Source organism: Paenibacillus medicaginis (assembly GCF_042138635.1).
Lineage (GTDB): Bacteria > Bacillota > Bacilli > Paenibacillales > Paenibacillaceae > Paenibacillus > Paenibacillus medicaginis.
Genome location: NZ_JBHIRY010000021.1, coordinates 1 through 108789, shown reverse-complemented (window position 1 = coordinate 108789; position 108789 = coordinate 1). Strand labels below are relative to the sequence as shown.

Genomic DNA, 108789 nt, shown 5'->3' with positions numbered 1-108789 from the left:
GGAAAGCCGTGTGCGGGAAATCCGCATGCACGGTTTGACGGGGAGTCCGAGGGAGTAATCCCTCGTCTTACCCTACTGGTACATAGATTAATTCGTACACCGCTTGAGTGACTGGAGGCCTGATGTAATTTGTCCATAACCTTTTTGTGGAGCAGGGAGCTGCTGCTGAACCGTTATTTTTTGTGGCTGCTCTTCTGGTGCAATCTGTTGGGGACCGTGGGAGGTTATGTGTGGTACGACAACCAGCTTGCGTATACGTGGGAGCGCTATCCTCACTGGCTGATCGTCTTCGTTCCTGACAGTCCCACAGCGAGCCTGTTTTTTACCATTGCTTTGTTGTTTCTGCTGTTCCCCCCTGTCAGCAGGGGCTGGACCGTGCTCAGACATTTGGTTGAGGGACTGGCTGTCGTAACCAGTGTAAAGTACGGGATTTGGGCTTCTGCCATCATCTTCGCGGGAGCGTCACAAGGGGGGGCTATCGGTCCGCTTGACTGGATGCTTGTAGCTTCCCATACGATTATGGCGGTGGAGGCATTGGTGTATATCCGCTTTTTTGCAGTGCGATCCGCAGGCTTGACCGTCGCTCTCCTGTGGACGCTGCTGAACGATCTGATGGATTATACCTACGGGATTAATCCCTGGCTGCCGCGCGAGCTGTTTGACGATGTGCCTGCTGTCCGCAATTTTACAGTAGCTCTTACGCTGGCCAGTGCCGCTGCCTGCTGGCTGGTGATGGCCCTGTCGCGGAGACGGGCCGCTGGCGACTGACTTTCGGCCGCCGCTTTTCAGCTTTCAGTGCGAGTTCAAAAAGTCACCTTTTCGGTTCTAGGTTATCCGTCCTTGCCATACAGATAGGGTAGGAGGGATGTCCAATGAACGGTGTTGCCGGTATCATCCGGGTGCTGCTGTGTGCGGCGCTTCTGTTTGCCTTGCTGCCGCAGGCGGTTTCCGGCGCGTATGAAGCGGCCCCGGCACAACCTGCCACTCCGACACAGCAGCTTGCCCTTGATCAGGCAGCGGTTGCTTTGTATAAGCATGCCAAGGAAGGAAATATCATAGAAGTGCGCCGTCGTCTGGCGGAGGTTGTACAGCTGTTTGGTAGCGGAAACATTCAGAAGGCCATGTCGGTGGAAGGGATTCATGCCTTCTCCGGGGCTATTCTGGACGTCCAGGAGGCGGTAAACGCGGTCGCCATGTCCCCGGAGGCGGTCATTCAAGCCGCTGCGGGCATGAGGCTGGCGGCGGATGTGCTCGCCCACCCCAAGGAGCCCTTGTGGCAGCAGTACTACAAAGTGTTGTATGAGGATTTAAAAGAAGCGGAGAACCAGTTCACAAAAGGGAACACTTCAGGATTTGCCCAAGCTGTGGGAAGGTTGGAGAACCATTATAATACGATAAGGCCGTCCGCTATCATCAGCATGCCGCCGTCTGCTGTGAACAGGACCGATTCGTGGTTATCCTTTGTTAAAGGAGCGGGCGGGAATCCCAACACAGACCCGGCTGCCGTAAGGTCTGCGCTTACCGCCGGACGTGAGACGCTGAACGTATTGTTCGGCCGTGAGAAGGATGCTGCGGCCTTTGGCCCGTTCATGCTGGCTGCGGACGACGATGCGCTGGAATGGCTGATCGGATGCGTCATTTTGGCAGCCCTGGTCTATGCAGGTTTCCGTAAATACCGGGGGGAGCACAGTTTTTTTCCTCCTGCCCGCTGATCCAGTATCTGTGAAGTTTGGCTATCCTCCAAGCGGGTTTACATGACAGGAAAGCAGCCTCGTTGGTTTATGATAATGCAAAGAGCAAGTATTGGTGGTCAGATTCCGCCTCTACTTGCTCTTTCTTCTTCACTGTGGCCCATTGCCCATTATGAGGCTTATTCCTCCCGGAAGCCTTCACCATGCACGTCATGCACATCGTTGATGATTACAAATGCTTTGGGATCGACCGATTTCACAATCTGATGAAGCCGGCGCATTTCCTGTCTGGATACAACGCAATAAGCCACATATTTGGCCTGTTTGGAATAAGCGCCGATGGCCGGGATGATCGTCACTCCCCGTTCCATGTCTCTTGTAACGATCTCTGCGATCTCGTGGGCATAATCGCTGATAATCATGAACGCTCTGGCCGAATAAGCCCCTTCCTGAATAAAATCAATCACTTTGGACGCTATAAATACAGCAACCAGAGTGTAAAGGATTTTTTCCTTCGGGATATACAGCAGAGACAAGCCGATAATAAGAATATCGATGCCGAGAAGCACCTGCCCCATGCTCCAGCCAAATCTGCGGTTGAGGATTCGGGCGATGATATCCGAGCCGCCGGTGGTACCACCGAAACGAAATACGATGCCAAGACCGCCTCCAAGCGTGACCCCGGCATAGAGGGCTGCCAGAATAAAATCATGCTCCGTGGCGAACGGCTCGATCCAGCCTGAATCAATCAGTTTTTCGAACAGCCACAGAAAGAAGGTTAAAGATCCGATGCCAACACCCGTATATACAATCTGGCGTCCGCCAAGTATTTTCCATCCAAGCAAGAATAACGGAATATTCAGCAACAGAGTGGATAAAGAGGGTGAAATGGAGAATGCGTAATTAAGCAGAACGGTGATGCCTGTTACGCCTCCTTCCATCAGTTGGTTGGGAATGATGAAATACAGCAGACCGAACGCATACACTGCGGTTCCCAGCAGAATTGGAATGATCTGCTTCAGTTGTGAGCTGATATTAAACGTTTTCAATGTTACCCCTCGCATCAATCGTATTCGTTTGCCAAGAAGCCCATTTGGCAATCTTACCCTAGTATACCTTGTTCCGAGACGATTAAAAAATAATTGTTTTCAAAGTTCCTTTACGATAACATATGAATAAACCTTCACAATAAAGGAGAAAGGCTTTTATGGAAAAAACGCTTGCTGAGCTCCAGCGTGAAGTCGATCAGTACATATCGCAATTCAAGGAAGGCTACTTTAGCCCGCTGGCCATGCTGGCAAGAATGTCGGAAGAGGTCGGGGAGCTGGCCCGTGAGGTCAACCACTCCTTCGGCGAGAAGCCCAAGAAGAAAGACGAGGCTGACAATTCCATTGAACTGGAGCTTGGTGATATTCTCTTTATTACGATCTGCTTTGCCAATTCACTGGGCATTGACCTGACGGACGCCCATAATAAGGTCATGGATAAATTCAATACACGGGATGCAGACCGCTGGACCAGAAAGGACACCGATTAGGCAGTCCATACATATGCTGTACCAAACGGGGTATCGCACGGAGGTGCAGCAGCATGAAGGCGGATGAATATGTACAGAAAGCATATTTCAGTATTTTGAGCAACGATTTTGAAGAGGCTATCCGTTGGTTTGAGCGGGCGATAGCGGCCGAGCCCGACAATGCGGATTACCGCTACCGCTGCTCTATTACCTATGCGCGCAGCGGCCGCCTGGATCAGGCTCTGGAGCATGCGAAACTTGCCGTCATGCTGGCACCGGGACAGGATGAGTATAAAATTCACCTGAACTCTCTTGATGCCAAACGTCTGGCCGGAGAAGTGCGAAAAATGCTGTCCGGGGGCGGTTCGCCGGATGACCCGGCACGTGCACGGGCGATAAACATGCTTCATGAAGCGGTGAAGCTGGATCCGCTGTGTGCAGATGTCTATGTTCTGCTTGCCCTTGCCCATAACGAGCTGAACCAGTTCGACGAGGCTCTGGCCGCCGTAGGGGAAGCGATAGACCTATTGCCGCAGGAAGGGCAGCTGATAGAACTGCAGCTGGAGCTGCTGCAACGCAAAAAAAATTACCGGGATTCACAGAAATAGACTGCCATTTTCGCAGCATAAGGAGTTGTTTTCATGACAGATAAGATCAGAGTAGCAGTCGTTGGCGCCGGAGGAAGAATGGGCCGCGAGGTTCTGAAGCTCGTGCTTCAGGATGAGGGGCTTGAGCTGGCTGCTGCCGTGAACCGCTCCCACTCGGGAGTGGATGCAGGTCTGCTGGTTGGTCTGCCGGAAGCGGGAATCAACATAACCAGCGACCTTGAAAGAGCTCTCAGGGAAAGCCAGCCCGATGTGATGGTGGACTTTACTGCACCCCATTCGGCATATGATCATACTGCACTGGCCATCGAGCTAGGTGTCAGACCAGTTATGGGCACCACAGGCTTTACGCCGGAGCAGATCGAAGAGTTGGACAAGCAGTGCCAGCTTCGCGGCATTGGAGGGCTGATTGCCCCCAATTTCTCAATCGGCGTCATTCTGATGATGAAATTTGCTGCCCAGGCAGCCAAATTTTTCCCTCACCTGGAGATTATCGAAACCCATGGAGACCATAAGCTGGACGCTCCTTCCGGGACAGCGATCAAAACGGCGGAGCTGATTGCGCAGAACCGGGAGGAGCTGCGCCAGGGCAATCCGGCGGAGGAGGAGACGATAGAGGGTGCACGTGGCGGATATTATCAAGGCTTCCGCATCCACAGCCTGCGGCTGCCGGGTGTATTTGCACAGCAGGAGGTTGTATTCGGCGGCTATGGGCAATCCCTCAGAATACGCCATGACTCCTATGAACGTGCAGGTTATATGCCGGGGGTAAAAATCGGAATCGAAAAAGTGATGAACCATACGGGACTTGTCTACGGATTTGAACACTTTATAGATTAATGTTCAGTAAAGACAGCAAGAAAAACGATACATCGGATGGGGGAGAGACGAATATGTTAAAAATATCATTCATTGCCCATGACCGCAAAAAGGACGAAATGATCAACTTCGTAACCGCATATGAGCATGTGTTCAAGGATCATCAGTTGTATTCCACAGGAACTACAGGACAGCGGATTATGGAAGCTACAAAATTGAAAATTCACCGCTACATGTCTGGTCCCCTCGGCGGGGACCAGCAGATCGGCGCCATGGTGGCCCAGAACGACATGGACCTGATTATCTTTCTGCGCGACCCGCTCATGGCGCAGCCACATGAGCCGGATATCACCGCTCTTCTGCGCCTGTGTGACGTGCAGGGTATTCCGCTTGCGACGAACATCGCTACAGCTGAAATATTGGTGAAGGCGCTCGACCGCGGCGACTTTGCATGGCGGGAGCTGGTTCACAAATACAAGCCGGGCATTCAGGACGGTGAAATCAAATGAGCCTGGACATTCTTGTATTCGGCGCCCATGCGGATGATGCCGAAATCGGAATGGCCGGCACGATCGCCAAGCATACCGCGGCCGGTTTGAAGGTCGGAATTTGTGATCTGACCCGGTCGGAAATGTCCTCCAACGGTACGGTGGAGAGACGTGCGGCGGAAGCGGCCGCCGCTTCCGCCTTGCTCGGTCTCTCTGCGCGCACCAATTTGCGGCTCCCGGACCGTGGGTTGTACATCACATCGGAGCATGTGGCCGCCGTTACCGCGGAAATACGCCGCCATGCTCCGAAGATTGTATTTGCGCCGTACTGGGAAGACCGCCATCCGGATCATGTCATGTGCAGCAGGCTGGTGGAGGAAGCGGTCTTCAACGCCAAGCTGCGCCGCTTCATGCCAGAACTGCCGCCTGTCCGTGTGGATCAGCTCTACTTTTATTTTATTAATGATCTGGGACGGGCTGATCTAATTGTTGATATAACCGGGTATTATAATCTTAAGGAAAAGGCGCTGGGCTGCTACAGCTCTCAATTTGAGCAAGGGGCTGCAGGAGCCGACGTGGTATCTACCCCTCTCAATCAAGGATACATAGAACGGGTCAAAGCGCGGGACTCCATGCTGGGACAGCGGAGTCTGACTCCGTTTGCCGAGGGATTCGCAGTGAAGTCCCCTTATAAAGTTGAACTCTTTTAGAGGTAGTTCAAAAAGTCATCTTTTGATCACGAAGGAAGTCAGGAAGCGGACTCGACATCGAATCTTGAATTCAGCCGGGCCTTCCGGTGCTCACGTACACCAAACGTACGCTCCGCTCCTCAGTCCCTAGCTTCATCCAACTCAAGCGTTTTGAAAAAACGCACTTCGGAAGCATAAGCTTCGGTGCTGAAAACCTGACTTTTTGAACCTGCACTTTTAAATTTATTTTTTCTTGCCGGAATGTGAAAGGGGGCTGCTATCATGAATGACATGCTCAGAATCGGAATTACCTGCTACCCATCATTGGGGGGTTCCGGTGTCGTGGCTACCGAACTGGGCAAGCTGCTGGCCGAGCAGGGTCATGAGGTGCATTTTATTGCCAACGGGATTCCGTTCAGACTGGGCGGAAATTTTCATAAAAACATTTTTTATCATGAAGTGGAAGTCAATGATTATTATGTGTTCCGCTATCCTCCTTATGATCTGTCGCTGGCAACGAAGATGGCCCAGGTCGTGAAGATGAAAAACCTTGACGTGCTTCATGTGCATTATGCGGTTCCGCATGCGGTATGCGCTTTTCTGGCCAAGCAGATGGTCGGGGACCGCCTGAAAGTCGTTACGACACTGCATGGAACCGATATCACGGTGCTGGCCCAGGACGAATCGTTAAAGGATCTGATCAGGCTTGCCATTAACGAAAGCGATGCGGTTACGGCCGTATCGAAGGATCTGATCCGTGAAACACGGGAAGTGCTCGATATTACCCGCGAGATCGATTTGAGTTATAATTTTGTCGATAAAAGAGTGTATTATCCGCGGGATTCCGCTTCGCTGCGCAGCGATTTTGCCGCGCCGGACGAGAAAATTATGATGCATATTTCCAATTTCCGTCCTGTAAAAAGGGTAGGCGATGTGCTTGACGTGTTTGAAAAGGTGCAGCGGGAGGTCAAATGCAAGCTGCTGTTCGTCGGCGAAGGTCCGGATTTGCCGAAAATCCGTTGTAAAATCGAAGAGCTGGGCCTGGAAGACAAGGTGTATTTCATCGGCAAGCAGGATGATATCGCGCAGGTGCTATCCATGGCCGATGTACTGATGCTGCCCTCGGAAAAGGAGAGCTTCGGACTGGTTGCGCTCGAAGCGATGGCTTGCGGTGTACCAACGGTCGGCTCTACCGCCGGGGGTATTCCGGAGCTTGTCATTCATGGTGAGACCGGATATCTGGCCCCGATTGGAGATACGGAGCAAATGGCCGAATACGCCATCCGCTTGCTGACGGACAGCAAGGAGGCTGCCAGATTGCGCGAGGCCTGCCTGCAGCGGGCGCAGACCGTGTTCTGCAACGACAGAATCAGAAGACAATATGAAGAAATCTATTACCGTGTATTGGGACGCGAGGTGCCTGATCTGAAACCAGTGAACTGTTAAAGACATGCGCGCCCGTTTTTGCGGATTATAGCAGTAAAGGTGGAAAGGCTATGAACAGTTGGCAATGTGCTGACCCGGATATGGCCATGGAGGCCGGGCGGGTTCTTGATCGGCTGATCAGCACAGGACATGAAGCCTATTGGGTCGGCGGCTGTGTACGCGATGAACTGCTCGGACGCTCCATCCAGGATATGGACCTGACAACATCGGCAGAGCCTGATGAGGTAGTGGGGCTGTTTGACAGCGTCATACCCACAGGGATTCAGCACGGTACGGTAACGGTCATATCGGGCGGCTTTTCCTTCGAGGTGACAACCTTCCGGACCGAATCCGGTTACGAGGACCATCGCCGCCCGCAGGATGTCAGGTTTGTGAAAGATGTAAGGGAAGATCTGCGGCGCAGGGATTTTACGATGAATGCGATGGCGCTGACGAGGGATGGAGAGCTTGTGGACCCGTTCGGAGGGGGCGCCGATATCCAAAGCCGCCTCATCCGCTGTGTAGGCGCTGCGGATGAGCGGTTTGAGGAAGATGCGCTGCGGATGCTCCGCTGCATACGGTTTGCCGCTGTCTTTGGCTTCCGCATTGCGCCAGCGACCTGGAAGGCTCTGCTGCGCAAAAGGCATCTGCTGCGCTTTATTGCCATGGAGCGGGTGCGGACCGAGATGGAGAAGATCATGAAAGGCCCTGATCCGCTGCGCGGACTGGAGCTGCTGCGCAGAAGCGGCCTGTTGTCCAGCGCGAAGGCAGCAACACCTTGGCAGAGCATTCCCGCTCATCCCCTTGGCAGGCTGCATAATCTTCCTGAACAACAACGCTGGCAGCTGCTTTTGCTGGCAGGAAGCTTTGCGCCGGAACAGGCGGATGCCATGCTGCGGGACTGGACGTTCTCCAATGCTTTCCGGACTCGCATGCTACGGCTGCTGGAATGGGAGAAAGCGGTCGCAACTGTTCCGCCTTCTGTCTCTGATGAAAGGGAGCTGCGGCGGCTGTGGATTTCGTGGTTGCTCCGGTGGGGAAGGGAGTCGGCTGAGGATTGGCTCGCTGTTAACGGAGCCTTGCCTCCTGACTACAGGCAGGACGCCGCTTCCCGGAGGGTGGCGGAAGTGCTGGCAGCCAAGGGCAAGGAATGGACAGACCATACTCCAATTCTACAAATGAAGGATTTGGACATTACGGGCAATGATCTGCTGGCAGTGCTAAACCGGCGGGGCGGGCCGTGGCTGGGCAGGGTGATGGACCGTCTTCTGCTGGCTGCGGCCTGCGGAGACATCGTGAACGAAAAGGAAATGCTGATTGAGGAAGCAAAGCGGGTGACGGAAGTTGAAGAAACATGAGCTGTTGTTGAATATGCTTGAGGAAGCAGGTGCTTCTCCTGTATCCGGCGAGGAAGTCAGCCGGATGCTGAACGTAAGCAGAACGGCGGTATGGAAGCATGTGAATAAGCTGCGGGAGCTTGGTTATGTTATTGAGGCATCACCACGGCTGGGTTACACGCTTGCGGCGAAGCCGGACAAGCTGAATGCCGACAAGCTGTCAGAGGTGATCCGGACGCAGTCGTTCGGACGGCGTCTGCATCTGCTCGATACGACGGTGTCGACCCAGGGGGATGCGATGCGCCTGGCGGAGCAGGGAGCGCCTGAAGGCACGCTGGTGGTGTCCGAGGAGCAGACCGGAGGGCGTGGAAGACAAGGGCGTAAATTTTTTTCCCCGCCCCGCAAAGGGGTATGGATGAGCGTCATTCTGCGCCCACAGCAGCCGTTGCAGTATACGTCCCAGCTTACGCTGTTGGCCGGCGTGGCTGTATGCCGGGCTGTAAGGCGTGTAGCTGGGGTCGAGGCATTTATCAAATGGCCGAACGATCTGCTGGTGGACGGCCGTAAAGTATGCGGCATCCTGCTTGAATCGGCAGTCGAGGATCAGAGAATCCGTTACTGTATCGCAGGGATCGGGATCGATGTCAATCTGGACGCCGAGGATTATCCCGAAGAGCTGAGGACTATAGCCACATCGCTTAAGGAAGCGGCCGGAGCGCCTGTTGACCGAACCGCTTTGATCGCGGCTGTCATGGATGAGCTGGAGAGCCTGTATATGCTGTATGGTCAGGAGGGATTCAAGCCTATCGGCGTATTGTGGGAGGCGTTGTCGGCCATCGTCGGCCGCAAGGTGTCCGTCAAGGACAACGGGCAGCCTGTTGAAGGGATTGCGGAAGGGCTGGATGCTGCGGGAGCGCTGCTTGTCCGGCGCAGTGACGGGAGTCTGGCGACGGTCTTTTCCGGAGACATTCAAATTAATCAGTGAAATATTTGATTCAATTTGTTATACTTTGCTGGAGGCGGTATCGGCTTGTTCCGAACTGCACTCCAGGGCAGGTTGCCCGCAAACTTGACCATCATAGCGCTTTATTGCTGGCTACGTTGGATTCTGCTCTGAGCCGAACAGGACCGAGACAGAAGGGACGATCGCGAGTGACTCTTTTTTGGCTGTTCGGACCTTTTCGACGCATATCCGAGATGAGATGCGTCTGCAAAAAGGTTTTTTTGTGTTTGTCCAAAAAAGAAGAAGGGAGCCATAAGGATGGCAAAACAGGCGCTGAACATTGTGAAGATGAAAAAAATGAAAGAGGAAGGCACCCCAATCAGCATGATCACCGCATATGATTACCCGTCAGCCAGGCTGGCTGAAGAGGCGGGGATCGATATCATTCTTGTCGGTGATTCGCTTGGCAATGTCGTACTTGGATACGACTCCACCATTCCGGTAACGCTGGATGATATGGTCTATCATACAAGGGCGGTGGCGCGTGGTGTCGAGCATACGTTTATTGTGGCTGATATGCCGTTTATGACATACCACGGGAGTATACAGGAAAGTCTTGCCGGAATCCGCCGGCTGATGCAGGAAGGCGGAGCCCATGCAGTTAAAATGGAGGGTGGCGCTGAAATCGCTCCGGTCGTGCGGGCAGCTGTGCAGGCAGGAGCTCCGGTTCTGGGGCATATCGGTCTGACGCCGCAGTCTGTCAACCAGATCGGGGGGTACCGGATTCAGGGCAAGGACGCTGCAGATGCACGCAGACTGCTCACTGACGCCAAGGCGCTGGAAGAAGCCGGCGCGTTCGGCATTGTGCTGGAGCTGGTTACGGAGGAAGTGGCCGCTCTCATTGCCAAGGAGCTTTCCATTCCGACGATTGGCATTGGCGCCGGCCGCGGCTGTGACGGTCAGGTGCTGGTCTACCATGATGTGCTTCAATATGCGTCGCCATACAGACCAAAGCGGTTTGTACAGACCTACGGGGACATTGGGACCCTGATCAAACACAGCATCGGACGTTATGTGGCTGATGTGAAGGGACGGGTTTTTCCGGCGGAGCAGCATGTTTTCAATGCAGATGACGGGGTAATGGATACATTATACGGAAGCCGCTCAGGAAAGGTGGAGAACCAATTATGATGATCATCAGGGACGTCCAGCAGCTTCGTGCCGCACTGACTTCACGCCGGCGTGCCTCGGGCACGGGAATAGAGAAGAAGGTCGGCTTTGTCCCGACGATGGGTTATCTGCATGAGGGACATGCCAGCCTGATGCGTGCCGCCCGCGAGCAAAGCGATATCGTGGTGCTCAGCATATTCGTGAATCCTATTCAATTCGGACCGGGCGAAGATTTTGAAAGCTATCCGCGGGACGAGGAACGGGACGCGGCTGTCGCCCGGCGTGAAGGGGTCGATATTCTGTTCATCCCAACGGTTGAAGTGATGTATCCCCAGCCCACCCGGACCAAAATCCGGGTGTCCGGCCTGACAGACCGGTTGTGCGGAGCGTCGCGGCCCGGTCATTTTGACGGTGTAACGACGGTTGTCGCCAAATTGTTCAACATGGTTCAGCCGGATTACGCATTCTTCGGTATGAAGGATGCTCAGCAGGTGGCTGTTTTGCAGCAGATGGTGACCGACCTGAACATCAATGTCCAGATTGTTCCCTGCCCGATCGTACGGGAGCAAGACGGACTCGCGCTCAGCTCGCGCAACGTTTATTTAAGCGAAGAAGAGCGGGAGCAGGCCTTAGTGTTGTCACGTTCCTTGCGTGAAGCGCACGAAGGAATATCCCAAGGGCAAATGGCTACGGTGGGCGAGCTCCGTTCTTTTCTGGAAGCCGGCATAACCTCCGTACCGCTTGCCCGCATTGATTATGTGGAAATACTGACCTTCCCGTCTCTGCAACCGCTGAAGGCTGAAGAACGGCTTGATGATATTAAGGAAGATGTTATAGCGGCGCTGGCTGTATTTTTTGGCAAAACGCGTCTGATCGACAATATGAGACTTGAAAAAGCGGAGGTCCTTTCCCATGTTTAGAACGATGATGAAGTCCAAAATTCATCGCGCGACCGTAACGGAAGCCAATTTGAATTATGTGGGCAGCATTACAATCGATGAAAACCTGATGGAAGCGGCGGATCTGCTGGAGAATGAAAAGGTGCAGATCGTCAATAATAACAACGGGGCGCGTCTGGAGACTTATGTGATCACCGGACCGCGCGGCAGCGGCGTCATCTGCCTGAACGGGGCCGCAGCCCGTCTTGTTCAGCCTGGGGATACTGTCATTATCATTTCTTATGCAGCCATGACCAATGAAGAAGCCAGGACCTATAAACCGACCGTCGTATTTGTGGACGGGGACAACCGCCCGGTACAGACGATGCAGAAGGAAACACATGCGACGGTCATGTAATCGATGGGAGTGCGGATGAAAAGAGCTCTTTGGAATCATTTTTCCATGAAGGGTGGAATGCACAATATGCTCCGGCATGTATTCGCAGAAATGAACGACATGTTAGATGAAATTGTGAAGCAATACCCTTCGGCTCAAGGTCCCCGCAAGGAAGAGCTCCTCCAAAAATGGAACCTGCTTCGCCGTATGAGTGATTCCATTATGGATGAGTGGCTGGCTTTTGAAGAGAAAATGGGCAAACTGGCCGGCAGCGGAATATTGCAATCCACCGATGATGCGCCCATGCTGCCCGAAATGAACGATGAAGCGTTTATCCATGGCCAGGGCTATTACAGACTGATGATGTACCCGGAGGCGCTCGCCCAGTTTGGCAAGGTTGCCGAATTTTATCCCCAAAGCCTGCTGATCCAAATGTACGCGGCGATGTCGCATATGCATTTGAATCAGCTGGAGGAAGCGGAATCGTTGTTTCATTATTCCCTTGGCCTGACAGAGAGCGGTCAGATCAAGGCGGCTATTTATAATGCTCTCGGCTGCGTACGGGCGAAAAAGAATCAACCCGAGCAGGCTGTGCAGCATTTTATGCTGGCGCTGCAGCTTGATCCTGCGTTGAATGAAGCGCGCCATAATATGGAGACATGCCGCTCGGACCCCGGTCGGCTGCGCTACAGCAGCCATTTCATGGCTTATATGTGAAACGTAACGCCTGATGAGCGATGCCTGCGTGCATCGCTTTTTGCTTGTTTCATGTTCAAAGAGCCCATCTTCTGATATGCTGTATGTATTACAGACTGAATGAGGGGATCAGGCTCAAGATGAAGTTTGCCGTATTGGATTTTGAAACGACAGGAACCCAGTCCGCCGATGATATCATTCAGGTCGGACTGGCTATTATAGATCATGATTACAGCATTTCACAGGTCTATGCTTCCTATGTCAATCCGGGAAGGCCGATCCCGCCCTTTATTACGGGATTAACGGGCATCACGGACGCGGATGTAGAGAACGCTCCTTCTCTGGAGGACATGATGGTCGAGCTTGTCCCCCTGCTGAATGATGTGGTGCTCGTTGGACATAACGTCGCATTTGACTTTAACTTTTTGCAAAATGCCCTTGACCGCTGTGGTTACTTGCCTTTCAGCGGGCGTATTCTGGATACGATGGGCTTTCTCAAGATTCTGTTTCCATCCTTATCCTCCTACCAGCTGGGCTTTGTCGCGGCCGATTTCGGGATCGTTCATGACCGTCCGCACCAGGCGGACAGCGACGCGCTTGTTACGGCTGAGGTATTTCTCAAATGCCTTGATGAGTTGAATGCCCTCCCGCTTCTTGCCGTACAGAGGCTTAGTGATTTGTTCGCGGAGGAGGACAGCGACCTGGCCTGGTTTTTCGACGGAATCAGGGAGCAGAAGGAAAGAGAGCCGGTGCAGGAGCTGGGGGGGCATACCTATTACCGTCAGTTCGCTCTTAAAGTGGATGACTGGACGGATATTGAGCCGCCGCGCAGCGAGCCCGGCGATAATCCGCTGTCAGGCGTGAGCTTTGACGAGTACATGGAGCAAGTGCAGGAGCGGCTGCGGACGTCCCTATCCCATTACGAGGCGCGGGAGTCGCAGAACCAGATGATCGAGAGCGTCATGACAGCGCTCAGTGAAGAGAAACATCTGCTCATCGAGGCTGGAACGGGTACAGGGAAATCACTTGGATATATGCTCCCCTCGCTGTATTACAGCGTCAGGAACGGGGAAAAAGTGATGATCAGCACCCATACCATCAACCTGCAGGAGCAGCTGCGGGAAAGGGATATTCCGCTGCTCACACGCGCGGTGCCGTTTCCTTTCCGGGCGGCCGTGTTCAAGGGCAGGGGCCATTATTTGTGTCTGCGTAAATTTGAACATAAAATAAACAGAAGAGATTTCGTAACCCCGAAGGAAGATTTGCTCACAGCTGCACAGATGATCGTGTGGCTTGCGCACACCGAAACAGGGGATGATGAGGAACTGAACCTCGGCAGCCGTGGCGGGGATTTCTGGGAAACGGTGGCCAGTGACTCCGACTCCTGCCTTGGCAGACAATGCCCATGGTTCCGCAAATGTTATTACCATAGAGCACGCCAGGAAGCCGGAACCGCAGATGTTGTGGTCACCAACCACTCCAAGCTGTTCACGGATGTCAAAGCCAGCCATCAGCTGCTTCCCGCATATGAGCATCTGATCATTGACGAGGCGCATCATCTGGAAGAGGTGGCAGGCAAGCATCTGGGCATGCATATGAAATATTTCACGTTCGTCCATGCGCTGACCCGTTTGTTCAAGGACAGCAAGAACGGGCAGCTGCCCGTCCTGCGCCAGCAGCTTATGTCTTCCGGGCACGAGAAGGCCACGGAATGGGCGTATGTGATCGACAGCCTGTATCCGGCGATGGTGGAGGTTAAGGAGACCTGGGATAAGCTCAGCGATATGCTTTTCGGCATGCTGCCTGAACGGAGTGACGCTCCCCCGGGGGAGACTGGACAGTTCTCGGCTCGTCTCAAGCCTTCCGACAAACCAAAGGGCTGGACGGAGGCGGAGCAACTGGAAAACCAGATTTATGTTGCGCTTGGCGAGATCGTCCGCAAGGGAGACAAAATGCTGCAGGAAATCAAGGACGAGCAGGACGATTACGGTGCCGAGAGTCTGGTAACCGATATTACAGGGCTGGTTAAAGATTTGGCTGCCTTCCGTGACAGCCTGCGCTTTTTTATCAAAATGGATGATCTGACCACTGTGTACTGGCTTGAGGCCAGCGGCCAATTTAAAGGGAAATCGTTGCAGTTTTACGCCGTGCCGGTGGATGTCAGCCAGCAGTTGAAGGAGATGTTTTTTGACAAGAAAAAAAGCGTTGTGCTCACCTCCGCAACCTTGTCCGTGAACAAATCATTCCAATATATGATCGACCAGCTCGGTCTTCAGGAGGCTGCGGAGGAGGGCGGCCTGCTTACCTCCCTGCTGCCTTCTCCGTTCAACTATCGGGAGCAGGCGCTGCTTGTCATCCCGCGGGATTTCCCGAGCGTAAAAGGAAGCGTGGGGGACGTCAGGTTCGTGGACATGCTTGTGGACTCGCTCCGCAGCGCGGCTGAGGTAACTCAGGGACGGATGCTTGTCCTCTTTACCTCGTACCGGATGCTCAAGCAGGTATACGAGCCGCTGAAGGAGGTGCTTGCTTCGAGTAAAATTACGGTGCTGGGGCAGGGGATGGATAGCGGTAGCCGCAGCAAGCTGACACGAAGGTTTCAGGAAGCCAAGGCGTCCGTGCTGCTCGGTACAAGCAGCTTCTGGGAGGGGGTCGATATTCCCGGAGAGGCTTTGACCTGTCTGGCTATTGTCAGACTGCCTTTTCAGCCGCCGAACAGCCCGTTGCTGGAGGCGAAGAGCGAACTGCTCCAGGAGCAGAAGAAAAACCCGTTCATGAAACTGTCCGTGCCGCAGGCGGTCATCCGCTTCAAGCAGGGCTTCGGACGCCTCGTCCGTACGGCCAAGGACCGTGGAGTAGTCATCGTGTATGATACCCGTGTCATCGAATCTTATTACGGAAAGCACTTCCTCTACTCCCTGCCGGGACCGAAAATAGAGCATATGCAGACAGAGCAGATCGTGCCCCGGATTTCCGAATGGCTTCATACGGAAGCGGGCAGCTAAGCTCGTTACGATTCATTAGTCCGTGAATTTAGGAGGATTATGCATGAAAGCAGATAAAATATCCGAAGCCGTGGTGCGCAGGCTGCCCGTCTACCTGCGCTACCTGAACGAGCTTCATAAACGGGAGGTCACCACGGTTTCATCCCAGGAGCTGGGCCAGAAGCTGGACCTGAATCCGGCGCAGATTCGCAAGGATCTGGCTTATTTCGGGGATTTCGGACGCAAGGGAATCGGCTATGATGTGATGTATCTGATCGATAAAATACGCCATATACTCAAAATAGACCAGCAAATCAACGTTGCACTGGTGGGAGCCGGTAATCTCGGGCAGGCGCTGTCCAATTACAACGCTTATTTAAAGGATAATATGAAAATTGTGGCAGTCTTCGATTCCTCGCCAGCCAAGGTCGGGCGGCAGATCAACACCCTGACCGTGCAGCCGATGGAAGAACTGAGAGATACGGTCAGAAAGCTGCACATCCGGATCGGGATTATCACTGTACCGGATTTTGAAGCCCAGCACGTAGCTGACGAGATGATCGGGAGCGGGATAGAGGCGATTCTGAATTTTGCGCCAACCATCATCAAAGCCCCTGCGCATATCCGCATTCATGCGACGGACTTTACAACAGACCTGCTGAGCCTGGCTTATTACCTGGAGAACGGAAAGGATGACAATGAAGATGACGACCAATAAGTGGCTGATTAAAAACGGGGCATACGCGGTGAACCGTGAGGAAAAAGCGGTTGTCCACGGCTACATGATCATTGAAAACAGCCGGATCACCTATATCGGAGAAGAGTTGCCCGCAGGAGAGGAAGCCACAGAGGTGGTAGACGGCACAGGACTGCTCTTTCTGCCAGGTCTGATCAATACGCACGGCCATGCCGCCATGTCGCTGCTGCGCGGCTACGGAGACGATATGGTGCTGCAGGAATGGCTGCAAACGAAGATGTGGCCGATGGAGGCCAAATTCACCGCCTCGGATGTGTACTGGGGGACGTCGCTGTCCGTGCTTGAAATGCTCAAGGGAGGCACAACCGCTTTTCTGGATATGTATGACCATATGGATGAAGTGGCCAAAGTGGTCGAGCAATCCGGCATCCGTGCCAGCCTGATGCGCGGCGCCATCGGTTTATGCTCGGAAGAGGAGCAGCGCGCCAAACTGGCGGAGGCGGTAGCCTTTGCGAAAAACTGGCACGGAGAAGCGGCCGGCCGCATTACGGCCATGATGTCTCCGCACGCGCCGTATACCTGCCCGCCGGCCTTTATTGAACAGTTCGTGCAGGCGGCCCATGACCTCGATCTGCCGCTTCACACCCACATGTCGGAAACGGCCGCCGAGGTGGAGCAGAACGTACGTGAATACGGTCTTCGCCCTGTTGCGCATCTGGATAAGCTGGGCTTCTTCTCCCGGCCTTCCCTGGTTGCGCATGCCGTCCATTTGAATGATGAAGAGATTGCCCTGCTCGCCGAGCGCAAGGTAGCCGTTTCCCACAATCCGGGAAGCAACCTCAAGCTGGCCAGCGGTGTAGCGCGAGTGACAGATCTGCTTAAAGCGGGAGTCACCGTGTCGCTCGGGACAGATGGTCCGGCAAGCAACAACAATCTGGACATGTTCGAGGAAATGCGGCTGGCCGCTTTGATTCATAAGGGAGTTACAGGCGACCCGACGGCGGTCCCGGCGGGCGAGGCCCTGCGGATGGCTACGGAATATGGTGCGAATTCGATTGCCCTGAAGGAAGTAGGAGCGCTCGCCGCAGGCAACAAGGCCGATTTTATTGCCCTGAATATGGATCAGCCGCATTTTCTGCCGAGAACGGATTTGGTTTCACATGCTGTGTACTCGGCCAGCGCCAAGGATGTTCTGCACGTCTGGGTGGACGGCCGTCAGGTTGTCAAGAACGGTGAATGCCTGACCATGGATGAGGAGCGGATCAAGCACGAAGCGCAAGCGGCGTTTACCGGCCTGCTCTCCCGCTGATCAAACCACACCATCGGAAAGGAAGCTTGGATTGAAAAACAGAAAAACGATGATCGCCTATGCGGTGTTTATTTTCATCCTGCTGTTGCTCGCCCTTTACTTGTACTATTCCTATGTTATCCAGGGGCAGAAGCAGGAGGAGAGCACCGCCATTCTGAAAGCGAAACAGACAGCGGGGCTGGCCGCAACGGATAAGACGTGGAAAAGCGTGTGGACCGAAACCTATTGGGTGGTGGAAGGTACGGATGCCGAGAACCGAAAGATCATGGTATGGGTGCCTTTTCAAACGGTAGAGGACGGGGCGGACATCCCGCAGCAGGGAACCCAGGGCGTGCATAGTGAGCTGCTGCAAAACGGAGTAAGCGAGGAACAGATTCGCACAGCCATCATATCCGCAAATCCTGATCTTGAGATTGTGCGTCTGCTGCCCGGTGTTTTTAACGGGGAATATGTCTGGCAATTGTTCTATAAAAGCAACAACAGCTATTTTTATCAATTTTACAAATTTGCCGATGGAAGTCCGGTAGGCAATCCTTTTCAACTTCCCAATACCCTTCAGTGACGAAGGGCTGAAACCTGATCATGTGTGAGCATAATCGCTCCGGCTGCGGCTGGAGCCTTTTTGCATTTGCATATATCCGTTTGTGAAAAATATTACAGATTTTATAAACTGTTCAAACTTTGCCTTCGAAATATGATATACGATATAATATATTCAAGCTTATACTAGTGATAGAGCGATAGGTTAACCACTCCTTTTTTACTTTACGGTTCAAAAAAAGTCCCAATACGTTTCTGCCGGCATTTCATGATCGAGAGGAGGGCGTTTTTTTGAAACTTCGTATTTTGCCTATAGCTTTAACGGCGATCATAACAGCTTCCGTGCTGTTCGGCGGATGGTTCCTGTACCGTCATATGGCGATTCAGAATCCGCTTCAGCAGGTAGTGACTCAATATCCGGGCGTCTCCAGCGCCCAAATAGCGATTAAACAGGATGAGGTCGTTGTGAAACTTGTGCTGCAGCCCGATGCGGATCTGCATGGTTTGGTACAGCAGGTCAAGAAAGAAGGCCAGTCGATTATCGGCAGCCGCCAGTTGAAGCTGGACATTCAGGACCGCTCCAGCGTACAGCTGGATAAGTGGTGGTCGCAGGCCATGTTCCCGATTGCCGAAGCGATGGAAAATAAAAAGTACACGCAAATCCCGGCAACGCTGGAATCGCTGGAGCAGAAGGACTCCAAGGTACAGGCCCAGACTGAAATGGACGATCAGAACGTCTATATAAGGCTGAAGGAAGGACAAGCCAGCAAATTTATTATTCTGCCGCGCAAGCCGGAAACGATGGGAGTGTGGCCTAATGCCTAGATGGGTGAGGGAAATAATGATCGGCATTGTGCCGGTCCTGGTGATTTTTCTTGTTTTTATCGGATTTAATGTAGTGCCGCTTGTTATTGCCGTGGCGGTGCTGGGCGGACTGCTGCTGCTGCTGCATATGCGCGGCGGATTGGCGGTCGGAGCGGGCCAGGAACGCAAGCGCAAGAAAATTGGGTCGACCGGGCTGACCTTTGAGCAGATTGGCGGCCAGGAGAGCGCCAAGCAGGAGCTGCAGGAGGCGCTTGATTTCCTGATCCGCCATGAAGAAATTTCGAAATTCGGCATCCGTCCCTTAAAGGGCATTCTGCTCACCGGACCTCCGGGAACGGGCAAAACCCTGATGGCCAAAGCCGCAGCCCAGTATACCAATTCAATATTTGTGGCGGCCGCTGGCAGTGAGTTTGTTGAAATGTACGTAGGCGTAGGCGCGAGCAGGATCCGTGAGCTGTTCCGGGACGCCAGCGCGAGAGCCGCCAAGGAGAAGAAGGAAAATGCCATTATTTTCATTGATGAAATTGATGTCATTGGCGGCAAACGCGAAGGCGGCCAGCAGCGTGAATACGACCAGACACTGAACCAACTGCTGACCGAGATGGACGGAATTTATTCGTCAGACACTCCGCGCATCCTGCTGATTGCGGCCACTAACCGCAAGGAGATGCTGGACAGCGCGCTGCTGCGCCCGGGCCGGTTTGACCGCCATATCCAGGTCGATCTTCCCGACAAAAAGGGCAGAAAGCATATTCTTGATCTCCATGCCAAGAACAAACCTTTGGCTGAGGAAGTAGATTTGGAAAAAATCGCCGAGGAGGCCTACGGTTTTTCCGGCGCTCAGTTGGAGAGCGTCATGAACGAGGCGGCCATCTATGCGATGCGTCAGAATCTGGACGTGATCGGCCAGAACCATTTGTCCATGGCGATTGATAAAGTGATGATGGGTGAGAAAACAGACCGTGAATCGAACGAAGAAGAGAAGAAGAGAGTCGCCATCCACGAGCTGGGACATGCCATCATGGCCGAGATTGTCCGTCCAGGCAGCGTGAAGCAGGTGGCCCTCAGTCCGCGCGGCAAAGCGCTCGGTTATGTGCGCCATAACCCGCAGCAGGAGCACTATCTGTATACCAAGGATTTTCTTGAAGAACAGATTATGATTGCCCTCGCCGGTGCTGTGGCTGAAGAAATGTACTATGGTGGACGCAGTACAGGCTCCAGCAACGATTTCGAACAAGCCCTGAGCATCGTGGAAATGATGATGAAATCCGGCCTGACGTCCTTAGGTATCATGAACATGGAGATGGTGACCAAGGAAGAGCTGATGCGGGAAAATAAAGAGCTTCTGAACGCGCTCCATGCCCGTACCCACGAGCTGCTGGAGCAGCATCGCAGCATTTTTGACAATTCTCTCGAAATCCTGTTGAAGGAAGAAACGCTGACCGGGGAGCAATTCCGGTGTCAATTTCGTGAAAACAGCCTTTTGCCAGCATAAATTATGATGCTGGTATTTTTTTTTACTTTTGTTCCGTGCTAAGATATTATTATCTATTGGGTCATAAATCTGTATTTTTCGACAGCGAAGGATACAATACATCAGAGAGACCTTGAAAGGATGGAGCCAAGAACCATGCAATTTAAAAAAATCGGCGTAATTGGCGGCGGTACGATGGGGCAGGGCATCTCCGAAATGCTTGCTTCCAAAGGCATCGACGTGCTGCTGGTTGAGCAAACCCCTGCAAAACTGGACTACGCGTACGAAATGATCGAAACCAGCCTGGACAAACAGCTGGAGAAATGGGCTATTACCCAAGCGGAGAAGAAGCTGATTCTTTCCCGTATTCACAAGGTGACCCATTATGGTGAATTGAGCGCTTGTGATATGGTCATCGAGACCATTACGGAGGATTTGGATGCGAAGAAAGAAGTGTTCAAGCAGCTTGATCAATTTTGTCCGCGAAATATTATACTTGCAAGCAACACCTCCACGCTCAGCTTGACCGAGCTCGCCAGCTCGACCATGTATCCTGAGCGTGTTATTGGCATGCACTTTATTTATCCGGTGTCCCGCATCGATCTTGTAGAAATCATCCGTGGGCTTAAAACCTCAGACGAAATTTTTGAGCATACTAAATCCTTTGTAGAGAACTTCCTTGAGAAAAAAGGCGTCATGGTCTATGAGTCCCCGGGTTTTGTCACGAGCCGCATCATCTGCCTGCTGATCAATGAGGCTGCGCATGTGCTGCAGGAGGGCGTAGCCTCTGCTCAGGATATTGACGACGCGATGCGGATCGGCTACAACTTCCAGCACGGGCCGCTCGAAATGGCCGACCGTTTCGGTCTGGATTCCGTGCTGGCCGCGCTTGAGCGTATGTTCCGCGAATTCGGGGAACTGAAATACCGTCCGTCCATCGTCTTGAAGAAAATGGTGCGTGCCGGCAATCTGGGTGTAAAAACAGGCGAAGGCTTCTTCAAGTACGACAAGGATGGTGACCGTTTATGAAAATTCTGGTAATCAACGCAGGCAGCTCTTCCCTGAAATATCAGCTGTATGATATGACAGATGAGTCCGTGCTTGCCAAAGGGCTTGTGGAACGGATCGGTATGGATTCCTCCATCCTGACACACAAACCGACCAATAAAAACGAAATGACAGAAGTCAGCGAAATTTTGGAGCATACCACAGCGATCCGCAAAGTATTGAACGCACTGGCGGATAAGGAGCACGGGGTCATCGGCAGCATCGATGAAATCGATGCTGTTGGACACCGTGTCGTGCACGGTGGCGAGTCGTTTAAGGAATCCGCTGTTGTTACCGAGGAAGCGAAGAAGGAAATTCGCCGTCTGTTCGACCTTGCACCGCTGCATAACCCTCCTTCAATGATGGGCATCAAGGCTGCGGAAGTGAATATGCCGAACATTCCGCAGGTGGTCGTATTCGATACGGCCTTCCATCAGACAATGCCGGAGAAGGCCTACATGTACGCCATTCCAAGAGTGCTGTACAACAAATACAAAGTCCGCCGCTACGGAGCACACGGCACATCCCATGATTTTGTCAGCAAGGAAGCTGCGAAATTCCTGGGCCGTCCGCTGGAGGAGCTGAAGATCATAACGTGCCATATCGGCAACGGTGCCAGTATAACAGCCGTAAAAGGCGGCGTCTCTGTCGATACGTCCATGGGGATGACTCCGCTGGAAGGCCTGATGATGGGGACACGCAGCGGCGATCTGGACCCTGCCATCGTTCCTTTTGTTATGAACAAGGAAGACTTGACCGTTAACGAAGTGAATTCGATGCTGAACAAGCACAGCGGACTGCTGGCCATTTCCGGTATCAGCAGTGATATGCGTGAAATTACGGACGGCATGGAGAAGGGGGACGCTCACTCCAAGCTTGCGTTCGATATGTATACTTATCGTGTCCGCAAGTACATCGGCTCTTACGCGGCGGCCATGAACGGAGTTGACGCCATCGTATTCACAGCCGGTGTTGGCGAGAACTCGGTCGTGCTGCGCCAGAAGGTGCTGGAGGAACTGACCTACCTGGGCGTGGAAATCGACGAGTCGCTCAATTCCATACGTTCAGGCGATCCGCGTCGCATTTCCACAGAGCAGTCCAAAGTGGAAATTCTCGTCATTCCGACAAATGAAGAACTGGTGATTGCCCGCGATACGTTCCGCCTTGTACAATAGGAACAGATATGATTAGCTATGCCTTGATCAAGCAGCCTGCCCAGGGGGCAAGGCTGTTTGATTTCGGTTACAGAGGAGAGATATATGTGGCTATAAAATGTACGATTTCCGAGGTCGGCCGCCATGTGGAGCAGACGGTTACCATTGGCGCCTGGGTCCATAACAAACGTTCCAGTGGTAAAATACAGTTCCTGCAGCTTCGTGACGGAAGCGGCTACATTCAAGGCGTTGTCGTGAAAAGCGAAGTACCGGAGCAGGTATGGGATGACGCGAAAAGCCTGACACAGGAAAGCTCCCTGTATGTGACAGGTGTGATCCGCGAGGAACCGCGCAGCCAGTCTGGTTACGAGCTGACTGTCACAGGTGTTGAGATCATCCATCTGACAGAAAACTATCCGATCACGCCGAAAGAGCATGGCGTCGATTTTCTGATGGATCATCGTCATCTGTGGCTGCGCGCTCCCAAGCAGCGTGCGATTTTGCTGATCCGTGCACAGATCATCCGTGCGGTGCAGCAGTTCTTCGACAGCAACGGCTTCACCAAGGTGGATCCGCCGATTCTGACTCCGTCCTCTGCTGAAGGCACGACAGAGCTGTTCCATATCAAATATTTTGACGAGGACGCGTTCCTGACACAAAGCGGTCAGCTCTATATGGAAGCCGCCGCCATGGCCTTGGGCAAGGTGTATTCCTTCGGCCCAACCTTCAGAGCCGAGAAGTCCAAGACGCGCCGCCACCTGATCGAATTCTGGATGATTGAGCCGGAGATGGCGTTTGTGGATCTGGATGAGAGTTTGCGCATCCAGGAGCAGTTTGTAAGCTATGTTGTGCAATCCGTACTGGAGAACTGTCGCAAGGAGCTGGAGACGATCGGAAGAGACATCTCCAAGCTGGAGAACATCACAGGCGAGTTCCCGCGTATCACTTATGATGAAGCTATCGAATTCCTGCAAGGCCAAGGCTTCGATATTCCGTGGGGGGAAGATTTCGGAGCGCCGCATGAAACGGCCATTGCGGAAAGCTACGACAAGCCGGTATTCATCACCCACTACCCGGCCAGCATCAAGGCGTTTTATATGAAGCCTGACCCTAACCGCCCGGAGGTTGTGCTGTGCGCGGATATGATCGCGCCGGAAGGATACGGGGAGATTATCGGTGGCTCGCAGCGGATTGACGATCCAGCATTAATGGAACAGCGCTTTACCGAACATAATCTGGCTAAAGAAGCTTATCAGTGGTACATGGATCTGCGCACCTACGGCACGGTTCCTCATTCCGGCTTTGGACTGGGCCTGGAACGCACCGTCGCCTGGATTTGCGGTCTGGATCATGTGCGCGAGACGATTCCGTTCCCGCGTATGCTGTACCGTCTCTACCCTTAACCGATGAACAATCGGTTCCGTAATGAGGCCGGGCACTGGGCGGAAGGGGCTGCCTTCGCGATGGAAGCCGGTGTTGTGCAAATCCCCTATGTTCTGCTGCGGTATTACCGCAATCTGCAGTTGTCGGATGCGGAAGTGCTGCTGCTTGTCCAACTGCTGGCGTTCAGGCAGGCGGAGCATAATGATTTTCCAACACTGGACCAGCTGATGGACCGGGTGGGCCTGTCTGCGGAAGCGCTGGGTAAAATGCTGCAAAAGCTGATGCAGGAAGGCTGGATCAGCATTGAATCCGGCTCCTATGAGCAGTCGGACGTGCAGTATGAGCGTTACCAGTTCACAGGCCTTTACCGCAAGCTGGCTGAACATCTGGCTGCTGAGCGGCGCCCGGCGGTTAGCGCAGAGCAGGACGAGGATTTGTTTTCCCTGGGTTATGCTCCGGAAGGCAAGCGGAACCTGTTTACCATCTTTGAGCGGGAATTCGGCAGGCCGCTGTCTCCGATGGAGCTTGAAACGATCTCAGGCTGGGTGGATCAGGACCAGTATTCCGAAGACCTGATTCTGATGGCCTTAAAGGAGTCTGTGTTTGCAGGTAAAGTCCATTTTCGCTACATCGATCGTATTTTGCTGGAATGGAGCCGCAACCGGGTGAGGAATGCGGAAGATGTGAAGGCATATACACAAAAATTTCGCACAGGCGGACGGTCATAGTACGCTTAGTCTGGCTTTTATGAAAGACGCGCTTTCCATTGGAAGGCGCGTTTGTTATTTAGTGGGGTGAATGGCTACAACCGGTCAAATATGCTCAGGGCGTCTGCCTGTGTGTAAATATAAGGCGAGTCGGGTTCAGCTGCAGGTGTAATTTTGGCTGCCCGGATCTCAAGTCTCTCCACATCTTCATTTGCCGCCACATGCAGTATTCCTTCCACTCTGACCCAGGAATCCCTGGCCAGCTTCGGTGCATGCTCTGCCTCAACCATGATGCCAAACGGGGAGGCATCTGCCGGGCAGCACATGACCAGGAATCGTCCGATGGTGAAGATCACGTCATTCCCCATCTCCTTGTCTTTATACACAAAACCTGTAATGGATATCGGCTTCCCCTCGAACTCATGCTTATATAAATCGAGGGCACCGATCGTCTCTGAAAAAATTTTCTCATGGACGATAATTTTCGGCTCTAAATACAAACGTTTGGCAAGCTCGGCAAATTCCGTATTGTATTTATCCGGCGGCATAAATCTTTCGTCCAGCGATCTCAAGACCGTTTCTTGTTCGTTCTTCATTGTCGCTTCTTGCCGCAGAGCCTGGGAGGAGTCAGCCTTTTCCTTACGGCGAAGCTCCTGACCGGGAAGTGAGTAGGACATGCCCTTCTTCGCGGCCATTTCGCTGCCCAGGGATTTGTCCGGCAGCAAGCCGCCGAGCAGAAGAGGCAGGACAAAGAGTCCGTATACAAAGATTTTTTTGATTAAAGTATCCGGAAGGGCATGCTCACAATTACAAAGATCCCCTGACCGGCCGGCAGCTCCATGAATTCCCAGCCCGAGGGCGATAAACAGCAGAGGAACAGGGCAGCACAGCAGCAGAAGCTGCATATGTGGAGCAAGGTAATATTTGAGCGCGTCCGTGTGGTTCAGATGTATGATGTAGACGGCCAGACCGGCCATCAGCAGCGAGCGCAGCAAGTAGTGCATTCGTATGGAGAGAGAAGAATTCATCACCGATTCACCTCCTTAGAATTGAACAATTCCGTTCACAATGACAGAGCCCGCAAACACAAGCAGGATGATAAGTGCTCCAATCCCGATGACAAACCGGAGACGGAACGTGCTTAGCATCATCAGCGTACCCTTAAAGTCAAGCATGGGGCCTAGCACCAGAAAGGAAACAAGCGGTCCAACTGCAAAGGAGTGGACAAACGCCGAGGCGACAAAGGCATCTGAAGTCGAACAGAGCGAAAGTACATAGGCGAAGCCCATCATAAACCCATAAGAAAGCAGCGGTCCGCTGCCCATGGCCAGCAGGTCGTCGTGCTGGATGAAGGACTGAATGGCCGCCGTCAGCAAACAGCCGATGATCAGGTATTTCCCCATATCGATCAGTTCATCCCCGGTGTGCACAAAAAAACTAGTCCATGTTCGTTGATGACGATGCTTGGACGCCTCATGCCCATGAGCCGAACAATGCTGTAAGGAGCGCTTAAGTGGATCGCTTTTGACAAAAACGCACACAAGAAGCCCTGTTATCAACGCTACTGCGCAGGCAAGCCCAAACCGGGCCGCGACAATGCCGGGCTGATCCGGAAAAGCCATCACCGTCGCGGCCAACACAATGGGGTTAATGATCGGTCCGCTCAGAATGAAAGTGATAGCAATATGCGCAGGCATCCCTTTCCGCATCAGGCGGCGTACGACCGGAATCAGCCCGCATTCACAAATGGGGAGCAGTATGCCGAGCAGAATGGCAAACAGAACACCGGCAAACGGATTGGAGGGCATCAGGCGGCGCACCCATTCCTCAGACACAAACAACAGTACCAGAGAAGACAGCAGTACACCGGCCAGCATAAAAGGAAGAGCTTCCAGAAAAAGGCCCATAAAGATGGTTTTCATATGCTGAAGCGCACTGGATTTGAGCATGGACAGCCAATGCGGGCTAAAAATGACAATGACGGGAATGGCAAAGGCGGAGGACAGGAACAGGGGCAGCATTTTAAAGAGCATGGTTTTCGGCATCTTCCGTCTCCTTTGCAATGTGATCTTGAAGACATTGTATGCTTGTCCGCCTCAGAACAGAATACCCGTCCGGACTGAGGCTTTTTCCATATAGATGAATATACTGTTTTTGAATGTACAAAAACTAAATTGGACTGGAGGGGAGCACATGGATCAGGCGAATGGGCGGATGGAGCGGCAGCAGACGTTTTCCCGGCAAAATTTAGTGATACTCGTCTTGTTTTTGCTGCTGATCGTTATTCTTTTCGTTTTTTGACATTTGGGCACGGCAGAACATAAATATTGCGGGCTGGCTGGACATTCATCCATGCGTTAAATGCCCGTGGGTCATATAGTATGTTGTGAAGTATTTCTGGCAGCAGGTGGCTCCCAATGAAGAAAATTGTGCAGCATTCTGCAAAGGAGGTGATCCAATGAGCTGCACAAGAGGAGCTTGTTATCCTTTTTTCACTTCCACTGGCGTAATTCTGGTACTGTTTATCCTGCTTGTAATCATTTCCCGTACATTCTTTATCTGAGTTTAGTTAAGAGCAACCTTGTATTTTTGGAGAGGCTCCCGGTGCTCCGGGGGTCTATTTGTTGCATTGAAGTGGCCATGCAAACGAGCAGGGGCTGCTGAATATACTGAGCGTAAATGGGCCAGTAGTGCATTGATAAGCATGTACGAGGTGGAGGTGATAACGATGCGGAAAGAAGCGCTCGAGGCGGCCAAATGTCTGATTCGGAAGGACTTCCCCAACTGCTCGCTTGCTGTGCTGGGAGGCAGTGTGATAAGGGATCAGGCTACGCCTTACTCTGATTTGGATATTGTCATTTATGACGACAGCCAGGAGCTTCCTTTTCGGAGAACCATTATGACTTTCGGTTGGATTACGGAGCTGTTTATGCTGAATTCATCGTCCTACCGTGAGCTATTTGACGTGGGAATCCACGGAGGAAATCCCACGCTGCAACGGATCATAGCGGAGGGAGAGGTCATCCGTGCCGTTGACGATGGGCTTGATGTTCTTGAGGAAGCATGTGCTGACCTGGATTACGGACCCATGCCCTGGGGGGATTACGAGCTGGATCTGGCCAGATATGAAATTACGGAGCATATTCAGGATTTGAAAGGAAGCGTGCAGATCTGTGAAACCTGGTTTGTGGCAAGCAGGCTGAGCGAAGCGCTGTGCAGGTTGATACTCAGAGCGAACAATCAATGGATCGGGGAAGGAAAGCATTTAATCCGCAACCTGCGCGGATTCGATGCAGAGAAGGGAGCAGCCCTTGAGGCAGCCCTTGAGGAGCTGTACAGGAATGATTCCATAGAGCAGCTCATTACGCTCAGTCTCCAATGGCTGGAACCGTATGGCGGTCCCTTGCTTGAAGGATTTGAAGAATACTGATCTCAGCTTGCAGTCCAAAAAAGCCCCGGTTGCCGGGACTTTTTTTCGTAATTGACGGATGTTTCGCATTAACACCATACAGAACGAGTGATGATTACCAATAGAATGAACAGAACCAGAATGGCGCCTGTGGAAGTGAAGAGTCCGTTACACCCAACGCCCATGAGTTTTCGCTCCTTTCTTATCTAAAGTCTTATTACCAGAAGTATCCTGGATAGCCATAGCCGTAAGGAACCTGGTTTCCGTAGCCGTAGGGAGCATACCCGCCATACCCGCCGCCATATCCACCATACCCGCCATAGGCATATGGAGCTGTGCCGATAGCAAGGAGGTCAAAAAGCACGAGAGGCAGGATGGCAGAGGTTTTCACTTTTTTGTTCGTATTGGCTACATAGAGTTTATTGCCGCTGATTCGCACAAGTTTGCCTTGCACGATGCTTCCGTCCTTTCTCAGGGCATACACCTGCTTGCCCACAAGCTTGCGGACATCGCTTTTGCGGACTGCCGCTTTTGACATATGAGTCACCTCCGGTGTTGAGTCGTTATTCGCTTGGTTGTTTATTAAGTAACGGAATATTCTATGGATTATATCCACCCGGTGCCTGTATGTTGTCCTATATGAGAGCAATTGGACTTATCCCCCTCGTCAAACGGTTGACAAATAGAGTAAGGGTGTTTATATTAATCGTAATAATTACAATTTAAAAAGGAGCAGTGATTATGGATCACAAAAGGGTGCCTGTCACCGTTTTAAGCGGCTATTTGGGCTCAGGGAAAACAACAGTATTAAATCATGTTCTGAACAACCGGGAAGGCATGAAGGTGGCGGTCATCGTGAATGATATGAGTGAACTAAATATCGACGCCCGCCTGGTTAAAGGGGAAGCGAATTTGTCCCGTACCGAAGAAAAGCTGGTGGAGCTGTCCAACGGCTGCATTTGCTGTACGCTGCGCGAGGATTTGCTGCTGGAAGTAAACAAGCTTGTGCAGGAAGGGGATTTTGATTACATCCTGATTGAATCGACCGGGATATCTGAACCGGTGCCGGTTGCCCAGACTTTTACATATGCGGATGAAAGCTTGAACATCAGTTTGTCAGATGCAGTCAGGCTGGATTGTATGGTTACGGTGGTTGATGCATACCGGTTCTGGCATGATTTCGCGTCAGGGGAAAGCCTGTTGGAACGAGGTGAAGCGGCTGGTGCTGAAGATACAAGAGATGTCGTTGATTTGCTGATGGACCAGATTGAAACCTGTGACGTACTGCTTCTTAACAAATGTGATCTGGTGGAAGAGGAAGAGCTGAACAAACTGGAAGAAATGATGCGGAAGCTTCAGCCGACAGCCAAAATCATTCGTACCCTCAAAGGTCAGGTTGAGCCTTCCGAGATTCTGAATACAGGACTGTTTGATTTTGAACGGGCTAGCCAGTCCCCCGGCTGGATTCAGGAGCTCGACAAGGATAGCCATACTCCTGAAACGGATGAATACGGCATCAGTTCGTTTGTGTACCGCCGAAGAAGAGCGTTTCATCCGGCACGTTTGGCTGATTATCTCGGCAAATGGCCCGCAGAGGTTGTACGAGCCAAGGGCCAGATGTGGATTGCGGTCGAGCAGGACTGGGCGGCGAGCTTCAGCCAGGCCGGACCCTCCATTCAATTCGGGCCCGCTGGAGCCTGGCTGGCAGCATTTTCGTGTGAGGAGCAGGAAGAGGTTTTTCGCAGCTATCCTGAGGCAAGGCTTGCATGGGATGACAAATGGGGGGATCGATTGAACGAATTTGTGATGATCGGGATCGGTATGGACCGTAAAGCCATTGAGCAGCATCTGGATGCCTGCCTGTTAAATGAAGAAGAAATGGCCATGAATTGGGCTTCCTTCGACAATCCTCTCCCGTGGCTGCCGGAAGAGAAAGGATAGCAAAAAGTAATAATTACTGATAAAATAAATATCGTCATAAGCTGCTGAAGCTGGCACTGTACAGTTTCTGCATTAGGGAAAGGACGATATGCCATGACAGAGCACAAGCACGAGCATAAACAAAGCCATGAAGCCATGGTTCAGGATATGATTCATATCATGTCACAGCACGGCTGGCGCATCACCGAGCAGCGGAAGAAGCTTGCCGAAATATTTGCCAAGGCGGATGGTTATTTGTCACCCAAGGATGTCTATGATCAAATGACGGTTAACTATCCAAACGTAAGCTTTGATACCGTGTACCGCAATCTGCGCTTATTGAGCGAGATGGGCGCCCTGGAACAGTTTTATTTTATGGATGGCGGTTTGAAATTTCGTGCGAGCTGCACAGAACACCATCATCACCATCTGATTTGCGTTAATTGCGAAAAGACACTTACCTTTGATTACTGCCCTATGGAGCAGTCTCTTCACCTGCCGGGTTCCTTCAAGATTATGAACCACAGGTTCGAGGTGTACGGTGTCTGTGAAGAATGCCAGAATCCAAACGCCAAGTCGTAAAGAAGCTGTGCTTGCCTGGCTTCTTTTTTGCGGGATTTTAAATAGGTTGACGCGGTGTGTAAGCGGGTGTTAAACTGATTCGTACGTAAAAATTACATTTAAGCAGAAAGTATTATTTTTTTTAACATAGATCGTAATATTTACAGGAATATTGAATGGCTGGAAAGGAAGCGAATTTGTATGCTTTTGGCATCATTACAGAATGTCGTGTTTGGTTATAACGATGTTCCGGGACTTGAGGATGCAAGTATTGAAATTTATGCGGGCGAGTTTGTTGCTATCACCGGACCAAACGGGGCGTCCAAGTCGACGCTGCTGAAGCTGCTGCTCGGGCTGCTGCAGCCATGGAAGGGCAAGGTGTTTCGCTCTCCGCTCAATGCTGAGGGCAAGAAGCTTGTGATCGGATATGTGTCACAGCAGATCGCGGCCTTTAATGGAGGGTTTCCCAGCACAGTTCTGGAGTTCGTCCGTTCAGGCAGATACACGAAGGGCTCCTGGCTGCGCAGAATGACGGAAGAAGATCATAAGCAGACGGAGAAGGCCTTGCGGCAGGTTGGTATGTGGGGCCTGCGATACCGGAGAATCGGTGAACTGTCCGGAGGGCAGAAGCAGCGGATCTGTATTGCGCGGGCACTCGCCCAGGAGCCGGATCTGCTCATTCTGGATGAGCCGACTACCGGTATGGACCAGCAAAGCCGCCACGGCTTTTATGAATTGATGCATCACCAGGTAAAGGCGCACGGTAGAACCGTCGTTATGGTGACTCACGGACTTTCGGAGGTTCAGGGTTACCTGGACCGCATCATCGAGCTGCAAAGAAAGGAGGAGGGCGGATGGAAATGTTGCACTACGACTTCATGCAGCGGGCATTTTACGCCGGTGGGATAATTGCGCTGCTGGCATCGGTGCTTGGCGTCTACCTGATGCTGCGCAGGCAGGCGTTGATGGCGGATATGCTGTCCCACGTCTCGCTGGCCGGTGTGGCAGCCGGAGCCTATCTGAAGCTGAATCCGACCTTGAGCGGTTTTGCGGTTGCGGTTCTGGGGGCGATCATCGTGGAATATGTACGACGCTCCTATAAAACCTACAGTGAAATATCCGTCGCCATCATTATGGTAGGCGGGCTTTCGACAGCTGTTATTCTGATGAGCCTCAACCAGAGTGTCAACAAAAGCTTTACGTCCTATTTATTCGGTTCGGTCGTGGCGGTTAATGCAACAGAGCTTAAATTGATGTTTTTTGTAGCCGCTGCCGCTGCGGTATTCTTCATTCTTTTCAGACGTCCGCTGTATCAGATTACGTTTGATGAAGAAACGGCGAAAACGAACGGGCTGCCGGTTAACTGGATTTCGTTTGGCTTTAGCATCCTGACCGGGATGGTCGTGGCGGCTGCCATGCCGATCGTTGGTGTACTGCTCGTCTCATCGCTGATCGTGCTGCCGGCGGCACTGGCTATACGGATCGCTCCCAGCTTCACGACAGCCATCTTTCTGGCGATGGGGATCGGCCTGATTGGCGTTTTCACTGGCCTGACCGCCTCCTATGAATTCAGCACACCGCCTGGAGGCACGATTGCTTTCGCCCTGCTGCTGCTGTTGATTCTGGGAACGGGTATCAAGCGGCTGGTTCTGAAGCTGGCCAAGCTCAAATCGGCCGGCAATCCGGAAGATCAGGCCAGAATTCATGAGCAGGTTACAAATTTCACCAAAGACGTGCCTGAGCAGTGAAGTTAGCTGCTCCGCCACGATAGAATCATAAGATGGGAGAGAAAGTTTTGAACAAGAGGTTTGCAAAAACATGGATGGTTAGTGCGGGATTGGCGCTTGTCTTGGCAGGCTGCGGCTCCGGTGCGGACAGCGCGACCTCCGGTTCCGGAAATCATGCGGAGACGGAAGCGGACGGCGGCAAGCTGAATATTGTAACGACAATTTACCCGATGTACGAGTTCAGCAGACAAGTGGCCGGGGATCATGCCAATGTAACAGCCCTGGTGCCTGTCGGCACGGAGCCTCATGATTGGGAGCCAAGCGCCAAGGACATGGCACAGATTCAGGATGCGGATGTCTTTGTATACAACGGCATTGTGGAGACCTGGGTGGAAGATGCGCTGGCCAGCACGAATAACGATCAGCGTATTGTAGTGGAAGCCTCCAGCGGTATAGATCTAATGGAAGGAACGGAGGCAGAGCATGCTGAGGAAGGTGGGGAACACGATCATGCCAACGAGACAGAGGAACACGCGCATGAGGAAGAAGGCCATTCCCATGATTACGCGCTGGACCCTCATGTATGGCTGAGTCCTGTGTTGGCCCAGAAGGAAGTAGAGGCCATCAAGGCGGTGCTGATCCAGGCGGACCCTGTCAATCAGGCCGATTATGAAGCCAATGCGGACGCCTATATCTCCAAGCTTAAGGAGCTGGATCAGGCTTACCGTGACGGTCTTGCGGGCGTAAAAAGCAAAGAATTTGTCACCCAGCACGCCGCATTTGCTTACCTTGCCACAGAGTATGGCCTGACCCAGGTGCCGATCTCCGGCCTTTCGCCCGAACAGGAGCCTTCTCCGGACCAGATGGCACAGATTGTGCAATTTGCTAAGGAGCATCAGGTGAAAACGATTTTTTTTGAAACGCTGGTTGATCCGAAAGTAGCCGAGACCATTGCTTCCGAGATTGGTGCCAAGGCCGCTGTACTGAATCCGTTGGAAGGGCTGACTGAGGACGAGATCAAGAATAATCGTGATTTTCTTACAGTAATGCAGGAGAATCTTAAAGCTCTGACTGCTGCGCTGAATGAATAAAGATGACAAACATATGGAAGGCATTATCGTTTATTTAAAGCATCCAAAAATTCGAGCAGCGTGGTGCCCTCCAATTCATCCAAAAGCTGATCCAGTCGGGTTCGTCTCCTTAAAGAGCCGCTTAGTACGATTTCCAGACGCTGATCTTTATCGACAAGGACAGAATCCACCGTTAATGCATTACAAAGCAAACCTGCGATCACTGCTATTTGCTGTGGGGTTAATTGGGAAATAAGGGGGGGATTGTTTTTATTATTTGCGTTATTATTATTTGCGTTTTTGTTGTTTCTGCACTTTTTCATATTGGCCATCGCTGTTTCCCCCACGTAAGCTCTGTGATCATCCCGGGATAACAATTTCCGCAGGTTCCGGTGACGGTTCCCCGAAAATCAATGCTAAAGCGATAATAATAAATATAACAAGATTAATGCTTCGGGTTGAACTGGCCATTCCGTTCGCCTCCTTTATTTGTTTATTTCTATCTGAAACCAGTGAAATATTTTCCTTATGGAAGGGGAGTGAATCTGTTACTGCCGGAGTCGTGATGCCGGAGCCTACTGAGATGATTGCGGGACGACAAAAATCAGAAAAAACAATATGCTCGTAATCAATATGATGGATATGTCTTTGAAGTTCTCCTGAGCCGTGTTGTCTTCAGTCTGGTCCATGATTTGCCTCCGCTAACGTTCGTTATGCTCTTATTATAAGGGTTTGATTAGAAAAAAGTTCGGGTTCAAGACGGGTCAAGCAAAAAAGGGCGCCGAATTGCTTATCTTCCAAGCCCCTTACCTATTCAGCAGATGAATCTCTGTCAGCCTTCAGCCAGAAAACGGGAGGCCACTGTATTGGGCTCCCGTTTACGCGGTTTTGCAAATTATAATAAATGCTGCTGATTGCGCAGTGTAAGATGAAAAGCAATACTGGTGATCAATTCCATATCATGATTCCGCACGGCTTCCTGGATCCGCTGTTTCTTTTCCTGTTCCGTACCTCTCAAAAATTGCGTCATCCACAACGAAGTATACACTCTATCCGTCATCCTAAGCCCTCCCCCGGAAACATTTGTTATTGTGATTATATATGTACAACCTTAATGAAAAATGTCGGTTGCCTTAAAATCAGCTTAATTTTGTGTAAATTGAAGGTCCCCCCACCTCAATATTCCGTTATTTTTGGGCAAGATCATGGAAGAAACCGTCTTCATCTCCTGCTATACTCAAGCTCGGATGACATATATGCGGGAGGGGAAAGAATGGGCAGCAAGTATCGAATCGCTGTTGCCGGGTGCGGGAGCATGGCGAATGTATGGATGGATTACGTCAGGCAGCGTCCGGATGCGGAGATCGCCGCGCTGGTGGACATCCGCCGGGAAGCAGCTGAAGCCATGAAAGCAAAGCACGGACTTCACTGTCCTGTGTTTACAGATTTGCACGAAGCACTGGAGCAGACGGAGACGAATCTGGTCTTTGACATCACCATTCCGGCAAGCCATTTTGATATCGCTTCGGTGGCGCTGCGGCATGGCTGCCATGTATTTGCCGAGAAGCCGCTCGCTGAAACGATGGAGCAGTGCAGCGAATTGATCAGTCTTGCAGAGCAAGTTAACAGGTCGCACGCCGTGATGCAGAACAGGCGCTTTGATCCCCGTCTTCGAGCGCTCAAAAAGCTGATCGCAGAGGGAACCATCGGCAGGCCTGGGCTTGTATGCGCCGATTTCTTCCTTGCTCCTCATTTCGGGGGTTTCAGGGATGCGATGGACAGCCCGCTGCTGCTGGATATGGCGATCCATACCTTCGATCAGGCCAGATGTATTCTGGAAGCCGATCCCGTAACTGTCTATTGTGAGGAGTTTAATCCTCCAGGCTCCTGGTACAAGGGGAATGCTGCGGCCGTGTGTACTTTTACAATGTCGGACGGCTCCATCTTCAGCTATCGGGGGTCCTGGTGTGCGGAGGGAGCGCCAACATCCTGGCAGGCTTCATGGCGGATTACGGGAGAGAAGGGAACAGCTGTCTGGAATGGGACCGATATGCCCTACGCGGAGGTGGTCAGTCCGGAAGGACAGGCTGAAGGGCAATTCATGAACTGTTATACCCGCATGGAAGGGGACGTAAGCAGTATTCATTTGCCGGAAACATTTCATCACGGCTGTCTGGATGAAATGTTCCGGGCTTTGGATGAGGGGCGTTTGGTGGAGACGGACAGCAGGGATAACCGCTTAAGCATGGCCATGGTGCTCGGCGCACTCGAGAGCGCTAAAAGCGGTCGAAAAGTGGATATTCGGGAGCTGTGAGCCGCTAAAATGAAGCCTGCCCGGTATCGTGCCGGGCAGGCTTTAAATCCGTTTTTCTTACCAGCGACTTCCTGCAGGGGAAGGGCAGGTGGAGGCCTGCAGCTTGGCTTTGATTTCCATCAGGCAACCACACCAGCGGCAAGTGGTGCCGAATTGAAAGGCCTCGCAGGCCCGGCATGCCTGCATGCGCCGCTCGTAATTCTCTTCGGTGGTGAGCTTGATGGAACGGACGCGTGAAACATTGCCGAACAGCTTTGAGATTTCTTCCTCCGATATATGAACGGTTGCGGTGCAGCCCTTGCAAAAGCTGCTGTTCTGCGACATTCCGGATAGTATGGACATGCTGCTCTCCACCTGCCTTTATTTGACGCTCAGCACAACGACTGATGCGGCCGGCAACTTGATGAGCCAGCTGCCATCCACCTGCCGGAAGTCACGGAATTCAGCCGGGGTAACCTGTTCAGGCTCATCGAATGTATTATGGGCGTCCAGACCGGAGGCCTGCAGTATGGTGCCCGAGATCACAGCGGCATCTGTACCGCGCAGTTCACAGCACAGTTGGGCGGAATCCGCATGGTGCAGATTGCAGAGGGAAATATGCATTGTACCCTCGGCGTCCACCGAGGCTGAGGCGCTGATCTGCTCAATCGACTCGCCGTGCATCTCATAGCGCGGCGAATCCAGCGCCATATCCACCCGCTCTGCGCCTTGATGAACCTTGAACATATCGAAAATATGATAGGTTGGAGTCAGGAGCATCCGGTTGCCTTCAGTCAGAATGACGGCCTGCAGCACATTGACCAGCTGGGCGATGTTTGCCATCTGCACCCTGTCATTGTGCTTGTGGAATATGTTCAGGTTCACCGCCGCCACCAGTGCATCACGCAGGGTGTTCTGCTGGTACAGGAAGCCGGGGTTGGTGCCTGGCTCAACGTCATACCAGGTTCCCCATTCATCCACAATGAGGGCGACTTTTTTCTCCGGATCGTATTTGGACATAATGGCGTCATGCCGTTCGATGAACTCATCCATACGTAAGGTCTGCTTGAACGTTTGGAACCATAGCTGTTCATCAAAGCCGGTTGAAGGACCCTTGTTGTTCCATTCGTCGGTCTGGGTTGTATAATAATGCAGGCTGAGGCCGTCCATCAGATGGCCGGCTTCGCGCATCAGCACCTCGGTCCAGTTATAGTCTGCGGTATTGGGCCCGCATGCGATTTTAAATATTTGATTATCTCCATAATTGCGGACGTAAGAAGAGTAGTGGCGGTACAGGTCGGAATAATACTCTGGCCGCATATTACCCCCGCAGCCCCAGTTCTCATTGCCGATGCCGAAGTATTTCAGGGACCACGGTTTTTCGCGGCCGTTTGCTTTACGCCATTCCGTCATGGGCGATTCACCTTCGAAGGTTATGTACTCCACCCATTCGGCCATTTCACGGACGGTACCGCTGCCGACATTGCCTGCGATATATGGCTCCGTATCAATGAGCTCGCAAAAGCGAAGAAATTCATGCGTACCGAAATGATTGTTTTCCACCACACCGCCCCAATGGACATTCACGACTTTTTTACGCTGCTCATACGGTCCTACGCCGTCCTTCCACAGATACGCGTCGGCAAAGCAGCCCCCCGGCCAGCGCAGAACAGGGATTTGCAGGGCGCGCAGCGCTTCGATCACGTCATTGCGCATGCCCTCCGTATTGGGAATGGGGGAGTCATGGCCAACCCAGATCCCTTCATAAATGCAGCGTCCGAGATGCTCGGCAAAATGGCTATACAAGTTGCGGTTGATCGTTCCTTTGTTAATATCTGCGTTAATAATAAGCTTGCTCAAAGCTCTCATCTCCTTTTTAATGTGACCTAAAATGAATGGAGAAAACGATTGCAAAGTAACTCGCAGCAGTAATTAATTTAATAAAAATATTTATGAATAACATATATGCGAATCACATTCCTATCTTATCACTCCATGGCCGATTTGCAATGAAAAAATAGCAGAAAACCAACAAAAATCAGACTTTTGTAAGCGGAACCAACAAAAAAGTCTTTTTTGGCGTTAAACTGAAGTTAGTTGAAAAAGCTGAAAATGTCCTCAAAGGAGATGAAGAGCATGTCTGTTGGTATATTAGCTCATTTATTCGGCAGCCTGCCTTATCGGGAATTGGCCGCCAAAATCGGGAATGCAGGCTTCACCCATATTCAACTGGCCTTGTGGAAAGCGGTCAACGACGCGGATTTTACGAAGCCCGGCCGGCTTAGTCCGGGGCTGGTTATGGCCATGGCCGAGGAATTCCGCAAGCATGGTGTGACGGTATCCGTTCTGGGCTGCTATCTGCATTTTTTCCACCACGATCCCGTGGTGCTGCGGGAGAACAAGGAACGCTTTAAGGAGTTAATTCGGTATGCGCATCTGTTCGGGGCACCGATGGTGGCGGCGGAGACAGGCACCCATCCGGACGGGAAATACAATGAACTGGACCGGATTATTTTACGCGAGACGATCCAGGAGCTGACTGAAGAGGCAGAGAAGTGGGGCGTGTTTATCGGCCTGGAGGCTGCAAACGGTCATCTCGTCGGAACCGCCCAGGAGCTGAATGAGCTTCTCATGCAGGTGCCTTCCTCCCATATCGGGGTGGTGCTTGATCCCGGCAATTTGCTTCATGAGGGGAACATGGACAGACAGGATGAGGTCATCCGGGAAGCATTCGATCTGCTGGGTACGCGCATTATCGCCTGTCATGCCAAGGACCGCAAGCTTACGGAGGAAGGATGGGTTATCACTGTGTCGCCGGGCCTGGGAGATATGAATTACCCGTTGTACATGAGCCTTCTGCAGCAGTATAAGCCGGAGGTCCACATTATTATGGAACATGCGGGCGAGCAGGAAATGGCTGTTTGCAAGACATTTGTTGAGGACACACGGGCTGAGGCGGCAAAGCTCTCGGTTGCGGCGGAAGCTTTAGGAAGTGCAGAACGAACTTGACGATTGGCCAGATTGCAGAAAAAAGCCGGAAGATCAGATTCTATAGGATCTGATCTTCCGGCTTTTGCTGCTGTTCAGGAAAGAGAGAAGCCTTCTTCACGCAAATATTCTTCGGCCTCGTCGCGTGCTTCGAACACCATTTCGATGCTTTCGCCAGTGTAAATATACCACATATCGTCTTCCTGCATCAGCTTCAGAGTATGTCCCTCCGAATCTGTCCAAACAGAGGTCTGTCCGGCTGTGCTTGAGACGGACGTGTATTCAGCAGCCTCCGGTTCCGGGCGATTCTGTCCCGAAAGCGAGCGAATCGAAGCCTGTACGATTGTTTCCAACTCCTCGGCCGCGAAATCGCGGATATTCACGAGCCCTTTGGCATCTGTCTTATACTCCGGCAGAAGCCCTGCATATACATACCCATTTCCGTTGGGATGCAGATGGTGGACGACCGTTTTTTTATCATAGGCGCTGTTCTCATAGTGAAAGTTGATCCGTCCCAGAGAGACGTCCTTTCGTTCCAACTCGGGGAAGGATTCAAGAATGCTGATTTTTTGCTCAAACGTTAGCATAAGGCCTCCGGTATATTTTTTCTTGTGATGAACCGGATTATATCACAATGCTTGCAGTTGCACCAATGAAAGGGCCTCTTTGCAGCAAGCCACCTTCCCGCAGATGGATTTACAACAAACTGTAATGCCAACCTATTCCTTCAGCGAGCCTATGAGCAGGCCCTTGATGAAATATCGTTGCAGGAACGGATAGAACAGCACCACCGGACCGATGGTCAGAATGGCGGTGGCCATCTTTACCGACTCCTGCGGCAGCGTCTGGCTGCCGGAAATGGCGCCGCTGCTCTGCATTTGCTGGATCATGCTGATCTCGGAGTTCAGCTTGAACAGCAGGTACTGAAGCGGATACAACCTCTCGTTGTCCACCAGCATGATGGCGTTAAACCAGTTGTTCCAGTAGGCAATGCCATAGAACAGCGTGATCGTGGCCAGGACAGGCATGCTCAGGGGGAAGAAGATCCGGAACGCGATATAGAAATCGCTGGCACCGTCGATCTTTGCGGCCTCCGTGAGGGATGCCGGAATCCGGGACATGTAGTTGCGCACGAGAAACAGGTTAAACGGGTTGAACAGCAGCGATGGAATGATCAAGGCCCAGATCGTGTTGTTCAATCCGAGATGGAGGTTGATCAGGTACCAGGGCACGAGGCCCGTGTTGAACACCATGGTGATGAAAAAGAACAACCCGAGCCCGTGACGGTAACGGATATGCCTGGCGGCCAGCGTGTAGCCGGCCATGGACGTAATGGCAACAGCCAGGAGCGTGCCGACCACCGTTACGAAGATCGAGATCATATAACTCCGGTACAGCGGCGTGCTGCCGAACAGCAGCAGCTTGTAGGCATCGAGCGACAGCTGGCTCGGAAACAGCTGGTAGCCGTACTGTTTGATGCTGGCCTCATCGGTAAAGGACACCATCAGCACCAGCAGCATTGGCAGTATGCACAGGATGGAGATGATGCCGAGCAGGACGGCGTTTACGGTGTCGAACCATCTGGGTCTGGACGTCATCGGGTTTCGCTCCTTTCAGGACATTTCCGGTTCATGTTAGAACAACGCATGATCCGGGTTCACCTTCTTCACGATTTTGTTGCTGCCCCATACGAGAATAAAACCGACCACGGACTGGTACAGGCCGACAGCCATCGCTTGCGCAGGGTTGCCAATTGTGCGAAGGGAACGGAACACATAGGTGTCGATGACGTCAACGGTCGGATAAAGGAGGCCGTTGTCCTTCACAATGGCATAGATCATGTCGAAGCTTCCGTACATGATTTTGCCAAGCGCCAGCAGGGTCAGAATGGATATGGTCGGCAGCATGAGCGGAATCGTGATGTGGCGGATAAGCTGCCAGCGGGTGGCGCCGTCGATCCGCCCTGCTTCGTAATAGCTGTCATCGATGCCGGTAATCGCGGCCAGATAGATGACAAGGTTCATCCCGAGGTCCTTCCAGACCGCGGTGATCGTCAGAATCCAGGTCCAATATTGCGGCGAGGCATACCAGTTGACAGGATCGATATGGAAGAACGCCAGAAACCGGTTCAGGATGCCGTAGTCGGTCGACAGCAGGCTGTAAATGATGTAGCTGACGATGACCCAGGACAAGAAATGCGGGAACAAAATCGTGGATTGGGTCGCTCGCGAAAACCAGCGACTGCGCAGCTCGTTGAAAAGAATAGCCAGCGCCATGGCTCCCAGTGTGCCGACGATAATGAACAGGAAGTTGAGCTTCAACGTATTGAAGGTGACTTCCCATGCCCGGGGAGACGAGAAGAAAAACCTGAAATTGTCAAAGCCGACCCACTCCGAGTTGAAGAGCCCGGTCCTGAAGTTGAATTTCTGAAACGCAATGAGCATGTACGGGAGCGTGAAATAGCCGAAGACCAGCGTATAGATGGCGGCCGGTACGATAAGCAGATACGCGGAACCGTTCGAGCGGATTTCACGCAGAAAGCTGGAGTGGCTTTTTTTCATGGGGGCACATCCTTTCATCAATGATAGGGGCTGCAGGCGTCAGCAGTTCTGTTTTGAGTGTAAAAAGAGTTGCCGTGGCCCGTAAACTATGAAAATGAGGTTTGTACGGATTGGAAGGCAGGAGGGGGACTTTAAAAAAGGGCAAAAACTTCAAATTTTAGTACTCAGCACAGCGTTCTCTGGAGGAGAATAGCGGAAAAAGACTGGTTTTATAAGGTTTTTAGCTGTTGCCTCCAATGGTTGGAAGAAAGGCTTCGAAAAATAAGAATGCGTTTTCATATTGATGAATGCCTGCTGCAAATGTAATATGAAATAAAATACAGATCTGATCCCGGCGTATCCGATGGTGAGATAACGTCATTAAAATGACATGTATATTACATATATATATCATATGACGACAGCGATTTTGGTTGAATGCAGATCGAAGCTGATGCTTCAAGATGATGACCAAATGGCAAGGAGGGAGAATATGATCCGGCAGCGATTGTTCCGTTATGCGGTGTACCGCAACATGTTTCTCAGTTTTGTTTTGCTTACGGCAGCCATGATTGCCCTCGTAACCGTCGTCCTGTTCATGATGTTCTCCTGGAGCACCGCGAAAGAGGTAGGGAAAATTTCCGAGTCGATGCTGAAGCAGAACAGCGCTGTGTCCAGCGTGATCCGCGACCAGGTCTATAATGTGGGCAATCTTCTGCTCAGTGATAAGGAAATCGTGGGCGTCTTGTTGGACAAAGAGAGTGATCCCGTCAGGCAGTACGGAGTGTTCGGCACCCTTAACCGAATTCAGTCGACCTATCCTTTCATCCATTCGATCGGGATCTATAACGGTTCGAATAACACGTATCTCAATACGAAGGGGATTACCAAAGAACAGGAGAAGAAGCTGCTGGAGGAGATCAACAGCAAGAACACTTCCTACTTCCACCTGTTTCCGCGCCGGATCTCGGCCGCCAATTCCTCTAACCAGAGCGAGGATGTCATTACCTTCGTTCTCCTTCCAAGCTATTATTCGCCCGTGAACTCCAAAGGCGCCATTGTAATCAACATGAGCACCTCCACCATACAGAAGCTTATTGGAGGGTATCAGAACGAAGCGGCGGATTCCCTGTACGTCATTGACGACAGCGGGACGATCATTACCCATTCGGACCGGGCCCGCTTTATGGAGGATGTCTCTCAAGAGTCCTATGTGCAGTCCATTCTTTCATCCGCTGCGGAGAGCGGCTATTTCACCCGCTCCATTGACGGCCGCAAGAGCGTCGTCACGTACGTCAAATCCAAGGAAATGAACTGGACGTTTATCAGCGTAAGCCAATATCAAAATCTGCTGTTCAACATGCAGGCTTTACGTACGGCGGCGCTGGTACTCGCTCTGGCCTGCTTCGCCGTAAGCATCTTCCTGTCGGTCTGGCTGACACACCATGCGTACAACCCGATTCGCCATCTGCTGGAGAAAATAAGCGCCATTCCGAAAATGAAGGGGAATCGGCGGCAAATCAACGAATTCGCCATACTGGTTACAACCTACACGGAAATGACGGAGAGGATGCGGTCGATGGAATCCGAGGCTTCCGTTGCCCGTCAGGCCCATGTGCTGCAACTGCTGACCGGTGGCGATGAGACGGCATTCCGCCGTCTGGCCGGGGATGGCAGGGGGCCGTATTTCCTGGCTGTGGCCCTGCTCCTCGATACCCTGGACGGCTCGCCCGGGGGCGAGAATGAGGAAGTACAATCGTATTCCTGCGCCACCGTCGCCCGGGCGGCCCAGCAGATGCTGGAGCCGGAGGGAGCAAGCGTGGCCGCGGTCGGCGAAGGCATCGTGGCGATCATCCTGCCTATCAAGCAGAATCGGCTACCGATCGGTATAGTCGGCATGCTGGAGGAACTGCAGGGCGAGATTCTGCGCACGCTCCGCGTGTCCGTCACCGTTGGCATCGGCACGGCCGCACAGACGTATGACGAACTGCGCGAATCGTTCGATTACGCCCAGTCCTGCTTCCGCCAGCGGTTTTTCGAAGGCAAGGGCAGGCTGTTCCACTGCGACCTGGTAGCCGCCACGGAAAAGGAAGGCTCCGACGCGCAGTATCCGGACAAGCGGGAGAAACGCATCATCGAGGCGATCAAGCTGCAGCAGCGGGATAAGCTGGAGAAAGAAATTGAGCTGTGGATTAAGGAAATCCGGAATTACACGTACCATGAAGTGATGTTCTTCATCAATCAATTCATCGGCGTGCTGTACAAGCAGCTCAATGTCCATACCGTGAAAAACCGGGAGAGCGCGGAGCTCTTCCTTGACTTCACACGGCGGATTACCCGCTTTCAGACGCTCCCGGAAACGGCGGATGCCTTGAAGGAGCTCGCCTTGCGGCTATGCAGCCTGTCCGAGGAAGCGGGCGTGGTCCGGCATGCCGAGGTCGTGGATTTCATTCAGATGTATGTGCGCAAGTATTATGCGCGGCCGGATATGTCGCTTGAGCAGGTGGCGGGCGAGGTCAAGCTGTCCCGCAGCTATGTCGGCAAGCTGTTCAAGGCGCACTGCGAGCTGTCGTTCAATGATTACCTGAATGCCGTCCGCCTGGAAAAAGCGAGAGAGCTGCTCGCGAGCACCGAGCAGTCGGTGCAATCGATCAGCGAGCAGGTGGGCATCTTGAATACGACCTATTTCTATACGCTGTTCAAAAAACATTACCAGATATCCCCGGCCCAGTTCCGAAGCCAGCATGCAATGGAGAAGAAACAAGCGCAGTGACAGGTAACCTGACTTTTTGAACTCGCATTCCAAGTGTTTAAAATGGCGGAATCCATCATTTTGAAGTATGCGCCGTTCCCAATGTCTTCTTAAGATAGAAATCGTACCGTAACCACAGGACAATACTACTTCAAGTCAGGGGGAACAGGCATGAAAAAAATGAAAGCACTAGCGCGATGGTTAACCGCGCTCTTCATCGTTTCCGTGATCGCTGGCTGCTCCGGTGGAGGTAATGCCGGCGGGAAGAACGGCCCGGCAAGCGGGGAGAACAGCGGCGGAGACAAGCTGCCGGTCCGGTATTTGCTTCCGGGCAACGCACCGCAGGATTTGGACACGGTGGTCAAGGCGATAAACGAAAAGCTTGCGGCTGACGGTCTAAACCTTACGTACGAGCCGACGTACATTGCCTGGGACGCATGGGATCAGAAGACGAACCTCATGATGTCGACGGGGGAAGAGTTCGAGTTGATCGCCATCATGCACGATGTGAAAGGGCCGACGGTGCTTGCCGGCAACGGCGGGATCATTCCGATCGACGATTTGCTGAATCAGTATGGCAGCGAGTTAAAAAAATCTATGCCGGACTGGATCTGGGAATCTGCGAAAATCAACGGTAAGATCAGCTACGTGCCCAACTTTTGGGCAGATACCGCTTTTAACGACGGTATGTTTACGATCCGGACGGATTTGCTCGAGAAGAACGGTTTGAAGCCTCCCACATCGCCGGCGGAATTGCTGAATACGGCGGAGACGCTGCAGAAGAACTGGCCGCAGGACAACAAGAACGTGTATATCAAAATGCTGGAGGAACCTGCCTACTTCCTGCATACGACGTACGACACCTATCCGTTTACCGTGACTGATAACATGATTTACATTGACCAGCAGGGGAATGTGAAGTCCTGGCTTGAAACCGGGGAGTTCAAAAAAGATGTGCAGTACATGAACGAGGCCTATCAGCGCGGGCTAATCATGAGCGATCTGCTGACGACGCCGACGGAAGTCATCAACCAGGAGGAACTGGCCGGGCGTTATCTATACCGTCCGGGGGATGTCGGCACAAGCGATGCCATTTTGCAGACGTTCCCGGACGCCAAGCTGGACATTTACTATTTGGCTGATCAGCCAAAGTTCAGAGCCTACGCGATCCGGAATTCCAACGGGGTATCGGCCACCTCTCCGCATCCGGAAGCCGCCATTCAATTTTTGAATTGGGTATACAGCAGCCAGGAGAACATGGATCTCGTGCAGAACGGCGTGAAGGATGTGCATTGGAAGGATACCGGCAAGAACACCAAAGACTATCTCGCCAAGAACGAGAACGGCTCCCCGGCTTATGAGCTGCCGTACTGGCTGCTCGGCCACGTTCAAATGAATAGGTATCCGACGAACATTGATTCAGCACGGCTGGAACGCCGCACGACGATTGCCGACGATGCCGTGAACAGCATTGCGATCGGCTTCACCTTTGATCCGACCAACGTCGCTTCCCAATACGCCAACTGCATCGCTGAGCTGAAGACGAGCGTCTATCCGGTCATGCAAGGGGTCGTGAAATATGAGGACGGCTACGACAACATGCTCGCCGCGATGAAAGCAGCCGGTCTCGACGAGGTTGTGGCGGAATATAAACGGCAATTCGATGAGTGGAGAGCCGGTCAAGGAGGACATTGAAAATGACCATTCAGGAGCCAGAGCCAGTCATCCGGGAAGGATGGCAATGGTTTACGGAAAGCCGATACGGCATGTTCATTCATTTTGGGCCATATGCCCGATACGGGCGCGGTGAACAGGTGTTGTTCCGGGAGCATCTGGACCAGTCCGAATATGCGAGCAAGGCCTGCGAGTGGAACCCGGAGTTTTTTGACGCCGAACTGTGGGCTTACACGGCCCGCAAGGCGGGCATGAAATACGCTTGCTTAACGACACGGCATCATGATGGATATTGCTTATGGGATACGGCCACGACGGACTACTCGAGCGCGAAGCAGGCGCCCGGCAGGGATCTGGTGCGGGAGTTCACCGACGCGTTCCGGGCCGAGGGTCTTCGGGTCGGCTTATATTATTCCTGGATCGATTGGCGGATTCCGGCTTACTTCGACGGACCGAAAAAGGATCCGCAAGGCTGGGAGGACATGAAGCGGTATTTGCACGCCCAGGTGGAGGAATTGGTCACGAAATACGGGCGCATCGATCATTTCTTTTTCGACGGTGTGTGGCCGAGAACCGCCGAAGATCTGGACAGCATCAAGCTGGTAGAGCGGATGAAGTCGATTCAACCGGATATTCTGGTCAACAATCGTCTCGGGCTGTCCGAGGAGGAGAAGCTGCATGCAGACGGAGGCGGCGGATCGGGAGATTCCGAGGTGCTCGGCGACTTCGGCTCACCGGAGCATGTCATCGAACCGGACCGGAAGAGGCTCTGGGAATCCAGCCAGGTGACGACATGGCGGCTGTGGGGTTATACGAACGGCGAACGATGGCGTCCTGCCGACATCCTGCTCGACATGCTGTGTGAGTGTGCCGAGAAAGGCGGAATGGACGGTGGGAATTTGCTGCTCAACGTCGGGCCGCAGCCGGACGGACAGCTGCCGCCGGCATTCGTGGAACGGGCACTCAAGATCGGACAATGGCTGGAGGTTCACGGCGAGGCAATCTACGGCTCGGACGGCGGCAATCTGACCGAGTTCATCACGTATGGACGGCAGACGATGAAAGGCAATCATCTGTATCTCATTATCCGGTTTTGGGATGGAAGACCTGTACTGAGATTGGCGGATCTCGTCACGCCCGTGACCCGCGTGACGCTGCTGACGACGGGACAGGAGCTTACGTTTCGGCAGGACGGCGATGTACTCTGGATCGAGGGATTGCCGTCGGAACGACCGACCGAATTGTTCCCGGTGATCCGCATCGAATGCGAGAGTCGTCCGGAGACGACCCAATGGGGGCGTGAGCGTCTCTGGACGGGCGATCCTTCCCGGATTGCCGATTGGGCCAGGACGCGCGGGACATCCGTCTATGCCGACGGTCAGTAACGATTCAGGGAGAAAAAATGTGAATCAGGGGAAAGATGGGGGATGATAAGAAAGAATGGACAGCTTTCCGTTGAAGGAAGAACGAGCTGTCCATTTTTGCTAGTCAGTCAGCAGAAAACCGGCACGTTCCAAAGCTTGGCATGCCTGCTCAATCCGTTCCTGATCCGGCGCAGTCAGCGTATGAAGATGGATGCCACCGGTCAGCTCCGACAAATACGATGCGTTTGTGGAAGTGATGCGCAGAATAAATTCATGAACGTCCTGGCGGGTGGAGGCCAGAATGGGAGCTGTAATTTCGCCGTAGACCGGGTGCTCGACAATGACGTCCTTCACAGTGACTCCGTAATCAACAATCAGCTGCAGCTCTTCCTCCGTCCGTTCGGGGCCGTGCTGGACGGCAATAATCCGTTCGACAGGCCTTTCGGATGCCTCAGGCTGTGCCAGATACATGTAACCTTGGCTTGTTGCCATAATCGGTTCATTCCTCGCTTTGAGCAGCGTAATATCCTGCACAATAACCTGGCGCGACACAGATGCCCTGCGGGCCAGCTCGCTGCCAGTAAGCGGGGAATGCTCCTTCAGCCATTGCAGCAGCTTCTCTCTTCGCTCCGTACCGTTTAGCTTAATTTCTCCGTTCATCTATTTTAATTCCTCCTCGTAACAGGCTATAGCTTGCTGATCGCCGTTTCATGCAGGGTGTTCAGGAGTGAGTCAATTTCCTGCAGAGTCGTATGCTGCCCGAAAGAGATGCGTATGAAACGCAGAGCCTCCTGGTCCGACGCCCCCAAAGCCTTGACGGAAGGAGAGGGCTCCTGCTGTCCTGCGGCGCATGCGCTTCCGGCGGATATGCATATTCCGTTGCGGTTGCATTCTAACATTATATACTGTCCTTCGGCTCTCAGAAAATAGCAGCCTGCAATGTGAGGCAGCACCTGTACGCGGGTTTCGTCCACAACAGGCTGCAAAGGGATGCCGAGCCGTTGCCCCTCTGTGAACAGATGTGATCTTAATTCATGGAAATGCAACGAGAGCTCCTTCATTTGTCCGGCCATAGCGGCGGCTGCTGTCACAAAAGCGCCGATGCCCGGAACGTTGACCGTGCCCGGCCTGAAGCCTTTTTCGTGCGTCGTTCCGGGGTAGAGTGGCTTCCATTCGACTCCAGGGCGAATATACACGGCGCCCACGCCTTTCGGGCCGTAAACCTTGTGGCTGGATACTGTGAGCACATCGAAGCCCAGCTCATCCGCGTGAACAGGTATTTTGCCAAAGGTTTGAACCGCATCGGTATGCAGGAGGATATTACGCTTTTTTAGAATCGGCGACAGCTCCCGCAAGTCCTGAATAATGCCGGTTTCCGAATTGGCGTGCTGTATGGAGACGAGTCCTGTGTCTTCCCTTACATGGCTGAGCAGAATTTCAGGGGTGATCCGTCCACTGCTGTCCGGCTGCATGACGGAAATATCCCAGCCCTGACTCTGCAGCATAAATACCAGATTGCGGATGGATGAATGCTCCACCGAGGTGGTAACAAAATGCCGTCGTGCTGCGGGCAATCCGTTTAATACGGATTGCAGGGCAAGTATATTCGATTCCGTGCCCCCGCTTGTAAAATAGATTCCATCCTCATGCCCATGAATCAGGCCGGCAAGCTGTCTGCGGCAATATTTAAGGATATGCTCGGCTTTCCCTCCTGCATCGTGAAGGCTGCTGGCATTTCCGTAGACTTCTTGATTCAGTTCATGAAACACCTGCATGGCTTCATCGCTCATCGGGGCCGATGCGGCATAGTCGAGATAGATCATGTCATCTCTCCTCAATATGGAAGTTAAATGTGAAATAAAAGCCTTGAGTTTATTGTAGGGATGTGTAAATATATGTGTCAAGACACATGTAACGACAAGGGGTGTTTTTATGTCTTCACCATCGGTGATTGTGATTGGAGGCGGAGCTGCGGCCCTGTCCTTTGCCACAGCGCTGTCTGAGGATATACAGATAACGCTGCTTACGAAGAGCACAACAGGCCGCAGCAATTCCATGCTGGCACAGGGGGGCATTGCTTCCTTCTATCAGGCGGGAGATTCGGCGGCTGAACATCTGGCCGATACGCTCGCTGCCGGGGGCGGGCACAATGACGTTATTGTGGCCGCCAGTATCATTAAGGATGGCAGACGATTGATTGAACGGCTGCTGGAGCAGCGTTTTCCTTTTGACCTTGATGAGCAGGGTGAGCCGCAGCTTGGTCGGGAAGGGGGACATCACAGGAACCGGATCTTTCATGCAGGCGGGGACGCTACAGGTAAAATGCTGGTGCAGCATCTGGCGGGGCGTCTGCAAGAGAATGTCCGGGTGATGGAACAAGTCACGGTGTATGAGCTGCTGCTGGAGCAGGGCAGATGCACGGGAGTGCTTGCCAGCCATGAGAAAACGGGGTTATTCGAGATGAGGGCGGATGCCGTTATCATTGCGACCGGAGGTTGCGGCAGTCTGTTCAGCCGCCATACCAATGATGCGACCTTGACGGGCGACGGCCTGATGATGGCTTATAAGGCAGGCGCCGAGCTTACGGACCTGGAATTCATTCAATTTCATCCGACTCTGCTCGTTCATGAGGAGGTTTGCTATGGGCTTGTTTCCGAGGCGGTACGCGGTGAGGGCGGGGTGATCCGGGATGAAAACGACAGGCGAATCATGAGCGGGCGCCATGCGATGGGTGACCTTGCCCCGCGGGATGTGGTAGCCCGGGTGATGCATGAGGAAATCCGGCACGGGCATTCACTGTATATCGATATCAGCGGTTGCAGCCATTTTGCAGAACGTTTCCCGACGATATCAAGCCTGTGTGAGACTGCGGGAGTGGATATCCGCGCGGGCCGTATTCCGGTTGCTCCGGGTATGCATTTTCTAATGGGAGGCATCCGTGTAAACGAATGGGGCGAGAGCGCTGTTCCAGGCTTGTATGCAATAGGTGAGGCCGCTTGCACGGGTCTGCACGGAGCCAACCGGCTGGCCAGCAACTCGCTGCTGGAAGCTTTGGTCATGGGTGAGCGGGCGGCGCAGCAGATTGCACGGCTAGTTCCTGCCCGGAATACGGATAAGGGCATGCTCAGCCTTCCGGTGCAGGAAAGGTATGGCTGCTACGATGTGCCTCGTCTCGCGCTTGACGAGCTGCAGCAGCGCATGAGTGAGTCTGTGTCCATCCACAGGAGCGGGGAAGAGCTTCAAGTCCTGTACAGCCGGCTACATGAAGTGCAGACCGACCCCATTCATGTGCAAAAGATCACAAAAGAACAGCTTGAACGCCTTCATCTATGGCAGCTCGCCAAGCTCGTTACAGCCTCTGCATTGCTGCGTGAAGAAAGCAGGGGTGCCCATTATCGGACCGATTTTCCTGTGACCGATGATGCGGGCTGGAAAGGGAAACAAATCATTCACAGCCGGAACGGCATACAAATCAGAGAAAATGAAGGGATTGCTCAATCATGGAACGTTTACAGCTGAAACGCATGCTGGAAGCTTTTTTCACTGAGGATATCGGGAGCGGTGATCTGACGTCTTCCCTGATCTTCGAGGATCAGGTCTGTGAAGCTGTTATTCACAGCAAGGGCAGCGGCATCTTTGCAGGCAGCGATGTGATCCGGGAAGGCTTTGCGCTGTGCGATGCGGACATCGAAGTGGAAATGTGCAGGAGAGACGGGGATGCACTCGCTCCCGGCACCGTTATTGCTGAATTAAAAGGTAGCGCGGCGGCGCTTCTGACGGGTGAAAGGGTCGTGCTGAATCTCATTCAGCGCATGTCAGGTATTGCGACGCTGACAAGGGAGTGTGTAACCCGGCTCAATGATTCAAGCATCCGCATTTGTGATACCCGGAAGACCACTCCCGGTCTAAGAATGCTTGAAAAATACGCTGTCCGCATTGGCGGCGGTTATAACCACCGCTTCGGACTCTATGATGGCATCATGATTAAGGATAACCATATCGCCGCCTGCGGCTCCATCCGGGAAGCCGTTGCCAAAGTCCGCAGCACTGCGGGGCATATGGTCAAGATCGAGGTGGAAATCGAGGATGAGCAGCAGCTCCGGGAAGCGATTGAGGCAGGCGCGGATGTCATCATGTTTGATAACTGCCCGCCGGACACGGTCCGCACATTCGCAGCACTTACCCCGTCGCATATCGTGACAGAGGCTTCGGGTGGCATTACCCCGAACAGCCTGCCTTTGTTCCGGGGGACGGGAGTGAACTGCATTTCGCTCGGCTTTTTGACGCATTCGGTGCAGAGTCTTGATATCAGTATGGATGTGAAAATATAACTGGTGTGATTTGAAAACTCAAGGTGTGACTTAAAATCTATGGGAGAGGAATGGTTGAACAATGTCTATTCTGGAAGCGTTGAACGGGCAGCACGGAATGATGCCTGAGCATTATAAGCACATATCGACAGCCGAGATGGAGCAGCGGGTTGCCGCATTAAAAGAAAAGTTCGGCAAAAGGCTGCTCATCCCCGGCCACCATTATCAGAAGGACGAAGTCATTCAATTCGCCGATATTACCGGCGACTCACTGCAACTGGCACAACAGTCCGCGCTGAATACGGAGGCTGAATATATCGTATTTTGCGGAGTCCATTTTATGGCGGAAACGGCCGATATGCTGACCTCGAAAGGGCAAACGGTCATCCTGCCTGATATGCGGGCTGGATGCTCCATGGCGGATATGGCCAATATCATGCAGACGGAGAGAGCGTGGCAGGAGCTGCAGACCCTGTTCGGAGACACAATCCTGCCTTTAACCTATGTGAACTCTACAGCAGAGATCAAGGCTTTTGTCGGGAGAAACGGCGGAGCAACCGTGACGTCTTCCAATGCCAGCAAAATAGTGGATTGGGCCCTTAAGCAGAAACAGCGGATCCTCTTCCTGCCGGACCAGCACTTGGGACGGAATACCGCTTATGATTTGGGCGTGCCCTTGGAGCAGATGGCGGTGTGGGACCCGCATGAGAACAGGCTGCTGACGGATCAAGAACCGGAAACTATCAAAGTTATTTTATGGAAAGGGCACTGCTCCGTTCATGAGAAGTTTACCGTGGAAAATGTCCTCAGGCAAAGAGATCTGGACCCTGAGGTCCGGATCATCGTGCACCCGGAATGTGCGCATGAAGTGGTGCAGTTGGCGGATTGCGCAGGCTCGACCAAGTTCATCATCGAGACGATCCGCAATGTGGCGCCAGGCACCAAATGGGCGGTAGGCACGGAGATGAACCTTGTGCAAAGAATCATCCGCGAGCACCCCGAACAGCACATTGTTTCTCTCAATCCCGACATGTGTCCATGCCTGACCATGAACCGTATCGACCTTCCTCATCTCCTGTGGTCGCTTGAGTCCATTGACCAGGGAGAACCGGCAGGAATTGTAAAAGTGTCGGCTCACATCCAACGCGAAGCCGTGATGGCTTTGGACAAAATGCTCCATATTGTATAACATTTGACACTCCACACGACTAAAGCCGTGGGATTCTCTAGAACGAGGCTGTATGTGTATAACAGAAAAATGGCTGCTCCAACCTTTCAAAGGGTTGGAGGCAGCCATTTTTTTTCATGCCATGCCTTAGCTGAGCAAGCGTGTAGTAGCGGAGGGAGCGGCAGCCACTTGGCTACCCTGCATGGCGGTTCTCCACCGTTGATAGCTGTCCAAAGCAGCTCCGCTTTCGAGCGCGGCTTTACAGGTGTAAATCCCTTCCTCGATCGATTGCACACGTTCTCCGATATAAAGGCGCACCGCACTGTTCAGCAGCGCCTGATTCGTAAACGCCATATGGCCGGTGCCGTGCAATACCTGCTCCGTCACCTCGACCTGGAGGGCCGGTGTCCAGGCCAGCTCGGGCGGGACACTTTCCAGGCCGAACATTTCGGGATCGATCAGTTCGAGCCGGGTCTCTCCATTTTCCACAAAATAAGTCCGCGTCGGGCGTTCGATGAACAGGTCCTCGGAGCCCTCGCATCCCTGGACGATGACCGCTTTACGGTAGCCGAGCTTGACGAGCAGCTTGGCGGTTCTTTCAAAGACGGTGTTGTGGAATACCCCGAATGCAAGATAAGGCGAGCAGCTGTAATCAATCAGCTTCTCCGCCGTATTCAGCACGGTTCGCAGCCCCAGCTCTTCCCGGAGCGGGCGCAGCCTGCCAAGAGGCGGACATTCCTGCTCGGCGGAGACGAACATCACCCCTGTGAGAGCCGCAGCTGCCGCGGATTGGCGGCGCGGGACGCGGGCGCCGTCGATTCCCATTGCCCCAAGCAGCATCGGAATCGTAATTCCCCGCTTCGGCGGCAGTGGCTCGGTGCCATGCAGCGTGACAGGCAGGCCGCAGGACGCCACAATAAATGCGGAGGCAAAAGTAGCCATAAACGTCGAGGTCCGCCCGTCATACGGACCCGCGAAATCGATGCCTTCGCGGCCGCCGGAACGGTTCGCAAAGCTGCGGCATACGTCTACGAACGCTTTAAGCTCGTCCACGCTTTCGATCTTGATCCGTTCAGCGGTAAAAAAGGCGCCAATCTGGGCCGGACTTGCTGTTTGTGTGAGGATCAGGCGGGCGGCGGCCGTGGCTTCCTCATAGGTCAGATCCCGCGCTCCGCGCTTGCCGCGTCCGACTTCCTTCAGCAATTCAACCATATTCATATCCAATCTCCCCCTTTTGCGCTATGCCTTCAGCATTTGATGAGCCTTTACAATGGAAACGGCAACGTCCACGATTCTTTTCCGCTCGTTCATAGCTTTCTTGCGCAGCAGCTCGTAGGCTTCAGCTTCGGGAATGCCGTTGACCTCGCCCAGGATGCCCTTGGCCATATCAATCCATTTGCGTTCCTCCAGCCGGGCCTTTAACTGGTCACGCTCGCTCTTCCACTGCTTGCGTTCGAAAAAACGCTTGCCGCCAAAATGAAGCGCCCAGTTCAGCTCATGCTCCTTCATGCCGGGAGCCAGGATTCCGTCTATGGACACATCAACCTCACAATCTTCCGTTGAGGAGAGGGCCGCGTCCGCACTGCACCACCAAAAAAGCGGCATCTCCTTTTTCTCTGTCAACTCCACGCCCCACATCTGGATCGACGCGACAGGCAGATGCAAAATAGCGGCATCGACATCCTGAAGCTTCTGGCCGGCCGAAGCTTTGTCACGGGCCAGGAACACCTGGTAACCGTAAGCTTCCAGGACGGACTCCGGACTTGCGCTGCTCGGGCGTTCTCTTTTCTGAACATCAATGACCAAAAATGAACGCATGAAGAGGCTCCCCCTCCTGTAAATGACTTAGGTCCACATACTTCTATGAGTAAAAGATAAATGAAGGCAGAAAATCTAACACATCCTTTTGCTTATTTTGCTGTCTTTTGCATGAAAAAGCAATCGTATTTTTTGAAATGTGACAAATGATACCCGAAAAAATGTGTGTGTACCGTAAACTATATTATTCGGCTATTTTTACGTCAATAATATTGACATGAACACTGAATGCGTATATATTAAAACCAATAATTTAAAATTTATTAAGTCGGATACAATGGCGTATCCATAATAAGCGGCAACGAAGCCCATTTTCACCTGTGAACAAATGTTTCAGGGGGAAGTGGGCTTTTTCGGCTTTTAAGAAGAGGGTTGAGATGTGATTTGCGGAGGGGAGAGGCGTTATGGAAAATAAAAAGAAGCTCGTGATGATCGGTAACGGAATGGCAGGGGTAAGAACGATAGAGCATGTGCTGAAGGTGGCTCCTGGACTTTATGATATTACGATTTTTGGCGCGGAGCCTTATCCCAACTATAACCGCATTATGCTTTCTTCCGTACTTGCGGGGGGGACCGGTCTGGAGGATATCGTCATCAATGATTGGAACTGGTATGAGGAAAATGGTGTCCAGTTGTATGCCGGAGACCCTGTAATCGGAATCGATACGAAACGCAAGAAAGTAAAATCCGTCTCTGGCCGTGAAGCGTCCTACGATGTTCTGCTGCTGGCCATGGGCTCGAAGGCCTTTATCCTGCCTCTGCCGGGAGCTGATAAAGAAGGCGTGATCGGCTTCCGTGACATCAAGGACTGCCATACGATGATGGATGCGGCGGGAAAATACCGTAAGGCGGCCGTCATCGGCGGCGGACTGCTGGGCCTGGAAGCGGCAAGGGGGCTGCTGAACCTTGGTATGGAGGTCACGGTCATTCATAACAGCCAATATTTGATGAACCGTCAGCTTGATCCGGCGTCTTCCCTTATGCTGCAGCGTGAGCTGGAACGGCAGGGCATGACCTTCCGGCTGGGGTGCCAGACGGCGGCGATTGAAGGACATAAGCGGGTGGAACGCCTGGTATTCAGGGATGGCAGCTCCGAGCAGGCTGACCTGGTTGTGATGGCTGTTGGCATTCAGCCAGAGATCATGCTGGCGAAGGAAGCAGGCATCGGTACCGGACGAGGAATCCTTGTGAACGACTTTATGGAAACGAATATGCCTGATATTTACGCTGTCGGGGAATGTGCAGAGCATCGGGGAATCACCTATGGGCTGGTCGCTCCGCTGTATGAGCAGGGCACTGTGCTTGCGAAGCGGCTGGCGGGAATTGAAACGCCGGGTTATGAGGGCTCGGTCACTTCCGCCAAGCTGAAGGTTTCCGGTGTGGATGTGTTCTCCGCCGGGCTGTTCGAGGATGCTCCGGGGCTGCGCGCTTTGCGCTATCAGGATGAAATTGACGAAGTGTATAAAAAAATCGTGCTCCAGGATGACAGACTGGTCGGAGCCGTATTGTTCGGGGATACGACCGATGGAGCTTCTTTATTTTCATTGATTAAATCAGGAGAATCCGTTGCAGGCAGGGAAAAAGAGCTGCTGCTCGGCTTCCCGGCCGGTAAAACTGAAGCTTCCGGGCTGGCCAGATTCGAGCAAATGCCGGACGACGAGATTGTGTGCGGCTGCAACGGGGTCACCAAGCAGATGATCGGCGAAGCGGTAGCCGGCGGCTGCCGGACAGTGGGAGAGATCAAGGCTTGCACGAAGGCTTCGGCATCCTGCGGCGGCTGCAAGCCGCTCGTGGAAGGATTGCTCCAGTTCTATGCGGGTGATGAAGCGGGAGAAGGCGTGAAGGAAGGCATCTGTTCATGCACCAAGCTGAGCCGTGAAGAAATCATCAGCGGTATCAAAGAAATGGGCCTGAGCACAGTGAAAGAGGTTATGAATGTACTGGGCTGGGATGAGCCTGGGGGCTGCTCCAAATGCCGTCCTGCGCTGAATTATTATCTGGGCATGATTTCGCCCGCCACTTATAAAGATGAGAAAGAGTCCCGCATCACCAATGAGCGTTATCACGCCAATATTCAGAAGGACGGCACGTATTCGGTTGTGCCCCGTATTTATGGCGGTGTAACCTCTCCGGCCGAGTTGAAGAAAATTGTTGACGTGGCGGAGAAATACAACGTGCCTCTGGTCAAATTCACAGGCGGGCAACGGCTTGACCTGCTTGGCGTGAAAAAAGAGGATCTGCCGGGAATGTGGGCAGAGCTCGATATGCCGTCAGGGCATGCTTATGGTAAAACGCTGCGTACAGTGAAGACCTGTGTCGGCAATACCTTCTGCCGTTTCGGGACACAGGATGCAATGGGAATGGGCATCAAGCTTGAGCAGGCGTTTGAGCGTCTGAATGCCCCTGCGAAGGTCAAACTCGCCGTCTCCGGATGTCCGCGAAATTGTGCGGAAGCGACGATCAAGGATCTGGGCGTCGTAGCCATTGACGGGGCCTGGGAGCTCTATGTCGGCGGCAACGGAGGCATCAAGGTCAGAGCAGCCGAACTGCTGTGTACCGTTAAAACGGAGGACGAGGTTATTGAATGGACAGCTGCTTATTTACAGTATTACCGTGAGCAGGCAAGCTGGAATGAGCGTACGGCACACTGGGTGGAAAGAGTAGGCCTGGAGTCGATCAAAGCAGCGCTGGCGGACGAGGAAGAACGGAAGGCGCTGGTGGAAAGAATTACGGAAACGCTCAGCTATACGACCGATCCGTGGAAGGAAATTATCGAGAATCCCGAGCTGCGCAAAAACTTCGAGCCGCTGGGCGGCCTGCAAACGGTGAATGAATAGGGGGGAGCATGTATGGAGGAGAAGATCCGGGTAGCAAGCATACAGGATATCGATCTCAGAGGGGCAAGGACGTTCCGGATGGGAGAGCTGGAGATCGCCGTATTCCGTTTAGACGACGGAAGCATTACAGCACTGGAAAACCGTTGTCCGCATAAAGGCGGAAAGCTGTCAGAAGGCATGGTATGCGGCTCAAAGGTGCACTGTCCGCTGCATGACTGGAAAATCGATCTGGCTAGCGGGCTGGCACAGGCGCCGGATGAAGGCTGTGTGGCCACGTTCCGCACGGAAATCGACGAGCAGGGCAGTGTATATGTTTTGGTGGAAAAGAAGATGCTGCAGTCCGCTTCGGGGGCCTGATCAGCGGAGGTTCGGCTTGAAGAAGTGATGAGGGAGGATACAGGTCGCTGAACGGGGGGCGTCCATATCACAGCCTTATATTTTTCGGTTTTGGTCCAATAACGACAAATCATTGTCGCTGTTGGACCTTTTTCGCATTTTATTATCGCTTGACTTGGTGTAAACACCAGGTTGTAGCATGGAGGTGCTCAGATCAAACTGACAGACAGGAGATTAGATAATGAAACATCATCATAATAAAGTTGCTCTTATAACAGGTTCCAATTCTGGTGTAGGATTCGAGCTGGCCAAGAAAATGTTGTCCGAAGGCTGGCAGATCATCGCACTGAGCCGTTCCGATTTTCCAGCTGATGAAGTGATTCAAACGGCTCAAAAGTCGAATCAGCTGAGAATTTATAAAGGGGATCTGGCTGATTTTTCAAGTCTCAGGAGAGCACTGGATCAGATTAAGAAGAGCGAGGGCCATATTGATCTGCTTTTCAATAATGCCGGCGTGTCATTCGGAGAATTCCAGTACTCCATACAAGGGCGCGAGATGCATTTTGAGGTCAATACAGTGGTACCCTACATTATTTTCATGGAGCTCAGAGAGCTTTTGTTAAAGGGGGAACTGAAAACCGTTATCAACACTTCATCCAACGCCTTGCTGATGGTCAAACAGTTCGATTACAATACATTAGACAAGCCTGTCGGATTCAAAAAACTTCTGGGTCCTTACGCCGCTACCAAATTGGCCCTTTCGCTATGGACCCAGCAAATTGCCCCTGCACAATTGACGGAGGAAATCCGGATTCGCAGCGTTTGCCCCGGCCCTAACAAGACAAAGATGTCCAAGGGTGCAGGGATGCCAGGATTCATGATTCCGATTGCCAACCTGTTCTTCTCCCATCCGAGTGCAGGAGCGGCCCGTTTATATGACGCTGCATTGGGTCATCATAAAGACGCTACGGGCATTTTTCTTAATAAAGGTAAAGCGACGCCCTTCAAGTTCAATGACCAGAGCGCGAATGTTCTGGATAAAGTAGACAGAATCTATAAGCAGGAATTTGCATGTGCAAATATGTAATTGAGGATATAGATGGCAGATGGTTAGCGTTTGGGATAAAAGTGGGTTGAAGAAAAAGAAAAGGAAACCTGCAAAATCAGGTTTCCTTTTCTTTTGGAATTGAATCAAGCATGCATTAAATCCCGATGGTGTTTAAGAAACTGCCTTGCCTGCACTTGCCGTAGAGACGCGCAGCCAGGTGTTTTTCCATTTCATGTGCATGACGATAATCAGAGTGAGCGCTGCAGCCACGATCAGGCTCACGGTGATAAAACCAGGAGCATACGAGCCAGTCGTTTTATACAGATTGCCGAGAATGAGCGGCAAGGCGTAACCGCCAATCCCGCCTGCGGCACCGACAATGCCGGTCATCAGGCCGATTTCATTGCCGAAACGCTGTGGCACGAGCTGGAACACAGCACCATTGCCTGCACCGAGGCACATCATACCGGCGAACAGAAGTACGATCACGACCGGCAGCGGCGGCAGCAGGGCCACACAAGCGAGCATGATTCCTGCACCTGCATAAAGGAAAGTCAGCATGCGGGCTCCGCCAATTTTATCGGATAACAACCCGCCGACAGGTCGGAAGAAGCTGCCTGCAATTACACAAATTGTGGTAATATCCGCCGCCTGTACAGCAGCAAGTCCGTATTGGCTGTTAAAAAAGATCGTAAGATAGTTAGCGAGTCCAACGAAACCGCCGAAGGTTACACAATACAGTCCGCAGAACACCCAGGCGTCCTTTTGGCTAAGAATGCCTGCGTAGGCTGACAGCTTTTTGGGCTCCGGACGGTTCGGGCTGTTGCGGGCAAACAAAGAAAATACGATAAATACGATGGCAATCGGAATAATGGCGAGTCCAAATACAATTTCCCAGCTGCCAAAATGCTGTGCCAGACGATTGGCGAACAAGGTAGCCAGCACCGTGCCGCTGTTGCCGGCTCCGGCAATGCCCATGGCCAGGCCCTGATGCTCTTTCGGATACCATTGACCGGCAAGCGGCAGGGCAGCCGCAAAGGAGGCTCCAGCCACGCCCAGCAGCAATGCCACGACATAAAGCTGATCCAGGGAATCGACCCACAGCCAGCCGAGCAGCAGCGGAAGCAGCGTCACCAGCATGCCGATCTGTCCTGTCAGCTTTGGCCCGATATAATCGGATAAAAAGCCGAACAGCAGTCTCAGGATTGAGCCGCCGAGCACCGGAAGGGCGACCAACTGTGCTTTCTGCACGGGGTCCATGGGGATATCCGCCGCGATGACAACGGCCAGCGGGCCGATCATGCCCCAGATCATAAAGCTGATGTCAAAATAGAGGAATGCGCCAAACAGGGTGGGCTTGTGCCCGGATTGCAAAAAACTTTTCTTCTCCATCCTTCATCTCTCCCTTTTGTTTTTCTCCTTTTTCTCTAGGTGAATCCCAAAGAGGCCGCAATTCGTCCGTGGAAGAACGATTTGCGGCCTCTTTGCCGTAGCGTTGAACACGTCATTGTGCCCCACACTGATGATTTGTTTTCACAGCATTGTGAATTTGATTTGATTCAAATTATAAAAAGCAGGAAAACAAATGTCAATATAGATAACACAAAAATTTGATCTATCAAAAACTTAGCTTATTTCCATTAAAATGTGTCATTTTTATTGACATTACTCCTTTCATCGAATACGCTGTTTTTATGAACTGTCACAATGGAGTGACGGTATACCCGGCAATGGAGCCCTTTTCTATGTACATTAGAAAAGGGCTTATTCTGTCTTCTGGCCGAGCAAATGGCTTGCTTGATATAAGCTGTATATAAAGAGAACGGATTTGGTTCCTGAAGGGGAGAGGGTAGGATGAGAGAAAGACTGGTTGTGATCGGCAACGGGATGGCAGGGATAAAATGTGTGGAGGAAGTGCTGAAGCTTGCCCCCGAGAGGTTTGATATTACCATTTTCGGAGCAGAGCCCCATCCGAACTATAACAGGATTATGCTTTCTAAAATGCTGCAGGGAGATGTAGCCTTTGATGACATTGTACTGAATGACTGGGCCTGGTACCCAGAACACGGCATTAAGCTGCATGCGGGAGTACGAGTAGACCGGATCGACACAGCCAGCCGTGTCGTAGTAGCAGCCGACGGCAGCAAGGTCCCTTACGATGTGCTGGTGCTTGCTACAGGCTCTTCGGCCTTCATTCCCCCCATATCTGGAGCGGATAAAGAAGGGGTCATGGCGTTTCGTACAATGGAAGACTGTGAGGCATTAATACAAAGCGCGGGCAGCTACCGTAAAGCAGCAGTGATCGGCGGCGGGCTGCTTGGTCTGGAGGCGGCGCGGGGGCTGCTTCATCTCGGTATGGAAGCACAGGTGATTCATAACGCACCTTACCTGATGAACCGTCAGTTGGATCCGACGGCAGCAGGACTGCTGCAGACCGAGCTTGAGCGGCAGGGCATGGTATTCCACCTCAGCAAAAACACGGTCAAAATTACGGGCCGCAAACGCGCGAACGGATTACGTTTTGCAGATGGCAGTACATTAGACGCAGACGTGATCATCATGGCGGTCGGTATACAGCCTAACATTGAATTGGCCAAGGAATGCGGTCTGCGCACGAACCGGGCGATTGTTGTTGATGATTATCTGGCCACCAGCGTTCCAGGAATTTATGCGGTCGGGGAATGCGCCGAGCATCGGGGCATTGCTTATGGTCTGGTGGCCCCGCTGTTTGAGCAGGCCAGAGTGCTGGCGAATGTGTTATGCAGCAGGGAGACGGCCCCCTACACCGGCTCCATTCCTTATTCACAATTAAAGGTAGCGGGAGTCGATGTATTTTCGGCTGGAGAAATCGGGGGCCGTGGCATCATTACAGCTTTTCAGCAATATGACGGCATCCGCAAAACCTATAAAAAAGTAACGATGGTCAATGGCAGGACTGTCGGGGCCATCCTGTACGGGGACACCTCCGAAGCTCCAACTCTCCTGAAGGCGGTCCAACTGGGTGAAGAGGCAGCAAAGCTTGCCGTGTCTGAAGGCGGTGAAAACCCGATGGAAACCGCAGTGATGGCGATGGCAGAGCAGGAGACGGTGTGCGCCTGCAACGCGGTCACGAAGCTGACGATTCTGCAGGCTGTTACCCGAGACGGCCATAAGACAGAAGAAGAAGTACGCAAGCATACGAAGGCTTCCTCCTCATGCGGCGGCTGCCGTCCTATGGTTCAGGCTTTGGTCAAGCTCGCAGCATCCGGGAAGGCTGCGGGCGGGACAACTGAGGAGCCCGCTGCAGCCGAAAAGGTGCCGGTATGCGGCTGCACCTCGCTGGACTCTGCGGAACTCAAACAGGCTGTCAACAGTCTGTCCGCCTCCACGCCTGGAGAAGCATTCGCCCTTTTGGGATGGCGGCAAAAAGAAGGCTGTGAGGTGTGCAGACCGGCAGTCCATTATTATCTGGGCATGAAGAAGGGCTCGGAAAAAGCATTTGAGTCTCGTTCCTCCGCTGCCTATGGGAGCACAAAACCATCCATGGTCACCTTTATTCATGATGGAGCCATGGAGCAAGGTTCTGGCGGTGAAAGCTGCACTGGCTTGGTGGCCAAGTTGAAGCTGAGATGGAACGGATTGAGTTTTCCTGTCCCGATTACAGCAGCGGTTGCCGCCGGAACCGCATCACCTGCCGCTGTTCTGATTCGTGATATCGGGCTTGCTGCCTGCCCGGCAGGCTGGGAGGTGTATGCAGGCGGGAGCGGACGTCCTGTGCGGGAAGCCCAACTGATCGGGGTGAGCGAGACGGCGGAGGAGGCTGCAAATTTGGCAATTGCCTGCCTGCAGCTGTACCGGAAGGAAGCCTGGTATGATGAGCCTTTGTGGAAATGGTTGGAGCGCGCAGGTCTTCTTTCGGTAAGAGAAACTTTGTATGACCCTGCGGTGCAGCAAAGTCTGTTGGCAGAAATGCGGGAGCTGCCGCAGCCTGTTGAAACGGCTTAAACAATCGAGTAAAGCATAGAGCGGGAGGGTGCATTGAAATGAAAGAGTGGATGACAGGGACTGCTGCTGTTCAGGATCCTGACGGAACCTGGAACAAGGTGCTGCAAACCCAGTGCCCGTTTTGCAGCGTGCAGTGCAAGGCGCAAATTACAATGGAAACAGCGTCCTCGGGGGCTGTATCCTATACCGTCGAAGGGCTGCCTAATGCGGCATCCGGCGGCAGATTGTGCGTAAAGGGACTGAATGCCCACCAGCATGCGCTCCATACTGAACGGCTGCTGCAGCCTCTCATGAGAAAAGAGGGGAAACTGGTCCCTGCCACATGGGAGGAAGCGCTGCAAGCGATCGCGGAACGCTTTTCCGAAGGGGCCGCAGCGTATGGCTCTGACTCTATTGGGGTATATGGCGGCGGATCGCTGACCAATGAAACGGCTTATTTGCTTGGCAAGTTCGCCCGTGTTGGCATCGGAACGAAATACATCGACTATAACGGACGGTTTTGCATGTCGGCAGCCGCCTCGGCAGGCAGCAAAACCTTTGGCATCGACCGCGGTCTGACCTGCAGACTGGCCGATATTCCGCTGGCCCGCTGCATTATATTGGCAGGCACCAATATCGCGGAATGCCAGCCGACCTTGATGCCTTATTTTAATGAAGCGAAGGAAAAAGGGGCGTTCATTATTGTCATTGATCCGCGCGTTACGGCAACGGCCAAAATGGCGGACTTGCATCTGCAAATCAGGCCAGGGACGGACATGATGCTGGCGGACGCCATGCTGAAGATCATGCTTGATGAAGGATGGGGCGATGAAAAGTTTATCCGGGAACGGACGAGCGGTTATGAGGAATTGCGGTCCCGTATGCAGACGGTCGATCTGGCGGAGGCAGCACTGAAATGCGGGGTTGAAGAGGAGTTGATTCGCAAGGCGGCATCCGTCTACGGACAGGCGGAGACCGGCATTATTTTCACGGCAAGGGGCGTGGAGCAGCAGACGGACGGACATCTGGCTGTGAGGGCATTCCTGAATCTGGTGCTGGCGAGCGGCAAAATCGGCCGGGAAGGCTGCGGCTACGGTGCGGTCACCGGTCAGGGCAACGGCCAGGGCGGCAGAGAGCATGGGCAGAAAGCGGACCAGCTGCCAGGCTACAGATCGATCGAAAACGAGGCGGACCGCGCCTATACGGCTTCCGTGTGGGGAGTGGCACCTGAAGATATTCCCGGCAAAGGCGTATCCGCTTATGAAATGATGGAGCTGATGCACCAGGGACAAATCAGGACGCTTTTCCTGATGGGCTCCAATCCCATCGTATCCAATCCGAATGTGAATCTGGTCAAGGAGGCGCTGGAAAAGCTGGATTTTCTGGTGGTGGCGGATATGCTGCTATCCGAAACCGCACGTTTGGCGGACATCGTGCTCCCGGTTACGTCTTATCTGGAGAACACCGGCACGCTCACGAACCTTGAAGGAAGAGTGCTGCTGCGAGAGGCTGCCCTTCCGGCGCCTGGAGACACACGTCAAGATTGGAGCATTCTGTGCGCCGTTGCCGAACGGATTGGCAAAGGAAAGCTGTTCTCTTATTCGTCTTCTGAAGACATTTTCGAGGAATTAAGAGTGGCGAGCAAAGGCGGGGCGGCGGATTATTACGGCATTACGTACGACAGGCTGCGCAAAGAGGAGGGCATCTATTGGCCATGTCCTGCAACGGATCATCCCGGGACGCCGTTTATGTTCTCCGCTGCATTCGCCCATCCTGACAGGAAAGCCGTATTCACATCCCTGCAAAATCCTGTTTCCAAGGAAGCTGTCAGTGAGGAATATCCGCTGATTCTTACCAACGGCAGGGTGCTGGCCCATTATCTCACCGGTGTCCAGACCCGAAGAAGCCCTGCGCTTGCGGCAAGATCAGAGGCAAATTTCGCAGAGATCCATCCGGACACGGCCCGCCGTTACCGGATTGAAGAAGGCCAATGGATCGAGATTGAGTCGGTATGGGGCAGCTTCTCCGTCCGCAGTCGCATTTCCGGCCACATCCGCAAGGATACCATTTTTGTCCCGATGCATTGGGGCGGTGTGCAGAACGTGAACCTTGCAACCACTCCTGCGCTGGACCCATTTTGCAAGATGCCTGGTTTTAAGGTGGCTGCAGTACGGATCCAGCGGGTATATTAATCAGCAGATCAAAGAGTCTTCTCATGCGAGAGGATTTACTCCATCGAAATTAGCTTTTAATTTTAAAAGGCGTATTGGAAATTCCAAACGCCTTTTATCTATTTCCTCGATATTTATTTAAGTGCAGCGGGAAGCTTCACGGCATAAAGCTTGCCTCCGCTCTGAATGTACACCATTCCGTCAGACTGAATGGTAGGACCGAAGCGGCGCGAGCCTGTATGCAAAGTGAAGACGGGTTTTAATGTATTAAGATGAAAAGCGCGGAAAACTCCGTCAGACTGCCCTATAAATACACCTTTGCCGATGATATCCGCTTGCACAGTCGGGTTATCTCCCAGATCATAATTGATCTCCTGTCCGTTTGCCAGCTTGATCGCCACCAAACCGCCGGTATTATAGTTTTTGTAAAACATTTTGCCATCATAAACGGTATATAAAGGCCAGCGGTCCTCATATTGCTGGTTCCACTTTTTCACCGGCTGCTGGTCATTGCTGTATTTCCAGAAATCGTATTTAACCAAAGTTCCTTTCTGAAATATATAAAAGTCATTGCCGTCCAAAAAAGCGGTATTAATGGTTCCACCGGAAGATATGGACCCATCCTTACTTTCTTTATCTGTCCAGCGGTATACGCGCTGTCCCTTGTTCTCTCCGGTCTGCAGACTAAGAACGGCTACCTCAATTTTTCGATTGACCGGATCTTCCATGTGTGGATAGGGGTCACTGATGGAGTAGACCAGACCATCCTTGACGGTAAGCGGGAAACTTTGTCTGAATTGCTCCCACAGCTTTTTGCCTGTCGTAGCGTCATAAGCATTGATCTGAATGGCAGACAAAGCCCCTTGGACAATATAGCTGCGGATTATTACATTTCCGCTTTGCATAATTGCCGCATCACCTGCTGAATATGTGGGATCGGTTTCTGAAACAGTCCATTTGACCTTGCCGGTCGCCGCATCTACGGCAGCAAACTTGAGGCCGGCGGTTACATATACAGTGCCTCCGATCCGCTGGATGCTATCAACGCTGCTTAACTTGAGGGAAGCGGTCCATTTCTTTTGGCCATTCTCATTTAGAGCCGATAGTGTGCCTTTCTGGTTAATCCCGTAAATAGTCCCGTTGCTGTTCAATAGAATAGGCAGCATATCCGATCCGTACTCCCACAGCTTTTTGCCGGTTTTGGCATGAAGAGCGGCCAGTTTGCCTTGCTTGTCCAGGACGATGAGCTTTTCTTGGACAGCAATAACGTTAGTCATAAAAGAAGATTGGGTGTCGAATTCGCTAATTCCGTAAGTCCAGGTCGGTTTTAGCACAGGGGATTTGATTTCATCTTGAAAAGGGGTGCTGATGCTGACAGAAGCTTGCTGCGCATTCACAACAGGGGCAGTTGCTCCGCTTATTTCCACAAGCAACAGAGCGGTTGCCAGACATGCGACGGTCTTATGTCGCGTTAATTTTGTTCTCATCCTTTAGAACTCCTTTGCGATGTAAATTTATGTATGAGTTAGACGTGAGCGAACATGAAAAGTTGCTTTGAAGCTGTGATCTCACGTTTTTTCTTGCCGTTGTACTGGACTGTGAGCGGCGCATCTCTTGACCTTTCAGCAACCAGGCCCATCCCAAGATTAGCAAAAATAAATCTGTGATATAATAATGACCAGCAATGCGAAATGGACTAACGGGCGGGGATACATGTGAAATTGGAGCGATTGGTCTCTATCATCTACAAACTGCTGAATCACGAAGTTGTGTCTGCCTCCGTGCTGGCTGAGCAGTTTCAAGTTTCCCAAAGAACCATCTATCGGGATATCGATGTAATCTGTGCTGCGGGCTTCCCGGTCGTATCGTATCAGGGAATTAAAGGCGGGTATGGCATAATGGATGGGTATAAAATGGATAAAAGCCTGCTCGGTTCTTATGATGTCAATTCCCTGATTACCGTGCTCCACAGCCTCTCCACCGTATTTGAAGACGAGCGTGCGCAAGGAACCATTGAACGACTGCAAACGATTGAAACGGAGTATCAGACCTCAAGTCTATCGGTGGACCTTGAAACTCACCGGACGGCTCCCGAAGCGCTTCGTCAATTGCGTGCAAGCATTTTGGAGCGAAAGATCGTCCGCTTTGATTATATTAATGCAAAAAATGAACGTACGACCCGTGACATGGAACCGTTGCGGCTTCATTTTAAATATCGCAATTGGTATGTTTACGGGTTTTGCCGAACACGACGGGATTATCGGGAGTTCCGGCTATCCCGGATGTTGAACTTGTTCCTGACCCAGGAAACCTTCGGGCCGCATCACGAGCTGCCGGAAGAGGCTGCTTCTTCAGACAAGGGATGGCAAGGTCAGTTGCAGGATGTGGTCATCCGGGTGGGGCAGGAGGCTTTGGCGGAAGTGATCGACCAGTTTCCTCAGGCAGAGAAGCAATTTCATGCCGATGGAAGCATGACGATGCGAATCCCTGTTTATCAGCCATTGCAAGCACGATGGCTTTGGACCATTCTGCTGGGTTTTGGCAGTGGTGCCGAAGTCCTCGAACCCCCTGCACTGCGAGGCATCTTAAAAGAACAGCTTCAAAAGACACTCAAACTTTATGAGGAAGTATGACAGGCTACTGTCATGCTTCTTTGCATATACTAACAACAGATGCAATAACAAATCTATGAAAATACTTTTAGAAAGGAGAATGTATTGTATCTTATGGAAATTGAAAATCTGATTACAGTAAAATCGAGAGAAGATTTGAGGAATTGGCTACAGGAGAATGGCAAAACCGAAAAATTTTGTTGGGTTGTCGTGAGTATGACGCCAGCCCCCAATACGTTGTTATATTTGGACGCGGTTGAAGAAGCTTTGTGCTTTGGATGGATTGATGGAGTCAAAAAGAAAATATCTGACACAGAGTTGGCGCAGAGGCTGTCTCCCAGAAGCCCAAAAAGTTCATGGACTGAATTGAATAAAGAACGTGTCCGCCGTCTCGAAAAGCTGGGGTTCATGAGCGATGAAGGAAGAAAGGTGCTTCCTGATATGGGCCACGATTCTTTTAAAATAGATCCGATTATAGAGGAAAGGCTAAAGGAAGACAGGCAAGTATATGAGAATTTTTTGGCATTTCCAGCTCTTTATCAAAGAATTCGGATCGACACGATACAAAGCATTAAAAATCAGCCGGATTTATTTGAGAGCAGATTAGACAAATTTATAACAAATACGAAAGAAAATAAAATGTACGGTCAATGGCATGATCATGGGCGCCTGCTGGATTATTAAGATACGCTAATCTGCTGGTTCTCTTGACCTTTCACGCTGGTGGGCTAATATATATAGAAGATTATGTTATTCGCTTGATCTTAACAGGATATGAATCTGCGGGGAGGATCCGGGATGAATGTAATTGTTGAACGCGTGGAATGGGGTTCGCCCGAATATGAGCAGGGGCTTGAATTGAGAGACCGGGTGCTGAGACAACCGCTCGGGCTTAGCATTCAGGATGATCCTACCCATCAGGAGAACGGGGATTATCATTTTCGTGCGGTTGCGGATGGACATACGGCAGGCGTGCTTCTTCTGAGAAAATTGGAAAACAGTCGACTGCAAATGAAGCAGGTAGCCGTGGATGAGGCCGTACAGGGGCAAAGTATCGGGAGAAGAATGGTAGAGTTTGCCGAGCAGACCGCCCTGGAGCTGGGATTTTGCGAAATCCTGCTGCATGCCCGCCTGACGGCGGTGCCTTTTTACGAGAAGCTCGGTTACGTCAAAGAGGGGGACTTGTTTGCAGAAGTGGGAATTCCCCATTTTCATATGATCAAAGATTTACGCAGGCAGGGGCAATAATGTTTAAGTAAATTTCAATTGCCATATACTGCTGACAACCATCCAATGTTATAATGATTTGGAATACATAACCAAGAAGATGGTGGATTCGGGCAAACTGCAGGTTTGTGGAATGGATATATACAGGAGGAAAGACTATGGATGAAATGACCCGGATGATGAAGGAGCTAACGGAAACGGACGGAGTTTCGGGCTTTGAAGGCAATGTCAAGGATAAAATGCTGGAGTATTTGCAGCCGTTGACAGAAGAGATCGTTAAGGATCGTCTCGGCAGCGTGCTGGGTAAAAAAACAGGGGACTCCACTGGGCCCAAGGTCCTTTTGGCCGGACATCTGGATGAAATCGGCTTTCTGGTAACCGCCATTACGCCGAAGGGTTTTCTGCGCTTCCAGCAGCTTGGCGGCTGGTGGCCGCATTCGGTGCTTTCCCAACGGGTGAAGGTAAAGACGCGCAAAGGAGATTACATAGGAATTGTCGGCTCCAAGCCACCGCATATTCTGGACAAGGCCGAGCGGGAGAAGGTCGTTCCGCTTAAGAACATGTACATTGATATCGGGGCTAAGGATGCAGAGGATGCCAAAGCGATGGGCGTGCGTCCAGGAGACTGGATTGTGCCTGTATCGGAATTTATGACCATGCGCAATGATGAGCTGTGGGTTGGCAAAGCACTCGATAACCGCGCCGGCTGCGCGCTGGCTGTGGAAGTGCTGAAAAGGCTGCAAAATGACAGCCATCCCAACATCATCTACGCCGGGGCTACAGTACAGGAGGAAGTAGGGCTGCGCGGCGCCGTGACGGTGGCCAACGCGGTTCAGCCCGATATCGCCTTTGCGCTGGACGTGGGTGTAGCTTACGATACACCAGGCAATGAGTCCCAGCATACGGTGTCCAATATAGGGGAAGGCCCGCTGGTGCTGCTATTTGACGCCAGCATGATTCCTCATACCGGCCTGCGTGATCTGGTAATGGATACGGCTGAGGAACTGAGCATTCCGGTTCAGGTTGATGTCATGCCGGGCGGAGGGACAGACGGCGGGAAATTTCATATCAGCGGCATCGGTTGTCCAACCTTGTCCGTCGGCTTTCCCGTACGGTACATCCATTCTCATAATGGAGTGATGTCCAGGCAGGATTTTGATCAGGCTGCGGCACTGCTGACTGCGGTCATCAAGAAGCTCGACCGTGACAAAGTGAATGAGTTGTTTGGCTGAGTTTTGACACAAAATACAAAATCATGTATACTTATTACTAATTGCGAACAGAAAATAGCATATGCTTTAAACCGGAGGAGCCTGCCAACAGCGGGCTCTTTTTGCGTTTTTTTTGGAAATTTAGGTCGAAATGATGAGATTTATGGAAAAGCTGTTTTTAGTCGCAAATGTTTTAAGAGGAGGAGAGAAACTTGTCTTTGCTGCATGCAGCCATCCTGCTGCCCTTCATCTTTGCCGCAGCCATCCCGCTTGCGCAGCGGCTGGCTCGCCGCGTGCATGCCGGCTGGTTCGTTCTTCCGGTCCCGGTTCTGCTGTTTGTGTATTTTCTGGGTCGTCTGCCTGATGTACAAAATGGCGGGCAGAGCATCTCGGTCCTGCCGTGGATGCCGTCGCTGGGAGTCGACTTTGCCGTCAGGCTGGACGGTCTGGGTTTGCTATTCGCTCTGCTCATTAGTGGGATCGGCTCTCTGGTAGTTCTGTATTCATTATTTTATCTCGATAAAAACAAAGAAGCGGTTCACCGCTTTTACGTGTACCTGCTCATGTTTATGGGTGCCATGCTGGGCGTGGTCTTGTCTGACAACCTGATGGTTCTGTACGGCTTTTGGGAGTTGACGAGCGTATCGTCGTTTCTTCTGATCGCCTTCTGGCATCACAGGGAAAGATCATTATACGGGGCCTTGAAGTCCATGCTGATTACGGTGTTCGGCGGGCTTGCCTTGTTCAGTGGCTTTATCCTTCTTTATGTAATGACCGGAACATTTAGTGTCAGCGAGATTATGGGGCAGGCGGGACAGTTGGCTGATCATTCGCTGCTGGTGCCTGCCATGCTGCTGATTCTGATCGGCGCATTCACGAAATCTGCCCAGTTTCCGTTTCACATCTGGCTGCCGGATGCGATGGAGGCACCGACGCCGGTCAGCGCTTATCTCCATTCCGCCACGATGGTGAAGGCGGGCATTTATCTGGTTGCGCGTTTGAGTCCCCTGTTTGCTGGCTTGGCAGGCTGGTTCTGGCTGGTTACCGGATTTGGTCTTCTGACCCTTATCTATGCTTCTTACCGGGCGCTAAAGCAGACCGATTTGAAAGCCATGCTGGCGTTTTCTACCGTCAGTCAGCTTGGCTTGATTATGAGCTTGCTGGGCATCGGTTCTGCCGCTGCGTTTTATACGGGAGAGGAAGCTCTCTTTTATACCAAGGCAACAACGGCGGCCATCTTTCACCTGATCAATCATGCGATATTTAAAGGCGCTCTGTTCATGGTGGTCGGCAATGTGGATCATGAAGCAGGCACGAGGGATATCCGTAAGCTCGGCGGGCTGATGGCGCTTATGCCTGTGACCTTCACAGTCGCTCTGATCGGCACATTTTCCATGGCAGGACTACCGCCGTTTAACGGTTTTCTCAGTAAAGAAATGTTTTTCACCGGTGTGCTGAGTGTCATGGAATTGGAGTTATGGAATTTGCAGACCTGGGGGGCACTCATCCCTGTAGTCGCCTGGGTTGCCAGCATTTTTACCTTCGTGTACAGCATGCTGCTTGTGTTCAAGACTTTTACCGGCAAGCTGAAACCAGAGGGACTTGAGCGGAAGCCTCATGAAGCGCCGCTCGGCATGCTGATCCCGCCTGTAGTGCTTGGTTCGCTCGCTGTTGTATTGGGTCTGTTCCCGAATTTGCTGTCTCAATCGCTGATCGAACCGGCCATGTCAGCCGTTCATCCGAATGTGCTTGCGGCAGGTGAATCGTTTCATGTGCATATTTCCTTCTGGCACGGCTGGACGGCGGAGATCTTCATGACCATCGGGGTGGTGCTGCTTGGCATCGTGCTGTACAGGCTGCATGGACGGGCACGCGTGCTCAACCAGCCGCTTACTGAGCGGATCAGCATCAATCAGGTATATGATTCGGGCTTGAAGCTGCTGGATAGAGGCGCGCTTAAAGTAACGAGGACTTATATGACCGGATCTGTCCGCCACTACCTGCTGTATATTTTTTCGTTTTTGATCGCTGCTTTACTGATCGCATTCTACGCGGCGGGCGGGATAAGCCTGAATATGGAAGGCTATGCCCCGATGTCGTTTTATGAGGCTGTTGTGCTGCTTGTGCTTGTGCTGGCGACGCTGGCTGTTCCGTTCGCCACATCGCGTGTCACCTCCATTATTTTGACGGGGGCGGTCGGGTACGCGGTTTCTCTGTTCTTTGTCGTATTCCGGGCACCGGATCTGGCGTTGACCCAAATTATCGTTGAAACGGTATCGGTTGCGCTGTTTCTGCTCTGCTTCTATCATCTGCCCAAGCTGCGCAAGGACCGGTCGTCCCTGAAGTTCAGGCTGCCGAATCTGGTGATCTCCATCGGAGTCGGGGTGGTCATGACCTTGATCGCCCTTGCTGCTAGCGGCAGCCGGGCTTTCGATTCCATTTCGGATTTCTTCCTGGCTGAAAGCTATAACCTGGCCGGTGGACGCAATGTCGTCAATGTCATCCTCGTTGATTTCAGGGGATTTGATACGCTGCTGGAGATTATGGTACTCGGGATTGCCTCTTTGGCGATCTTTGCATTGGTGAAACTGAGTCTGGATGCAGATGCGGATGGATTACAATTCCGAAACAATCGCCCGGGAGCAGGCATGTATCTTGCCAGGAGCAATGACGTTATTCTCCGGACAGCAGCCAGAACAAGCGTTGTATATATCGTGCTGACCTTTGCGTTATATCTGTTTTTTGCGGGACATCATGAGCCAGGGGGAGGCTTCATCGGGGCATTGATGACCTCCGGTGGACTGGTGCTGATGCTGATGGCCTTCGGAATGAAGACGGTGAACCGGCTTATTCCGATTGACTTTAAAAAGCTGATCGCCATCGGGCTTTCGGTTGCTCTCTTGACAGGTATCGGCTCCTTCGTGTTTCAGGTTCCGTTTCTGACGCATACATTCGGTTATTTTCAGCTTCCACTGCTTGGCAAGACGGAGCTGGCTACGGCCGTGCTGTTTGATCTTGGTGTCTATCTGGCCGTCATCGGCGTCACGATGAATATTTTGTATACGATTGTGAGGGATGAGTAGGCATGGAACTATATATGGCTTTGGCAATCGGCGTGTTATTTTCCGTAGGAGTATATATGATCCTCTCCAGAAGCCTGCTGCGGGTCATTCTTGGCACATCCCTGCTGACGCATGGCGTTCACCTGTTGCTGCTCACGATGTCACGGCTGAAGACTGGCGCGCCTCCGCTGCTGGGGGAAGAAGCGCAATCCTATGTGGACCCGCTGCCGCAAGCACTAATTCTTACCTCCATTGTTATCAGCTTTGGTGTGACATCCTTTTTCTTCGTGTTGGCTTACAAGGGTTATCAGAAGCTGGGCACGGACAGCATGGATCAGCTCGGGGAGGAAGATCATGAATAATCTGCTTGTTTTGCCGCTTTTGCTTCCTTTGTGTACGGCGGTTGTACTTGTATTTCTTAAAAATAGCGTTTCAGCCCAGCGGATCATCAGCGCCGTCAGTGTCTTGTTAAATTTAATTGTTGGGGCTGTCATCGTACAGCAGGTTCATGAACAGGGAATTCAGACGCTTCATATGGGGGGCTGGATGCCGCCGTATGGCATTGTGTTTGTGGCAGATATGCTCGCGGCTCTGCTGGTCCTGACGTCGGCGCTTGTCAGTGCAGCCGGTCTGTTTTACGCCTTCGGCACGATCGGAGAGCAGCGTGAGAAGCATTATTTTTATCCTTTTTTTCAATTTCTGCTCGCCGGGGTGAACGGTTCTTTCCTTACCGGGGATATCTTCAACCTGTTCGTCTGCTTTGAGGTGATGCTGATCGCTTCTTATGCGCTGCTCGTTCTGGGAGGAACGAAGCTGCAGATCCGCGAGACTTTAAAATATATACTTGTCAATATTGTGTCGTCCACCCTGTTCGTAGCTTCGGTAGCTTATTTGTACGGTGTGGTAGGCACCCTGAACATGGCGGACTTAAGCTTGCGCATTACAGAAACGGGGCAAGGAGGAATTCTGTCTGTCATTGCGATCCTGTTTCTGATCGTGTTTGGTTTGAAGGCTGGTCTGTTCCTGTTTTTCTGGCTGCCGGGCTCCTACAGTGCCCCTCCGCCGGCAGTTGCTGCGTTGTTCGGTGCGCTGCTGACCAAGGTGGGTTTGTACGCTATCATTCGTACATTTACACTCATTTTTCCGCAGCAGCTCTTTGATATCCAAAGCTGGATCGGCTGGCTGGCGGCAGGCACGATGATTCTGGGGGGCATCGGAGCCGTTGCTTACGGAGATATCCGGCGCATTCTGAATTACAATGTCATCATCGGTGTCGGTTTTATCGCATTCGGCGTGGCCGTCGGGAACGGAGACGCCATGAACGGGACTGTGTATTACCTGGTCCATGACATGATTGCCAAAGCCTTGCTGTTTTTCCTGGGGGGCATGATGATTACGGCTGCGGGTACGGATAAGCTGAGCGAAATGGGCGGCATGATCAAGCGTTATCCCGCAGTGGGCTGGATGTTCCTCATTGTGGCGCTGGCGCTTGTTGGCATTCCGCCGCTCAGTGGATTTCCTGGCAAGCTGCTGATCGTGCGTGGCGGTCTGGGGGAAGGGGAGTACTGGCTGACAGCTATAGGCGTTGCTTCCAGCCTCATCGTGCTTTATTCACTGATCCGTGTGTTCATGAAGGCGTTCTGGGGAGAGGAGAAGAACACCGCTCCTGACGCCGGGAATGATCCCAAAGCCAGAATTTCGTGGAAGCTGGCCTATATCCCGTCGGTTTTCCTGCTGCTGATCGTCTTTATTCTGGGCTTCGCTGCGGAAGGGATCTATTCATACGTTTCCCAGGCGGGAGAGGTGCTGGTACAGCCTTCTCTTTATATTGAAGCCGTATTAAAGGAGTAGTTGAGATGGCCTATCAAATTGGATTGAATATTGCGATTGCGCTGGTATGGACCTTTCTCCACGATGAATGGTCGGCTTCACAGCTTGTGGTGGGGTATCTGATCGGCATGGTGCTCATATGGGCGATTTACCGTGTACGTCCTGACAGGTTTTATATGCAAAAGGTGCTGGCGATTATTTATTTACTGCTGCTGTTTCTGAAAGAACTGTGGGTATCCAGTCTGGCGGTTGTCCGGCAAATTCTTCGCCCCAAGCTGAACATTCGTCCTGGCATTTTCGCCATGACCACAGAACTGGAGACGGATTTTGAAATTACGCTGCTCTCCTGCCTGATCTGTCTGACTCCCGGCACGCTGACGCTGGAGGTGGGGCATGACGGACGGACACTTTATATCCATGCCATGGATATTGAGGATGCGGATGAATTATCCCGCCAGATTAAAAGCACCTTTGAAAAGGCGATTATGGAGGTGACACGGGCATGATGCACGGACTGCTCATTGCTTCGCTGGCTATTATGTCACTGGCAGCGCTTGGCTGCCTGCTGCGGCTGCTGTTGGGTCCTTCCATGGCGGACAGGATCACGGCGCTGGATACGATCGGCATTATCATCCTGTCCATGATTGCCGTGCTCAGCATGCTGCTGGAGACGAAGGCTTTCATGGATATCATTCTGCTATTGGGTATTTTGACGTTTATCGGAACGACCGCTTTTGCGCGATATATAGAAAGGGGCGTCGTGATTGAACATGGAGACGATGATCATCATCGGTGAATGGGTTTGCGGAATCATTGTGCTGGCTGGTTCATTGTTTACCGCGCTCAGCGCCTTCGGATTACTGCGGCTGCCTGACGTGTATTTGCGCTCCCATGCTGCCACGAAGAGCGCCACACTTGGCGTACTGCTTGTACTCTTCGGAGCGTTTCTCTACTTTTGGCTCTATTTGGACCATGTGAGCGTCAAGCTGCTGCTGGGCGTTCTGTTTGTATTTATTACCGGCCCCGTGGCTGGTCACTTGAATGGCAGAGCCGCATATCGTTCCGGCGTTTCACTCTGGGAGCAGAGCGTGCGGGATGATCTAAAGCAAGCTCATGCGAAAGAGAAGACCGAGAGTAAAGCATAAGATATCCAATTAAACCTTTGTAGCTGCTGGTTTACCGGTTTCATGCTGCGAAAGTTAACGCTTGACAGTCAAGCCGCCTGTCGAACGTGGCAGCATGGGAACTCGCTTTTCGGGAGCCTTGCATGATTATCCCGATGGATCAGGTTATGAAACGCTGAAAACCGGGAACCGAAAATCCAGCGACTGGAAACATTTGGTCAGGGGGACGGATTCGTTCAAAAATCGTGCCGATCAAAGCTGACGTTTGATGTGCACGCTTTGCACATTCGAACATGAGGATGCGTCGGAAGCCAGATGACTGCAGTGGGTATGAGCGCAACGCGGGCAGGCAAAGCCGTTCGGTCACTTCATTGCGATCAATGCTTCCATGCATTCCTGTCCGTTGTGATCACGGCTGCTAAAGAATTGAAGTTCTGTTCCCACTTGAGCCACTTTTTTTTCGTATTTCGTATTTCGTATCTCGGTTCTCTTTCCTTCCCCTAAGTCCCCTAAGTCCCCTATATCCCAACCCTCAACCCCCGCATTCTGATCGAAAGGGATAATCATGCAAGGCTATATGAGTCTTCAGGTAACGGACATCAGCATCAAGCGACGGAAGGTTGTAAGGACCTGTATTCGCATCGGTTAGCAGCCGGATAGAGATATGAAAACTATTGAAAATTGAGGGAGTTCCAGTAATGCATAAATGCTATAGAAGGTACCCTTTTCATATTTTATGCATAAAAATAGAAAATTCGTTTTTTGTAATTGACCGGTGGGAAAAAATGCTATATTATCGGTACATATGGAACAGACAGGAGGGAGCAACGTTGGATGATTTGCATTTAGACGGTCTAAAAATTGACTCCTTAGTAGACTTACTTAAAGCAGCGTATATTTTAGAAGATTATGATCATATGATTGAGATTGCTGATAAACTTCTTATATCAGCAGAAAGAGTGTATTCAAAGCGAAAACAATCTTTAGAGTCAGGGAAACGATACGTTTATTTGGATGGAAAGCGCCACATCGTCTATTATTTCGGATTCAGCCAACTAATGAAGGGTATTGCATTGGGAAAGAAGGAATTGTACGAAGAATCATTGGCCTGCATAAAAGACTATGCCGATCTGTCTTGGTTAGACGATGGGAGCAAAGAAGCAGGTGAAGAAATATCCGCCTTTAAAATGTTCGCTAAAGCCAATACATTCTCTGTTTCCCTTCTAGATGGAAAGCAGGAATACCTCGACCCTTATGTTCAATTCCTTAAAGAGTCCAGAGTTGAAGAACTGCTGCCAGGGTTAATGACGATCCTTATTTCAGCAATTAACCACGGTTTTCATGTTGATTCAGTTTTCGATCACTTCAAGGGTAAAATCGGTGAGGCTATCGAGATTTGCAGCAAAAGTGGTGAAGCAATTTACATAACAAAGTTCTTTTATACGCTGTTATCGTATCATTTAAAAATGAAACAACATCATGTTGCATTACATAATGTATTGCAAGCTTTAGAAGCATCTAATAACTTTAAAGATGTAAGTGGATATAAAGTAAATATCTCTGTGAAGGATATCATCGCCATATGTTCCTATGATGGAACAAAGTAAGAATTGTTACCTGATGGGTTAGAACTAACAATAAAATTATGATGTGGCACAATTGTAGATATCAATGGTCACGGTGCAGGACACTAAACCTTGGTTAAATGAAACGACGGGCCCGTCTACACAGACGGGTTTGTTATTGCTCTGAAAATCAAAAAAAGAATATATTTCTAGAAAAAGAAAAAATATATTGAATTTAGAAGAATTTTGGTTTAATATGAATTTCAGATCTACATAACCTTAAAACATCCAAAAAATAAAACAAGAGGTGTTTTAGTATGGATTTTTCAAAAAGAGCTGTACTATTGTCTGCTGCAAGTGTTTTGACTCTGGCGTTGGGAAGTTCGACGGGGGTTGTGACCGCTGCACCAACTACGGGGATTGAAGTTCCGAAGGTTCATGGAGGCATGGTCATCCTAGCAACTGGTCAGGAGGTACACGAGGTTCTTGGTGGGACCAGTCCGACAATGGATTTAACTGTTGATAAAGGTTATGGGCATGTCAAGATTAAAGTTAAGAATACAGGGACATCGAATCTCACTTGGAGCTTGCAGGGTAACGGGAGAGAATATATCGTTAAAACTGTTGGTAAAGGAAGTACATTAACGTGGACTAGTCTTAATTCATTCCCTAATGGGATGCCTTCAGGAAAATACGTAATTCAGTTCAGAGCGAACGGTAACAAAGTTGAAGGCGATGCTTGGGGTACTACTGGTCAGTTCCCATCAGACATTGAATAACCGTCACAAGGGCCGTGAGAGGACAAGAACATATACGCTTACAAGCCGCCTAATTAGGCGGCTTTTTAACGGTTTGCGCACTGTAATGAACCATAATGCATAAATGCTATAGAAGGTACCTTTTTCAAATTTTATGCATAAAAATAGAGACTTCGTTTTTTGTAATTGACCAGTGGGAAAAAATGCTATATTATCGATGTATATGGAACGGATAGGAGGGAGTAGTATTGGATGATTTGCATTTAGACGGTCTAAAAATTGACTCTTTAGTTGATTTACTTAAAGCGGCGTACACTTTGGAAGATTATGATCATATGATTGAGATTGCTGATAAACTTCTTATATCAGCAGAAAGGGTGTACTCAAAGCAAAAACAATCTATGGATTCCGGGAAACGATACGTCAAGGTAGATGGAAAAAGGCATATTGTATACTATTTTGGTTTTAGTCAAATGGCTAAGGGGATTGCATTGCAAAAGAAAGAGAAATATGAAGAATCATTGGCTTGTATAAAAGGTTATGCCGATCTATCTTGGTTACACGATGAAACGGTAGAAGCAGATGAAGAGATATCTGCCTTCAAACGGTTTGCAACATCTAATACATACAGCGTGAATTTACTTGCAGGAAAACAAAAATGGGTTTATATAGAAGATTTCGTATTTCATCTTAAAAATTCAAAAAAAGAAGATTTGATCTCTGGCTTGGTTGTAGTTCTTGATCATGCATTAAAATACAACGTGAATGTCAACTCTATCTTAGCCCAATTTCACGAAGTCATGAAGAATATAATAACAGAGGGTAAGTACTTGAATGCAAAGAGAATGTATCTAACGAAATATTTTCATAGAATGGCTTTATATCTTTTGCGAGAGGGCAACTATAAAGATGCGTTAAATTACACATTAAAAACATTGGAAGAGTCTGATAAATTTAATGATATGGTGAACTACAAAAGAAGCACTGCCCTTTTTGAGGAGCATAGAAATTATGCGAGCAAAGAGCAGCTTCACGATTATCTAAGAATTATCAAGGGAGGAATTGAAGATGAAAAAAGTATTGATTACGGCAGTGTTAGCAATGGGGGTTTTAAGTTTTATCATAGCGCCAGTTTCTGAACAGATAGCAACAACATATGATAATGGTATGGGACATTAGGCCATACGGCATTTTAGCAGTCATGCAGACTACCATAATAAGACACCTTGAGCTTACGTTATGATGACGTTATTGATCAGATACCTTGGAATGGCGGAGACGGTATCCTTCAATGATAAACAACATAAATGTCAAAACTGTCTTCTCTGATGAGCAAATGGGTCTTGACGATATCGAGGTCGTTCTGAAGTGGGGAAAGGTGTTGGTTAAAAAATTGTTCTTCAAATCATAAGGATGGTTGTGGAAGTATTTCTGGGCATTATGTTAATTTATTTTGCAAACTTTACCTTTCTAGGATACCTTTTTATTATATCTGCTATCTCTGATGGGATATTATTTTTAGCCAAACAAAATCCAGAATATCATACTAATTTCTCAACTATCGGGCATTATTCCTATGCCACCTCGCTAGCATATACTTCATTACTTGGGCTTTTATATTATTTTGAAACGATAACAGCACAAACTGCAATATATGGGATAGTATATGGTTTATTTCTTTTATTTCCTATAATAGCACTTATTTTCGTGAAGATAAAATAAAGAAGAGGGTGTCCCAAAAGTAAATTTTTGAACAGCCTCTGCAAAAAAATAGAATGGTATTCGAATGAAATTAAGGAGCTAAGCGCTTTGTTCTCGCTTAGCTCCTTGCTTTATGGCGTCGATGGCGACTTTCTTAAGCAGATTGTGGGCAAGGGAAAGCCACCCGACCTCCAGACTTATTTTTAGTAAGTCTCGAAGCAGGAATCTTTTAAAGCCTCGGCTTTCTGCCGGGCCAGCCGCAGTGATTCGAGCGACCAGGCGGAAGAACGAAAGAAATGGATCATCGACTCGTAATGACGCGGATTCCTTAAGGATATTACGGATTTGCTTGATTGGGTTATTTTGCTATGTGACGTTTTTTCGAAGAGAACTTCTCACTGTCCAGTTGAAGCAGAAAACAGTTTTCAGAAAGAAAACATATTGACAGATTTCATTACGTTAAAGTAACATCAAATTCATGAAAATGAATAAATAAACTGAAAGCAGGAGGAAATATGGCATTCACAGAGTATTATGAGGAGATTTATAGTGTAGCGCGTAATATTTTCGAACATCCGGAGCTAGGCTATAAGGAGAATCGCACCAGCGCGCTGATTGCTGAATTCCTTCGCAAGGTGAATCCGGACATTGTAATGGAATCCTTCAGTACCACCGGGTTGAAAACGTATTTGGGTGAGGGCAAACCGCTCACCATCGGATTCATTGCAGAGCTGGACGCCGTATATGCCCCGACGCATTGGCGTGCCGATCCGGTGACAGGAGCGGCGCATAACTGCGGGCACTACAGTCAGGTCGCCATTGCACTGGCCTTGTACAAGCATTTTTATGAGACAGGGCTGTATAAAGCTTTGGACTATAGAATTGCCTTTATATTTGTGCCTGCCGAGGAGTACCTGGACCTTGAATACCGGCAAAAGCTGCTGGATGAAGGCATGATTTCCTATTTCGGCGGCAAGCCTGAGGCCATGAAGCTGGGTATTTTTGATGATATTGATGTGGGAATATGTGTGCACGCCATGGGCGGAGAATATCCGGTGAGAACGGTGGAGATCAACTGCGACCTGGCCGGATTTTTATACAAAAAGTATACATTCCGGGGCAAAGCCTCGCATGCGGGCTTCGATCCTTTTTCAGGCAAAAATGCGTACAGCATGTCCACATTATTCAACGTTGCGCTGGGGCTGGCGCGTCAGCAAATGAAGGATGCGGAGAAGGTGCGCATGAATCCGATTGTCATGCATTCGGATATGTCCACCAACGTCATCCCTAACCACATTACGGTGGGAACAGATCTGCGCACCCAAACGGTCGAATATATGAAAGAGGCTGCCGCCAAAATGGACGCCGCCGCCGAAGGCAGCGCGATCGCGCTCCAAGGTGAGGTCGAGAGCGCCACGCAGATGGGGTATCTTCCTTTTGTGCAGAACCGTTATCTGTCCACGTTTGTTATGGAGGCATTTGAAGCAAGCGGGGAAATTCAGGACATCCTGAACAACAACGCTATCAGTGCGGCGGGTGATATCGGGGATTTATCGTATATGATTCCCTGTATACAAATCGGCTACAGCGGTTTTTCCGGCACGATTCACGGCGACGACTTCAAGGAAATCGATCCGGAGTTCATTTATGACGTATTTCCGCGTTTTCTGACCGATGTATTCGAGCGCATGAAGGGCCGCATTGACCGTGAGCAGCTTTATCGACGGGACTTTGCCGCTTATGAAGAACTGCTGGCTTCCATTATGAAAACCGAATAGGAGAAGAGACATCAATGAAATTTAAAGCTACATATATATACCTGCTTGCTTTCGTGCTTTTGGTCATTGCCGCGTCAGAGTTTATTGGCATTCAATCCTTTATGGTCGGAAATATCCGCATCAATCTGCTGCCGCTTGTGTTTGCGATTCTGATCACGATGGTACTGGGGGTGCCGGTGTTCCGCAAAGGGCTGCTCAAAAAAATTTACAGTCCCGACAACGTGGGCTTTGCAGGCAAATATCTGATCTTTATCATGCTGCCGCTTATGGCCAGATACGGAGCGGATGTGGCTCCCAAGCTGCAGGACATTTTCAAGGTGGGTTGGGTGTTTCTAATCCAGGAGATCGGCAACCTCGGTACCGTTGTGTTGGGGCTTCCAATAGCCATTTTGCTTGGTCTGAGACGTGAAGCGATCGGGGCGACTCTGGGGTTGGGCCGTGAAGGAGAGTTGGCGTATATTTCGGAGAAGTACACCCTGAATTCTGACGAAGGCCGTGGTGTGCTGTCCCTGTACATCATCGGTACGCTGTTTGGCACTTTGTTCTTCAGCATTATTGCGCCGGTGCTGCACGGTTTGGGCTTTTCCATCGAAGCCTTGGCGATGTCGTCCGGGGTAGGCTCTGCCAGCATGATGACGGCCGCGTCGTCGGCGTTAGTGTCACAGCAGCCGGATATGGCGGAAACAATTAATGCATACGCGGCTGCCAGCCAGCTGCTGACGAGCTTCCTGGGCACGTATACGATGGTATTCCTGGCCGTGCCGCTGCAGCGCATGATGTACAAACTGTTCGTAAGAGGTGGTAACAAGTGAGTAAAGGCTTGAATCAATACGTTAAATATGCACTAATTCTTCTGCTGAGTGTCTCGCTCATTTTGTTTACGGAGCAAATGAAGTTCCTGAAGGCCGGCGAGGGTGGACATGTAACCTGGGGCACGATTAGCGGTCTTGCTGTTCTGTGGCTGTTTTCCTTTATCGGCATTTTAATTTCACAGCTTATGAAAAAACAGCCTCTCAAATTTCTTGCCGAATTCCCGGTGCTGGGCTGGGTATCGATTACGTCCCTTGTATTCTGTCTGATTTCCGATGTGTTTGTTAACGCGATTGCACAGGTGAATTTTCTGTCGATCACGACGCCGATTCTGGCCTTTGCCGGTATTTCCGTTGTGGACCGGCTGGCGGATTTGCGCAAAACCTCCTGGCGGGTCGCCATTGTTGCCATTTTTGTATTTACAGGCACCTACCTGGGCAGCGCGATTCTGTCGGAAATCGGATTGGCACTGTCAAGCAAATAGTCATTTATGTTACCCAAGCGAAGGAGTGTCCGGAAAGGTCTATTGACCTAGGGCACTCCTTTCTTTTGTTGTGCGTTCTGCGAACAAATCATTCCTCCAATTGTTGTTGTTCTCCCCCTTAACCCCTATTTATGGTGTTAATACAGTTATATAAATTATTTATGACGTTATATATGCTGTAGTGTGTTGCGAAATCATTATTTATGACGTATTATATGTTTAAGTTAATTGTTGGAAAGTGGAACAAAGCGGAGGGATCAACATCGAACTAACGCCAAGACAGATGGAAATCGTAAAAATTGTGCAGAAGCATGCCCCGATCACAGGAGAACAGATTGCAGAGATGCTGAAGGTGAGCAGGCCGACACTGCGCTCGGACCTGTCGAAGCTCGTCATTCTGAATTATATCGACGCCAAACCGAAGGTAGGCTACTTCCTCGGCCAGAAGGGCAATACGAGACAGGAAGAAAAGTTCAAGATGCTGCAAAAGAAGGTCGGGGAAATCCACAGTGTTCCAGTCATCGTGAGAGAAATGACAACCATCCAGGATGCGGTGGTGTCGCTGTTCCTCGCCAATGTCGGCAATCTGATCGTTACGGATGAGGAAGGGAACCTGGCGGGAGTAGCTTCAAGAAAGGATCTGCTGAAGGTAACGCTGGGCAACCCGACGGCTGGCTCTATTCCGGTCAGCATGGTTATGACCAGACAGCCCAATGTCGTAACCGTATCCCCGGAGGATACCATCCTGGAGGCGGCGCGCAAAATTATTGCCCACCAAATCGACAGTCTTCCGGTCGTCATACCGTCCGACTCCGAGAAGCCGGGCTTCCACTGGAAGGTCGTAGGCCGGATTACGAAAACAAACATTATTAAAATGCTGCTCGACATGGTTGCCGAGGATTAACGGGAGGAATGGAATGATACAGTCGTCAAGTCACTTTATTGCGATATGCTCGGACTCGATCGGTGAAACTGCAGAGGCCGTCGTGCAAGCGACGATGCGGCAGTTCGATTTGCCAAACACGGAAATCAAGCGTTATATGAATGTCAGAGATGAAGAGGAATTAAGGCAGATGATGGAGGAGGTTGCGGAGAGAGGCGGCCTGGTCGCTTATACATTGGCTCTGCCTGAGCTGCGGGAAGCGATAAGGGAAGAAGCGGTGCGTCTGAATGTGCGTGTGGTGGACGTGATGGGGCCGATGATGCAGGCGGTTGCCGATACGTTCAATAACGATCCCTTCGAGAAGCCCGGACTTCTTCACCGTATGGATGAACCTTATTTCAAGAGGGTGGAGGCGATGGATTTCGCCGTACAATACGATGACGGCAAGGATGTCAGCGCGATTCTGAAGGCGGATATTATTCTGCTTGGCGTATCACGTATATCCAAAACTCCGCTGTCCATGTTTCTCGCTCATAAAGGGTATAAAACCGTCAATTATCCGCTCGTTCCTGAGCTTACGCCGCCGGCTCAATTATATGAAAAGCTGGAGGGCAAAATATTCGGCCTGACCATTAACGCGGAGCATTTGCTCAAGATCCGCAGCGAGCGCCTCAAAGTGATGGGGCTGCCCAATAATGCGCAGTATGCATCCATGGAACGTATTCAGGAAGAGCTCGCATATGCCAACCGTATTTTCGGGGAGCTGGGTTGTCCCGTCATGGATGTGACGGATAAAGCGATTGAGGAAACCGCGGGTCTGATTCAAAACGACCTATTAAGATAAATTATGAAAATAAGGAAAATTAAAAAAATAAACCATATTTATTTGGAGGGATGAGAAATGGAGAGTCAACTGGCATTGGAATTGGTGCGAATCACGGAAGCGGCAGCATTGGAATCGGCCAGATGGACCGGCAGGGGAGACAAGAACAGTGCCGACGATGCAGCGACGACTGCCATTCGCAGCCATTTTAACACCGTTCCGATGGATGGCACCGTGGTCATTGGTGAAGGAGAAATGGACGAAGCGCCCATGCTCTATATCGGGGAGAAGGTGGGCAACCGCAAGGGACCGAAAATGGATATTGCTGTGGATCCGCTGGAGGGAACTGAAACCGTCGCGAAGGGTCTGAATAATGCCATCTCGGTTATTGCAGCGGCTCCCCAAGGAAGTCTGCTTCATGCGCCAGATATGTATATGCAAAAGCTGGCCGTCGGACCCAAGCTGGCGGGCAAGCTGTCGCTCGACGATCCGCTTGAGCAGACCCTTGCCAAAGCGGCGCTCCTGCTGGAACGTCCTTTGACAGATCTGACGGTATCCATCCTGGATCGTGAACGTCATCGCTCCATCATTGAAGTGCTGAGACAAGCGGGCGTACGCATCAAGCTGCTCGGACATGGGGATGTCATGGCAGCCATCGACACCTGCACAGAAGACAGCGGCGTTGATCTATATATTGGTTCTGGAGGAGCCCCGGAAGGTGTGCTTGCCGCCGCGGCTATGAAGTGCATGGGCGGTGATATCCAGGGCCGGCTGCTGCCAGATACTGCCGAGGATGTGGAGCGCTGCCAACGGATGGGTATCGACCAGCCGGAGCGACTGCTCACCATGGACGATATGGTAGGCCGGCAGGGAGTGCTGTTCGTGGCTACTGGCGTAACGCCCGGGGATTTCCTGCAAGGGGTTCGTTATCTGCCAGGCAGCCGTGCGGAAACCCACTCGGTGGTCATGTATTCCGAAACGAAAACCGTGCGCTTCGTGCGGAGTGTTCACCAGCTGAAAGAGCAGCTTGGCACATTGGCTCAAGCCGTTTCATTTTGAATAATTTGTAAGACTTACTGCAAATGCGAGCCGGCCGGAAGATGAAGGCTGGCTTCTTTAATTTCGAAGCTTCATCGAGCAAAACGAGTTGGCGCACAGTGTCTGTGAGTCTAATGGAGCTTGTTCAAGCGCTTTTTAGGAGCTATAATATAGAAGGTTATGTTTGAAACGAAAATGAAGTTTCTAGATTCAATATAGAAAGAGAGCGGAACAGTATGGGTCGTAAATGGAATAATATTAAAGAAAAGAAGGCGTCCAAGGACGCCAATACGAGTAAAGTATATGCGAAGTTCGGCGTGGAAATCTACGTAGCTGCCAAGAAAGGCGAGCCGGATCCGGAATCCAACCGTGCTCTGAAGGTGGTACTGGAACGCGCCAAAACTTATAATGTGCCTAAAGCCATTATTGACCGTGCGCTGGAGAAGGCCAAAGGCAGTGCGGATGAAAATTATGAAGAGCTGCGGTACGAAGGCTTTGGTCCTAACGGCTCCATGATTATCGTGGACGCGCTGACGAATAACGTGAACCGCACGGCGCCTGCTGTACGTGCTGTATTCAGCAAAAACGGCGGCAACATGGGCGTAAGCGGCTCGGTGGCATATATGTTTGACGCTACGGCGATCATCGGTCTTGAAGGAAAAATGGTCGATGAAGTCATCGAAATTCTGCTTGAAGCGGATGTGGATGTGCGAGACGTGCTTGAGGAAGATGAGGCAGTCATCGTTTACGCGGAGCCGGATCAATTCCATGCCGTGCAGGAAGCGTTGAAAAATGCCGGAGTTAACGAGTTTACCGTTGCGGAGCTGACAATGCTTCCACAGACGTATGTAACGATTCCGGAAGACGGACAGGCACAGTTTGAGAAGCTCATTGATTCTCTGGAAGACCTGGAGGATGTACAGCAGGTGTATCATAATGTGGAGTTTGAAGAGTAGTCAAAGAAAGTTAGTCTTACGGTGATGTAGGTTCTTCCCTGCTCAAGATGGGAAATGCATCTTGATAAGCTCACTTTTTGTATGAAATCACTATACAAAAAAAGTGAGCTTATTTATTTTTCGGGAATATACGTGCGAATATAAAGAAGCTTTGCCAGCAGTATTCTGACAAAGCTCAGGTATTTTAGTTTTGCTTTAATCCTTCAAACACATTAATGATCATTTTAGCTGGTGCATCAGGATTTTCAAAAAGTGTTATATTGTAAAATTGGTGTTGCTGTAATAATGTTTGAATCTGTTTTGCTGAGATATTATCTTTTAGAGGTAACTTGAACTCTGACTGATACTCCAAGGAACTATCTTCTTCAATTAAAGTTTCGCCTTTTACCACATCAGAATTTGGTGATTTAAAATACTTATTCAAATCTTCTGGTGCAGTTAAATATAGATAGTATGAATGTTGCCCATCAATAATATATCTTTTAGGTGTTTCACCCAATTTGTACCATATACTCACGACAATACTTTTTTCTTTCTCGTTATATAAAAAATTATAATCTCTCACGTCAAAATCGTTATCGTTTGGGAATTCATTACCAGTTATATAATCTTTATGATTTGTTTCCTCTATTTTTTCAGGGACGGGTTGCTCAGGTATATTTTTTGGAGCAACTTCTCTTTGAGTACAAGCTGTAACTAATAATAACACTATCAATAATAAAATGATTTTGAAATTATTCTGACTCATAAATTTTCTCTCCTTAAAATTCAAAGGGGAAACCTACTGTTCTTGAAGGTTTCCCAAAAAAATTATAATATTCTTTCTTAACTGTATTATTTGCTAGCTAATTTTGTGGTTTTAGCAAAATCTTTTGTTGTATAATGCGCGTTAACATATTGGCGGGAAGTGACGACTCCTGCTGTGTTTGCTCTCTCCAAGTAACCATTTGTTTTGACTGTAACTTTTCCCGCTTGAATTAAATATCTGCCTTGCGGGATTCTCCATGTAACAGAAATCGTCTCCTCTCTATCAACTCCTGCTTTTACCTCAGCTTTAGCGGAGACTTTTTGTCCGATTATATTCAGTTCTGTCTCGCCACCCACGCTTAATTCCGCAAACAACCTCACTTTTATATCTCTACGAACTTCTGTGACCACGTTACTAGGATTGGTTACCTCTATTGAATAATCAACTCGTTCAGCCCTGGAAGTGGAAGAAGGTTCATAATATGTTCCAGCCCCCGGATATTTAGGTTCTTCAAAAAGCACTACATCAGATGAGTTAGTCGTGTTGTATGTAGCGTTTGTAACACTTTCAGCAAAGGCAGAAGCAGATAAAGAAGTAGCTAATGAAGCAATAATCACCAATGAACTCACCGCTTTTTTCATTACTTTCTCATCTTTTCCTATAGATTAACTACTACTGGGAGAAGTAGTATATACCAATTATATCCTTTTCTATTTTATATTTAAATAGCTAAAAAAGGATTTTTTGATTTTGTTTGTCGAATTTTGTATACAACATCTATTAATCTTGCTAACCATCAATTATTAAGTTCAGATCGGTCTATAAGTAAAGTATAGGCAACATCATTACAAAGCAAGTTGGCTTTATCCTGTACACCGAACAGGTCAGATGAGCCGCCAGCTCCGATCTGCATCTGAAAGTTGCTTATGCTTCTATTAAACTTTTAGCTTACCATGCTGCACCCTACGATTTTTTTGCCGATGGCGCTTTAGCAGACAGAAACATGGCAATCAGACTTAAAGCAAGCGCTCCGGCATTGCTAAGCATATGACCCGAATCTGACAGCAGAGCAAGACTGTTGGTAATAAGACTGCCAAAAAATCCTAAAAAACATAATTCCGGTTGTAATGATGAGGGCGCTTGCAAGGCCCTTTTTGTTATTTAGCATGTGGGCATGCGCATGGTCGTGATGGCTGTGAGCATGTCCGCGGCTGTGTCCATGATCATGATGATCATATGTTGAGAGCTGATGTGTGGAGTGGATAATAACTTTTTCCTTCTTATATATGAATATTTTTTTCATATGTTATTATATAGAACTCGTACGATCATTTTTCTGAACGATGCAAGCTTTTTTGAAAAACTTGTGAAAAGCGAGAATGACACAATGAGCTGCTAATTTACAGTGCCGATACATCTGGGGTAAGGGATGAAACATCTGTCCGTTATAGTTTGAACTGTGAGTGATATGCTCATGAAATATTGAAAAAGGAGATTGTAATATTGATGAAAAAAGCATTGATCACCGCATCCGTTATGACCGTTGTTGCTGTACCCACATCTTCCGCATTTTTGCCAAGCGCTGCAAATGCTGCTGTATCCAACGGATCAGTAGTCTCAGCTCAACAAGCTGGTCCGGAAGTAGAAGCCGCCAGTGTAGAATACATGAAGAGAACGGTTTTTAGCCCTGACGGCAAAATTGTGAATGCCCAGGAGGAATGGCAGGACACAAAAGCCTCATGCTACAAAAGTGTGTTCCTGACACCTGCAAAAGACAATCCGGATAAGCTGATAACAGAGGTGTCCATCGTGAATGGTAAGCAAAGGGTCAGTTTTACAAAGGATTCAAACGGCAAGATCACGGAGGGAGGCAGACAAACCTATCCGCAAGCCATGAAGCAGAAAAGTTTGCTTGCAGCAGAAAAGGAACGTTACACTCGACAGGAATGGAAGAACCAGGGGAAGGTAAGCGAAAACGGAGTCGCCTACACGAAAAAGACCAGAACCTATACATCAGTTGGTGAGAAATTTACAGAGGTTGCTCTCATGAATCAGAGCGGTTTGCCGGTTAAAGAAACCATCTTCATCATTAAGGACGGGAAATCGACGTTACTGTTCAACGTAAACTATCAATATGACAAGCTTAAAGCGGATAACGAGCTGTTCAATGTAGATGCTGTCAAACTTCCGGAAAATATAAAGCCAAAAGACAAGACGAAATGGTAATATAAACTGTTTACAACCCGGATACATCAGATTAATGGAATGTTACATTTGCCCACTAAACTGATATCAAGGTGATCGAAATGATTGCCCGATTAAAGAATTCAAAGGAGAGAATTAAATTATGAAAAAAGCACTTATCGCCGCGTCTGTCATGACAACTGGCGCTCTTGCTTCCACCGCTATTCTGGTATCCGCCAATGCCGCAGATCGGTCAGTGCAGCCTGCTGTAGTCACTCTTGTAGTCGCAGATTCTGCTGCTGTATCGGAAAATAACTCGCTGTTATTGCAGTATGTAAAGGAAACCACCCATGATGAACAGGACAACCAATCGAATGTTCAGGAAAGCTGGGGAGATCCGCTCACCTACAACCAGAGAACAGACATCCATTTTACGGATGCTAATAATAAAGTATTAAGCAAACTCGCTTTTTGTATGGATTTATTCATATTAAAAAGCGAGTTTTTTTGTTGATCACTTTGTTATAATCTTGTCAAACAAATGAGAGGAGGAAAAGCCTTGATCCGCATTGAGAAAATGACCTCATGCACCATTAATGAGGCTGTGCAAGCGTGGAACGACGGCTTTGAAGGGTATTATTTTAATGCTGCCACCACACCCGAAGCGTTTTTGAAAAGAATGGCTGCAGAGGACTTGTCGCCTTCCCTTACATTGCTCGCATTTGACGGAAACCAACCCGTCGGGATTATGATGCAAGGCGTACGTACCGTGCAGGGCCGGAAAATCGCGTGGAACGGCGGAACCGGAGTTGCGCAGTCGCTGAGAGGAAAAGGAGTGGGAAAGAAGCTGCTGTCTGCGGCCCTTGAACTTCTGAAAGAAGAAGAGGTGGAGACCGCAACCCTTGAAGCACTAACTGCGAATGAAAGCGCCATCGCCTTGTACAAGAAAGCAGGTTATAAAGTTGTGGACCAGCTTGAATATTTAACCCTTAAGGGCGCTCTTCCCGGCTATAACAAACCAAGCATCCAGGCAAGCGGGAGCTACATTGCGGAAGCTGCGCTGCCTGTGAATGCAGGGCAGCTGCCATTTTACCGTATTTCCCATCCCTGGCAAACGCATTGTCAGAGCGCAAAGGACGGAGAGGCGGTCATCCTCCGCAGCGAGCAGGGAGAGGCGGTGGGTTATGCCTATTACCGCAAAGCTTTTAATCCGGATGGCGAACACATATCCACCACTTTATATCAGTGTGAAGTGTCTCCTGCCCACCCTGACAGTGAATATTTAATACATAGGATGTTAAACCATGTGTTTGGTGAATTTGCAGAAAATATTAATCGGATCGTTCCCAATCTGCCCAAAGGAGCAAGCCCCCTGACCGGGGCAACCCTGAAGCAAATCGGATTTACCGTGTATGCCGAACAGGTGCAGATGAGCCGTCAGCTCTGATCTGTGCCCCAAAATTCTATACAAATGATTTACATCCAGGATACATCCGCCTCATGGAACGTTACATCTGCTCTCTAAAATGTGATTAAGGTGATCGGATGAATCATCTTAAAATAAAATCAAAGGGAGAGTATTTATTATGAAAAAAGCACTTATCGCCGCGTCTGTCATGACAACTGTCGCTCTTGCTTCCAGCGCTATTCTGGTATCCGCCAATGCCGCAGATCGGTCAGTGCAGCCGGCTGTAGTCACTCCTGTAGTTGCAGATTCTGCTGCTGTATCGGAAAATAACTCGCTGTTATTGCAGTATGTAAAGGAAACCACCCATGATGAACAGGAAAACCAATCGAATGTTCAGGAAACCTGGGGAGATCCGCTCACCTACAACCAAAGAACAGACATCCATTTTACGGATGCTAATAATAAAGGAGCAGTAGTGAGCTTATATTCTCTTTTCAATGGAACAACCTCAGCCAAGGTATACAAGGATGCCAATGGCAAAGTTACTGACGGGTCTGTGCAAACCTTGGCTCCGGAAGACAGTGCACCAAGCGGTCCTCTTTATGAACTGATGGCCAAAGAATATCAAAGCTCTGAATGGAAAAACGCCGGTACAGTAACAGTGGATGGCAAAGAGCTTAACAAAGTAACAACAGAATATTTCTCGCACGAAGGCACATCTGCAGAAAATATGAAGGAAGTTCCAGTTAAAGAGACTGTTTACCTGGACTCGGCAACCGGGCTTCCAGTAAAGAGTGAGGTCCGTGAGGAGAAGAATGGGAAAATGGTGCTTGTATTCACCTCTACGTATGAATATGACCGGAAGAACAGAGATCAGGCATTGTTTGATATCAGCAGCATGGATTTGGAGGATTACACGACGGAAGAGGTAAAGGCCAAATATCCTAATCTTCCGATTGGCGGCAAGCTTCCGAACCCGCTGGCTGATCTCGTAAGTAAAGGGACCATTACAGAAGCCCAACGGAATGCCATTGATCAGGCGCTTAGCCAAGACAAACAAAAGGCCATCGCAACCGGCCTTGTTGAAAATAAAAGCAACGAAGAAGCGCTAAGAGAAGCCCTGGCCGGTATTGTAGCTGATGGCACGATTACGCAGAAACAGGCAGATATCATCGTTAATTTGTTTAAATAAGATAAGCGGAAGTGGGGCGGTCCAAGGTCTTAATGACTCGGGGCTGCCTTGTTGTTTCTCAAGTGACATGGTATGTTATATAAAATTTTTTCCAACGACAGGGGGAGCGTTGTATGATTCGCAAGCTGACTGAAGCTGACCGTGAGAGTGTGATGATGCTGGTGGGCCGGGAGCCGTCGCTTAATTTGTTTATTATTGCGGACGTGGAGAACTTCGGCTTTGAAAGTGATTTCCAGGAGCTGTGGGGAGAATTTGATGCGGTTGACGGCCGCCTAAAGGCTGTGCTGCTGCGGTATGATGGCAGCTACCTTCCTTATGCGGAGGGAGAATTTGATGTGCAGGGCTTTGCGGAGCTTGTGTTATCTGGCAAGAAAAAGGAAATGCTATCCGGCTCATCGCCAATTGTGGATCGTTTGGCCCAAAAGATCAGCTTTACGAAGGAGAAGCGGCTGTTTTTTGCAGAGCTTATCACTCTGCAGGAAAAAGGCGAGACAGAAGCAGGTATGAATTTTCAGATCAACCAAGCCGGTGTAGAGGATGTGGAAGCGGTCTGTTCTCTGCTCGATCAGATTCAGGAGTTCAGTTCAAGTGCGGAATCCATGCGGAGCGGTATGCAGCGCAGGCTGGAAACCCGTACGGGACGCAGCTATTTCGTTGAAAAGGACGGGAAGGTTATCGCGGTTGTATCGTCTACGGCGGAAAACTCGCTGTCTGCGATGATTGTCGGGGTGGCTACACATCCCGAATACAGAGGGCAGGGGCTGGCTTCCTACCTGATGCGGCGCCTGTGCGCTGACCTTTTGGCAGAAAACAGGACCGTCTGTTTGTTTTATGACAATCCGGTTGCAGGCGCCATTTATAAGCGGCTTGGCTTTAAGGATATCGGCGGCTGGTCCATGATGCACATCTAGTTTTATTTCTATCCATCCAAAGAAATGACATCCACAACTGACTGATAATTAACAGTAAAGTGGACCACACTAATAGCTGTATCCGAATACAGTCATGGTGGGTGAAGCAGTTGTTGACGCAAAATGGCAAGAGCGTTATTTATCTGTTGATTGATTCGCTGCTGGCTTCGGCCATTGACCGGGGTGTGGCACAAAAGAAGCTGCCTGCCCTGCAATTTCTGATTGAACACGGTCAATATTATCGTGATGTGGTCACTTCTTTTCCGACGATGTCCGTTACGATTGACTGCTCGCTGGTGACGGGCACCTATCCGGATCAACATTCTGTCCCTGGCCTGACCTGGTATGATTCGGATGCCGAAAGAGTGATCAATTACGGAACAGGCCCCATGGAAGTGATTCGGCAAGGCATACCGGCGGTGCTTGAGGATGCGGTCATCCGCTTGAACCGGGATCACTTGAATCCTGACGTATCGACAATTTATGAAGATCTGGCACGACTGGGCTTTACCTGCGGAACGATCAACGGACTGGTATACCGAGGTCCCGTTCAGCACACGATGACGATTCCGTTCTGGATGCGCATGCTTACTTCATGGCCCGACCGGGTTCAAGTTGCAGGCCCGAACTGGTTCAGTCTGGGCGGCTTATCCAATCCGTTAAACGGTAAAATACAAGCACCGCAAAGCATATTTCACCGTTTGGGTCTGAATGATACATATTCGGTGGAGACACTAAAGCACATGATCCGGACAGATCAGCTGCCTGATTTTTTATACGTCTACATGCCCAGTATGGACAAGCTGTTGCATAAAAAAGGGCCGTCTGTTCTGAAAGGAGCCGTGGAAGCGGACAGGCAGGTTCAAGACGTGCTGGAGGCTTTCGGCTCGCCGGAACAGGCGCTGCAACGGGCGGTATTTGTCATTTCGGGGGATAGCGGAGTCAGCCAAATCAGGCCGGCTCAGGATCAGCCGATCATCCAATTGCACAAGCTGCTTGAAGGATATAATGTGCTGCATCCGGGTTATAAGGTAGATGCTCATACCGAAATCGTACTGGCCGTCAACGAAACAATGGCCTATGTTTACTGCCTGAAGGAAACACTGAATTTGCGGCATATTGCAGAGTCGCTGAGTGCAGATACCCGGATCGATTTTATCGCCTGGAAGGAAGAAGGATGGATAACGGCAGCGGGAAATGGACAGAAGCTGCGTTTCAAAGCAGGTGGGACATGGACGGATGGTTATCAGCAGAAATGGACGATTGAAGGACAAATGGAACTGCTGGATTTGGAGCCGGATGAGTCTGCCCATGAAATCCGGTACGGGAAATATCCGGACGTCCTGCAGCGGATATACGGCTCGCTGAACTCCCACCGGGGACGGTATCTGATCGTGGGAGCCAAGCCCGGGTATGAGCTGGCTGACCGGAGCTCCCCAACGCATAAGGGAGGGGGAGCCCATGGCTCTTTAAGCCTGAAGGAGTCGCTGATTCCGCTTATTATCGCCGGAACGGACCTGAAGCCTTCCAAGCTGCGCCTTGTTGATCTAAAAGCTTACCTGATGGAAGTGGTTTCATCCGAACGCAGGACACTACAGGTTAAGGAGTGGACAGGGTTGAAGCAGTCTGAACAAGCAACAAACGGGAATCTTTCAACACACAACGCCAACTTTGCCTGGAACGGTCAGCCTATTCCTCATTTTGAGTCTATGAACGAGCAAGGCTCCGGGCAAGATACAGATGCGCAGCAATCTGAAGCAAACGGGACATTTATGCGTGAAGGGACGCGGTATGGAGCTGGCCCGCACACGATTGATCCGCGCAAGGCACAAATCGAGGCCGTGCATTACGATAACGGAGCGATTGCCGCCGTCCGCTTGAACAACGGACAGGTGGTTGATATTGCAACAGCTATCGGAATGGCGGAAGCGGAACTGATCGAGGATGTGAATACAGGTATAAATCGAGAGGGCCAAAAAACGTTAAGGTCATACCCGGACGGGAATCCGGACAACAATCTGTCCAATCTGCCGCGGTTCTGAACCAATTGGCAGCATAACTGGCAGCCTGGCATTAGCCGAGGCTGCTTTGTTCTATTTGCATACTTGACAGAAGGCGCTTTTGCGGCAATTATCATTAAATGAAGCCGTATCAGCTTATTGCAACGGGATGATGGTCTACAACCTATAAAATTGTCTGGCAGGTGAACAATGTGAGCAAAATCATTGATAAGATTGCATGGATTTACATTGAAAATGGCCGCATCCTCGGCGCACGTTCACAAGGGAAAGAAATATGCTATATCCCGGGAGGGAAAAGAGAGCCCGGCGAGACGGATGAGCAAACCCTTATCAGGGAAATTAAAGAGGAACTGTCTGTTAACATCTTGCCGGAGACCATCTCTTATGCCGGAACCTTTGCGGCGCAGGCGGATGGCAAGCCGGAAGGTGTGAGCGTGCAAATGACCTGTTATACCGCAGAATTTAGCGGCGAATTACACCCTGATGCGGAAATTGCCGAACTGGTGTGGCTGACCTATCAGGATCGTGAACGCGTCTCCCTGGTGAGCCGGATTATTTTTGATAGACTACATGAGGAGAAGTTACTGATGTGAATTTTTCTGACGGAGTACGGCATGTTAGTGGAGCATTGATATTTCAAAAAAATTTCGCTCCAGCCCTTGACTTCACTTGCTTGATTATTTTATGATTACCAGCAAATCATAATATGGCACGGACCAAAGACATGATTTCCTTCACGAGCTGTCCAGAGAGAGAAGTTCAGGCTGCAAGCTTCTTCAGCAAACGGATGGAAATTACCCCTTTGCAGCCGTGGCGTTGAACCCATGGATTTGTTCCACGGCAGTAAGCGTCACCGTATTATCCCCGATACCGGATACCGATGAGGACCTTGCTGCTTCTTATGCCATGCAGCATAGCTGTTTAGCAAGGTTGAATTAGGGTGGAACCACGAGCTGAACGCACTCGTCCCTTGAGGAGAGCTGCGTTTTTTTGCGTTCACATTTTCACTATAATTCAGGAAATGGAGGAACAGTCATGGGGATGAACATCATTTTGCCGGATGGAGCAAGCAGGGGGTATGCGAAAGGCACCACAATGGCACAAGTAGCGGCTTCTATAAGTTCAAGTTTGCCGAAGCAGGCGGTTGCTGGAAAAATAAACGGCAGGCTTGTTGACCTTCATCAACCTCTTCAAGAGGATGGTTCTGTTGAGATCATCACACTGGAAAGCAAAGAAGGACTGGAGATTTACAGGCATAGCACAGCACATGTGCTGGCGCAGGCGGTCAAGAGAATTTATGGGAACCGTGCGGTAAAGCTTGGCATCGGTCCTGTGATCGAAGATGGCTTTTACTACGATATGGACCTGAAGGACTCACTATCTGCAGATGATCTTGTCAGTATCGAAAAAGAAATGGAGCGTATTATTCAGGAGAACCTGTCTTTCGAGCGCCGAATTGTAAGCCGTGCGGAAGCAATTAACCTGTTCGAAGATCGGGGAGAGCCGTTCAAACTAGAGCTGATCCGGGATTTGCCTGATGATGCGGTAATTACGATATACTCCCAAGGTGAATTTATTGACCTATGCCGTGGGCCGCACCTTCCGTCCACAGGAATGATCAAAGCCTTCAAGCTGCTGAATGTAGCGGGCGCTTATTGGCGGGGAGATTCAAGTAATAAGATGCTGCAGCGTATTTATGGCACAGCTTTTACCAAGAAAAATCACCTTACTGTGCATTTGGAGCTGTTGGAGGAGGCAAAGAAACGGGATCACAGGAAGCTTGGTAGAGAGCTTGGGTTGTTTATGTTTTCCGAAGAAGCGCCGGGAATGCCATTTTATCTCCCCAAAGGCATGACGCTGCGCAATGAGCTCGAAAGCTTCTCACGTGAATTGCAATTACAGCGCGGTTATGATGAAGTACGGACTCCATTAATGTTGAACAACAGGCTGTGGGAACAATCCGGCCATTGGGATCACTATAAAGACAACATGTATTTTACAAATGTGGATGACACCAGATTCGCGCTTAAGCCGATGAACTGTCCGGGCCATATGCTTATTTACAAAAACAGCCTTCACTCCTACAGGGAGCTCCCGATTCGTCTTTTCGAATTCGGCCAGGTGCATCGCCATGAATTTTCAGGAGCTCTCAACGGGATGATGCGGGTGCGTACCTTCTGTCAGGACGATGCCCATCTGTTTGTGCTGCCAGAGCAAATCGAAGCAGAAATCAATGGTGTAATTGAGCTGATTGACTTCGTATATCAAACCTTCGGTTTTGAATACAGGATCGAGCTGTCGACACGACCGGCTGATTTCATGGGCTCGAAAGAGCTGTGGGACCAGGCTGAGAAGTCTCTGCAAAATGTGCTGGAGCAAAAAGGAATTGAATACCGGATCAATGAAGGGGACGGGGCATTTTATGGTCCGAAAATTGATTTTCACATCCTGGACGCGCTGAAACGAAGCTGGCAGTGTGGTACCATTCAGCTTGATTTTCAGATGCCGGAAAAGTTTGATCTTGCCTACATTGAAGTTAACGGCGGCAAACAGCGACCTGTCGTCATTCACCGGGCAATCTATGGTTCCATTGACCGGTTTATCGGCATACTTACCGAGCATTACAGCGGAGCTTTTCCGTTGTGGCTGGCTCCTGTACAGGTGAAAATACTGGCGGTTTCGGACAACGATGCTGAATATGCGTACAAGGTTAAAGCAGCACTGGATCAGGCTGGATTGCGTGCCGAAGTGGATGCGCGCAGCGAGAAGCTTGGTTATAAAATCCGTGAAGCCCAGTTGGAAAAGGTGCAGTATATGCTGGTGGTGGGCGAGCAGGAGAGGGAGAACAATCTTGTGTCCATTCGGAAAAGAGGGGCAGGAGACATTGGCTCGAAATCAATTTCCCAGGCAATTGAGCTGCTGCGCGAGCAAGTGCAGGCAAGAACATAAAATGAAATAAACAAACAGCGGACTCTTCCTGTAACCATGGAAGAAGCCGCTGTTATTTAAAAACAGTTAATGTAATTATACATTCGCCAATGGCATGGCCGGACCAAAGAATTCATAGTGAATACGCTCGTCATTCATTCCCATGCCCCGCAACTCGCGAATGATGCTTTCCATGAAAGACACCGGTCCGCATACATAAGCGTCACCCGTAATGTCAACATACTCTTCCAGCACGGCCCGGTTGATCAAGCCGTCCGGTTGACTGGAATAGAAGGTATTGTATTTAACATTGCTCATACCGGCTGCTTTCTCCTCAATATCACGCTGAAAGGCGGCGAGGGCTTCATTGCGGGCGGCATACAGGAATACCGTCGGCCGGTCAGGCGTCAGATTGGCGACAGTCTCGAACATGCTCATCATGGGTGTAATGCCGACTCCGCCCGAGATGAACGCCACTGGTGTGGTATTCGTCGTATCAAGCACGAATTCTCCGGCTGGGGGGCTCACTTCAACCGTATCGCCTTCATTCACCTGTGTGTGCAGATATACAGACACAACTCCGTTTGGATCATTGTCCGCTTCCCGTTTCACGGAGATGCGAAATTTGTCCTGAGTGGGCGCTTGGGACAAGCTGTATTGACGGATCATCATATATTTCTCGCCAGCAATCTTGACCCGCACGGAAATATACTGTCCCGGCTGATACACAGGCACGTTCAAGCCATCTGCCGACTTCAGATAGAATGACATGATATTCTCGCTTTCTTTCACTTTCCGCACTACAGTGAACGGCTTGAAGAAATTCCATCCGTTTTCCTGCTCTCCTGCTTCCTGGTACATTTTTGCTTCAACCCCGATAAATGCATCGGCAATGACGCCGTATGCCTCCTTCCAGGCGTCAAGGATTTCAGCGGTCGCGGCGCCGCCAAGCACCTCCTTGATAGCCCTCAGTAGATGTTCGCCTACAATCGGATAGTGTTCAGGCTTGATGCCGAGGCTCACATGCTTGTGCGCAATCTGCACGACGGCAGGCAGAATATTTTCAAGATTGTCGATATGAACGGCGGCTGCATACACGGCGTTGGCCAGCGCCGTCTGCTGCCGGCCCTTGGCCTGATTGGCATGGTTGAAGATGTGCAAAAGCTCCGGATGGGCTTCAAACAAATTCCGATAAAAGACCTTAGTAATTGTGGTGCCGTGTTCCTCCAGAACAGGGGCCGTTGATTTGACGATTTTTCGTTGTTCCGCAGTTAGCATAATTGAAGAAACCTCCTTCATTAAAAATTTAGTTAATAAAATGATTGTATTTAAAAGATCAGAGCTAATTTGTGATTGCACTCACAACATTTCAATTTTTAATGATCATGCTTGAGTAGCCAAATCAGGGAAAGCGCATCATGGGAAATGTAATTTCAACCAAGGATTTTATTGACTTTGTCTTAAGGCTATGGTTAACTGACCATTATGGTAATGATAATCAGTATCATTATTTGGATTGGATAAATAATTTGGCAGCCTTAAAGGGGATGAACTTGTGCCTTTACTGGAAACTCAAGCCTTAACCCTGTCCTACGGGGACAGCCTTATCATAGATGAGCTTCATCTGCAAATTCCCGAAGGGGAAATCACTGTCTTCGTCGGGAGCAACGGATGCGGAAAGTCCACCTTGCTTCGTTCGTTGGCACGCTTGCTCAAGCCGCAAAAAGGGGCGGTGCTGCTTGACGGAAAAGCCATCGCCAAGTCGCCGACGAAAGAGGTAGCCAGAAGTATCGCCATTTTACCCCAAGGACCGATTGCCCCTGAAGGATTAACCGTGCTGCAGCTAGTGAAGCAGGGAAGATATCCGCATCAAAACTGGCTTCAGCAATGGTCGGAAGAAGATGAGCGGATGGTGGTGAATGCCATGGAGGCGACGAAAATCAAGGAATTTGCGGATAGGCCAGTTGACGCCCTCTCCGGCGGGCAGCGGCAAAGAGCCTGGATTGCCATGACCCTTGCTCAAGGGACGGATATCCTGCTCCTGGATGAACCGACGACCTATTTGGATTTGGCCCATCAGATCGAAATTCTTGATTTGCTGTTTGAACTGAACGAGCAGGAACAACGGACCATTGTAATGGTGCTGCATGATTTAAATCTGGCTGCCCGTTATGCGCATCATATGGTCGCCATTCACAACAAGCAGGTATATATGCAAGGCAAACCAGAGGATATTATTACACGTAAAATGGTTCAGGCCGTATTTGGCATGAGCTGTGAGATCACCATTGATCCGCTGTTCGGGACACCTGCGTGCATTCCGCATGGAAGGGGGAGAAAGATCAACGATGCCAAACGTGCAAATGCCGTGTTTTAGTCCGGATGAATTGCAAATATTAACGGATCATTTTCGCCTATCCCCAGGCAGGCAGGCTGACAGCCCATTATTCGTGCCAGCGGTGGAGCTGCTGGATTTGGAGAAATGCCGGATTTATCTGGAGCAGGCTGCTGCCATTTTTCAAACCCCTGCCATTGCAGCCGCAGCATCTCAGTTTTCAAAGCGGTACGCCTACCTGACGATGTCATCCGGCTTATACGCAATGACCATGTTTAATAAAGGAATGACTTATGAGATTACAAATTGCCATATTGAATCCGTATTCCAAGGCAATTCCTGGCTGCCTGAAGTAAGTCTGACCGACCGGCAGATCACCCAGCCCACAGCAGCAGAACGGGATGAATGGCGCGATCGCGTGATCAGCAGCATTTTCGCTGAAAATATTGCAAAGGTCTGGCGCTCGATTTCCAAAGCTGCGAGAATTCCCGCTTCAACTTTGTGGGAGAATGTGGCAATTTCCGTGTATTGGCTGTATGAGCAGCGAATGGCGAAGGAAGCTACAGAGGAGCAGAAGCTGCAAATCCAGGCTGATTTTTATTATTTGCTGCATGAAGCACCGGCACACTTATATGGAGAGGAGCATAATCCGCTCACCAGATACAACAATTCTGAAATGGTTATCACTGCTTCCAATATCCCCAAGCGCAAACGTAAAACATGCTGTCTGCTTTACAAAATTTCTCAGGAGCATGATTATTGCACAACCTGCCCCTTAAGAAAGGAATAGTTTCTATATTGGTAAACGGCAGCGTTAATCCACAGCTAAAATAATCCTTAACATGGTGAAGTTAAAAGGATAAAATGTAGGATGTGGATTGGAGGTACATATGTGTTAAAAAGAAATGGAATGTTTTATGTGGGGTTGCTGCTTGTCTGTACAGGATTGGCGCTTCTGTTGTCGGCGTGTGATAAAGGGAACACTCCACAGCCTCAGGAAGCCAATACAAACAAGGCAGGCAGCTCTCAGCAAGAGGGAATGAAGGCAGAACCGGCACCTGTTACGGATGGACAGACCAGCAAGCCGGACAGCCCGGATAACGACTCGCTGCCTGTAGTTGCTGATCCGGATGCGGTGACCGTACTGGTGAATAAACAGATCCGTCTTCCGGAAAATTACATCCCCGCAGATTTGGTTTATCCGGATGTCCGTTTCGTCTTTAAAGAAAAGATCGAGAAACGGATGCTGCGTAAAGAAGCCGCGCAAGCGCTTGAAACGATGTTTGCTGCCGCCGGGAAGGACGGAATCAATCTCGCAGGGGTGTCCGGCTATCGGTCGGAGGCGAGACAGAAGGTTATTTTTAATCAATATGCTGCCAGGGACGGCGAAGAAAAAGCTAAAACCTACAGTGCCTATCCGGGAACGAGCGAGCATCAAACCGGACTGGCTATCGATGTTTCGGGCAGTGACGGAAAGTGTGCGGCAGAGTCCTGTTTTGCAGGCACACCGGAAGCTGAATGGCTGGCAGCACATGCGGCTGAATCCGGTTTTATTATCCGCTACCCGGAAGGCAAGGAGAACATTACCGGTTATAAGTATGAGCCATGGCATATTCGGTACGTAGGCGTTGAGCTTGCTAAAGAGATCAGCGCAAAGGGAATCACACTGGAGGAATACTTTGGGGCTGCTGTGCCTGTGACGACTCAGCCTTGATCAACGGTTCATGCAAGAAATATTTAGTGAAATATTTTACGATCAGACTCTCTTAAAACAGATGGGTCTGATCTTTTTTTTGCTGCTGTTTACAACCTGGATACATCTATGTATACAATTGAAACATACACATATTATACTGCTTGGGTGAAAATCAGAATGGCCGGGTGATTGCGAATATGGACAATACAAAAATACTCATCATTGAAGATGAACCTTCAATATCGGATATGCTTGCTTTTTCTTTGCAGAAAGTAGGGTATGCTGTAAAAACAGCGGAGACCGGGAAACAGGGGCTTGAGCTTTTTGCCCAATGGAAGCCGGATTTGCTGCTGCTGGATTTAATGCTGCCGGATATGACCGGCTTTGACGTATGCAGACAGGTGCTGGAGGCATCCAATACCCCCATTATTATGCTTACCGCCAGAGCAGATACGTTCGACAGGATTTTGGGCATCGAATCAGGGGCGGATGACTACATAACCAAACCATTTGATATCCGCGAGGTTATTGTGCGCATCAAGGCGCTCTTTCGCAGAATTGAATTGACGGCTGAATCAGCGGATCAGTCATCCGCTCAGCTTCTTAATCTGGGGTATGGCATTACTTTGGAAAAGGAGAAGCGGGAGGTCAGGAAAAATGGCGTTCTGGTGGTGTTCACGCAAAAGGAATACGAACTGCTGCAGTGCTTTGCGGAGCATAAAGGGAGGGTGTTCTCCAGGTCCGAGTTGCTGGACAAAGTATGGGGCTTTGAGGTGGCCATCGATACAAGAACCGTTGATATTCATGTACAGCGGATCCGTAAAAAATTGGACGAGCCGGGCCGTTCCTCTTTGATCGAAACCGTGTTTGGGGTCGGATATAAACTGGTACAGCAAGGGTGAGCGCATGAGGTTCGGAATTCAGCACAAAATTGTCATTCTGTTCTCTGTTATTATTTTTGCCGGCCTGATTTCGTTGTTAATCGTATCCTATCGGATCACGGAGGATAATATGCTGCAGACGGTCAGAACGGACATGATCGCTGCCAAGAAAAGTCTGGATATTTATATTAACCAATATTTCTTGCTCAGCAACCGCGAACTGGGCGAGCTTACGCTTGCAGAGGAAGCGGAGGGATTGTCCAGACAATTGAGTGCGGATCTGGGCAGCGAAGTGCATTTATATGACTCAAAAGGTAATCCATTGGGGGCGGCCAACACCGCGGACAGCGGCAGAGAGGAGCTGGTGGCCGCACATCGCGGAGAGATCGCGTATAACATCCAGTTCGCAGACAATCGCGCGCTGACCACACTGGCTTATCCGCTGAAGGCGGGAGGGGAGACCTACGGAATTGTTCAGTATCAGAAGGACTATTCACAGCTCTACGCCGCCAGCCTGAAATTCAAGCAGACGATCAATATGTTTGCAGCCGCTATTTTTCTGATCGTATTCATCAGCTCCATCCTGATTTCCCGGCAAATTACCAAACCTGTACGCCAGTTGTCCAAAAGCTCGCAGCAGGTGTATGCCGGGGATTATAACATCGATATCCGTGTGTCCTCCCGTGATGAAATCGGCGAATTAGCAGGTATGTTCAAGAAGATGGTGCAGAAGATCAGGGAGCAGATCCACATCATTGAGCAGGAAAGGGATGCGTTAAAAAAAGCGCAGGCACAGAACAAAATATTTTTCGATAATGCGACACATGAGATGAAAACTCCACTGACAACCATCATAGGTTATGCCCAGATTATAAAGGAGAACGGTTTTTCGGAGCGTGAGTTTTTTGAAAGAGGACTGGATTCCATCATTCGGGAAGGCAAGCGGCTGAATCAGACCGTAATCGAAATGCTGACACTGGCGCAGGTATCGTCCACCCAGACAGAATATCGAATGGAGCCGGTGAATCTCGGTGAATTGGCGCTTGAAACGAGCGAGGAGCTGCAGATCAAAGCGGCCAAATACGGCATTCGCATTCAAAGCAACACCCGGGACAAGCTGTATATGATGGGAGACCGCAACCGGTTAAAGGAAGTCATTATTAATTTGCTGGATAACTCTATTAATTACGGGAGTGTGAATTCTACCGTTCAGGTAGAGGTGTTCAAAGAGGGAGAGATGCCTGTGCTTCAGGTGACAGACCAGGGAGAAGGCATACCGGCTGCACAACTGGAGCATTTATTTGAGCCGTTTTACCGTGTGCCTGGAAAAAAGGGACGGGAGCATGGAAGCGCCGGGCTGGGCCTGGCGATTGTCAAAGGCATCGTTGAGAAGCATGGGGGGAGCATTCAGGTGAATAGTACAATGAAGCAAGGCACCACGGTCACTGTGCGTTTTGCGGGTGAAGCGGATGTTTAACAGGAGTTCACCTTCCAGACTCAAGGATATGCTGCTGTTGACCGGGCTGTTAGGCTTTTTTATACTTGGCTTTTATGCAGCAGGCCATCTTTTTACACCAGGCAAAAATCAGACCTTCATCCTGGGGCAAGAGGATTTCGCCAGCTCATATGCTGCTTCTGCATCGGGACCGAGACTTGGTCATGTCACCTCGGAAAGCATTTCTTTGCAGGAGGAAGGCAGTTCTGCATTTTATTTTACCAGCCCCGATGAGATCCTCATTTTGCCCAAGCGGGGGGACAAGTCTGGCATGATCCCCGTCCGTTCCTATAATCTGTTAAATAAACAGATGAGCCATGGGGAGTTGAAGGCCCCTTTCAATAGTGTTTTTTACAGTGATGGTTATTTCATCGGAATAGATATGGACAACGCTTTTGTGCAGAACAGCAAAGATCCGGACGACTACAGGTTTTTATTTGAAGAACTTTACTATAAAAGACGATTGGGGCTTTTAATGGATTCTGGTGTAAATTTATCCGGGATCTCGGAAGAAAAAATCGCAGACGCTTCTTTTGATCGTGATACGGACAGCTTGTATTTATCCGCTCAATACAATAATCGAACGGCCGGACTTTTTCAGTTTCAGATGGAGACAGGTAGTCTGAAGCTGTTGGCTAAGGAAGCCTACATCGATACGTTCCAGATTCTCTCGAACCATAATATTTTGTACAAGAGGCCCAGAGGTCTTTTTCTGTTGGATGTGAGTAGTGGCAGTTCGCAGCAGATTGTCGAGGCCAAGGTACTTAATTTCTCTGTTTCGGCTGACGGGCAGGAGCTGGCCTATACTGCGATAAATGAAAGAGGGGTTACCGAACTGTACGGAATGTATATGGACCAGAGACAAGGGAAGGAGCTGCGCGAGCATTCCCTGTTATACAGCAACCTGCCTAATGTGCAGGCTCTCGCATGGGCGAATGATCGGCTGTTATGTTTAAACCGCCAGCCGACCGGAAGCTACCAGTTGTACAGATTTACGTTGAAGAATGAATAAGTTGAAAATGTTATGAATAAGGCAAGCCTGCTGCTGTATATATCTTTCTTAACTAACAGCAATTTGCGGGGTGGAGTATGAAACCGGCGTCTGAACGTCCTTTTCAAGTGTATGTAGTAGAGATGTCCTCAATTAAAATGTTTATTCTGATCGAGATCGGATTGGGAACGCTGATTTATAACCTGTGGCTGGTGCTGCTTCATAATGCTTTGCTTGCAGGATCAAGCGGTTGGGCGACGACAGAAGTCATCAAGCGCACGCTCAGGCTGCTCAAGTTGTAACTGCCAAAGGTCAAGATCAGGAGCAAGTTTTCCTGGTCTTGACCTTTTGTGTTGTAATGTTTTTAAAAAGGCCAATTGGGGTTATAGCTTGAAACATGGGGATACGGTTAGGGTATAATACACGGAGAGAAGTGAAAATAAGCGGCGACAATTTAATGAAAATAGGTGCTGTTATGACGGAAAATAAAACAATTCGGAAAGCGGGCTGGAATTTAGACAACAGTTATGCAGAACTGCCCGAACTATTCTATAGCAGGCTTCAGCCCACTCCTGTTCGCTCCCCAAGGCTTGTTCTATTTAATCATTCCTTGGCGGAAGCTCTTGGATTGGATGGCCAAGCTCTGCAAAACGCAGAGGGTGCTGCCATATTTGCAGGAAACCAGTTGCCTGAGGGGGCGTGGGCGTTTCCTATTGCTCAGGCCTATGCAGGGCATCAATTTGGTCATTTTACGATGCTGGGTGACGGGCGGGCGCTTCTTCTCGGTGAACAACTGACCCCCAATGGCGAACGATACGATATTCAGCTTAAAGGTGCTGGCCGCACGCCTTACTCACGCGGTGGTGATGGACGGGCCGCTCTTGGCCCGATGCTGCGTGAATACATCATCAGCGAAGCGATGCATGCTCTTGGAATTCCCACAACTCGCAGCCTTGCGGTAACTGGAACCGGGGAAACGATACTCCGGGAAACGGAGCTGCCTGGTGCAATTTTAACCCGTGTTGCCGCCAGTCATTTGCGTGTAGGGACCTTCCAATATGCAGCCAATCGGGGGACAAGAGAGGAGCTGCGCACGCTGGCGGATTATACGCTGCGAAGACATTTTCCGGACGCTGCTGATGAAGATAACCGTTATTTACTTCTGTTACGGGAAGTAATCCGCCGACAGGCAGCGCTAATCGCGAAGTGGCAGCTTGTCGGTTTTATCCACGGCGTTATGAATACGGACAATATGGCGCTTAGTGGAGAGACAATTGATTACGGTCCGTGTGCTTTCATGGATGTATACAACCCGGGTACGGTATTTAGTTCAATCGATGTTCAGGGACGTTATGCTTATGGCAATCAGCCTCATATCGGTGCCTGGAACCTGGCCCGATTTGCTGAAGCTTTGCTGCCGCTGCTGCATGACGAGCAGAAGGAGGCGATCCGGCTGGCTGAAGATGAAATCGCAAATTTCCATGAGCTGTTTGAGCAACAATGGCTGTCGGGTATGCGGGCGAAGCTGGGATTATTCAATGAAGAAGAGCAGGACCAGTCGCTTGTGGATGACCTGCTTCGTTTGATGGAGCAGCATCAGGCGGATTATACGAACACTTTTGTTGCGTTAACCTTGGATAGACAGGAGGATGACGCTCTGTTCGCTTCTTCTGAATTTACCCGTTGGCATGAACGGTGGCAGGAGAGACGTGGCAGGCAGCACGAGTCTCTTGAGTCTTCGCAGGAGCTGATGCGAAGCAGCAACCCGGCTGTGATTGCCCGTAATCATCGGGTGGAGGAAGCGCTTGAGGCTGCCGTGCAGCGTGATGACCTGAGTGTGCTGCAGCGACTGCTGGCCGCGCTAGCCAATCCCTTCAAGCATTCACCCGAGCAAGCGGAGTATTGCCAGCCGCCTGCCCCATCAAGCCGTCCTTACCGCACCTTCTGCGGAACTTGATCTGATATATAGCCGATGGATTTCAGTCTAAAAAAACAGGGTGCCTCGAAAGGTCTGCGACCAGAGGCACCTTTTTTTGCAGGAAATAATATTCCTTGACAGGAATATTCCTTAAAGGGTATATTATATTCATAGTTAAATCACATCCTAAGAAAGGAAGTGAGAGCTGGGAATTAACAGTAGCCCAGTAAGAAGCTTTAAAGTATAAAAATTAAGGAGACAGGCCATTATGTAATATTCCAAGGTATTTGGTAATACAATCATCTCTGTTGACAACTGTTACAGGAGGTTGATGTTTGAATGAAAAAATTAGCGATTCCTTATTGGATATTTACGGTGCTGCTGGCAGCACTCATGGGATTGGGGGCGATTCCTAATATGATGTCTTCCCCCGAGGGGCTTGCCGTATTCGAGCACTTGGGTTACCCTGCTTATCTGCTTCCTTTTATCGGGGCTGCCAAATTATTGGGTGTCATCGCGATCCTGGTTCCAGGCTTTCCGCGAATCAAGGAGTGGGCGTATGCCGGATTGTTCTTTGATTTGACGGGCGCGCTGTACTCGAATATCATGGTAGACGGATTTTCCGGTGCGATGATCATTTTCCTTATCGGTTATCTGTTAATCGCAGGTTCTTATGTTTATTACCATAAAAGACTGAAACTACGCACGTCGAATGCAACGAACTCGTTTGCAGGCCGGGCACTTTAAGCAAAATAAATACCAAGTTTATATTCCAGGAGGAACATCATGTCCAAAACGGTTGAACTAGTCGTCACACGCACAATTCATGCACCACGAGAGCTTGTATTCGAAGCATTTGCGCAAAAGGAGCATCTGAAGCATTGGTGGGGTCCTGCGGGTTGGGAGATGGAAGTGGTCAAGCTGGATTTTCATCCAGGAGGGATCTGTCATTTCCGTCTGCAAGCCGATGGAAATGTGATGTGGAGCAAGTTTGTTTACCGGGAAATTTCCGCGCCTGAGAAGGTGGTATATGTCAGTTCCTTTGCCGATGAAGAGGGCAATATCAACCGGGGACCGTTCAGCGAGACGTGGCCGCTTGAGGTTTTGAATACACTGACGTTCTCGGAGCAAGACGGAAAGACGTTACTTTCCTTACACGCAGTGCCTTTATCCGCGTCAGCGGAAGAGGTTGCAACCTTCAACTCGATGAATGAAGGCATGCAGCTAGGCTTCGGGGCAGCCTTTGAACAATTGGAGCAGTATCTGGCAGCGAAGCAGTAATGCGAAAAAAAGTGAAACGGCAGCCGTAGTGGAGAGCGTTTAAACTTCCGTGTAATTGGTAACAATATCCATAAAGGAGATGTTACCCATGGAAGTGAGCAAAAACGAACTGGTGAGACTACTGGCACAGGAATGCAATAGTATGCAAGACATTCAGCAACTACTCAAAGACTTGTTTAAAGAAACGATTGAGCAAATGCTGGAAGCCGAAATGGACG

The 108789-nt window shown here is 50.6% G+C and carries 103 protein-coding genes and 1 pseudogene; 82 read left to right on the top strand and 22 right to left on the bottom strand.

The genetic code is table 11. The features are described 5' to 3' along the window. Positions 1-129 precede the first annotated feature (129 nt). On the top strand, positions 130-768 hold the full coding sequence (locus tag ACE5LO_RS19380) for a DUF1405 domain-containing protein (RefSeq protein ID WP_375521646.1): 639 nt from the start codon (positions 130-132) through the stop codon (positions 766-768). Between the two features lie 104 nt (positions 769-872). After that, positions 873-1712, top strand: a complete 840-nt coding sequence (locus ACE5LO_RS19375) for a sporulation protein YpjB (RefSeq protein ID WP_375521645.1) — start codon at positions 873-875, stop codon at positions 1710-1712. Between the two features lie 158 nt (positions 1713-1870). Here ACE5LO_RS19375 and ACE5LO_RS19370 read toward each other — a convergent pair whose 3' ends face one another. Next, complete coding sequence (locus tag ACE5LO_RS19370; protein WP_375521644.1) at positions 1871-2740, bottom strand: YitT family protein; 870 nt, start codon at positions 2738-2740, stop codon at positions 1871-1873. 158 nt (positions 2741-2898) lie between these two features. Between ACE5LO_RS19370 and ACE5LO_RS19365 the strand changes: the two genes are divergently transcribed. The 22 genes from ACE5LO_RS19365 to ACE5LO_RS19260 all read left to right on the top strand — a co-directional run bounded on the left by ACE5LO_RS19365 (position 2899) and on the right by ACE5LO_RS19260 (position 24792). Further along, complete coding sequence (locus tag ACE5LO_RS19365; RefSeq protein ID WP_375521643.1) at positions 2899-3228, top strand: nucleotide pyrophosphohydrolase; 330 nt, start codon at positions 2899-2901, stop codon at positions 3226-3228. A gap of 53 nt (positions 3229-3281) precedes the next feature. Then, entirely contained in the window at positions 3282-3815 is a 534-nt protein-coding gene (locus ACE5LO_RS19360) for a tetratricopeptide repeat protein (protein WP_375521642.1), read from the top strand. 33 nt (positions 3816-3848) lie between these two features. Next, entirely contained in the window at positions 3849-4652 is an 804-nt protein-coding gene (gene dapB / locus ACE5LO_RS19355) for a 4-hydroxy-tetrahydrodipicolinate reductase (RefSeq protein WP_375521641.1), read from the top strand. A 53-nt stretch (positions 4653-4705) separates the two neighbouring features. Further along, positions 4706-5140, top strand: coding sequence for a methylglyoxal synthase (gene mgsA / locus ACE5LO_RS19350; RefSeq protein ID WP_375521640.1), 435 nt, complete (start codon positions 4706-4708; stop codon positions 5138-5140). Further along, positions 5137-5829, top strand: coding sequence for a bacillithiol biosynthesis deacetylase BshB1 (gene bshB1, locus ACE5LO_RS19345; RefSeq protein ID WP_375521639.1), 693 nt, complete (start codon positions 5137-5139; stop codon positions 5827-5829). The genes mgsA and bshB1 overlap by 4 nt, the downstream gene beginning before the upstream one ends. Before the next feature lie 261 nt (positions 5830-6090). Further along, entirely contained in the window at positions 6091-7254 is a 1164-nt protein-coding gene (bshA, locus tag ACE5LO_RS19340) for an N-acetyl-alpha-D-glucosaminyl L-malate synthase BshA (protein ID WP_375521638.1), read from the top strand. Between the two features lie 50 nt (positions 7255-7304). After that, a complete protein-coding gene (locus ACE5LO_RS19335) occupies positions 7305-8591 on the top strand; it encodes a CCA tRNA nucleotidyltransferase (RefSeq protein WP_375521637.1) in 1287 nt (428 codons plus the stop codon). Beyond that, positions 8578-9555, top strand: coding sequence for a biotin--[acetyl-CoA-carboxylase] ligase (locus ACE5LO_RS19330; protein ID WP_375521636.1), 978 nt, complete (start codon positions 8578-8580; stop codon positions 9553-9555). Before ACE5LO_RS19335 ends, ACE5LO_RS19330 begins: the two co-directional genes overlap by 14 nt. A 276-nt stretch (positions 9556-9831) precedes the next feature. Further along, positions 9832-10704 (top strand): 3-methyl-2-oxobutanoate hydroxymethyltransferase, encoded by an 873-nt coding sequence (gene panB, locus ACE5LO_RS19325; protein ID WP_375521635.1) that lies wholly within the window; start codon positions 9832-9834, stop codon positions 10702-10704. Beyond that, complete coding sequence (panC, locus tag ACE5LO_RS19320) at positions 10701-11603, top strand: pantoate--beta-alanine ligase (RefSeq protein ID WP_375521634.1); 903 nt, start codon at positions 10701-10703, stop codon at positions 11601-11603. The genes panB and panC overlap by 4 nt, the downstream gene beginning before the upstream one ends. Then, positions 11596-11979: an aspartate 1-decarboxylase gene (gene panD, locus ACE5LO_RS19315; protein WP_375521633.1), complete on the top strand. Its 384-nt coding sequence runs from the start codon at positions 11596-11598 to the stop codon at positions 11977-11979. The genes panC and panD overlap by 8 nt, the downstream gene beginning before the upstream one ends. 15 nt (positions 11980-11994) lie before the next feature. Beyond that, on the top strand, positions 11995-12675 hold the full coding sequence (locus tag ACE5LO_RS19310; protein WP_375521632.1) for a hypothetical protein: 681 nt from the start codon (positions 11995-11997) through the stop codon (positions 12673-12675). A gap of 119 nt (positions 12676-12794) precedes the next feature. Beyond that, positions 12795-15656 (top strand): ATP-dependent DNA helicase DinG, 3'-5' exoribonuclease type, encoded by a 2862-nt coding sequence (gene dinG / locus ACE5LO_RS19305; RefSeq protein WP_375521631.1) that lies wholly within the window; start codon positions 12795-12797, stop codon positions 15654-15656. 43 nt (positions 15657-15699) lie between these two features. Then, positions 15700-16353, top strand: coding sequence for a redox-sensing transcriptional repressor Rex (locus ACE5LO_RS19300; protein WP_375521630.1), 654 nt, complete (start codon positions 15700-15702; stop codon positions 16351-16353). Next, positions 16340-17641 carry an amidohydrolase gene (locus tag ACE5LO_RS19295; protein ID WP_375521652.1) on the top strand — a complete coding sequence of 434 codons (1302 nt, stop codon included), beginning with the start codon at positions 16340-16342 and terminating at the stop codon, positions 17639-17641. The genes ACE5LO_RS19300 and ACE5LO_RS19295 overlap by 14 nt, the downstream gene beginning before the upstream one ends. Before the next feature lie 31 nt (positions 17642-17672). Next, positions 17673-18203, top strand: a complete 531-nt coding sequence (locus ACE5LO_RS19290) for a cell wall elongation regulator TseB-like domain-containing protein (protein ID WP_375521629.1) — start codon at positions 17673-17675, stop codon at positions 18201-18203. Positions 18204-18472: 269 nt separating this feature from the next. After that, positions 18473-19006, top strand: coding sequence for a hypothetical protein (locus ACE5LO_RS19285; protein ID WP_375521628.1), 534 nt, complete (start codon positions 18473-18475; stop codon positions 19004-19006). Then, positions 18999-20501: an AAA family ATPase gene (locus tag ACE5LO_RS19280; RefSeq protein ID WP_375521627.1), complete on the top strand. Its 1503-nt coding sequence runs from the start codon at positions 18999-19001 to the stop codon at positions 20499-20501. The genes ACE5LO_RS19285 and ACE5LO_RS19280 overlap by 8 nt, the downstream gene beginning before the upstream one ends. Positions 20502-20636: 135 nt before the next feature. Then, on the top strand, positions 20637-21509 hold the full coding sequence (locus tag ACE5LO_RS19275) for a 3-hydroxyacyl-CoA dehydrogenase family protein (RefSeq protein WP_375521626.1): 873 nt from the start codon (positions 20637-20639) through the stop codon (positions 21507-21509). Continuing rightward, positions 21506-22702: an acetate/propionate family kinase gene (locus ACE5LO_RS19270; protein ID WP_375521625.1), complete on the top strand. Its 1197-nt coding sequence runs from the start codon at positions 21506-21508 to the stop codon at positions 22700-22702. The genes ACE5LO_RS19275 and ACE5LO_RS19270 overlap by 4 nt, the downstream gene beginning before the upstream one ends. An 86-nt stretch (positions 22703-22788) precedes the next feature. Next, positions 22789-24084, top strand: a complete 1296-nt coding sequence (gene asnS, locus ACE5LO_RS19265; protein ID WP_375521624.1) for an asparagine--tRNA ligase — start codon at positions 22789-22791, stop codon at positions 24082-24084. A gap of 3 nt (positions 24085-24087) precedes the next feature. After that, the gene (locus ACE5LO_RS19260) at positions 24088-24792 is read left to right on the top strand and encodes a DnaD domain protein (protein WP_375521623.1); all 705 of its coding nucleotides are present in this window, start codon (positions 24088-24090) and stop codon (positions 24790-24792) included. Between the two features lie 74 nt (positions 24793-24866). Here ACE5LO_RS19260 and ACE5LO_RS19255 read toward each other — a convergent pair whose 3' ends face one another. After that, entirely contained in the window at positions 24867-25799 is a 933-nt protein-coding gene (locus ACE5LO_RS19255) for a TIGR03943 family putative permease subunit (protein ID WP_375521651.1), read from the bottom strand. 15 nt (positions 25800-25814) lie between these two features. Next, positions 25815-26816 carry a permease gene (locus ACE5LO_RS19250; RefSeq protein WP_375521622.1) on the bottom strand — a complete coding sequence of 334 codons (1002 nt, stop codon included), beginning with the start codon at positions 26814-26816 and terminating at the stop codon, positions 25815-25817. A gap of 413 nt (positions 26817-27229) precedes the next feature. Here ACE5LO_RS19250 and ACE5LO_RS19245 point away from each other — a divergent pair, with 413 nt between their 5' ends. Together ACE5LO_RS19245 and ACE5LO_RS19240 are read left to right on the top strand one after the other, a co-directional pair. Then, complete coding sequence (locus tag ACE5LO_RS19245) at positions 27230-27334, top strand: YjcZ family sporulation protein (protein ID WP_375353472.1); 105 nt, start codon at positions 27230-27232, stop codon at positions 27332-27334. 165 nt (positions 27335-27499) lie between these two features. Further along, positions 27500-28201: a nucleotidyltransferase domain-containing protein gene (locus ACE5LO_RS19240; RefSeq protein WP_375521621.1), complete on the top strand. Its 702-nt coding sequence runs from the start codon at positions 27500-27502 to the stop codon at positions 28199-28201. A gap of 68 nt (positions 28202-28269) precedes the next feature. Here ACE5LO_RS19240 and ACE5LO_RS19235 read toward each other — a convergent pair whose 3' ends face one another. Both ACE5LO_RS19235 and ACE5LO_RS19230 read right to left on the bottom strand, forming a co-directional pair. Further along, positions 28270-28365 carry a YjcZ family sporulation protein gene (locus tag ACE5LO_RS19235; RefSeq protein ID WP_375521620.1) on the bottom strand — a complete coding sequence of 32 codons (96 nt, stop codon included), beginning with the start codon at positions 28363-28365 and terminating at the stop codon, positions 28270-28272. 32 nt (positions 28366-28397) lie between these two features. Beyond that, positions 28398-28718, bottom strand: a complete 321-nt coding sequence (locus ACE5LO_RS19230) for a hypothetical protein (RefSeq protein ID WP_375521619.1) — start codon at positions 28716-28718, stop codon at positions 28398-28400. A 203-nt stretch (positions 28719-28921) separates the two neighbouring features. On the opposite strand from ACE5LO_RS19230, the gene ACE5LO_RS19225 reads away from it, so the two are divergent. The 5 genes from ACE5LO_RS19225 to ACE5LO_RS19205 all read left to right on the top strand — a co-directional run bounded on the left by ACE5LO_RS19225 (position 28922) and on the right by ACE5LO_RS19205 (position 33479). Next, entirely contained in the window at positions 28922-30121 is a 1200-nt protein-coding gene (locus tag ACE5LO_RS19225; RefSeq protein WP_375521618.1) for a GTP-binding protein, read from the top strand. Positions 30122-30214: 93 nt separating this feature from the next. Next, on the top strand, positions 30215-30682 hold the full coding sequence (locus ACE5LO_RS19220) for a Fur family transcriptional regulator (protein ID WP_375521617.1): 468 nt from the start codon (positions 30215-30217) through the stop codon (positions 30680-30682). A gap of 180 nt (positions 30683-30862) precedes the next feature. Next, the gene (locus tag ACE5LO_RS19215) at positions 30863-31570 is read left to right on the top strand and encodes a metal ABC transporter ATP-binding protein (protein WP_375521616.1); all 708 of its coding nucleotides are present in this window, start codon (positions 30863-30865) and stop codon (positions 31568-31570) included. Continuing rightward, complete coding sequence (locus tag ACE5LO_RS19210; RefSeq protein WP_375521615.1) at positions 31516-32409, top strand: metal ABC transporter permease; 894 nt, start codon at positions 31516-31518, stop codon at positions 32407-32409. Before ACE5LO_RS19215 ends, ACE5LO_RS19210 begins: the two co-directional genes overlap by 55 nt. A 47-nt stretch (positions 32410-32456) precedes the next feature. Then, a complete protein-coding gene (locus ACE5LO_RS19205) occupies positions 32457-33479 on the top strand; it encodes a metal ABC transporter substrate-binding protein (RefSeq protein ID WP_375521614.1) in 1023 nt (340 codons plus the stop codon). Positions 33480-33502: 23 nt separating this feature from the next. On the opposite strand, the gene ACE5LO_RS19200 is transcribed toward ACE5LO_RS19205, so the two are convergent. Then, positions 33503-33790, bottom strand: coding sequence for a hypothetical protein (locus ACE5LO_RS19200; RefSeq protein WP_375521613.1), 288 nt, complete (start codon positions 33788-33790; stop codon positions 33503-33505). Between the two features lie 563 nt (positions 33791-34353). After that, on the bottom strand, positions 34354-34518 hold the full coding sequence (locus ACE5LO_RS19195) for a hypothetical protein (RefSeq protein WP_375521612.1): 165 nt from the start codon (positions 34516-34518) through the stop codon (positions 34354-34356). 213 nt (positions 34519-34731) lie between these two features. Here ACE5LO_RS19195 and ACE5LO_RS19190 point away from each other — a divergent pair, with 213 nt between their 5' ends. Beyond that, on the top strand, positions 34732-35772 hold the full coding sequence (locus ACE5LO_RS19190; protein ID WP_375521611.1) for a Gfo/Idh/MocA family protein: 1041 nt from the start codon (positions 34732-34734) through the stop codon (positions 35770-35772). A gap of 57 nt (positions 35773-35829) precedes the next feature. Here the strand turns inward: ACE5LO_RS19190 and ACE5LO_RS19185 are convergent, their stop codons facing one another. Together ACE5LO_RS19185 and ACE5LO_RS19180 are read right to left on the bottom strand one after the other, a co-directional pair. Then, entirely contained in the window at positions 35830-36114 is a 285-nt protein-coding gene (locus ACE5LO_RS19185; protein ID WP_375521610.1) for a DUF6171 family protein, read from the bottom strand. An 18-nt stretch (positions 36115-36132) separates the two neighbouring features. Beyond that, positions 36133-37611, bottom strand: a complete 1479-nt coding sequence (locus tag ACE5LO_RS19180) for an alpha-N-arabinofuranosidase (RefSeq protein WP_375521609.1) — start codon at positions 37609-37611, stop codon at positions 36133-36135. 276 nt (positions 37612-37887) lie between these two features. Here ACE5LO_RS19180 and ACE5LO_RS19175 point away from each other — a divergent pair, with 276 nt between their 5' ends. Continuing rightward, positions 37888-38760 carry a sugar phosphate isomerase/epimerase family protein gene (locus ACE5LO_RS19175; protein ID WP_375521608.1) on the top strand — a complete coding sequence of 291 codons (873 nt, stop codon included), beginning with the start codon at positions 37888-37890 and terminating at the stop codon, positions 38758-38760. 74 nt (positions 38761-38834) lie between these two features. Here the strand turns inward: ACE5LO_RS19175 and ACE5LO_RS19170 are convergent, their stop codons facing one another. The 3 genes from ACE5LO_RS19170 to ACE5LO_RS19160 form a co-directional block, all read right to left on the bottom strand. Next, positions 38835-39326 (bottom strand): hypothetical protein, encoded by a 492-nt coding sequence (locus ACE5LO_RS19170; protein WP_375521607.1) that lies wholly within the window; start codon positions 39324-39326, stop codon positions 38835-38837. Positions 39327-39458: 132 nt separating this feature from the next. Continuing rightward, a complete protein-coding gene (locus tag ACE5LO_RS19165) occupies positions 39459-40337 on the bottom strand; it encodes a carbohydrate ABC transporter permease (RefSeq protein WP_375521606.1) in 879 nt (292 codons plus the stop codon). Positions 40338-40373: 36 nt separating this feature from the next. Next, positions 40374-41300, bottom strand: coding sequence for an ABC transporter permease (locus ACE5LO_RS19160; protein WP_375521605.1), 927 nt, complete (start codon positions 41298-41300; stop codon positions 40374-40376). A gap of 472 nt (positions 41301-41772) precedes the next feature. Between ACE5LO_RS19160 and ACE5LO_RS19155 the strand changes: the two genes are divergently transcribed. The 3 genes from ACE5LO_RS19155 to ACE5LO_RS19145 all read left to right on the top strand — a co-directional run bounded on the left by ACE5LO_RS19155 (position 41773) and on the right by ACE5LO_RS19145 (position 47090). After that, on the top strand, positions 41773-44052 hold the full coding sequence (locus tag ACE5LO_RS19155) for a helix-turn-helix domain-containing protein (RefSeq protein ID WP_375521604.1): 2280 nt from the start codon (positions 41773-41775) through the stop codon (positions 44050-44052). Positions 44053-44202: 150 nt separating this feature from the next. Beyond that, positions 44203-45726, top strand: a complete 1524-nt coding sequence (locus ACE5LO_RS19150) for a DUF3502 domain-containing protein (RefSeq protein WP_375521603.1) — start codon at positions 44203-44205, stop codon at positions 45724-45726. Positions 45727-45728: 2 nt separating this feature from the next. After that, the gene (locus ACE5LO_RS19145) at positions 45729-47090 is read left to right on the top strand and encodes an alpha-L-fucosidase (RefSeq protein ID WP_375521602.1); all 1362 of its coding nucleotides are present in this window, start codon (positions 45729-45731) and stop codon (positions 47088-47090) included. A 99-nt stretch (positions 47091-47189) separates the two neighbouring features. On the opposite strand, the gene ACE5LO_RS19140 is transcribed toward ACE5LO_RS19145, so the two are convergent. Together ACE5LO_RS19140 and ACE5LO_RS19135 are read right to left on the bottom strand one after the other, a co-directional pair. Further along, positions 47190-47729, bottom strand: coding sequence for a transcription repressor NadR (locus ACE5LO_RS19140; RefSeq protein ID WP_375521601.1), 540 nt, complete (start codon positions 47727-47729; stop codon positions 47190-47192). Positions 47730-47755: 26 nt separating this feature from the next. Next, positions 47756-48892: an IscS subfamily cysteine desulfurase gene (locus tag ACE5LO_RS19135; protein WP_375521600.1), complete on the bottom strand. Its 1137-nt coding sequence runs from the start codon at positions 48890-48892 to the stop codon at positions 47756-47758. A gap of 109 nt (positions 48893-49001) precedes the next feature. Here ACE5LO_RS19135 and nadB point away from each other — a divergent pair, with 109 nt between their 5' ends. The 3 genes from nadB (at position 49002) to nadA (ending at position 52568) form a co-directional block, all read left to right on the top strand. Next, positions 49002-50588, top strand: coding sequence for an L-aspartate oxidase (gene nadB / locus ACE5LO_RS19130; protein WP_375521599.1), 1587 nt, complete (start codon positions 49002-49004; stop codon positions 50586-50588). Continuing rightward, positions 50570-51400: a carboxylating nicotinate-nucleotide diphosphorylase gene (gene nadC, locus ACE5LO_RS19125; RefSeq protein WP_375521598.1), complete on the top strand. Its 831-nt coding sequence runs from the start codon at positions 50570-50572 to the stop codon at positions 51398-51400. Before nadB ends, nadC begins: the two co-directional genes overlap by 19 nt. A 61-nt stretch (positions 51401-51461) precedes the next feature. Beyond that, positions 51462-52568, top strand: a complete 1107-nt coding sequence (nadA, locus tag ACE5LO_RS19120) for a quinolinate synthase NadA (RefSeq protein WP_375521597.1) — start codon at positions 51462-51464, stop codon at positions 52566-52568. A 126-nt stretch (positions 52569-52694) separates the two neighbouring features. On the opposite strand, the gene ACE5LO_RS19115 is transcribed toward nadA, so the two are convergent. Together ACE5LO_RS19115 and ACE5LO_RS19110 are read right to left on the bottom strand one after the other, a co-directional pair. Then, positions 52695-53765 (bottom strand): anthranilate phosphoribosyltransferase, encoded by a 1071-nt coding sequence (locus tag ACE5LO_RS19115; protein ID WP_375521596.1) that lies wholly within the window; start codon positions 53763-53765, stop codon positions 52695-52697. 21 nt (positions 53766-53786) lie between these two features. Continuing rightward, positions 53787-54365, bottom strand: a complete 579-nt coding sequence (locus ACE5LO_RS19110; RefSeq protein ID WP_375521595.1) for an ANTAR domain-containing response regulator — start codon at positions 54363-54365, stop codon at positions 53787-53789. 404 nt (positions 54366-54769) lie between these two features. Here ACE5LO_RS19110 and nirB (ACE5LO_RS19105) point away from each other — a divergent pair, with 404 nt between their 5' ends. From nirB (ACE5LO_RS19105) to ACE5LO_RS19095, 3 genes are all read left to right on the top strand, one after another. After that, a complete protein-coding gene (gene nirB / locus ACE5LO_RS19105; RefSeq protein ID WP_375521594.1) occupies positions 54770-57202 on the top strand; it encodes a nitrite reductase large subunit NirB in 2433 nt (810 codons plus the stop codon). A gap of 12 nt (positions 57203-57214) precedes the next feature. Continuing rightward, positions 57215-57559 carry a nitrite reductase small subunit NirD gene (nirD, locus tag ACE5LO_RS19100; RefSeq protein WP_375521593.1) on the top strand — a complete coding sequence of 115 codons (345 nt, stop codon included), beginning with the start codon at positions 57215-57217 and terminating at the stop codon, positions 57557-57559. A gap of 220 nt (positions 57560-57779) precedes the next feature. Beyond that, the gene (locus ACE5LO_RS19095) at positions 57780-58625 is read left to right on the top strand and encodes an SDR family NAD(P)-dependent oxidoreductase (protein ID WP_375521592.1); all 846 of its coding nucleotides are present in this window, start codon (positions 57780-57782) and stop codon (positions 58623-58625) included. Between the two features lie 132 nt (positions 58626-58757). Here ACE5LO_RS19095 and ACE5LO_RS19090 read toward each other — a convergent pair whose 3' ends face one another. Then, positions 58758-59978 carry a nitrate/nitrite transporter gene (locus tag ACE5LO_RS19090; RefSeq protein ID WP_375521591.1) on the bottom strand — a complete coding sequence of 407 codons (1221 nt, stop codon included), beginning with the start codon at positions 59976-59978 and terminating at the stop codon, positions 58758-58760. 462 nt (positions 59979-60440) lie between these two features. On the opposite strand from ACE5LO_RS19090, the gene nirB (ACE5LO_RS19085) reads away from it, so the two are divergent. Both nirB (ACE5LO_RS19085) and nasC read left to right on the top strand, forming a co-directional pair. Further along, positions 60441-62570 carry a nitrite reductase large subunit NirB gene (gene nirB, locus ACE5LO_RS19085; protein WP_375521590.1) on the top strand — a complete coding sequence of 710 codons (2130 nt, stop codon included), beginning with the start codon at positions 60441-60443 and terminating at the stop codon, positions 62568-62570. Between the two features lie 50 nt (positions 62571-62620). After that, positions 62621-64741, top strand: a complete 2121-nt coding sequence (gene nasC, locus ACE5LO_RS19080; RefSeq protein WP_375521650.1) for an assimilatory nitrate reductase catalytic subunit NasC — start codon at positions 62621-62623, stop codon at positions 64739-64741. A 113-nt stretch (positions 64742-64854) separates the two neighbouring features. Here the strand turns inward: nasC and ACE5LO_RS19075 are convergent, their stop codons facing one another. After that, positions 64855-66207 (bottom strand): outer membrane protein assembly factor BamB family protein, encoded by a 1353-nt coding sequence (locus ACE5LO_RS19075; protein WP_375521589.1) that lies wholly within the window; start codon positions 66205-66207, stop codon positions 64855-64857. A 228-nt stretch (positions 66208-66435) separates the two neighbouring features. Between ACE5LO_RS19075 and ACE5LO_RS19070 the strand changes: the two genes are divergently transcribed. The 20 genes from ACE5LO_RS19070 (at position 66436) to ACE5LO_RS18975 (ending at position 86582) form a co-directional block, all read left to right on the top strand. Continuing rightward, positions 66436-67353: a helix-turn-helix transcriptional regulator gene (locus ACE5LO_RS19070; RefSeq protein WP_375521588.1), complete on the top strand. Its 918-nt coding sequence runs from the start codon at positions 66436-66438 to the stop codon at positions 67351-67353. 93 nt (positions 67354-67446) lie between these two features. Beyond that, positions 67447-68016 carry a YdeI/OmpD-associated family protein gene (locus tag ACE5LO_RS19065; RefSeq protein ID WP_375521587.1) on the top strand — a complete coding sequence of 190 codons (570 nt, stop codon included), beginning with the start codon at positions 67447-67449 and terminating at the stop codon, positions 68014-68016. 114 nt (positions 68017-68130) lie between these two features. After that, a complete protein-coding gene (locus ACE5LO_RS19060; protein WP_375521586.1) occupies positions 68131-68580 on the top strand; it encodes a GNAT family N-acetyltransferase in 450 nt (149 codons plus the stop codon). A gap of 137 nt (positions 68581-68717) precedes the next feature. Beyond that, a complete protein-coding gene (locus tag ACE5LO_RS19055) occupies positions 68718-69791 on the top strand; it encodes a M42 family metallopeptidase (RefSeq protein WP_375521585.1) in 1074 nt (357 codons plus the stop codon). Between the two features lie 191 nt (positions 69792-69982). After that, complete coding sequence (locus ACE5LO_RS19050; protein ID WP_375521584.1) at positions 69983-72853, top strand: Na+/H+ antiporter subunit A; 2871 nt, start codon at positions 69983-69985, stop codon at positions 72851-72853. 2 nt (positions 72854-72855) lie between these two features. Beyond that, on the top strand, positions 72856-73194 hold the full coding sequence (locus ACE5LO_RS19045) for a Na(+)/H(+) antiporter subunit C (RefSeq protein ID WP_375353432.1): 339 nt from the start codon (positions 72856-72858) through the stop codon (positions 73192-73194). Beyond that, positions 73187-74683 (top strand): Na+/H+ antiporter subunit D, encoded by a 1497-nt coding sequence (locus tag ACE5LO_RS19040; protein ID WP_375521583.1) that lies wholly within the window; start codon positions 73187-73189, stop codon positions 74681-74683. Before ACE5LO_RS19045 ends, ACE5LO_RS19040 begins: the two co-directional genes overlap by 8 nt. A gap of 5 nt (positions 74684-74688) precedes the next feature. Beyond that, positions 74689-75168 carry a Na+/H+ antiporter subunit E gene (locus tag ACE5LO_RS19035; RefSeq protein WP_375521582.1) on the top strand — a complete coding sequence of 160 codons (480 nt, stop codon included), beginning with the start codon at positions 74689-74691 and terminating at the stop codon, positions 75166-75168. Next, complete coding sequence (locus ACE5LO_RS19030) at positions 75165-75458, top strand: Na(+)/H(+) antiporter subunit F1 (RefSeq protein WP_375521581.1); 294 nt, start codon at positions 75165-75167, stop codon at positions 75456-75458. Before ACE5LO_RS19035 ends, ACE5LO_RS19030 begins: the two co-directional genes overlap by 4 nt. Next, positions 75433-75807, top strand: coding sequence for a monovalent cation/H(+) antiporter subunit G (mnhG, locus tag ACE5LO_RS19025; RefSeq protein WP_375521649.1), 375 nt, complete (start codon positions 75433-75435; stop codon positions 75805-75807). The genes ACE5LO_RS19030 and mnhG overlap by 26 nt, the downstream gene beginning before the upstream one ends. Before the next feature lie 809 nt (positions 75808-76616). Continuing rightward, the gene (locus tag ACE5LO_RS19020) at positions 76617-77393 is read left to right on the top strand and encodes a hypothetical protein (protein WP_375521580.1); all 777 of its coding nucleotides are present in this window, start codon (positions 76617-76619) and stop codon (positions 77391-77393) included. A gap of 275 nt (positions 77394-77668) precedes the next feature. Beyond that, on the top strand, positions 77669-78130 hold the full coding sequence (locus ACE5LO_RS19015) for a hypothetical protein (protein ID WP_375521579.1): 462 nt from the start codon (positions 77669-77671) through the stop codon (positions 78128-78130). A gap of 227 nt (positions 78131-78357) precedes the next feature. Further along, complete coding sequence (locus tag ACE5LO_RS19010) at positions 78358-79248, top strand: hypothetical protein (RefSeq protein ID WP_375521578.1); 891 nt, start codon at positions 78358-78360, stop codon at positions 79246-79248. 1077 nt (positions 79249-80325) lie between these two features. Next, a complete protein-coding gene (locus ACE5LO_RS19005; protein ID WP_375521577.1) occupies positions 80326-81588 on the top strand; it encodes a M20/M25/M40 family metallo-hydrolase in 1263 nt (420 codons plus the stop codon). A gap of 14 nt (positions 81589-81602) precedes the next feature. Further along, positions 81603-82400, top strand: coding sequence for a DUF3100 domain-containing protein (locus tag ACE5LO_RS19000; protein WP_375521576.1), 798 nt, complete (start codon positions 81603-81605; stop codon positions 82398-82400). Next, positions 82397-82882, top strand: coding sequence for a hypothetical protein (locus ACE5LO_RS18995; RefSeq protein ID WP_375521575.1), 486 nt, complete (start codon positions 82397-82399; stop codon positions 82880-82882). Before ACE5LO_RS19000 ends, ACE5LO_RS18995 begins: the two co-directional genes overlap by 4 nt. A 283-nt stretch (positions 82883-83165) precedes the next feature. Further along, positions 83166-83786: a helix-turn-helix transcriptional regulator gene (locus ACE5LO_RS18990; RefSeq protein ID WP_375521648.1), complete on the top strand. Its 621-nt coding sequence runs from the start codon at positions 83166-83168 to the stop codon at positions 83784-83786. A gap of 13 nt (positions 83787-83799) precedes the next feature. Further along, positions 83800-84609: a pyruvate, water dikinase regulatory protein gene (locus tag ACE5LO_RS18985; protein ID WP_375521574.1), complete on the top strand. Its 810-nt coding sequence runs from the start codon at positions 83800-83802 to the stop codon at positions 84607-84609. A 57-nt stretch (positions 84610-84666) separates the two neighbouring features. Then, positions 84667-85647 (top strand): class II fructose-bisphosphatase, encoded by a 981-nt coding sequence (gene glpX, locus ACE5LO_RS18980; RefSeq protein ID WP_375521573.1) that lies wholly within the window; start codon positions 84667-84669, stop codon positions 85645-85647. Positions 85648-85862: 215 nt separating this feature from the next. Next, positions 85863-86582 carry a YebC/PmpR family DNA-binding transcriptional regulator gene (locus ACE5LO_RS18975; RefSeq protein ID WP_375521572.1) on the top strand — a complete coding sequence of 240 codons (720 nt, stop codon included), beginning with the start codon at positions 85863-85865 and terminating at the stop codon, positions 86580-86582. Positions 86583-86766: 184 nt separating this feature from the next. On the opposite strand, the gene ACE5LO_RS18970 is transcribed toward ACE5LO_RS18975, so the two are convergent. The 3 genes and pseudogenes from ACE5LO_RS18970 to ACE5LO_RS18960 form a co-directional block, all read right to left on the bottom strand. Next, entirely contained in the window at positions 86767-87330 is a 564-nt protein-coding gene (locus ACE5LO_RS18970; RefSeq protein WP_375521571.1) for a hypothetical protein, read from the bottom strand. 86 nt (positions 87331-87416) lie between these two features. Beyond that, positions 87417-87971 carry a hypothetical protein gene (locus tag ACE5LO_RS18965; RefSeq protein ID WP_375521570.1) on the bottom strand — a complete coding sequence of 185 codons (555 nt, stop codon included), beginning with the start codon at positions 87969-87971 and terminating at the stop codon, positions 87417-87419. Positions 87972-88296: 325 nt separating this feature from the next. Further along, a pseudogene (locus tag ACE5LO_RS18960) lies at positions 88297-88498 on the bottom strand (cation efflux transmembrane domain-containing protein); the annotation flags it as partial. Positions 88499-88836: 338 nt separating this feature from the next. On the opposite strand from ACE5LO_RS18960, the gene ACE5LO_RS18955 reads away from it, so the two are divergent. The 8 genes from ACE5LO_RS18955 (at position 88837) to thrS (ending at position 97995) form a co-directional block, all read left to right on the top strand. Then, positions 88837-89556, top strand: a complete 720-nt coding sequence (locus ACE5LO_RS18955; protein WP_375521569.1) for a hypothetical protein — start codon at positions 88837-88839, stop codon at positions 89554-89556. Positions 89557-89677: 121 nt separating this feature from the next. Then, positions 89678-90028 (top strand): hypothetical protein, encoded by a 351-nt coding sequence (locus ACE5LO_RS18950; protein WP_375521568.1) that lies wholly within the window; start codon positions 89678-89680, stop codon positions 90026-90028. 45 nt (positions 90029-90073) lie between these two features. Next, positions 90074-90961 carry a GNAT family N-acetyltransferase gene (locus ACE5LO_RS18945; protein ID WP_375521567.1) on the top strand — a complete coding sequence of 296 codons (888 nt, stop codon included), beginning with the start codon at positions 90074-90076 and terminating at the stop codon, positions 90959-90961. A 139-nt stretch (positions 90962-91100) separates the two neighbouring features. After that, positions 91101-92114, top strand: coding sequence for a hypothetical protein (locus tag ACE5LO_RS18940; RefSeq protein WP_375521566.1), 1014 nt, complete (start codon positions 91101-91103; stop codon positions 92112-92114). Between the two features lie 113 nt (positions 92115-92227). Further along, positions 92228-93025, top strand: coding sequence for a GNAT family N-acetyltransferase (locus tag ACE5LO_RS18935; RefSeq protein ID WP_375521565.1), 798 nt, complete (start codon positions 92228-92230; stop codon positions 93023-93025). A 110-nt stretch (positions 93026-93135) separates the two neighbouring features. Next, on the top strand, positions 93136-95067 hold the full coding sequence (locus ACE5LO_RS18930; protein ID WP_375521564.1) for an alkaline phosphatase family protein: 1932 nt from the start codon (positions 93136-93138) through the stop codon (positions 95065-95067). Between the two features lie 170 nt (positions 95068-95237). After that, complete coding sequence (locus tag ACE5LO_RS18925) at positions 95238-95639, top strand: NUDIX hydrolase (RefSeq protein ID WP_375521563.1); 402 nt, start codon at positions 95238-95240, stop codon at positions 95637-95639. A 442-nt stretch (positions 95640-96081) separates the two neighbouring features. Beyond that, positions 96082-97995, top strand: coding sequence for a threonine--tRNA ligase (gene thrS, locus ACE5LO_RS18920; protein ID WP_375521562.1), 1914 nt, complete (start codon positions 96082-96084; stop codon positions 97993-97995). Positions 97996-98070: 75 nt separating this feature from the next. On the opposite strand, the gene hmpA is transcribed toward thrS, so the two are convergent. Then, positions 98071-99252, bottom strand: coding sequence for an NO-inducible flavohemoprotein (hmpA, locus tag ACE5LO_RS18915; protein WP_375521561.1), 1182 nt, complete (start codon positions 99250-99252; stop codon positions 98071-98073). A gap of 277 nt (positions 99253-99529) precedes the next feature. On the opposite strand from hmpA, the gene ACE5LO_RS18910 reads away from it, so the two are divergent. From ACE5LO_RS18910 to ACE5LO_RS18865, 10 genes are all read left to right on the top strand, one after another. Next, positions 99530-100351 (top strand): ABC transporter ATP-binding protein, encoded by an 822-nt coding sequence (locus ACE5LO_RS18910; RefSeq protein WP_375521560.1) that lies wholly within the window; start codon positions 99530-99532, stop codon positions 100349-100351. After that, positions 100323-101099, top strand: coding sequence for an IucA/IucC family C-terminal-domain containing protein (locus tag ACE5LO_RS18905; protein ID WP_375521559.1), 777 nt, complete (start codon positions 100323-100325; stop codon positions 101097-101099). Before ACE5LO_RS18910 ends, ACE5LO_RS18905 begins: the two co-directional genes overlap by 29 nt. Before the next feature lie 120 nt (positions 101100-101219). After that, positions 101220-102023, top strand: coding sequence for a M15 family metallopeptidase (locus ACE5LO_RS18900; protein ID WP_375521647.1), 804 nt, complete (start codon positions 101220-101222; stop codon positions 102021-102023). Between the two features lie 179 nt (positions 102024-102202). Further along, positions 102203-102907 carry a response regulator transcription factor gene (locus ACE5LO_RS18895; RefSeq protein ID WP_375521558.1) on the top strand — a complete coding sequence of 235 codons (705 nt, stop codon included), beginning with the start codon at positions 102203-102205 and terminating at the stop codon, positions 102905-102907. A gap of 4 nt (positions 102908-102911) precedes the next feature. Then, a complete protein-coding gene (locus tag ACE5LO_RS18890) occupies positions 102912-104363 on the top strand; it encodes a sensor histidine kinase (protein WP_375521557.1) in 1452 nt (483 codons plus the stop codon). Next, positions 104356-105393, top strand: coding sequence for a beta-propeller domain-containing protein (locus ACE5LO_RS18885; protein ID WP_375521556.1), 1038 nt, complete (start codon positions 104356-104358; stop codon positions 105391-105393). The genes ACE5LO_RS18890 and ACE5LO_RS18885 overlap by 8 nt, the downstream gene beginning before the upstream one ends. A 77-nt stretch (positions 105394-105470) precedes the next feature. Beyond that, positions 105471-105674 (top strand): hypothetical protein, encoded by a 204-nt coding sequence (locus ACE5LO_RS18880; protein WP_375521555.1) that lies wholly within the window; start codon positions 105471-105473, stop codon positions 105672-105674. A gap of 173 nt (positions 105675-105847) precedes the next feature. Continuing rightward, on the top strand, positions 105848-107329 hold the full coding sequence (locus ACE5LO_RS18875) for a protein adenylyltransferase SelO (RefSeq protein WP_375521554.1): 1482 nt from the start codon (positions 105848-105850) through the stop codon (positions 107327-107329). Positions 107330-107629: 300 nt separating this feature from the next. Continuing rightward, a complete protein-coding gene (locus ACE5LO_RS18870) occupies positions 107630-108037 on the top strand; it encodes a DoxX family protein (RefSeq protein ID WP_375521553.1) in 408 nt (135 codons plus the stop codon). Positions 108038-108076: 39 nt separating this feature from the next. Beyond that, positions 108077-108571: an SRPBCC domain-containing protein gene (locus ACE5LO_RS18865; protein ID WP_375521552.1), complete on the top strand. Its 495-nt coding sequence runs from the start codon at positions 108077-108079 to the stop codon at positions 108569-108571. Positions 108572-108789: the final 218 nt, after the last annotated feature.

What these genes read in the sequence shown, in the direction of transcription:
- ACE5LO_RS19375 (WP_375521645.1), top strand. Translation starts at nt 873, where the DNA reads ATGAACGGTGTTGCCGGTATCATCCGGGTGCTGCTGTGTGCGGCGCTT.
- ACE5LO_RS19365 (WP_375521643.1), top strand. Translation starts at nt 2,899, where the DNA reads ATGGAAAAAACGCTTGCTGAGCTCCAGCGTGAAGTCGATCAGTACATA.
- ACE5LO_RS19360 (WP_375521642.1), top strand. Translation starts at nt 3,282, where the DNA reads ATGAAGGCGGATGAATATGTACAGAAAGCATATTTCAGTATTTTGAGC.
- dapB (WP_375521641.1), top strand. Translation starts at nt 3,849, where the DNA reads ATGACAGATAAGATCAGAGTAGCAGTCGTTGGCGCCGGAGGAAGAATG.
- mgsA (WP_375521640.1), top strand. Translation starts at nt 4,706, where the DNA reads ATGTTAAAAATATCATTCATTGCCCATGACCGCAAAAAGGACGAAATG.
- bshB1 (WP_375521639.1), top strand. Translation starts at nt 5,137, where the DNA reads ATGAGCCTGGACATTCTTGTATTCGGCGCCCATGCGGATGATGCCGAA.
- bshA (WP_375521638.1), top strand. Translation starts at nt 6,091, where the DNA reads ATGAATGACATGCTCAGAATCGGAATTACCTGCTACCCATCATTGGGG.
- ACE5LO_RS19335 (WP_375521637.1), top strand. Translation starts at nt 7,305, where the DNA reads ATGAACAGTTGGCAATGTGCTGACCCGGATATGGCCATGGAGGCCGGG.
- panB (WP_375521635.1), top strand. Translation starts at nt 9,832, where the DNA reads ATGGCAAAACAGGCGCTGAACATTGTGAAGATGAAAAAAATGAAAGAG.
- panC (WP_375521634.1), top strand. Translation starts at nt 10,701, where the DNA reads ATGATGATCATCAGGGACGTCCAGCAGCTTCGTGCCGCACTGACTTCA.
- panD (WP_375521633.1), top strand. Translation starts at nt 11,596, where the DNA reads ATGTTTAGAACGATGATGAAGTCCAAAATTCATCGCGCGACCGTAACG.
- ACE5LO_RS19310 (WP_375521632.1), top strand. Translation starts at nt 11,995, where the DNA reads ATGAAAAGAGCTCTTTGGAATCATTTTTCCATGAAGGGTGGAATGCAC.
- dinG (WP_375521631.1), top strand. Translation starts at nt 12,795, where the DNA reads ATGAAGTTTGCCGTATTGGATTTTGAAACGACAGGAACCCAGTCCGCC.
- ACE5LO_RS19300 (WP_375521630.1), top strand. Translation starts at nt 15,700, where the DNA reads ATGAAAGCAGATAAAATATCCGAAGCCGTGGTGCGCAGGCTGCCCGTC.
- ACE5LO_RS19295 (WP_375521652.1), top strand. Translation starts at nt 16,340, where the DNA reads ATGACGACCAATAAGTGGCTGATTAAAAACGGGGCATACGCGGTGAAC.
- ACE5LO_RS19280 (WP_375521627.1), top strand. Translation starts at nt 18,999, where the DNA reads ATGCCTAGATGGGTGAGGGAAATAATGATCGGCATTGTGCCGGTCCTG.
- ACE5LO_RS19275 (WP_375521626.1), top strand. Translation starts at nt 20,637, where the DNA reads ATGCAATTTAAAAAAATCGGCGTAATTGGCGGCGGTACGATGGGGCAG.
- ACE5LO_RS19270 (WP_375521625.1), top strand. Translation starts at nt 21,506, where the DNA reads ATGAAAATTCTGGTAATCAACGCAGGCAGCTCTTCCCTGAAATATCAG.
- ACE5LO_RS19260 (WP_375521623.1), top strand. Translation starts at nt 24,088, where the DNA reads ATGAACAATCGGTTCCGTAATGAGGCCGGGCACTGGGCGGAAGGGGCT.
- ACE5LO_RS19255 (WP_375521651.1), bottom strand. Translation starts at nt 25,799, where the DNA reads ATGAATTCTTCTCTCTCCATACGAATGCACTACTTGCTGCGCTCGCTG.
- ACE5LO_RS19250 (WP_375521622.1), bottom strand. Translation starts at nt 26,816, where the DNA reads ATGCCGAAAACCATGCTCTTTAAAATGCTGCCCCTGTTCCTGTCCTCC.
- ACE5LO_RS19245 (WP_375353472.1), top strand. Translation starts at nt 27,230, where the DNA reads ATGAGCTGCACAAGAGGAGCTTGTTATCCTTTTTTCACTTCCACTGGC.
- ACE5LO_RS19240 (WP_375521621.1), top strand. Translation starts at nt 27,500, where the DNA reads ATGCGGAAAGAAGCGCTCGAGGCGGCCAAATGTCTGATTCGGAAGGAC.
- ACE5LO_RS19235 (WP_375521620.1), bottom strand. Translation starts at nt 28,365, where the DNA reads ATGGGCGTTGGGTGTAACGGACTCTTCACTTCCACAGGCGCCATTCTG.
- ACE5LO_RS19230 (WP_375521619.1), bottom strand. Translation starts at nt 28,718, where the DNA reads ATGTCAAAAGCGGCAGTCCGCAAAAGCGATGTCCGCAAGCTTGTGGGC.
- ACE5LO_RS19225 (WP_375521618.1), top strand. Translation starts at nt 28,922, where the DNA reads ATGGATCACAAAAGGGTGCCTGTCACCGTTTTAAGCGGCTATTTGGGC.
- ACE5LO_RS19220 (WP_375521617.1), top strand. Translation starts at nt 30,215, where the DNA reads ATGACAGAGCACAAGCACGAGCATAAACAAAGCCATGAAGCCATGGTT.
- ACE5LO_RS19215 (WP_375521616.1), top strand. Translation starts at nt 30,863, where the DNA reads ATGCTTTTGGCATCATTACAGAATGTCGTGTTTGGTTATAACGATGTT.
- ACE5LO_RS19210 (WP_375521615.1), top strand. Translation starts at nt 31,516, where the DNA reads ATGGAAATGTTGCACTACGACTTCATGCAGCGGGCATTTTACGCCGGT.
- ACE5LO_RS19200 (WP_375521613.1), bottom strand. Translation starts at nt 33,790, where the DNA reads ATGGCCAATATGAAAAAGTGCAGAAACAACAAAAACGCAAATAATAAT.
- ACE5LO_RS19195 (WP_375521612.1), bottom strand. Translation starts at nt 34,518, where the DNA reads ATGACGGATAGAGTGTATACTTCGTTGTGGATGACGCAATTTTTGAGA.
- ACE5LO_RS19190 (WP_375521611.1), top strand. Translation starts at nt 34,732, where the DNA reads ATGGGCAGCAAGTATCGAATCGCTGTTGCCGGGTGCGGGAGCATGGCG.
- ACE5LO_RS19185 (WP_375521610.1), bottom strand. Translation starts at nt 36,114, where the DNA reads ATGTCCATACTATCCGGAATGTCGCAGAACAGCAGCTTTTGCAAGGGC.
- ACE5LO_RS19175 (WP_375521608.1), top strand. Translation starts at nt 37,888, where the DNA reads ATGTCTGTTGGTATATTAGCTCATTTATTCGGCAGCCTGCCTTATCGG.
- ACE5LO_RS19170 (WP_375521607.1), bottom strand. Translation starts at nt 39,326, where the DNA reads ATGCTAACGTTTGAGCAAAAAATCAGCATTCTTGAATCCTTCCCCGAG.
- ACE5LO_RS19165 (WP_375521606.1), bottom strand. Translation starts at nt 40,337, where the DNA reads ATGACGTCCAGACCCAGATGGTTCGACACCGTAAACGCCGTCCTGCTC.
- ACE5LO_RS19160 (WP_375521605.1), bottom strand. Translation starts at nt 41,300, where the DNA reads ATGAAAAAAAGCCACTCCAGCTTTCTGCGTGAAATCCGCTCGAACGGT.
- ACE5LO_RS19155 (WP_375521604.1), top strand. Translation starts at nt 41,773, where the DNA reads ATGATCCGGCAGCGATTGTTCCGTTATGCGGTGTACCGCAACATGTTT.
- ACE5LO_RS19150 (WP_375521603.1), top strand. Translation starts at nt 44,203, where the DNA reads ATGAAAAAAATGAAAGCACTAGCGCGATGGTTAACCGCGCTCTTCATC.
- ACE5LO_RS19145 (WP_375521602.1), top strand. Translation starts at nt 45,729, where the DNA reads ATGACCATTCAGGAGCCAGAGCCAGTCATCCGGGAAGGATGGCAATGG.
- ACE5LO_RS19140 (WP_375521601.1), bottom strand. Translation starts at nt 47,729, where the DNA reads ATGAACGGAGAAATTAAGCTAAACGGTACGGAGCGAAGAGAGAAGCTG.
- ACE5LO_RS19135 (WP_375521600.1), bottom strand. Translation starts at nt 48,892, where the DNA reads ATGATCTATCTCGACTATGCCGCATCGGCCCCGATGAGCGATGAAGCC.
- nadB (WP_375521599.1), top strand. Translation starts at nt 49,002, where the DNA reads ATGTCTTCACCATCGGTGATTGTGATTGGAGGCGGAGCTGCGGCCCTG.
- nadC (WP_375521598.1), top strand. Translation starts at nt 50,570, where the DNA reads ATGGAACGTTTACAGCTGAAACGCATGCTGGAAGCTTTTTTCACTGAG.
- nadA (WP_375521597.1), top strand. Translation starts at nt 51,462, where the DNA reads ATGTCTATTCTGGAAGCGTTGAACGGGCAGCACGGAATGATGCCTGAG.
- ACE5LO_RS19115 (WP_375521596.1), bottom strand. Translation starts at nt 53,765, where the DNA reads ATGAATATGGTTGAATTGCTGAAGGAAGTCGGACGCGGCAAGCGCGGA.
- ACE5LO_RS19110 (WP_375521595.1), bottom strand. Translation starts at nt 54,365, where the DNA reads ATGCGTTCATTTTTGGTCATTGATGTTCAGAAAAGAGAACGCCCGAGC.
- nirB (WP_375521594.1), top strand. Translation starts at nt 54,770, where the DNA reads ATGGAAAATAAAAAGAAGCTCGTGATGATCGGTAACGGAATGGCAGGG.
- nirD (WP_375521593.1), top strand. Translation starts at nt 57,215, where the DNA reads ATGGAGGAGAAGATCCGGGTAGCAAGCATACAGGATATCGATCTCAGA.
- ACE5LO_RS19095 (WP_375521592.1), top strand. Translation starts at nt 57,780, where the DNA reads ATGAAACATCATCATAATAAAGTTGCTCTTATAACAGGTTCCAATTCT.
- ACE5LO_RS19090 (WP_375521591.1), bottom strand. Translation starts at nt 59,978, where the DNA reads ATGGAGAAGAAAAGTTTTTTGCAATCCGGGCACAAGCCCACCCTGTTT.
- nirB (WP_375521590.1), top strand. Translation starts at nt 60,441, where the DNA reads ATGAGAGAAAGACTGGTTGTGATCGGCAACGGGATGGCAGGGATAAAA.
- nasC (WP_375521650.1), top strand. Translation starts at nt 62,621, where the DNA reads ATGACAGGGACTGCTGCTGTTCAGGATCCTGACGGAACCTGGAACAAG.
- ACE5LO_RS19075 (WP_375521589.1), bottom strand. Translation starts at nt 66,207, where the DNA reads ATGAGAACAAAATTAACGCGACATAAGACCGTCGCATGTCTGGCAACC.
- ACE5LO_RS19065 (WP_375521587.1), top strand. Translation starts at nt 67,447, where the DNA reads ATGGAAATTGAAAATCTGATTACAGTAAAATCGAGAGAAGATTTGAGG.
- ACE5LO_RS19060 (WP_375521586.1), top strand. Translation starts at nt 68,131, where the DNA reads ATGAATGTAATTGTTGAACGCGTGGAATGGGGTTCGCCCGAATATGAG.
- ACE5LO_RS19055 (WP_375521585.1), top strand. Translation starts at nt 68,718, where the DNA reads ATGGATGAAATGACCCGGATGATGAAGGAGCTAACGGAAACGGACGGA.
- ACE5LO_RS19045 (WP_375353432.1), top strand. Translation starts at nt 72,856, where the DNA reads ATGGAACTATATATGGCTTTGGCAATCGGCGTGTTATTTTCCGTAGGA.
- ACE5LO_RS19040 (WP_375521583.1), top strand. Translation starts at nt 73,187, where the DNA reads ATGAATAATCTGCTTGTTTTGCCGCTTTTGCTTCCTTTGTGTACGGCG.
- ACE5LO_RS19035 (WP_375521582.1), top strand. Translation starts at nt 74,689, where the DNA reads ATGGCCTATCAAATTGGATTGAATATTGCGATTGCGCTGGTATGGACC.
- ACE5LO_RS19030 (WP_375521581.1), top strand. Translation starts at nt 75,165, where the DNA reads ATGATGCACGGACTGCTCATTGCTTCGCTGGCTATTATGTCACTGGCA.
- mnhG (WP_375521649.1), top strand. Translation starts at nt 75,433, where the DNA reads ATGGAGACGATGATCATCATCGGTGAATGGGTTTGCGGAATCATTGTG.
- ACE5LO_RS19015 (WP_375521579.1), top strand. Translation starts at nt 77,669, where the DNA reads ATGGATTTTTCAAAAAGAGCTGTACTATTGTCTGCTGCAAGTGTTTTG.
- ACE5LO_RS19005 (WP_375521577.1), top strand. Translation starts at nt 80,326, where the DNA reads ATGGCATTCACAGAGTATTATGAGGAGATTTATAGTGTAGCGCGTAAT.
- ACE5LO_RS19000 (WP_375521576.1), top strand. Translation starts at nt 81,603, where the DNA reads ATGAAATTTAAAGCTACATATATATACCTGCTTGCTTTCGTGCTTTTG.
- ACE5LO_RS18990 (WP_375521648.1), top strand. Translation starts at nt 83,166, where the DNA reads ATGGAAATCGTAAAAATTGTGCAGAAGCATGCCCCGATCACAGGAGAA.
- ACE5LO_RS18985 (WP_375521574.1), top strand. Translation starts at nt 83,800, where the DNA reads ATGATACAGTCGTCAAGTCACTTTATTGCGATATGCTCGGACTCGATC.
- glpX (WP_375521573.1), top strand. Translation starts at nt 84,667, where the DNA reads ATGGAGAGTCAACTGGCATTGGAATTGGTGCGAATCACGGAAGCGGCA.
- ACE5LO_RS18975 (WP_375521572.1), top strand. Translation starts at nt 85,863, where the DNA reads ATGGGTCGTAAATGGAATAATATTAAAGAAAAGAAGGCGTCCAAGGAC.
- ACE5LO_RS18970 (WP_375521571.1), bottom strand. Translation starts at nt 87,330, where the DNA reads ATGAGTCAGAATAATTTCAAAATCATTTTATTATTGATAGTGTTATTA.
- ACE5LO_RS18965 (WP_375521570.1), bottom strand. Translation starts at nt 87,971, where the DNA reads ATGAAAAAAGCGGTGAGTTCATTGGTGATTATTGCTTCATTAGCTACT.
- ACE5LO_RS18955 (WP_375521569.1), top strand. Translation starts at nt 88,837, where the DNA reads ATGAAAAAAGCATTGATCACCGCATCCGTTATGACCGTTGTTGCTGTA.
- ACE5LO_RS18950 (WP_375521568.1), top strand. Translation starts at nt 89,678, where the DNA reads ATGAAAAAAGCACTTATCGCCGCGTCTGTCATGACAACTGGCGCTCTT.
- ACE5LO_RS18940 (WP_375521566.1), top strand. Translation starts at nt 91,101, where the DNA reads ATGAAAAAAGCACTTATCGCCGCGTCTGTCATGACAACTGTCGCTCTT.
- ACE5LO_RS18935 (WP_375521565.1), top strand. Translation starts at nt 92,228, where the DNA reads ATGATTCGCAAGCTGACTGAAGCTGACCGTGAGAGTGTGATGATGCTG.
- thrS (WP_375521562.1), top strand. Translation starts at nt 96,082, where the DNA reads ATGGGGATGAACATCATTTTGCCGGATGGAGCAAGCAGGGGGTATGCG.
- hmpA (WP_375521561.1), bottom strand. Translation starts at nt 99,252, where the DNA reads ATGCTAACTGCGGAACAACGAAAAATCGTCAAATCAACGGCCCCTGTT.
- ACE5LO_RS18905 (WP_375521559.1), top strand. Translation starts at nt 100,323, where the DNA reads ATGCCAAACGTGCAAATGCCGTGTTTTAGTCCGGATGAATTGCAAATA.
- ACE5LO_RS18900 (WP_375521647.1), top strand. Translation starts at nt 101,220, where the DNA reads ATGTTTTATGTGGGGTTGCTGCTTGTCTGTACAGGATTGGCGCTTCTG.
- ACE5LO_RS18895 (WP_375521558.1), top strand. Translation starts at nt 102,203, where the DNA reads ATGGACAATACAAAAATACTCATCATTGAAGATGAACCTTCAATATCG.
- ACE5LO_RS18890 (WP_375521557.1), top strand. Translation starts at nt 102,912, where the DNA reads ATGAGGTTCGGAATTCAGCACAAAATTGTCATTCTGTTCTCTGTTATT.
- ACE5LO_RS18885 (WP_375521556.1), top strand. Translation starts at nt 104,356, where the DNA reads ATGTTTAACAGGAGTTCACCTTCCAGACTCAAGGATATGCTGCTGTTG.
- ACE5LO_RS18880 (WP_375521555.1), top strand. Translation starts at nt 105,471, where the DNA reads ATGAAACCGGCGTCTGAACGTCCTTTTCAAGTGTATGTAGTAGAGATG.
- ACE5LO_RS18875 (WP_375521554.1), top strand. Translation starts at nt 105,848, where the DNA reads ATGACGGAAAATAAAACAATTCGGAAAGCGGGCTGGAATTTAGACAAC.
- ACE5LO_RS18870 (WP_375521553.1), top strand. Translation starts at nt 107,630, where the DNA reads ATGAAAAAATTAGCGATTCCTTATTGGATATTTACGGTGCTGCTGGCA.
- ACE5LO_RS18865 (WP_375521552.1), top strand. Translation starts at nt 108,077, where the DNA reads ATGTCCAAAACGGTTGAACTAGTCGTCACACGCACAATTCATGCACCA.